The 115343-nt window shown below is 46.7% G+C and carries 99 protein-coding genes, 7 tRNA genes, 1 rRNA gene and 1 riboswitch (1 of these 108 running past the window's edge); of the genes, 50 read left to right on the top strand and 57 right to left on the bottom strand.

The window, feature by feature from the left end:
- Positions 1-1736, top strand: partial view of a penicillin-binding protein PBP1a gene (ponA, locus tag E2K74_RS05440; protein ID WP_151206671.1) — the 3' portion only. The gene continues 808 nt to the left of window position 1, outside the view; 1736 of the gene's 2544 nt are visible here — the last part of the coding sequence; its start codon lies off the left edge, out of view; it ends in the stop codon at positions 1734-1736.
- A 57-nt stretch (positions 1737-1793) separates the two neighbouring features.
- Here the strand turns inward: ponA and E2K74_RS05435 are convergent, their stop codons facing one another.
- The 8 genes from E2K74_RS05435 to E2K74_RS05400 form a co-directional block, all read right to left on the bottom strand.
- The gene (locus tag E2K74_RS05435) at positions 1794-2603 is read right to left on the bottom strand and encodes a putative RNA methyltransferase (protein WP_151206670.1); all 810 of its coding nucleotides are present in this window, start codon (positions 2601-2603) and stop codon (positions 1794-1796) included.
- A gap of 54 nt (positions 2604-2657) precedes the next feature.
- Positions 2658-3776, bottom strand: a complete 1119-nt coding sequence (gene mraY, locus E2K74_RS05430) for a phospho-N-acetylmuramoyl-pentapeptide-transferase (RefSeq protein ID WP_151206669.1) — start codon at positions 3774-3776, stop codon at positions 2658-2660.
- Positions 3777-5180, bottom strand: a complete 1404-nt coding sequence (locus E2K74_RS05425) for a UDP-N-acetylmuramoyl-tripeptide--D-alanyl-D-alanine ligase (protein WP_151206668.1) — start codon at positions 5178-5180, stop codon at positions 3777-3779.
- An 8-nt stretch (positions 5181-5188) separates the two neighbouring features.
- Positions 5189-6685, bottom strand: a complete 1497-nt coding sequence (locus tag E2K74_RS05420; RefSeq protein ID WP_151206667.1) for a UDP-N-acetylmuramoyl-L-alanyl-D-glutamate--2,6-diaminopimelate ligase — start codon at positions 6683-6685, stop codon at positions 5189-5191.
- Between the two features lie 11 nt (positions 6686-6696).
- Positions 6697-8520 (bottom strand): penicillin-binding protein PBP3, encoded by a 1824-nt coding sequence (gene ftsI, locus E2K74_RS05415; RefSeq protein WP_151206666.1) that lies wholly within the window; start codon positions 8518-8520, stop codon positions 6697-6699.
- Positions 8521-8535: 15 nt separating this feature from the next.
- Positions 8536-8868 carry a cell division protein FtsL gene (gene ftsL / locus E2K74_RS05410; protein WP_151205328.1) on the bottom strand — a complete coding sequence of 111 codons (333 nt, stop codon included), beginning with the start codon at positions 8866-8868 and terminating at the stop codon, positions 8536-8538.
- Positions 8869-8878: 10 nt separating this feature from the next.
- Positions 8879-9790 carry a 16S rRNA (cytosine(1402)-N(4))-methyltransferase RsmH gene (gene rsmH / locus E2K74_RS05405; RefSeq protein WP_151206665.1) on the bottom strand — a complete coding sequence of 304 codons (912 nt, stop codon included), beginning with the start codon at positions 9788-9790 and terminating at the stop codon, positions 8879-8881.
- Positions 9791-9996: 206 nt separating this feature from the next.
- Positions 9997-11016 carry a sulfate ABC transporter substrate-binding protein gene (locus tag E2K74_RS05400; RefSeq protein ID WP_151205330.1) on the bottom strand — a complete coding sequence of 340 codons (1020 nt, stop codon included), beginning with the start codon at positions 11014-11016 and terminating at the stop codon, positions 9997-9999.
- A gap of 779 nt (positions 11017-11795) precedes the next feature.
- Between E2K74_RS05400 and E2K74_RS05395 the strand changes: the two genes are divergently transcribed.
- From E2K74_RS05395 to E2K74_RS05375, 5 genes are all read left to right on the top strand, one after another.
- The gene (locus tag E2K74_RS05395; protein ID WP_151205326.1) at positions 11796-12098 is read left to right on the top strand and encodes a hypothetical protein; all 303 of its coding nucleotides are present in this window, start codon (positions 11796-11798) and stop codon (positions 12096-12098) included.
- Positions 12099-12234: 136 nt separating this feature from the next.
- Positions 12235-13743 (top strand): glutamate--tRNA ligase, encoded by a 1509-nt coding sequence (gltX, locus tag E2K74_RS05390; RefSeq protein WP_151206664.1) that lies wholly within the window; start codon positions 12235-12237, stop codon positions 13741-13743.
- Positions 13744-13800: 57 nt separating this feature from the next.
- Positions 13801-13876, top strand: a tRNA-Ala gene (locus tag E2K74_RS05385).
- Positions 13877-13913: 37 nt separating this feature from the next.
- A tRNA-Glu gene (locus E2K74_RS05380) sits at positions 13914-13989 on the top strand.
- A 142-nt stretch (positions 13990-14131) separates the two neighbouring features.
- Positions 14132-14473: a hypothetical protein gene (locus tag E2K74_RS05375; RefSeq protein ID WP_151206663.1), complete on the top strand. Its 342-nt coding sequence runs from the start codon at positions 14132-14134 to the stop codon at positions 14471-14473.
- Between the two features lie 508 nt (positions 14474-14981).
- On the opposite strand, the gene ettA is transcribed toward E2K74_RS05375, so the two are convergent.
- Positions 14982-16643 (bottom strand): energy-dependent translational throttle protein EttA, encoded by a 1662-nt coding sequence (ettA, locus tag E2K74_RS05370; RefSeq protein WP_151206662.1) that lies wholly within the window; start codon positions 16641-16643, stop codon positions 14982-14984.
- A 310-nt stretch (positions 16644-16953) separates the two neighbouring features.
- Here ettA and E2K74_RS05365 point away from each other — a divergent pair, with 310 nt between their 5' ends.
- The 10 genes from E2K74_RS05365 (at position 16954) to E2K74_RS05320 (ending at position 29447) form a co-directional block, all read left to right on the top strand.
- Positions 16954-18231, top strand: coding sequence for an O-acetylhomoserine aminocarboxypropyltransferase/cysteine synthase family protein (locus tag E2K74_RS05365; RefSeq protein WP_151206661.1), 1278 nt, complete (start codon positions 16954-16956; stop codon positions 18229-18231).
- A gap of 294 nt (positions 18232-18525) precedes the next feature.
- Positions 18526-19413, top strand: coding sequence for an SDR family NAD(P)-dependent oxidoreductase (locus tag E2K74_RS05360; protein WP_151205603.1), 888 nt, complete (start codon positions 18526-18528; stop codon positions 19411-19413).
- Between the two features lie 211 nt (positions 19414-19624).
- Positions 19625-20407, top strand: coding sequence for a bifunctional phosphoribosyl-AMP cyclohydrolase/phosphoribosyl-ATP diphosphatase HisIE (hisIE, locus tag E2K74_RS05355; protein ID WP_151205662.1), 783 nt, complete (start codon positions 19625-19627; stop codon positions 20405-20407).
- Between the two features lie 19 nt (positions 20408-20426).
- The gene (locus tag E2K74_RS05350) at positions 20427-21929 is read left to right on the top strand and encodes a 3'-5' exonuclease (RefSeq protein WP_151206660.1); all 1503 of its coding nucleotides are present in this window, start codon (positions 20427-20429) and stop codon (positions 21927-21929) included.
- A gap of 1303 nt (positions 21930-23232) precedes the next feature.
- Positions 23233-26070 (top strand): monovalent cation/H+ antiporter subunit A, encoded by a 2838-nt coding sequence (locus tag E2K74_RS05345; protein ID WP_151206659.1) that lies wholly within the window; start codon positions 23233-23235, stop codon positions 26068-26070.
- 4 nt (positions 26071-26074) lie between these two features.
- On the top strand, positions 26075-26440 hold the full coding sequence (locus E2K74_RS05340) for a Na+/H+ antiporter subunit C (protein WP_151205515.1): 366 nt from the start codon (positions 26075-26077) through the stop codon (positions 26438-26440).
- Positions 26440-28248, top strand: coding sequence for a monovalent cation/H+ antiporter subunit D (locus E2K74_RS05335; protein ID WP_151206658.1), 1809 nt, complete (start codon positions 26440-26442; stop codon positions 28246-28248). Before E2K74_RS05340 ends, E2K74_RS05335 begins: the two co-directional genes overlap by 1 nt.
- Positions 28248-28766: a Na+/H+ antiporter subunit E gene (locus E2K74_RS05330; RefSeq protein WP_151206657.1), complete on the top strand. Its 519-nt coding sequence runs from the start codon at positions 28248-28250 to the stop codon at positions 28764-28766. Before E2K74_RS05335 ends, E2K74_RS05330 begins: the two co-directional genes overlap by 1 nt.
- The gene (locus E2K74_RS05325) at positions 28763-29038 is read left to right on the top strand and encodes a monovalent cation/H+ antiporter subunit F (protein ID WP_151204965.1); all 276 of its coding nucleotides are present in this window, start codon (positions 28763-28765) and stop codon (positions 29036-29038) included. The genes E2K74_RS05330 and E2K74_RS05325 overlap by 4 nt, the downstream gene beginning before the upstream one ends.
- A gap of 10 nt (positions 29039-29048) precedes the next feature.
- Positions 29049-29447: a Na+/H+ antiporter subunit G gene (locus tag E2K74_RS05320; RefSeq protein ID WP_151204966.1), complete on the top strand. Its 399-nt coding sequence runs from the start codon at positions 29049-29051 to the stop codon at positions 29445-29447.
- Between the two features lie 83 nt (positions 29448-29530).
- Here the strand turns inward: E2K74_RS05320 and E2K74_RS05315 are convergent, their stop codons facing one another.
- The 11 genes from E2K74_RS05315 to tpiA all read right to left on the bottom strand — a co-directional run bounded on the left by E2K74_RS05315 (position 29531) and on the right by tpiA (position 36791).
- On the bottom strand, positions 29531-29935 hold the full coding sequence (locus E2K74_RS05315) for a ribosome-binding factor A (RefSeq protein ID WP_151206656.1): 405 nt from the start codon (positions 29933-29935) through the stop codon (positions 29531-29533).
- Positions 29935-32649: a translation initiation factor IF-2 gene (gene infB / locus E2K74_RS05310; protein WP_151206655.1), complete on the bottom strand. Its 2715-nt coding sequence runs from the start codon at positions 32647-32649 to the stop codon at positions 29935-29937. The genes E2K74_RS05315 and infB overlap by 1 nt, the downstream gene beginning before the upstream one ends.
- A 12-nt stretch (positions 32650-32661) precedes the next feature.
- Entirely contained in the window at positions 32662-34146 is a 1485-nt protein-coding gene (gene nusA / locus E2K74_RS05305) for a transcription termination factor NusA (protein ID WP_151204969.1), read from the bottom strand.
- A gap of 35 nt (positions 34147-34181) precedes the next feature.
- Positions 34182-34706 carry a ribosome maturation factor RimP gene (gene rimP / locus E2K74_RS05300; protein ID WP_151204970.1) on the bottom strand — a complete coding sequence of 175 codons (525 nt, stop codon included), beginning with the start codon at positions 34704-34706 and terminating at the stop codon, positions 34182-34184.
- A 223-nt stretch (positions 34707-34929) separates the two neighbouring features.
- Positions 34930-35006, bottom strand: a tRNA-Met gene (locus E2K74_RS05295).
- 88 nt (positions 35007-35094) lie between these two features.
- A tRNA-Met gene (locus E2K74_RS05290) sits at positions 35095-35171 on the bottom strand.
- Between the two features lie 63 nt (positions 35172-35234).
- A tRNA-Met gene (locus E2K74_RS05285) sits at positions 35235-35311 on the bottom strand.
- A 79-nt stretch (positions 35312-35390) separates the two neighbouring features.
- Positions 35391-35467, bottom strand: a tRNA-Met gene (locus tag E2K74_RS05280).
- A 51-nt stretch (positions 35468-35518) separates the two neighbouring features.
- Positions 35519-35603: transfer RNA gene (locus E2K74_RS05275), tRNA-Leu, on the bottom strand.
- A gap of 53 nt (positions 35604-35656) precedes the next feature.
- The gene (gene secG, locus E2K74_RS05270; RefSeq protein ID WP_151206654.1) at positions 35657-35986 is read right to left on the bottom strand and encodes a preprotein translocase subunit SecG; all 330 of its coding nucleotides are present in this window, start codon (positions 35984-35986) and stop codon (positions 35657-35659) included.
- A gap of 13 nt (positions 35987-35999) precedes the next feature.
- On the bottom strand, positions 36000-36791 hold the full coding sequence (gene tpiA, locus E2K74_RS05265; protein ID WP_151206653.1) for a triose-phosphate isomerase: 792 nt from the start codon (positions 36789-36791) through the stop codon (positions 36000-36002).
- Positions 36792-37071: 280 nt separating this feature from the next.
- Here tpiA and pilB point away from each other — a divergent pair, with 280 nt between their 5' ends.
- Genes pilB through coaE form a run of 4 tightly spaced genes read left to right on the top strand, consistent with a single transcriptional unit; the run spans position 37072 to position 41518 of the window.
- Entirely contained in the window at positions 37072-38778 is a 1707-nt protein-coding gene (pilB, locus tag E2K74_RS05260; RefSeq protein WP_151206652.1) for a type IV-A pilus assembly ATPase PilB, read from the top strand.
- A gap of 31 nt (positions 38779-38809) precedes the next feature.
- Positions 38810-40039 (top strand): type II secretion system F family protein, encoded by a 1230-nt coding sequence (locus E2K74_RS05255; RefSeq protein ID WP_151204974.1) that lies wholly within the window; start codon positions 38810-38812, stop codon positions 40037-40039.
- On the top strand, positions 40039-40899 hold the full coding sequence (locus E2K74_RS05250; RefSeq protein WP_151206651.1) for a prepilin peptidase: 861 nt from the start codon (positions 40039-40041) through the stop codon (positions 40897-40899). The genes E2K74_RS05255 and E2K74_RS05250 overlap by 1 nt, the downstream gene beginning before the upstream one ends.
- Position 40900: 1 nt before the next feature.
- Positions 40901-41518, top strand: a complete 618-nt coding sequence (gene coaE, locus E2K74_RS05245; protein ID WP_151206650.1) for a dephospho-CoA kinase — start codon at positions 40901-40903, stop codon at positions 41516-41518.
- Between the two features lie 221 nt (positions 41519-41739).
- Here coaE and E2K74_RS05240 read toward each other — a convergent pair whose 3' ends face one another.
- The 3 genes from E2K74_RS05240 to E2K74_RS05230 form a co-directional block, all read right to left on the bottom strand.
- Positions 41740-42663, bottom strand: a complete 924-nt coding sequence (locus E2K74_RS05240; protein WP_151206649.1) for a DMT family transporter — start codon at positions 42661-42663, stop codon at positions 41740-41742.
- 6 nt (positions 42664-42669) lie between these two features.
- Positions 42670-43419, bottom strand: coding sequence for a 23S rRNA (guanosine(2251)-2'-O)-methyltransferase RlmB (gene rlmB, locus E2K74_RS05235; protein ID WP_151206648.1), 750 nt, complete (start codon positions 43417-43419; stop codon positions 42670-42672).
- A 142-nt stretch (positions 43420-43561) separates the two neighbouring features.
- Complete coding sequence (locus tag E2K74_RS05230; RefSeq protein WP_151205572.1) at positions 43562-43885, bottom strand: pyrimidine/purine nucleoside phosphorylase; 324 nt, start codon at positions 43883-43885, stop codon at positions 43562-43564.
- 433 nt (positions 43886-44318) lie between these two features.
- On the opposite strand from E2K74_RS05230, the gene recN reads away from it, so the two are divergent.
- The 3 genes from recN (at position 44319) to ruvX (ending at position 47082) form a co-directional block, all read left to right on the top strand.
- The gene (gene recN / locus E2K74_RS05225; RefSeq protein ID WP_151206647.1) at positions 44319-45980 is read left to right on the top strand and encodes a DNA repair protein RecN; all 1662 of its coding nucleotides are present in this window, start codon (positions 44319-44321) and stop codon (positions 45978-45980) included.
- Positions 45981-46094: 114 nt separating this feature from the next.
- Positions 46095-46649, top strand: a complete 555-nt coding sequence (locus E2K74_RS05220) for a YqgE/AlgH family protein (protein WP_151205574.1) — start codon at positions 46095-46097, stop codon at positions 46647-46649.
- Positions 46642-47082, top strand: coding sequence for a Holliday junction resolvase RuvX (gene ruvX, locus E2K74_RS05215; protein WP_151206646.1), 441 nt, complete (start codon positions 46642-46644; stop codon positions 47080-47082). Before E2K74_RS05220 ends, ruvX begins: the two co-directional genes overlap by 8 nt.
- A 90-nt stretch (positions 47083-47172) precedes the next feature.
- Here ruvX and E2K74_RS05210 read toward each other — a convergent pair whose 3' ends face one another.
- Positions 47173-47793, bottom strand: a complete 621-nt coding sequence (locus tag E2K74_RS05210; protein WP_151206645.1) for an alpha-ketoglutarate-dependent dioxygenase AlkB family protein — start codon at positions 47791-47793, stop codon at positions 47173-47175.
- A 148-nt stretch (positions 47794-47941) separates the two neighbouring features.
- Here E2K74_RS05210 and E2K74_RS05205 point away from each other — a divergent pair, with 148 nt between their 5' ends.
- Positions 47942-49744 carry an ABC transporter ATP-binding protein gene (locus E2K74_RS05205; protein WP_151206644.1) on the top strand — a complete coding sequence of 601 codons (1803 nt, stop codon included), beginning with the start codon at positions 47942-47944 and terminating at the stop codon, positions 49742-49744.
- Between the two features lie 642 nt (positions 49745-50386).
- Here E2K74_RS05205 and phoU read toward each other — a convergent pair.
- Together phoU and E2K74_RS05195 are read right to left on the bottom strand one after the other, a co-directional pair.
- A complete protein-coding gene (gene phoU / locus E2K74_RS05200) occupies positions 50387-51103 on the bottom strand; it encodes a phosphate signaling complex protein PhoU (RefSeq protein ID WP_151204033.1) in 717 nt (238 codons plus the stop codon).
- Positions 51104-51224: 121 nt separating this feature from the next.
- Positions 51225-52568, bottom strand: a complete 1344-nt coding sequence (locus E2K74_RS05195) for a TolC family outer membrane protein (RefSeq protein ID WP_151206643.1) — start codon at positions 52566-52568, stop codon at positions 51225-51227.
- A 285-nt stretch (positions 52569-52853) separates the two neighbouring features.
- Between E2K74_RS05195 and E2K74_RS05190 the strand changes: the two genes are divergently transcribed.
- From E2K74_RS05190 to E2K74_RS05160, 7 genes are all read left to right on the top strand, one after another.
- Positions 52854-53891, top strand: a complete 1038-nt coding sequence (locus tag E2K74_RS05190) for a hypothetical protein (RefSeq protein WP_151206642.1) — start codon at positions 52854-52856, stop codon at positions 53889-53891.
- 90 nt (positions 53892-53981) lie between these two features.
- Positions 53982-54111, top strand: a riboswitch (TPP riboswitch).
- A gap of 88 nt (positions 54112-54199) precedes the next feature.
- On the top strand, positions 54200-56077 hold the full coding sequence (gene thiC, locus E2K74_RS05185) for a phosphomethylpyrimidine synthase ThiC (RefSeq protein WP_151206641.1): 1878 nt from the start codon (positions 54200-54202) through the stop codon (positions 56075-56077).
- 76 nt (positions 56078-56153) lie between these two features.
- Complete coding sequence (locus E2K74_RS05180; protein ID WP_151206640.1) at positions 56154-56789, top strand: NUDIX domain-containing protein; 636 nt, start codon at positions 56154-56156, stop codon at positions 56787-56789.
- The gene (gene cpdA, locus E2K74_RS05175; protein ID WP_151206639.1) at positions 56786-57601 is read left to right on the top strand and encodes a 3',5'-cyclic-AMP phosphodiesterase; all 816 of its coding nucleotides are present in this window, start codon (positions 56786-56788) and stop codon (positions 57599-57601) included. The genes E2K74_RS05180 and cpdA overlap by 4 nt, the downstream gene beginning before the upstream one ends.
- Before the next feature lie 210 nt (positions 57602-57811).
- Positions 57812-58339: an RNA polymerase-binding protein DksA gene (dksA, locus tag E2K74_RS05170; protein WP_151204039.1), complete on the top strand. Its 528-nt coding sequence runs from the start codon at positions 57812-57814 to the stop codon at positions 58337-58339.
- A 2-nt stretch (positions 58340-58341) separates the two neighbouring features.
- Positions 58342-59262, top strand: coding sequence for a tRNA glutamyl-Q(34) synthetase GluQRS (gene gluQRS, locus E2K74_RS05165; protein WP_151206740.1), 921 nt, complete (start codon positions 58342-58344; stop codon positions 59260-59262).
- A 56-nt stretch (positions 59263-59318) separates the two neighbouring features.
- Positions 59319-59579, top strand: coding sequence for a zinc ribbon domain-containing protein (locus E2K74_RS05160; protein ID WP_151206638.1), 261 nt, complete (start codon positions 59319-59321; stop codon positions 59577-59579).
- Here the strand turns inward: E2K74_RS05160 and ftsW are convergent.
- The 5 genes from ftsW to E2K74_RS05135 form a co-directional block, all read right to left on the bottom strand.
- On the bottom strand, positions 59568-60764 hold the full coding sequence (gene ftsW, locus E2K74_RS05155) for a putative lipid II flippase FtsW (protein WP_151204042.1): 1197 nt from the start codon (positions 60762-60764) through the stop codon (positions 59568-59570). The genes E2K74_RS05160 and ftsW overlap by 12 nt on opposite strands.
- A 20-nt stretch (positions 60765-60784) precedes the next feature.
- Positions 60785-62131: a UDP-N-acetylmuramoyl-L-alanine--D-glutamate ligase gene (gene murD, locus E2K74_RS05150; protein WP_151206637.1), complete on the bottom strand. Its 1347-nt coding sequence runs from the start codon at positions 62129-62131 to the stop codon at positions 60785-60787.
- A gap of 162 nt (positions 62132-62293) precedes the next feature.
- Positions 62294-62542, bottom strand: coding sequence for a DUF6587 family protein (locus E2K74_RS05145; RefSeq protein ID WP_151206636.1), 249 nt, complete (start codon positions 62540-62542; stop codon positions 62294-62296).
- Positions 62543-62599: 57 nt separating this feature from the next.
- Positions 62600-64456 carry a ferrous iron transporter B gene (gene feoB, locus E2K74_RS05140; RefSeq protein WP_151206635.1) on the bottom strand — a complete coding sequence of 619 codons (1857 nt, stop codon included), beginning with the start codon at positions 64454-64456 and terminating at the stop codon, positions 62600-62602.
- Positions 64453-64713, bottom strand: a complete 261-nt coding sequence (locus tag E2K74_RS05135; RefSeq protein WP_151204046.1) for a FeoA family protein — start codon at positions 64711-64713, stop codon at positions 64453-64455. The genes feoB and E2K74_RS05135 overlap by 4 nt, the downstream gene beginning before the upstream one ends.
- A 174-nt stretch (positions 64714-64887) precedes the next feature.
- Between E2K74_RS05135 and xerD the strand changes: the two genes are divergently transcribed.
- The 4 genes from xerD (at position 64888) to thrC (ending at position 69344) form a co-directional block, all read left to right on the top strand.
- Positions 64888-65805: a site-specific tyrosine recombinase XerD gene (xerD, locus tag E2K74_RS05130; RefSeq protein WP_151206634.1), complete on the top strand. Its 918-nt coding sequence runs from the start codon at positions 64888-64890 to the stop codon at positions 65803-65805.
- Positions 65806-65905: 100 nt separating this feature from the next.
- Positions 65906-66718, top strand: coding sequence for a thioredoxin fold domain-containing protein (locus tag E2K74_RS05125; protein ID WP_151206633.1), 813 nt, complete (start codon positions 65906-65908; stop codon positions 66716-66718).
- 124 nt (positions 66719-66842) lie between these two features.
- Positions 66843-68147: a homoserine dehydrogenase gene (locus tag E2K74_RS05120; RefSeq protein WP_151204049.1), complete on the top strand. Its 1305-nt coding sequence runs from the start codon at positions 66843-66845 to the stop codon at positions 68145-68147.
- 57 nt (positions 68148-68204) lie between these two features.
- The gene (gene thrC / locus E2K74_RS05115) at positions 68205-69344 is read left to right on the top strand and encodes a threonine synthase (protein WP_151206632.1); all 1140 of its coding nucleotides are present in this window, start codon (positions 68205-68207) and stop codon (positions 69342-69344) included.
- Positions 69345-69453: 109 nt separating this feature from the next.
- Here the strand turns inward: thrC and E2K74_RS05110 are convergent, their stop codons facing one another.
- Positions 69454-70503: a serine hydrolase gene (locus E2K74_RS05110; RefSeq protein WP_151204051.1), complete on the bottom strand. Its 1050-nt coding sequence runs from the start codon at positions 70501-70503 to the stop codon at positions 69454-69456.
- Positions 70504-70723: 220 nt separating this feature from the next.
- Here E2K74_RS05110 and E2K74_RS05105 point away from each other — a divergent pair, with 220 nt between their 5' ends.
- From E2K74_RS05105 to E2K74_RS05095, 3 genes are read left to right on the top strand one after another with little or no spacing between them, the layout of a single operon-like run.
- On the top strand, positions 70724-71359 hold the full coding sequence (locus tag E2K74_RS05105; RefSeq protein ID WP_151204052.1) for a response regulator: 636 nt from the start codon (positions 70724-70726) through the stop codon (positions 71357-71359).
- Positions 71360-71377: 18 nt separating this feature from the next.
- Positions 71378-72940, top strand: coding sequence for a sensor histidine kinase (locus tag E2K74_RS05100; protein WP_151206631.1), 1563 nt, complete (start codon positions 71378-71380; stop codon positions 72938-72940).
- An 18-nt stretch (positions 72941-72958) separates the two neighbouring features.
- On the top strand, positions 72959-74377 hold the full coding sequence (locus tag E2K74_RS05095; RefSeq protein ID WP_413773037.1) for a sigma-54-dependent transcriptional regulator: 1419 nt from the start codon (positions 72959-72961) through the stop codon (positions 74375-74377).
- On the opposite strand, the gene E2K74_RS05090 is transcribed toward E2K74_RS05095, so the two are convergent.
- From E2K74_RS05090 to lptF, 4 genes are all read right to left on the bottom strand, one after another.
- Positions 74378-75550 (bottom strand): S41 family peptidase, encoded by a 1173-nt coding sequence (locus E2K74_RS05090; protein ID WP_151206629.1) that lies wholly within the window; start codon positions 75548-75550, stop codon positions 74378-74380.
- A gap of 26 nt (positions 75551-75576) precedes the next feature.
- The gene (gene gpmI, locus E2K74_RS05085) at positions 75577-77124 is read right to left on the bottom strand and encodes a 2,3-bisphosphoglycerate-independent phosphoglycerate mutase (protein WP_151206628.1); all 1548 of its coding nucleotides are present in this window, start codon (positions 77122-77124) and stop codon (positions 75577-75579) included.
- A gap of 123 nt (positions 77125-77247) precedes the next feature.
- A complete protein-coding gene (gene lptG, locus E2K74_RS05080; protein ID WP_151204057.1) occupies positions 77248-78318 on the bottom strand; it encodes an LPS export ABC transporter permease LptG in 1071 nt (356 codons plus the stop codon).
- 2 nt (positions 78319-78320) lie between these two features.
- Entirely contained in the window at positions 78321-79421 is a 1101-nt protein-coding gene (lptF, locus tag E2K74_RS05075) for an LPS export ABC transporter permease LptF (protein WP_151206627.1), read from the bottom strand.
- A 156-nt stretch (positions 79422-79577) separates the two neighbouring features.
- On the opposite strand from lptF, the gene E2K74_RS05070 reads away from it, so the two are divergent.
- Genes E2K74_RS05070 through E2K74_RS05060 form a run of 3 tightly spaced genes read left to right on the top strand, consistent with a single transcriptional unit; the run spans position 79578 to position 82067 of the window.
- Positions 79578-81026, top strand: coding sequence for a leucyl aminopeptidase (locus E2K74_RS05070; RefSeq protein ID WP_151206626.1), 1449 nt, complete (start codon positions 79578-79580; stop codon positions 81024-81026).
- Positions 81019-81426 carry a DNA polymerase III subunit chi gene (locus E2K74_RS05065; protein ID WP_151206625.1) on the top strand — a complete coding sequence of 136 codons (408 nt, stop codon included), beginning with the start codon at positions 81019-81021 and terminating at the stop codon, positions 81424-81426. The genes E2K74_RS05070 and E2K74_RS05065 overlap by 8 nt, the downstream gene beginning before the upstream one ends.
- 26 nt (positions 81427-81452) lie before the next feature.
- Positions 81453-82067, top strand: a complete 615-nt coding sequence (locus E2K74_RS05060) for a hypothetical protein (RefSeq protein WP_151206624.1) — start codon at positions 81453-81455, stop codon at positions 82065-82067.
- A gap of 244 nt (positions 82068-82311) precedes the next feature.
- Here E2K74_RS05060 and E2K74_RS05055 read toward each other — a convergent pair whose 3' ends face one another.
- The 7 genes from E2K74_RS05055 to glnK all read right to left on the bottom strand — a co-directional run bounded on the left by E2K74_RS05055 (position 82312) and on the right by glnK (position 88432).
- Positions 82312-82863, bottom strand: a complete 552-nt coding sequence (locus tag E2K74_RS05055; protein WP_151206623.1) for a VTT domain-containing protein — start codon at positions 82861-82863, stop codon at positions 82312-82314.
- Positions 82864-82972: 109 nt separating this feature from the next.
- Positions 82973-83632, bottom strand: coding sequence for a riboflavin synthase (locus tag E2K74_RS05050; protein WP_151206622.1), 660 nt, complete (start codon positions 83630-83632; stop codon positions 82973-82975).
- A 22-nt stretch (positions 83633-83654) separates the two neighbouring features.
- Positions 83655-84947, bottom strand: coding sequence for a DNA adenine methylase (locus E2K74_RS05045; protein WP_151205585.1), 1293 nt, complete (start codon positions 84945-84947; stop codon positions 83655-83657).
- Positions 84944-86032, bottom strand: a complete 1089-nt coding sequence (gene ribD / locus E2K74_RS05040) for a bifunctional diaminohydroxyphosphoribosylaminopyrimidine deaminase/5-amino-6-(5-phosphoribosylamino)uracil reductase RibD (RefSeq protein WP_151206621.1) — start codon at positions 86030-86032, stop codon at positions 84944-84946. Before ribD ends, E2K74_RS05045 begins: the two co-directional genes overlap by 4 nt.
- Positions 86029-86499 (bottom strand): transcriptional regulator NrdR, encoded by a 471-nt coding sequence (nrdR, locus tag E2K74_RS05035; RefSeq protein WP_151206620.1) that lies wholly within the window; start codon positions 86497-86499, stop codon positions 86029-86031. The genes ribD and nrdR overlap by 4 nt, the downstream gene beginning before the upstream one ends.
- A gap of 140 nt (positions 86500-86639) precedes the next feature.
- A complete protein-coding gene (locus tag E2K74_RS05030; RefSeq protein WP_151206619.1) occupies positions 86640-88034 on the bottom strand; it encodes an ammonium transporter in 1395 nt (464 codons plus the stop codon).
- A 59-nt stretch (positions 88035-88093) separates the two neighbouring features.
- Positions 88094-88432 carry a P-II family nitrogen regulator gene (gene glnK / locus E2K74_RS05025; RefSeq protein ID WP_151204174.1) on the bottom strand — a complete coding sequence of 113 codons (339 nt, stop codon included), beginning with the start codon at positions 88430-88432 and terminating at the stop codon, positions 88094-88096.
- A gap of 398 nt (positions 88433-88830) precedes the next feature.
- On the opposite strand from glnK, the gene E2K74_RS05020 reads away from it, so the two are divergent.
- Both E2K74_RS05020 and E2K74_RS05015 read left to right on the top strand, forming a co-directional pair.
- Positions 88831-89058 carry an accessory factor UbiK family protein gene (locus tag E2K74_RS05020; RefSeq protein WP_151206618.1) on the top strand — a complete coding sequence of 76 codons (228 nt, stop codon included), beginning with the start codon at positions 88831-88833 and terminating at the stop codon, positions 89056-89058.
- A 65-nt stretch (positions 89059-89123) separates the two neighbouring features.
- Positions 89124-90614, top strand: coding sequence for a YifB family Mg chelatase-like AAA ATPase (locus tag E2K74_RS05015; protein ID WP_151206617.1), 1491 nt, complete (start codon positions 89124-89126; stop codon positions 90612-90614).
- Between the two features lie 52 nt (positions 90615-90666).
- Here E2K74_RS05015 and E2K74_RS05010 read toward each other — a convergent pair whose 3' ends face one another.
- A complete protein-coding gene (locus E2K74_RS05010) occupies positions 90667-91395 on the bottom strand; it encodes a TorF family putative porin (protein ID WP_151206616.1) in 729 nt (242 codons plus the stop codon).
- Between the two features lie 578 nt (positions 91396-91973).
- Here E2K74_RS05010 and E2K74_RS05005 point away from each other — a divergent pair.
- Positions 91974-93332, top strand: a complete 1359-nt coding sequence (locus E2K74_RS05005) for an OprD family outer membrane porin (protein ID WP_151206615.1) — start codon at positions 91974-91976, stop codon at positions 93330-93332.
- Positions 93333-93429: 97 nt separating this feature from the next.
- On the opposite strand, the gene ppa is transcribed toward E2K74_RS05005, so the two are convergent.
- Together ppa and E2K74_RS04995 are read right to left on the bottom strand one after the other, a co-directional pair.
- Positions 93430-93966: an inorganic diphosphatase gene (ppa, locus tag E2K74_RS05000; protein WP_151204156.1), complete on the bottom strand. Its 537-nt coding sequence runs from the start codon at positions 93964-93966 to the stop codon at positions 93430-93432.
- Positions 93967-94086: 120 nt separating this feature from the next.
- On the bottom strand, positions 94087-94485 hold the full coding sequence (locus E2K74_RS04995; protein ID WP_151206614.1) for an MAPEG family protein: 399 nt from the start codon (positions 94483-94485) through the stop codon (positions 94087-94089).
- A 99-nt stretch (positions 94486-94584) separates the two neighbouring features.
- Here E2K74_RS04995 and E2K74_RS04990 point away from each other — a divergent pair, with 99 nt between their 5' ends.
- Entirely contained in the window at positions 94585-94965 is a 381-nt protein-coding gene (locus tag E2K74_RS04990) for a hypothetical protein (protein ID WP_151204154.1), read from the top strand.
- A 60-nt stretch (positions 94966-95025) separates the two neighbouring features.
- On the opposite strand, the gene E2K74_RS04985 is transcribed toward E2K74_RS04990, so the two are convergent.
- From E2K74_RS04985 to E2K74_RS04960, 6 genes are all read right to left on the bottom strand, one after another.
- Complete coding sequence (locus tag E2K74_RS04985) at positions 95026-96702, bottom strand: AMP-binding protein (protein ID WP_151204153.1); 1677 nt, start codon at positions 96700-96702, stop codon at positions 95026-95028.
- Between the two features lie 150 nt (positions 96703-96852).
- Positions 96853-99072 carry a DNA topoisomerase IV subunit A gene (gene parC / locus E2K74_RS04980; protein WP_151206613.1) on the bottom strand — a complete coding sequence of 740 codons (2220 nt, stop codon included), beginning with the start codon at positions 99070-99072 and terminating at the stop codon, positions 96853-96855.
- A gap of 166 nt (positions 99073-99238) precedes the next feature.
- Positions 99239-100558 (bottom strand): MFS transporter, encoded by a 1320-nt coding sequence (locus E2K74_RS04975; RefSeq protein ID WP_151206612.1) that lies wholly within the window; start codon positions 100556-100558, stop codon positions 99239-99241.
- A 131-nt stretch (positions 100559-100689) separates the two neighbouring features.
- A complete protein-coding gene (locus tag E2K74_RS04970) occupies positions 100690-101334 on the bottom strand; it encodes a trimeric intracellular cation channel family protein (protein ID WP_151205032.1) in 645 nt (214 codons plus the stop codon).
- A gap of 61 nt (positions 101335-101395) precedes the next feature.
- Positions 101396-101863, bottom strand: a complete 468-nt coding sequence (locus E2K74_RS04965; RefSeq protein WP_151206611.1) for a YchJ family protein — start codon at positions 101861-101863, stop codon at positions 101396-101398.
- 74 nt (positions 101864-101937) lie between these two features.
- The gene (locus E2K74_RS04960) at positions 101938-103515 is read right to left on the bottom strand and encodes a TerC family protein (protein WP_151206610.1); all 1578 of its coding nucleotides are present in this window, start codon (positions 103513-103515) and stop codon (positions 101938-101940) included.
- Between the two features lie 309 nt (positions 103516-103824).
- Here E2K74_RS04960 and E2K74_RS04955 point away from each other — a divergent pair, with 309 nt between their 5' ends.
- A complete protein-coding gene (locus tag E2K74_RS04955; protein WP_151205035.1) occupies positions 103825-104445 on the top strand; it encodes a TIGR00730 family Rossman fold protein in 621 nt (206 codons plus the stop codon).
- Between the two features lie 71 nt (positions 104446-104516).
- Here the strand turns inward: E2K74_RS04955 and E2K74_RS04950 are convergent, their stop codons facing one another.
- Positions 104517-105482 (bottom strand): hypothetical protein, encoded by a 966-nt coding sequence (locus E2K74_RS04950; RefSeq protein ID WP_151205036.1) that lies wholly within the window; start codon positions 105480-105482, stop codon positions 104517-104519.
- Positions 105483-105974: 492 nt separating this feature from the next.
- Between E2K74_RS04950 and mdtD the strand changes: the two genes are divergently transcribed.
- From mdtD to E2K74_RS04930, 4 genes are all read left to right on the top strand, one after another.
- Positions 105975-107366 (top strand): multidrug transporter subunit MdtD, encoded by a 1392-nt coding sequence (gene mdtD, locus E2K74_RS04945; protein WP_151206609.1) that lies wholly within the window; start codon positions 105975-105977, stop codon positions 107364-107366.
- A gap of 50 nt (positions 107367-107416) precedes the next feature.
- Positions 107417-108202 carry a GH25 family lysozyme gene (locus E2K74_RS04940; RefSeq protein WP_151205038.1) on the top strand — a complete coding sequence of 262 codons (786 nt, stop codon included), beginning with the start codon at positions 107417-107419 and terminating at the stop codon, positions 108200-108202.
- Positions 108203-108383: 181 nt separating this feature from the next.
- On the top strand, positions 108384-109439 hold the full coding sequence (gene dinB / locus E2K74_RS04935; RefSeq protein WP_151206608.1) for a DNA polymerase IV: 1056 nt from the start codon (positions 108384-108386) through the stop codon (positions 109437-109439).
- 510 nt (positions 109440-109949) lie between these two features.
- Positions 109950-110303 (top strand): RidA family protein, encoded by a 354-nt coding sequence (locus E2K74_RS04930; RefSeq protein ID WP_151205040.1) that lies wholly within the window; start codon positions 109950-109952, stop codon positions 110301-110303.
- Between the two features lie 79 nt (positions 110304-110382).
- Here E2K74_RS04930 and E2K74_RS04925 read toward each other — a convergent pair whose 3' ends face one another.
- From E2K74_RS04925 to rrf, 4 genes are all read right to left on the bottom strand, one after another.
- Positions 110383-110931, bottom strand: coding sequence for a DUF2726 domain-containing protein (locus tag E2K74_RS04925; protein ID WP_151205042.1), 549 nt, complete (start codon positions 110929-110931; stop codon positions 110383-110385).
- 398 nt (positions 110932-111329) lie between these two features.
- Complete coding sequence (locus tag E2K74_RS04920; RefSeq protein ID WP_151206607.1) at positions 111330-113720, bottom strand: YgiQ family radical SAM protein; 2391 nt, start codon at positions 113718-113720, stop codon at positions 111330-111332.
- A gap of 163 nt (positions 113721-113883) precedes the next feature.
- On the bottom strand, positions 113884-115086 hold the full coding sequence (locus E2K74_RS04915) for an MFS transporter (RefSeq protein ID WP_151206606.1): 1203 nt from the start codon (positions 115084-115086) through the stop codon (positions 113884-113886).
- A 142-nt stretch (positions 115087-115228) separates the two neighbouring features.
- Positions 115229-115343, bottom strand: a 5S ribosomal RNA gene (rrf, locus tag E2K74_RS04910).

Genomic DNA, 115343 nt, shown 5'->3' with positions numbered 1-115343 from the left:
TGGGCGAAATGGTCCGGGCAGAACTGGTCAGAAACCTGGGAGAGCAGGCTGTAGATTCCGGCTATAAAGTCTATACCACCATTCATAGTCAACGGCAGGCCTATGCCGAACAAGCTGTGCAAAATGGTTTGGAGGCGTATGATCGCCGTCATGGCTGGCGTGGGGCAGAAGCCCATAATCAGCCACTGAGCAATTTCCGTGCCTATGCCAATACTTTTCCTGCTCAGGTCACTCAGGTGCATAAGAATAGCTTTGAAGCTCTGATGCAGGATGGTACGACTGTGACTGTTCCTTGGTCAGGCATGTCTTGGGCGCGTCCCTATCGTAACGTCAACAGCGTGGGGGCTGCACCGAACCGAGCATCACAAGTTGTTCAAGTTAAAGATATTGTCCGTTTAAGACCTAATCAGGATAAAAGCTCCTGGTCACTGGTGCAAATTCCGCAAGCACAGGGTCAGCTGATTGCAATCAACCCGAATAATGGTGCGATTGAAGCGGTGGTAGGCGGCTATAATTTTTATCAGTCCAAATTTAACCGGGCCATTCAAGGCTGGCGGCAACCTGGTTCGATCATTAAGCCCTTCGTTTATGCACTGGCTTTAGAACGTGGCATGACCCCACATACCATGGTGAATGATGCGCCAATCACTATTGGTAAATGGAGTCCACGTAACTCGGATGGCCGTTACCTAGGTATGATTCCATTACGCCGTGCACTTTATCTATCCCGTAATACCGTTTCGGTACGCCTGCTACAGTCAGTCGGTATTGAACGCACCCGGCAGCTGTTTATGGATTTTGGTCTGCAAGATAGCCAGATTCCGCGTAACTATACTATTGCACTCGGTACACCACAGGTTTTACCCATCCAGATGGCCACAGGCTATGCAACTTTTGCCAATGGCGGTTATCGCATTCAGCCCCATTTTATTACCCGTATTGAAGATGCGCATGGCAATACCATTTTTATGGCCAAACCTGAATATGCCTGCATTTCATGTCTTAATACCAAAGCAGACGCTCCTGCTTCGGCTGAAGTGATCAGGCCTGATGATGAAGCTATTGAGCTGAATAATGCAGCACTGGAAAAGAAAACTGTGGCACCACAGATTTCAGCTGAAGCCAGCAACTATCGTCAGGCACAGCGTATTTTAAAATCCAGCTCGGCCTATGACATGGCCAATATTCTGCGTGATGTCATTCAGCATGGTACCGGACGCGCTGCCCTAAGAATTGGGCGTGGTGATATTGGCGGGAAAACTGGAACCACCAATGACGCCAAAGATGCCTGGTTCGCAGGTTTCAATGGCAAACTGGTTACAGTAACCTGGGTGGGCTTTGACCAGCCGACCACTTTAGGTCGTCGTGAATATGGAGGAGTCGCTGCCCTGCCAATCTGGACTGACTTCATGGGCAATGCTTTAAAAGGCGAGCCAGAGGCTTGGGTACGCCTGGACCGAAATGCCAAAGCTCCTCTAAACCGCTCTAAGGAAGTGCCAGAAGCCGAACAACGGGATCCTTCATCTCCGCCACTGGCAACTCCACTGTACCGCCCTGCCCCAGTGGTGGTACCGAAGCGTGCAGAGAGTGATTTTGACGATCTGCCGGGAGAGAAAATTACTCTTCCAGCCGAAGAGCCGGCGCCAGCACCTGTGACTCCACCGACGTCACAGGAACAGCCCTTACAACCCAAACGTGCTGATGCGCTCGACAACCTGATCCAACAAGTACAGTAAATTTTACAGCCCGCATCAAAAAAGCCCTCCAGTGAGGGCTTTTTGTTGCGTGATTTTTTAAAGTGATTTCTTTTGAAACAGATAAATCTGATAGTGAGCTTGTAACTCAAACTGCTCCTGCTGCTCAAGTGCCTGACGGCGTTCCGCTTTGGCCTTATAGGCATAGGGGGTCATGGCTATCAGATGTTTAAGATCAGCCTGTGACAGCGTCATAGGGGCTTCTACTAGCTGTTCACTGAGCAGATCAAAGCCATCTTTGAGCTGCTCGACAAACTTTTGTGGTTCATGCGGCTTCACCTCTTCAAATAGGGCTTCACGCAGAGCATATAAGTGCTGTGGTGCTGGGGTCACCACCATCAAATATGACTTCGGTTTCAGAACCCGCAGAATCTCCTGTTGTGGAATCGGGCTGAATAAGCTGGTACACAAATCAATCGACTCATCCAGTACCGGCAAGGTTGCCCCGGTCCCCACCACCCAGGTCACTTCTTTATTTAGCTTGGCGGCCACCTGAATGGCATTCTTGGCAATATCGACACCGACACATTGCATTACTTCAGCCTGCATGGCATCAGTGTAATAGCCTTCACCACAGCCGATATCCAGCAGGTTTTCAATCCGCAGCTCACGGATTTTTCTGACGACCGCCTGCTGTAAGGGGGCGTAATGACCTGCACTTAAAAAAGCCCGGCGTGCCTGCACCGATTCTGGTGTATCGCCCGGATTTTTACTGTGTTTATGCTGTACCACATGCAGATTCACATAACCCTGCTTGGCCACATCATAACTATGCTGATTCTCACAGCGCCAGCTACGCGCATTTAAGCTAAGCTGCTCACGACAGACTGGGCACATGAGTAGATTCATCATTTTCTCCAAAACAAAAAAGCCGGCATGCGCCGACTTTTTCCAATGCATTACTTAACGCAATTTTAAGGTCATTAAGCCCAAAACTACCAGCATAATTGTAATAATCCAGAAACGAATTACCACCTGAGTTTCACGCCAGCCTTTTTTCTCATAATGGTGATGTAGCGGTGCCATCAGGAAGACACGTTTATTACGCATTCTTAATGAACCGATTTGCAGGAAAACTGAAATGGCTTCGACGACAAATACACCGGCCATAATGGCAAATACAATTTCCTGACGCACCATTACGGCGATCGTACCCAGCATCGCGCCTAAGGATAAAGCGCCGACATCACCCATGAATACTTGCGCCGGGTGGGCGTTATACCACAGGAAAGCCAGACCGGCACCAATCATGGCAGCGCAGATGATCACCAGCTCAGACGAATATTTTACGTAGGGAATATGCAAGTAGTTAGCAAAACGCACATCTCCCGCCAGATAGGCAAACACCCCCAGACCAGCCGCCACCAGAACCACTGGCATAATCGCCAGACCATCCAGTCCATCGGTGAGGTTAACGGCGTTCGAGGCTCCATTAATCACAAAATAGGTGAAAATAATAAAGCCAATCCCCAGTGGAATCACTGATAAAGGAATACTCAAATCTTTAAAGAAGGGAATCAGCAAATCCAGCATATTCGCAGTATGTACCGGATTGGTCTGCTGCTGCGCGATTACATACAGTGCAATCCCGGCTCCAAGTGAACCGACCGACGTCCAGAAAAATTTCTTACGGGCAGGCAAACCGGCATTATCTTTATAACGGATTTTAATCCAGTCATCGGCCCAGCCAACTGCACCAAAAATCACCATCACCGCCAGGACAATCCACACATACGGGTTGGAAAGGTCCGCCCAGAGCAAGGTGGAAATCCCGATCGATAACAGGATCAATATCCCGCCCATGGTCGGAGTGCCCATTTTCTTGGCATGGTTTTCCGGTGCGAACGAGCTGACCGCCTGACCATATTTCAGGGCTTGCAGCTTGCGGATCATGATAGGACCCAGAACCAGACCAATCATCAATGCCGTCAGGACACTTAACAAGGCACGTAAAGTTAAATAACGTACCACCTGAAACGAGCTGTCAATGCCCGCCAATTGTTCAAATAGCCATAACAGCATTTAGAGTTTCTCCATCAATGCAGCCATTAGGGTTTCCATATGGGTATAACGTGACCCCTTAAACAGGAAAGACATCGGCTGAGGTTGATGTGTTTCAATCAAATGAATTAAAAATGGCAATGCCTGCTCCTGATTTAAAAAAGCCTGCATTTTTTTACCATATTGCGTACTACGTGCCCCTTCCTGTGCCGCAGGTGCAAACTCACCCACTGCCACAACAAAGTTTAAGCCTTTCACAGACACCAGATCACGGCCCAGTTTATAATGTTCCATTGCTGCAGCTGAACCCAGCTCACCAATATCTCCCGTCACCATGACCCGGATGCCCGGTTGCTGCGCCAGCACTTCTGCAGCTGCGCGCATAGAGGTCGGATTGGCATTATAGGTATCATCAATAAATAAAAAATCTTTGTGCTGAATAAAATTCAGACGACCTTTAGCTCCCACAGCCTGTTCCAGACCTGCCACAATATCCTCCAGGCTGATCCCGATTGCTAGCGCAAAGGTAGCGGCAGCTGTAGCATTTTCAATATTGTGCTCACCTGCAAATGGCAGATTAACCACTTTTGCACCTTGTGGTGTATTCAGGACAAAACGGGCCGACTGGGACTGTAACTCGATTTCGCTGGCATAGACCTCGCCACCCGCACCGAAACTCAAGACCTGCTTGGTACTCACGGCCTGACGGATTGTCTCGGCATAATCATCAGCTGCCGGCACAATCGAAGTTTCAGAAATATGCGCATAAATTTCCGACTTGGCCTGGCAAATGCCATCGCGCCCGCCAAATTCACCCAGGTGAGCCGTGCCGATATTGATAATTCCGGCAACATGGGGCTGCACCAGATTGGCGGTGTAATCAATTTCCCCGCGATGACTGGCACCCAGCTCCATCACAGCATACTGGTGCTCGGCACGCAGTTCCAGCAGCATCATCGGTACACCCAAATCATTGTTCAGGTTGCCTCGGGTCACCAAGGTAGGTGCCAGACGTGAAAGAATACTGCCCAGCATTTCCTTGGTGGTGGTTTTCCCACTACTCCCCGTCAAGGCAATCACTTTAAGCTGTGAATGCTGCTGACGGCGGTACGCACCCAGATGTCCAAGTGCCAGGCGGGTATCTTCTACCACCAGTTGACAAATATCGGCATCTACCGGAGAGCTGACAATTGCCAGCTGACAGCCCTGGTCAGCGACCTGTGCCACAAAATCGTGCGCATCAAAACGCTCACCCTTGAGTGCCAAAAACGCATCGCCAGTTTCCGCATGACGTGAATCGGTTAAAATTCGCTTGATCTGATCGTCAGGCTTTTTATCATTCAGCCAATAGCCTTGGGTGGCCTGCTGTAATTGTTCTATACTCCACGGCTCTAGCGCCGCGGTCGTTGTGGTTGAGGTATGCATGTAAAATCCTAATGCGCGGGAAATGCTGAATCTGTCGTATGATGCCGGGCATCAATTGCTGCCTGAACTTCGACCACATCATCAAACCAGTGACGAACTCCATCAATTTCCTGATAGTTTTCATGGCCTTTTCCGGCAATCACCACAATGTCACCTGCTTGTGCATGCTTCACGGTGTATTTGATGGCTTCCCGGCGGTCCTGAATTTCATGATAGGTCTTGCCTGAAAAATCAATGCCTTGTTTCATGTCGGCAAAAATCTGTGCCGGATCTTCGCTACGCGGATTATCCGAGGTCAATACGGCGATATCGGCGCCCTCCAGCGCAGCCTGAGTCATCAGCGGGCGTTTACCACGGTCGCGGTCTCCCCCACAGCCAAAAGCTGCCCATAACCTTTTCGACGCATGGCGCTTCAGTGTAACCAGCACCTGAGTCAGGGCATCTGGAGTATGTGCATAATCCACGACAAACAGGCGTTCACCATCACGAATCACCTGCATACGTCCTGGTGCACCTTGCAGTTCAGGCACTGTCGCGATTAAGTCGGCCAGTGCAAAACCGGCCTGCTCTGCCATGATCAGGCTGGCCACCAGGTTTTCAATATTAAAGTGTCCCAGCAACGGGCTACGAATGCTAAAACTGCCTTGTGCAGTCAGTAGTTTGAATGCAGCTCCGGAAATACTGTAGCGGATATCCTGCACCTGATAGTCTGCTGGCTGAGACAATGAATAAGTTAATATTTTAGGCTGGCTTGGATTATTTTTTGCAGCATTCAGCATCACATCGGCAAAATCATCATCCAGATTGATAATGGCAACTTTCAGAGCGGCAAACTTGAAGAGCGCAGACTTGGCTTCGGCATATGCCTGCAAAGTCCCATGATAGTCCAGATGATCCCGGCTCAAATTGCTATATGCCGCGATTTCAATCTCACAACCATTCAAGCGACCTTGTTCCAGACCATGCGAACTGGCTTCAATCGAAGCAAATTCTGCGCCCTGTTTTGCATAGCCATGCAAGGCATGTTGCAACTGTAAGGCATCCAGTGTGGTATGCGAGGAGGCTTCCAGATTTGGCAGAATTCCGTTTCCGGTTGTACCCATCACCGCACAGGGCTTGCTTTGTAGCATCAGCAACTCTGCCACCAGACGGGAAATCGTCGTCTTGCCATTGGTTCCGGTTACCGCCAGAATCCGTACTGGTTTAACTGGCTGAGCCGCCTGTAAATACTGCTTTTGCCACTGTCCCATCAGATAGCGTACCTCTGGCACGACCAGTGCAGGTGACAGCCCCAGATCAGTTTCCGAAATAACAGCCAGTGCTCCCTGTTGCAAGGCTTGGTGAGCAAATTGTGCCGTTTTTTCTGGCTGGGACAAGCTGGTCAGGGCAATAAAAATTTGTCCCGGTTGAACTTTACGGCTATCCAGCTCAAACCCCTGAAAGGACTGTAACATCCAATCGGCGGCTTCAGGCCCGGTGTAGATATCTTGGAATGTAATAGACATTAATCACCTATTTACTGGACTTTGGGAGATTCTAAAGGTTTGTCCAAAGGGACATTGAGTAAGCGCAAGGATTCCTGCATCACACGCGCAAAAACCGGCGCCGATACTGTACCGCCATAGTAGGTGCCTTGCGGGTTTTCCACCACCACCACCATGGCAATGCGTGGATCACTCACCGGGGCAACACCGGCAAATAAAGCACGGTATTCACTCTGCGAATAGCCCTTACGGTCGGCACGTAGCTTGTGTGCGGTACCCGTTTTACCAGCGACACGATAACCCGGCACCACCGCACGGGTGGCAGTACCGCCTGGTAAAGTGGCTGTTTCCATCATTAATAGAACTTGATCCGCAATCTTTGGATCAAGCAGCTGTTCACCTTGGGGCTGCTCCTCAAGCTTGAACAGGCTCAGTGGCATTTTAACGCCCTTATTGGCCAGCATTGCATAAGCATCGGCTAACTGGAGGACCGTGGCATTTAGGCCATAACCATACGACATGGTGGCCACTTCAGAGACGTTCCATTTGCTTGGCGGCAGAATCAAACCGGCACTTTCACCTGGGAATTTCACCGCAGAGCGCTGGCCAAAACCCAGACGTTTATAGAAGGTTGGCAGTGTTTCATACGGCAAAGACAAGGCTAGTTTGGCAACCCCAACGTTAGAAGACTTCCGGATAATACCGCCCAAGGTCAATGGCCCATAGTTATGGGTATCCCGGATAGTATGGTTGCCGACACGCATACTGCCAGGGCTGGTATTGACCACTGAATTGGCGGTGTATTTACCGCTTTCCAAAGCCATCGCCACTGTCAGCGGTTTCATGGTTGAACCCGGCTCAAAAGAGTCAATCGCACCGCGGTTACGCATTGCATCTTTATTCTGCAAACTATTTTTATCATTCGGGTTATACGATGGCCAGGAAGAGAGCGCCAGAATTTCCCCGGTTTTAACATCCACCGCAATCGCAGTCGCCGAACGGGCATTATTCGCCACCCCTGCTGCGGTCAGTTCACGATACATGATGTATTGCAGGCGTGAGTCGATACTCAGGGTAATATTTTCTCCCGGCTCAACTTCCTTGATGACTTCCGGCTCCTTGACACGGTTCCCTTTTTTATCACGAATAATCTGCTGTTCGCCATCTTTACCTGCCAGGCGGGTATTCAGCTGCATTTCTAGACCTTCAATACCCGTACCTTCACTGTTGGTCAAACCAATAATCTGTGAGTTCGGCTGTGGCTGCGGATAATAACGCTTATAATTTTTCTCAGTATATACACCCTGAAAATTACGCTGCATGATCAGCTCCGCCTGCTGGGGCGGTACTTCTTTTTTCAGCACCAGATAACGCGAACGCTGACGCTCATCCATTTTCTTGCGCAATTCGGCCCGATCCATCCCGACAGCATCTGCCAGCTCATCCAGATTCAGGTTTTTATCCGGCAGCTGACGTTTCAGTTTGCGGCTATTTGGCTCTTTTTCCAAGGCCAGCATGGTCTCTTCATAGAGCTGTTTATTTTCAAAATAGTCCCGCGGGTCAATCACGATTTTCATGATGGGCGTACTGATGGCCAGCGGCACGCCATTGCGGTCATAAATCACGCCACGCATGGCTTTGATGGTATTGGTTCTTAAAATGTTGGCATTGGCTTTATTTTGCAGAAAATCTTTATTGATAATTTGCACATAAAAGGCGCGCCCGATCAAAACGATAAAACACAGCAGCACCACTGCCCACATCAGATAGAAACGGTTGATATAAATATTTGAGGTATTTTTATCAGTGACTGACTGCCTTTTACGTACCGGTTGCTTTTTTCTCTTGTCTACCATGTTGAAGCACTAGCCTTATTTTTTCTCATCTGAAGTCTGTGGTAAGGAAATCACAACGCTTTGTGACACCGGTGGCGAGTACATCCTTAACTGGGTAACCGCGCGCGTACCAATCTGCGCAGTCGCTCCAAAAGTCTGCTGTTCAATCAGCAAACGTCCCCATTCTGCATTCAGATCATCACGTTCACGCAGATAGGTACTCAGTTTCCGGTTGTCCTGACGATATTCAAACACTTGAAATACCACAAATACTGCACTGACAAAGATCATCAGTACCAGCACGATATAAGTAACGGCTTTTTTCAGCCACAACTTATCTGTTTTTTTACCAACCACTTCAGTTTTCATGATGTGCCTATTAAGCTAAACGTTCTGCAACCCGCAGCCATGCACTGCGTGACCGAGGATTGGCCTTCACCTCCTCCTCACTTGCCTTTACACGAGCCACTTTTTTTAAACGTCGCGTATCCTTCTGTTGTTGCGGCATGCCCCACCCCGAGTCTTCTGCGAGTGTCGATTCTTTTTGAATAAACTGTTTAATCAACCGGTCTTCGAGTGAATGAAAGCTGATCACCGCCAGACGGCCTTCCGGTTTTAAAATATCGACTGCCTGAGGCAAGAAGATTTCAATATCTTCCAATTCTTTATTAATAGCAATACGAATTGCTTGAAAAGTGCGGGTGGCAGCATGCTTATTTTTTTCCCATTTAGGATGCGCCACCTTAACAATTTCTGCCAGCTCGCCTGTGGTTGCAATATAGCCGGCCTTTTTAATGGCTTTGGCAATACGGCGACTATAACGCTCTTCGCCATACTGGAAAATAATATTAGCCAAAGCCTCTTCTTCAATCTCGATCAGCCATTCTGCCGCAGTAGGTCCCTGTGAATTATCCATTCGCATGTCCAGGGGACCGTCTTTCATAAAACTAAAGCCCCGCTCGGCTTGATCCAGTTGAGGTGAAGACACTCCCAGGTCAGCCATAACCCCATCCACACTGTCTATGCCCTGTTCAGCCAGTGCCTCTTTTAAATCGGCAAAGCTGGCATGAATAATTTTAAAACGCGGATCTTGCTGTTCCAGCTCAGCTGCCACGGCAAGAGCCTGCGGATCTTTATCAAAAGCATAAACACGCGCATGTTCATCTAATTTCGACAATAATAAACGCGTATGTCCACCACGCCCAAAGGTTCCATCCACATAAACTCCTGTATTGCGACCAGCCAGCAAGGCATCAATCGTTTCGTGAAGTAGTACAGAAATATGTGACATAACAACTCAATAATTAAGGCGAAAAATTTAACTGCACATTATCACTCTGTTTGTATAAAGCTCCAAATGACTTTTTGTAGATAAATATTACTTTTCATGCAGAAAACCATTTTTATTTTCTTTCCAGCATGTTTAGCCGGCTAAAATAACAAAAAAGCCTCTTCAAAGAGGCTTTTTTGTGGACAACTTAAATAACCAAACGATGATTAACGTTTACTATTGTAAATCTGGTCAAAGATCGCTCCATTGGCAAAGTGAGTTTTCTGTGCTGTGCTCCAGCCACCAAACACCTCATCAATGGTAAAGGTGTTGATTTTAGGGAATTGTGCAGAATACTTGGCCAGTACTTTTTTATTATGTGGACGGTAGAAATGCTTGGCTGCCATCTCTTGCCCCAGTGGTGAATACAGGTAATTGATATAGCCAGTCGCCAGCCATTTATTACCATTTTTTTCCACTGTGCGGTCTACAATCGCGACTGAAGGCTCTGTAAGAATGGTTAAAGATGGATAGATAATGTCAAATTTGTCCTTGCCCAAAGTTTTTTGGGTAACCAAGGCTTCATTTTCCCAGGTCAATAACACATCACCAATGCCTCTCTCAGCGAAGGTGGTCATGGATGCACGTGCTGCCGAATCCATCACTTTGACATTTTTATAGAGTTTAGCTACAAAGTCTTGCGCTTTGGCTTTGCTACCGCCTGGCTGTTTTTCAGCATACCCCCAAGCAGACAGATAGACCCAACGTGGCAAACCACCAGTTTTCGGGTTTGGCGTAATGATTTCCACACCCGGTTTAGTCAGGTCGGTCCAGTCCTTAATGCCTTTCGGGTTGCCTTTACGCACCATAAATACAATGGTCGAGGTGTAAGGCGCAGAGTTATGCGGAAATTCTTTTTGCCACCCTGGCTGAATCTGTCCAGAACGCACAATTTCTTCAATATCATTTGCCAGCGCCAGTGTCACAACGTCACCTTTCAGGCCATCGACAACAGAACGTGCCTGCTTGCCAGAACCGCCATGTGACTGTTTAAAGTTGACATCCACACCGGTGCGTTTTTTCCAGTAAGCACCGAAAGACTTATTGAACTCATCATAAAATTCACGTGTCGCATCATAAGATACATTCAGGAACTGACGATCTGCGGCTTGGGTCACAGTTGCAGTCATCGCCAGACCGGTTGCCAGTAATGCTGCACGAAACAACGATTTCAATTCAGTTTTCATAGCCATATGGAGGTTCATCTATCATGGAGAGAACTATATGGAACAAAGTGATTTATCGCAATTCAGCATCTCCCTGAAAAACTTGATGGAATAAAAACAATATAAGTACAATGTATTGTTTTTATTCAATAAAAAATTGAAGATACCCGACTTCCGCTAATATATAGTATTTTATTCTTTCTATATGAGAAAAATGGATAATCAACCTTCCAATTTGAGCTTCGAGCAGGCTCAGACCGTAGATCAGGGTGGCTTTAAGTACAGCTAGTCAATAAGGCACCATTAAACAGATTAATTTCTGGAGGAGCTTATAAAAAGTATTTAAAAATCCTGGTTGAGATTTTGACCCTTTACAATTATCCATTTTTTACAAAAGTTGAGAGCTAAGAGCTTTACTTTAAATAAAGAAAAGTAGCGGTTAGGCTCAGGTATTCTGTAAAAAAATAATTTTATTTAAAATCAAATAATTATAAGAATAACAACCAAATAAAAAGGGTTTTAAAAGGTTTTTCAGGTCTTAAACACAGATACAAATTCGGTTAAAAGTGAATCTCTTGCTACAATAAAAGACAGTTCTTCACGTTCTCTTCATAGTTATTTGCTAAAAATACGCCCTCAAGAGGGGAAATGCCGTTTTTGGTAAAGTTTTATACCATTATTTAGACTTTTTTGTAAAAAATGTGATACAGTTTTAATTCTCTATATTAAATTGTAGACTTAGTATTAAAAAAACATTTTAAGCAAAATAAGTCCAATCATAGCCAAGGGGAGGTTTGTAAATGAAAACCAGTCTATTGACAACCAGCATCCTGAGCCTAATCATGCTGTTGACTACACAGTTCGGTCATGCGGTGGTCGTGAAAAACACTGCACCTAAAACTCTGATTAACCAACTCGAAGTCAAAAACTCTCCGATTGAAAAAGCGCTGCAACAGCACAAGACAGATAAGACCCTGTATACGGAAGATAATCTGAAAGTGCAGACGGCCCTAAAAATCACCCCATCACAAAATTTCTTTGCCGCACAAAACCAGCGTTTTACCCGTTTTGTACAAAGCATTTTTTCCCCCAACCATTCTTAAATGCCTGTAGGCCAGTCTTAATCTGACCATTCCCTGCGATTTTACAGCCATCTCATGCAATGTTTGAATAAAGCATTCAGTAGATGGCTTTTTCGTTATAATAGAGGCAAATTCATATTCCAGACCTTATTCGACTATGACTGTTCGTACGCGTATTGCCCCTTCTCCTACTGGTTTTCCTCATGTAGGTACTGCTTATATCGCCCTGTTTAACCTGTGCTTTGCCAAGCAACATGGCGGTGAGTTTATTTTACGGATTGAAGATACAGACCAGCTGCGCTCAACCCCTGAATCTGAAAAGATGATTCTGGATTCCCTGCGCTGGTTAGGCCTGAACTGGTCAGAAGGTCCAGATGTAGGTGGTCCGCATGCACCTTATCGTCAGTCTGAACGCATGGACATCTATAAGCAATATGCGCTGGAACTGGTCGAAAAAGGCCATGCTTTCTATTGTTTCGCCACCAGTGAAGAACTTGACCAGATGCGTGCTGAGCAGCAAGCACGCGGTGAAACCCCACGTTATGATGGCCGCGGCCTGCTGCTTTCGCCTGCAGAAGTGGAGCGCCGTCTGGCGGCGGGTGAGCCGCATGTTATCCGCATGAAAGTACCGACTGAAGGTATCTGCACATTTAATGACATGCTGCGCGGTGAAGTAGAAATTCCATGGGCGCAAGTCGACATGCAAATCCTGCTAAAAACTGACGGCCTGCCAACTTACCATCTGGCGAACGTAGTCGATGATCATTTGATGCAAATCACCCACGTGATCCGTGGTGAAGAATGGATTCCATCGGCACCCAAACACCAGCTGCTATACCAGTACTTTGGCTGGGAGATGCCTACCCTGTGCCATATGCCGTTGTTACGTAATCCGGACAAGTCCAAACTGTCCAAACGTAAAAATCCAACCTCAATTAATTATTACAAGGATATTGGGGTCTTGCCGGAAGCCTTGTTGAACTATCTGGGCCGGATGGGTTGGTCGATGCCGGATGAGCGTGAAAAGTTCACTTTGGCTAAAATGATCGAACATTTTGACATTCAACGGGTCTCTCTGGGTGGCCCAATCTTTGATGTTGAGAAACTAAACTGGCTTAATGGTCAGTGGATTAAAGCCCTGTCTCCCGCTGAACTATTAGATACCTTACTGGCCTGGAAAGCAGACCGTGCCAAACTGGAAGAAATCGCTGCTGCGATTCAGCCACGTATTAATTTACTGTCTGAAGCTGTCAACTGGTCAGCGCATTATTTCAACCATTTCCCGACACTCAGTAAAGCGCAGTTTGAAAGCAAGAAGCTGTCCGAAGAACAGGTTCGCCAAAGCCTGCAATTCGCAATCTGGCGTCTGGAAAGCCTGTTTACCTGGAATAATGATACGGTAAGCCAAACCTTAATGGACCTGGCTGCTCAAATGGAAATCAAGCTGCGTGATTTCATGCCAGCCTTCTTTATTGCAATTGCCGGTTCAACAGCATCTACCCCAGTGATGCAAACCATGGTCACCATTGGCCCTGACCTGACCTTCGCCCGCTTACGTCATGCGCTAGAAATTGTCGGTGGCCCAAGCAAAAAAGAGCTAAAAACTTGGGAAAAACTGAATGAAAGCCTAAAGTTGCCGAAAAATAAAGCAGTCGATCAAGCTTAATTCATTTTTTTGTTGACGGCTGAGCGTTATATCCCTAATATAGCGCTCACACAGACTGGGGTCATAGCTCAGTTGGTAGAGCGCTACAATGGCATTGTAGAGGTCAGGAGTTCGATCCTCCTTGACTCCACCAAACCAAGTCTTGCTTTGCCTGTGTATTTGCCTCATTTGTCCCTATCGTCTAGAGGCCTAGGACATCGCCCTTTCACGGCGGCAACCGGGGTTCGAATCCCCGTAGGGACGCCATATTCAAGATGGCAACATCTTTATAAAAAACCCAAGCATTATGACTTGGGTTTTTTATTGTCTGTATGTTTTTTTTGGCCAGTCTTCGGTTTCTGCCTATCTTCCGATAAAATAATCAGTAATTTAGAATTTTGGAGTTGTAATGCAATATCGCTGCCCTAAATGTCAGAGTCCAAAAATCATGCCACTGGCCCAACCTGGCCAAGTGACAGCACGCCCTGTCGTACCCAAAAGCCTGGTTTTCCTGGTACCTGCCCTGTTTGTATTATTACTGCTGGTTATTATCAGTATTGCCATGTGGATTTTTGGTGATGGTGCGGGTTCAACCCTACAGATGGCGACCGTAATTGTGTTTATTGTCTGCCTGATCGCAGGCTTCCTGTTTTATAAAGATCTGCCAGATTTTAAAATTTCCATGCAGGCCTTCATGCAAAACCAGAAAAAATGGAAATGCCGCGAATGTGATCATCAATGGGAAATCTGAATCCTCGATCATTCAACAAGCTGATGGTCATTTGATCCTCAGCTTGTATTCCCATAGAAAATCTTTAAAACCAAGCGCAATTACCAGCTTCACAACGACCAATTTCTCAAGCCAGAAAAACCGCTCTGCTGTTTTTATGGATGATAAATATAATGCTCGCATTCAGAATGAACGACAGAAAGCCATTTTAAAAATATATGAGCTTCAAAATTAGGTAGCCTATCATCACTGGCCAATCCTGCGCTTTAAATAGCTTACTTGCGAACACACTGTGGCGGGAGTTTCACTGTTCGGCAGCCAATAAAAAATATTTTCAAAACCATAACACTCAACTGCTCTAGTTTAAAGTTTCCAAGCATGTTTTCAAATCACCCACACACGAAAGAAATACTTTTATAGCGGCGTCATTGACCAAAGGATGCCAATAAAAAAGCCTGTAAACAGAAAATCATGAAAGAGCAATCAATAAAAAACCAGTCCGGAGACTGGTTTCTTTTATGTGCGGGAATTAAGCCCCAATTTTGCGATATTTCTGACGTTTGGCAGTCAGATCATCACCATATTGCTTACGACGGTATTCTTCAAACTCGGCATAGTTACCTGTAAAGAATTCCGGTGTTTCATCTTCAAATGACAGGATATGAGTGGCAATACGGTCCAGGAACCAACGGTCATGCGACACCACCATGACAGTACCCGGGAAGACCAGAATCGCATCTTCTAGTGCACGTAAAGTTTCGATATCCAGGTCGTTTGACGGTTCATCGAGCAAGATAACGTTTGCCCCCATTTGCAGGATTTTCGCCAGCTGTAAACGGTTACGCTCACCACCTGACAAACCACCTACACGTTTTTGCTGATCTTGGCCCTTGAAGTTAAAGCGACCAATATAAGCACGTGAAGCGATTTCATAATCACCGATTTTCAGGATATCCAGGCCACCAGACACTTCTTCCCAAACGGTTTTATTGTCATCCAGCGTGTCGCGGATCTGGCCCACATACGCCACTTTAACCGAATCACCCAGCGTTACAGTACCGGTATCCGGTTGCTGTTCGCCAGTCATCATGCGGAATAGCGTTGTTTTACCTGCACCGTTTGGACCCACGATTCCGACAATTGCCGCTGGTGGTACAGTGAAAGATAAATCCTTGTACAGCAGCTTATCGCCAAAGGATTTGCTGATATTTTCAACTTCAACCACCTTGTTGCCCAGACGTGGACCAGGTGGAATATAAATTTCAGAAGTTTCGTTACGCTGCTGGAATTCACGCGAGTTCAGCTCTTCAAAACGCTCCATACGCGCCTTGTTTTTCTTCTGCTGACCCTTAGCATTGGTACGAACCCACTCAAGCTCTTTTTTCAACGCCTTGGCAAAAGACTCTTCCTGCTTGTTCTCTTGCTCTAAGCGGGCATTTTTCTGCTCCAGCCATGAAGAGTAGTTACCTTGATAAGGAATACCATGTCCACGGTCAAGTTCCAGAATCCACTCGGCAACGTTATCCAGGAAGTAACGGTCGTGCGTAATCGCCACGATTGTGCCCGGAAAATCTTTCAGGAAGCGTTCCAGCCAAGATACAGATTCTGCATCCAGATGGTTCGTCGGTTCATCCAGCAACAGCATATCCGGTTTAGACAGCAGCAAACGGCAGAGGGCCACACGACGGCGTTCACCACCCGACAGCTGGCTGACATCTGCATCCCATGCGGGCAGGTTTAATGCTGCCGCAGCCTGTTCCAGTTGGTTGTTCAGGTTATGTGCATCCCAAGTCTGGATAATCGCTTCCAGCTTTTCCTGCTCTTTGGCCAGCGCATCAAAGTCAGCATCCGGCTCGGCATATTCAGCAAACACCTGATCTAGACGTTCCAGCGCATCTAGCGCTTCACGCACACCATCTTCAACGTTACCGCGAACGTCTTTGCTTGGATCTAGCGGTGGTTCCTGCTCTAGGTAGCCAATTTTGATACCTGGTTGTGCACGTGCTTCACCAGAGAAATCTTTGTCTACGCCCGCCATAATACGGAGCAAAGTGGACTTACCGGCACCGTTTAAACCAAGCACACCAATTTTTGCACCCGGAAAAAATGATAAAGAGATGTCTTTCAGGATTTCGCGTTTCGGCGGTACCATCTTCGACACTCGGTTCATCGTATAAATATATTGGGCCACGTAGGACTCCTCAACTGAAAAACCAAATGGGGGCAAAACTTATCCCCCTGCTCTCAAAAAGAGCGAAAAAATTATCCGCTATTATACGCAGAATGCCTCGAAAACATAAGCCATTCCTCTGGACTTCAATGCATTGTTACAAGTTTTATCTGAGCGGATTTTCAAACTGCGCTTTTTAGTAAAAAACTTGCATTCCTGCAAGGATTCTATATAAATAATTAAGCTATTCAATTAAGTAAATATGCATTTTTGTGTATATCCAGAATGCTAGACTCACCCCATACCCAAAACATCAAGAAGATCGAATCTTATGACTTACAAAGCAGAAACTCTTGCCATTCATGCAGGTTATAGCCCCGAGCCCACTACCAAAGCGGTCGCCGTTCCGATTTATCAAACCACTTCCTATGCGTTTGACAATACCCAGCACGGTGCAGATCTGTTTGACTTGAAAGTCCCGGGAAATATCTATACCCGTATCATGAACCCGACTACGGCTGTGCTGGAACAGCGGGTTGCTGCCCTGGAAGGCGGAATTGGCGCACTTGCCCTAGCTTCGGGTATGGCTGCAATTACTTATGCCGTTCAGACCATTGCGGAAGCAGGTGACAATATTGCATCCGTTTCAACTTTATATGGCGGTACTTACAACCTGTTTGCCCACACCTTGCCAAAGCAAGGGATCGAAGTACGTTTCTTTGATTATGCAAATCCGGAAGCACTACGTGAACTGATTGATGACAAGACTAAACTGGTATTTGTTGAGTCGATTGGTAATCCGCTGGGGAATATTATTGACTTGGAAGCCATTTCCAAAATTGCCCATGAATATGGGGTTCCCGTGATCGTGGACAATACGGTTGCGACTCCAGTCCTGCAAAAATCTTTTGATTTTGGTGCGGATATTGTGGTGCACTCCCTGACCAAATATATCGGCGGTCACGGCAATTCAATTGGCGGCATCATTGTGGATAGTGGCAAGTTCCCATGGGGTAAATACCCTGAGCGCTTTAAAACACTAAATACCCCAGACCCAAGCTATCATGGTGTGAATTATGTCGAAGTGCTGGGCGAAGCGGCTTATATTGCACGTGCGCGTGTGGTACCGCTACGCAATACAGGCGCCGCGATTAGCCCGCAGAACGTCTTCCTGATTCTGCAAGGTTTAGAAACCTTAAGCCTGCGTATGGAACGTCATACCGAAAATGCCCAGAAAGTAGCCGAATACCTGCAACAACATGCCAAGGTAAAATGGGTCAATTATGCCGGTTTAAAAGACCATCCACAGCATGCTTTGGCACAAAAATATGTGAAAGGGAAACCATCAGCCATTCTGACCTTCGGAGTTGAAGATGGGCGCGAAGGGGGGGCACGCTTTATTGATGCACTCCAACTGTTTACCCGTCTGGTCAATATCGGCGATGCCAAGAGTCTGGCCTGTCACCCGGCTACCACTACTCACCGCCAGCTCAACCCTGAAGAGCTGAAATCTGCGGGAGTCAGTGAAGATATGGTGCGTTTATCCATCGGGATTGAACATATTGATGATCTGATTGCCGATCTTGAGCAGGCGTTGGCCGCTGTCTAAAACATATTACTCCTTCAACAAACTCCATCTTTCGAGATGGAGTTTTTTATTTATTTTTAAAACAGAGACTTGCTCTGCTTTTGTTTTTCGTGTTAAAAATCAAATGAAACAATGAGTATAAATAGAGCAATTACTCTAATTTTTATTGTATTTTCAATAGTTTAATGTCTAGATTTTCCTGAAGAATTGATTATCATATTGTGACTCATCTTCGCTCTCATTTCCTGTTAGAGCCTTCACTGATTTTTAATAAAAAACAATTTGAATGCTATTTTCAAATTAGGGATAACAAACGTGAAAACTAAACTACAGAAACAATTGGAAAAACGTGTCGCAGGTAAAACGGTTCTGATTACCGGAGCCTCTAGCGGGATCGGCTTGACCACAGCTCATCAGCTGGCTGAGGCTGGCGCACATGTATTATTGGTGGCACGTACCCAGGAAACCTTGGAGCAGGTTCAACAAGAGATTGAAGCCAAAGGTGGTAAAGCCTCGATTTTTCCATGCGATCTGAATGATATGGAAGCGATTGACGAAGTCTCCAAGCAGATCATTGCCTCTGTCGACCATATCGATATTCTGATCAATAATGCTGGCCGCTCGATTCGTCGTGCTGTCCATGAGTCAGTCGACCGCTTTCATGATTTTGAGCGCACCATGCAGCTGAATTATTTTGGTGCAGTACGTCTGATTATGAATATCCTGCCACAAATGATGAGCCGCCGTGCTGGCCATATCATCAATATCAGCTCGATTGGCGTACTGGCCAATGCGACCCGCTTCTCGGCCTATGTGGCATCGAAGGCAGCACTGGATGCGTTTAGCCGTTGTCTGTCAGCTGAGGTCCATTCACATAAGGTGGCAATTACTTCGGTTTATATGCCGCTGGTACGTACCCCAATGATTGCACCCACCAAGATCTATAAATATGTGCCTACCCTGTCGCCAGAGCAGGCAGCTGCACTAGTTGCTTATGCAATTGTCAAACGTCCGAAGAAAGTAGCGACCCATCTGGGACGTCTGGCTTCAATTACTTATGCTGTTGCCCCGGACATCAACAATGTATTGATGTCGATTGGTTATAACCTGTTCCCGAGCTCTTCGGCTTCGGTTGGTCAGCCACAGAAACTGAACTGGGTACAAAAGGCCTATGCACGGATTTTCCCGGGCGAACACTGGTAAGAAACCCAAGACTCAAGCCGCCTGAACAGGCGGTTTTTGTTTTTTAAACCTGTGTGTTTTTAGCATAGAAAAATATGATCTCAATGCACCACGACACCTGCTGTCTTTTCAGCTACAGATTTTTGCCGCAAATGCGACGAGATCACGTACACTATGGACGGATATTTTTAATCCATATTCTTATATTCAGATTCAAGTAATGGAACCCCTTATGAATAACATGCAATGGCTCGATGAAGTAAAATTTAACGAACAAGGTCTGATCCCTGCCATTGCCCAGCATCACCAGAGCGGGCGTGTCCTGATGGTGGCTTGGATGAACCGTGAAGCGCTGGCTTTGACTGCCGAGAAGAATCAGGCTGTATATTTTTCCCGTTCACGCAACAAGTTATGGCATAAGGGGGAAGAGTCCGGACATTTTCAGACTATCCATGAAATCCGCCTCGACTGCGATGCAGATGTGATCATTCTGCAAATTGAGCAGCATGGCGGCATTGCCTGCCATACCGGCCGTGAGTCTTGTTTTTATCGTAAACTGACTCAAAATGGCTGGGAAACCGTGGATGCCCAGTTAAAAGATCCAAATGCAATTTATGGGCAAAAAACCACCAACCCGCATACCCTCGCCATGAATGCGTCCACCGCTCAGTCTGAACAGGTAGAAGTCCTCTCTTATCTCGGTGCAATGATGGCAGAACGTAAAAAAGCCGATCCGGATTCCTCCTATGTGGCCAAGCTGTACCATAAAGGGCTGAACAAGATTCTGGAAAAAGTGGGTGAAGAAAGCGTTGAAACTGTTCTTGCAGCCAAGGATTTTAAAGCTGAAGCCAATGAAGACCATAAAAATGACCTGATTTATGAAGTGGCTGACCTGTGGTTCCATACGATTGTCATGCTCGGTTATTTCGACCTTGAGCCGCAACTGGTTCTGAATGAACTGGCGCGCCGTCAGGGATTATCTGGTCTGGTTGAAAAAGCCAATCGTCTACATTAAAACGTGAATGAAGAATACGGTGTCTGATCTGCAAAAACCCAAACCCACCTATGAGCAGGCCACTGCCATTGATAATGCACGTCTGGGTAAATCCTTCAAGGTAATTGCCTATGCCGGCACAGGTAAAACCACCACCCTGCAAATGATCAGTGATGCCATGCTGGGGCGGCGTGGCATGTATCTGGCCTTTAACAAGGCGATTGCCTCTGAAGCGCAAAATAAGTTTCATCGCGGTGTGGACTGCCGTACCTTCCACTCGCTGGCTTTTCGCAGTGTTCCACGTGGAGTAACAGATAAGCTGCGTCTGCCACGTTTAAGCCCGAGCTTTATTGCCAAGGAGTATCGTTTAGAACCGATGACCTTGCGCCGCATGATGGGCGGACGTTATGAAAAATATGTGCTGATGCCTTCGCGTCTGGCCAGTCTGGTGGCCAATGCTGTCGGACATTTCTGCTCTACCAGTTCACAATACCCTGCTCCACGACATATTCAGGCACCCAGCTGGCTGCATCCAGATGACATCGAAATGCTACAGCAGAAACTTTATCCGGCAGTCGAACGGCGCTGGCTGGAGTCCATTGATCCGAACCATCAGGCCGGAATCGGGCATGATATTTATCTCAAACTCTGGGCACTGTCTGAACCGAATATTCCAGCGGACTATGTACTTTTTGATGAAGCACAAGATGCCGACCCCCTGATGCTGGGTATTTTACTAAAACAGCGTAATACCCAGGTAATTTATGTCGGTGATGCGCATCAGCAGATTTATGCCTGGCGCGGTGCGGTCAATGCCATGCAGCAACTGCCGCTGCCGGAATCGCGCCTAACCACCTCTTTCCGTTTTGGCCCCGAAATTGCGCTGAATGCCAATGCTCTTCTGGGCGCGCTGAATGAAACTGTCCCCCTCTTGGGTAATTCCTTATTGAATTCCAAAGTGGTCAATAAACCGCACACCAAGATGCGGGATGCAATTCTCTGCCGTACCAATGCCCGGGCGATGGAGCTGCTACTGGCCGGTCTGGTTCGGGGGGATAAAGTCAGTCTGCAAGCTGACCATGTCAAGCTGAACCGCTTTGTCGATGCTGCCAGCATGCTCAAACAAGGGAAACGCGTCATTGATGTACCGGAACTGGCCTGGTTTAATTCCTGGCATGATGTGCATGAGTATTGCGAAACCAATGAAGGCAGTGACATCAAGCCGCTGGTCAAACTGGTCGATGAACACGGTACAGATTCACTCAAAACGGCACTGGCCAAAATTACCCCGATTGCCCAGGCTGATTATATTATTTCTACGGCGCACAAGGCCAAAGGCCTAGAATGGGACCGGGTACATATCGAAGATGATTATCAGTTCAAGCTGAATGAAAAAGATCATAAAATTAGCGATGAGGAATTACGTTTACTGTATGTGGCCTGTACACGCGCTAAAGTAAGCTTAAATATCCATCATATTTATGACCTGATTCAACAGTTAAAGCTCAGGATGCCACAATCACTGCGCCAAGCCATTGGCTAGTCACCTCCTAAGGGTCAAGCTTCAGAGACAGGTGATCTATGCATTCTATGTATATTGAATCCATTCGACCGAAACATACGCTGTAATTTTCTAATCTTCGCCCGGATTTTAATCCTCAGCGCCCGGTTACGCTGCTTTTAGCTGCTTAGGGCACTGGCAAAAGCACTTTTTTACTGTGTTGTTGTGATCAGGCACTGACCTGGTTTGCTGTACGTGACCAAGATGGCCGGACTGCAGGGGCTAAACCTGTTGGATCAGGACATTTTACAATACCGGCTCCGCTCCCAGATTGATCTTCAGGTCAGCTTTCCGGAAGAGATTGAGTGATTGACGGAGTCCCGCCAGATAGACCCGATAGCCTCTTCCCTCCTATTTCTGGCAACTTTATAAAGCCCTGAACAGTAAAGACCTAGCACTCAGTAAGGCGGTAATTCAACCGCTTGATGCCCTGATGTTCAGCTCTTAACTAAAAATAATCTGGCGATTTGTTACAGCGCATACTTACGATATTACTGTGATTGCATTGACCTTGTTTACTCATTTTTGCGAGTATTTTCATGAAACCAGCGATATTGAAAATGCACAACGTGCAAAAATTATTGATCAGCTGTTAAAACTCAGCCTGCAAGCTTCATAGCTACAATTTGAGCCGCTTTATGCTGATTTGGGATTACAGCGCAGTCAGTGTGCGGCTACCTGTGCAAGCTTTCCGCTAAAACATCCATCTAGCCCATTCAGTCATCTGGAAATATTTCAGCTGATGCCGGCGCAGCTTCGCGCTGGACCGCAACAGCTACTCGTACAAGTTCTTATTCAATAAAAAATCTGCTGCCCCGGCCAGAATTACCTTAATCTGATTTAAACACATTCGCGATAAATTTAAGTTAAAGCCTCATATGGGTTACTCTGCCGATGATTAACGCTCTAGCATTTTCTGGGTTCAAATGGCGACTTTATCCATTTTTATCAATCAAGATGCCTGATCTGATCTTTATTTTCGGTCAATTTAATCCGAGCGATTTCAGCATCCACCCCATTGAAAAATCAGCTCACGTATAATTGAAATGTTCTGAATAAAAACGTTGATGTTGTGGTTATCCTGTAATATGATCGGTTTTATCTGCAAATTTCACTGTGAAATCGGAATTTGCTATCGTTTATAGGTTGTGCAATACAACTGTTTTTATTCTTTTGAATACCATTTTGGCTTTCAAGATCGAGAAGTTTTGGATCATTCTTTGTGCTCCTGTAATCCTTGAAAGATAAAATTTCACCCTAGGTTTATTACAACCTAAACACGACAATGGATACGAGTGTGCTGCCGATTATTATATTGTTACCCTTAGTATTAGGCACAACCCTTGTCTCGTGGCTGAAGCAATTTTCCCGCGGGGTAACGGCTTTAGGCGCAATTGGCGTCAGCCTGAGCAGTTTTCTACTCTTAGTGAGCCAGGCACCTGCAGTATTTAAGGGTGCCGTCATTACTCAAAGTTGGTCTTGGTTACCGCAACTCGGGATCGACTTCAGTTTCCGTCTGGACTCACTGGGCCTGCTCTTTTCCCTGTTGATTAGCGGTATTGGTACGCTGATCTACATTTATGCCTATTACTATCTCAGCCCCAAAAATTCGCTCAGTAAACTGTACATCCTGCTCATGCTGTTTATGGCAGCCATGCTTGGTATTTCATTATCTAATAATCTGCTGATTCTGCTGGTGTTCTGGGAAATGACCAGTATTTCCTCCTTCCTGCTGGTGGGTTACTGGAGCAATTACGAGGCGGCACAGCGCGGTTCACGTATGGCGCTAACCATTACCGGTATGGGGGGTCTGGCCATGCTCGGTGGCTTTATCCTGCTGGGTCAGATGACGGGAACTTATCAGATCGACCAGATTCTGACCATGACTGAGCAGATTCAGGCCCATCATTTATTTGTTCCCACCTTGTTGCTGATTCTGCTCGGCGCTTTTACCAAAAGTGCCCAGTTTCCGTTTCATTTCTGGTTACCGAATGCCATGGCCGCCCCTACACCGGTGTCTGCCTATCTGCATTCAGCGACGATGGTCAAGGCCGGGCTCTTTTTAGTAGCACGTTTGTTACCAATTTTTGCCGGAGCCGCGTTATTTCATAATATCGTGACCTTCGTTGGCCTGTTCACTTTGTTGATAGCGGCCTTCTTTGCCATTTTTAAAGAGGACCTGAAAGGTCTGCTTGCCTATTCGACCATCAGCCATTTGGGCCTGATCATGTGTCTGCTCGGTATTGGCTCACCGCTGGCAGTGGCCGCCGCGATTTTCCATATTATTAACCATGCCACCTTTAAAGCAGCGCTGTTCATGATTGCCGGTATTATTGACCATGAGTCAGGCACGCGTGATTTGCGTAAACTATCCGGTTTATGGCAGCTGCTTCCCTTTAGCGCCACCCTGACAATGATCACGGCCGCTTCGATGGCAGGTATGCCTTTGACCAATGGTTTCCTGTCCAAGGAAATGTTCTTTACCGAACTGGTTTCGACCTTAAGTGGTCCGGTGATGGTGGTGTCAGCCATTGCTGCAACTCTGGCTGGTATTTTTGCAGTTGCCTATTCTATTCGTCTGGTACATGGCGTGTTCTTTGATGGGCCGCTCGGCCAGCAAGTACCAAATAAAACAGCGCATGAGCCACCTTTTGGTATGCGTGCACCAGCCACCTTACTGGCCATCTTATGTATTCTGGTCGGGTTGCTGCCTGCTTTACTGGTTGAAAACATCGTCAATAGTACGGCGCGGGCTGCTACCCAAAATTTTGCATTTGAAGGAACCCATCTGGCCTTATGGCATGGTATTAACCTGCCGCTGTTCATGAGTCTAGTTGCCCTGATTGGTGGGGTAATCTTTTATTTTGCGCTGGCCAAAGGCGGTACCATTCGTGAAATTGATTTGGACCCGAAACTCGGCAGATTACAGGGCCGCATTCTCTTTGACCTGTTTCTGAAAAGCCTGTTATTAAATTCGCGCCGTTTCCGTCGCGCCACTGAAAATGGCAAGCTGCAAAGCTATCTCTTATGGATTATGCTGTTTACCACAACTCTGGTTGCCCTGCCCCTGATCGGCAATGGCATCACTGCCGGTACGCGTGAACTGACGCATGCGCCTACCCTGGCAATTGTGTTGTGGTTATTACTCTTCTCGGCCTGCTGGATGATGCTGTGGTTTCATCATGAGCGGATCAAGGCGGTACTGATTAGTGGTGCGGTGGGTCTGGTTGTCACGATGGTCTTTATCGGCTTTTCGGCACCCGATTTAGCGCTCACCCAGATCACGGTCGATGTGGTCACCACGGTACTGCTACTCATGAGCCTGTCTTTATTACCTCAATTAACGCCGTATGAGTCCAGCATGTCTCGCCGCTGGCGCGATGCCATTATCGCAATTACAGGCGGTGTCGGCATTGCAGTCATTGCCTGGCTAATCTTAACCCGCGATCATAATTCATTGTCCTGGTTCTTCCTGCAACAATCCATTCCTCTGGGCGGCGGTACCAATGTGGTCAATGTGATTTTGGTCGATTTCCGTGGGTTTGATACCTTCGGCGAAATTACCGTACTGGGTATTGCCGCCATTGGGGTGCTCAGCTTGATGGATGGCATGCGCGCGCATGGCGCTACCATGACCCAAGGCCTGACCTATCGCTTTAATCCGTCGCCTCTCATGCTACGGATCACTGCATCCTGGATTTTACCGGTCGCACTGGTGATCAGCCTGTATATCTTCCTCAGAGGCCATAACCTGCCAGGGGGGGGATTTATTGCCGGTCTGGTAACATCATTGGCCTTGATTATTCAGTATATTGCAATTGGTCAAGATCAGGCTGAAAAACTGCTGGGGGCTAAATCTGGACGTCTCTATGAAATCTGGATTGGTGTAGGTTTAACCATCGCCGGCCTCACCGGTGTGGCGGCCTGGTTCTGGTCACGTCCCTTCCTGACCAGTGCACATATTTATGTCTCGCCACCCATCTTGGGGGAAATGCATCTGGCTTCGGCGGCCCTGTTTGATGCCGGCGTATATATTACGGTGGTAGGTGCGACCATGCTGATGATCTCAGTTCTGGGCGACTCCCGCCACTCCAGCATGACCGGTCCGGTACCAAGAGGATAATAAAATGATTAGCTTAGAACTTTTATTAGCTTCTGCGATCGGTCTGCTCACCGCTACCGGTATTTACTTAATTCTGCGGGCACGTACTTTTCCGGTGGTACTGGGACTGGCCATGATCGGCTATGCCGTGAATATGTTCCTGTTTGCGATGGGACGAATCCAAATGAATTCCCCCGCCGTCTTAACCACTGCCACGGAAGTGACCGATCCTCTGCCTCAGGCACTGGTATTAACGGCCATTGTCATCGGTTTTGCCACGACCGCCTTTATTGTTCAGCTCGCCCTGCGTAGCCGCTACGAATCAGGAACAGACCACGTTGATTCAAAAGAAGAAAGCTTGCAAGTTGATCCACGTGAGGATGAGCCATAATGACTGAATTCCTCAATTTCTGGACTCAACATACCCCGATTTTCAGTATCCTTCTGCCGGCATTTACGGCATTTACTCTACTGCTTTTGGGCAACCCCGGTGCTGGCGCTCTGGCGACCGACTGGCGCCAGCCTTGGCGTCGCGGCATCAGCCATGTTTCCAGCCTGCTCGGCCTGGGGATTGCGATCAGCTATCTGATCAGTAGCAGTCAGGGGGAAATCAGTGTTTATGCCTTAAGTGAATGGTCCGCACCTTTCGGTATTGTTCTTGTGCTGGATCAACTGTCTGCATTGATGCTGGTCATGACCTATGCCCTGGCCGTACCCATAGTCTGGTATGCCAGTCGCGGCTGGGATGCACGCGGACGCTATTTCCATGCCATGGTGCACTTTTTGTTAATGGGCCTGAGTGGTGCATTTCTGACAGGTGACCTGTTTAACCTGTTTGTATTCTTTGAAATTCTGCTTATGGCCTCTTATGTCCTGTTGTTACATGGACAAGGTAAGGCACGTTTCCAGCTGGGCGTACATTATGTCGTCATTAACTTGCTGGCTTCGGCCATGTTCCTGATTGGACTGGGCATGATTTATGGCAGTGTGGGCAGCCTGAATATGGCAGATGTTGCCCGCCTGATTCCCACCTTGGCAGAGGATGAGCATCAACTGGCTGTTGCCGGAGGATTGATGCTGTTCGTGGTCTTCGGCATCAAGGCAGCCATGCTTCCACTTGGCTTCTGGCTGCCCAAAACCTATGCGGTGGCCACCACGCCTGTCGCCGCTTTATTCACCATCATGACCAAAGTCGGGATTTATGCGATTTTGCGTATTAATGGCACCGTTTTTGATGATGAATATAGTCATCAAATTTTAATGAACTGCCTGCTGGTGATTGGTCTGATTACCTCAGTCTACGGGGTGATCTGCGCGATTGGCACAGAACGCTTACGCCGCTTTGTCGGCTTTATGGTGCTCTCTTCAATCGGCACGATTCTGGTGGCAATTGCCATCAATACCACCGAGGCTTGGGCAGCTGCGCTGTATTATACAGTGCACAGTACCTTGATCGGTGCAGCCTTTTATCTGTTGAGTGGCTGGATTACCTCGCAACGGGGCGAATTTAAAGATCATTTTAACATTGCCCCCAAGATGAAACAGCACAAGACTGTCTCTTTGACGTATTTCATTATTGCTCTGATGATGGCAGGCTTACCGCCTTTTAGCGGCTTCTTTGGCAAAGTGTTTATCTTGCAGGCCTCTGCGGATTCACCTTATCAGATGATCATCATCTTTACTATTTTACTGGTGAGCTTGCTGAGCATTCTGGCCTTTACCCGCGTAGGTTTTATCTTGTTCTGGCGTTCCATCCGCCCGGAAGATGATCCGGATTCGCTGGATTTCAGTAAATATGAGGCCCTGCCAAGCAAGGCACCACCACGTAATGATACGGTTATTTATCTGCTTCTGGCTGGCCTGATGGCTTATGTGGTTTTTGCTGCTCCCGTCTATCAGTACAACTATCAGACTGCCATACAGATCAAAAATAATCCCCTGTATGAGACAGCGCTGCTGAAACGTGATGCTGAAGGCCAGTTTATCAGTGTACAGCCATACCGTTCAGATAATCTGCCAGAAACCAAATATGGGGGAGAAGCCGCAGATCCAAATGCGCATTTGATTCCGTATGTGATTTCAGAAGCGACTCTCGAAGGCGAGCATATTTCCAAATTCAAGCAACAGCAGATTAATCAGCAGTATATTGAACAGTACACCCATGATGATAATCAACTCAAACCGGCGGAGGGACCCTAGTGGCTAAATCATTTTCGCAACGCTGGTTCCCCCATCCACTGGTTTCAGTGATTGTCGGGGTCAGCTGGATATTACTGGCACATAATTTCGAGGCAGTAACCCTGCTGAGCGCACTGGTTCTGGGGATCTTTATTCCACGCCTGATTGAACCTTTTATTGACCGTACCCCGAATATTCAGTGGATGCCGGCCATACGCCTGTTTTGGGTGGTGGTCTGGGACATTATTGTGGCCAATATCACTGTCGCCAAACTGGTGCTTGGCCCCACCAAAAACCTGCATCCCAAATGGTTTCGTGTACCTTTGGATACTGAACATGAAGAAGTCAATGCCTTGCTGGCCATGATTATTACCACAACGCCAGGTACGGTAACGGCCGGGATCGATCAGGATCGTGGTGATATCTTGGTACATGCACTCAGTACCCAGGATGAGGCGGCCGAAATTGAAACAATCAAGCAGCGTTATGAACAGCCGCTGATTCAAATTTTTAGTGCGCGCACAGGAGATAAAGCATGACCATTTTGCCCTATGCACTTGCGATCTGCCTCGGTGCAATCACCATTTCGATGTTACTCTGCCTGTTCCGACTGATTATCGGACCTTCTATTGTCGATCGCCTGTTAGCACTGGATACGCTGTTCCTGAACGCGACCTGTCTGGTGGTGATCCTGGGCATCTATTGGAGCAGCACCTTCCTGTTTGAAGGTGCCCTGCTGGTTGCCATGTTGGGCTTTGTTTCCACCGCCGCTCTGGCCAGCTATTTCACCACAGGCCATGTGATCGACTAGGAGTTTGGTTATGAATCTGTTTCTCGAAATTCTGCTGTCAATTTTCTTGCTGATTGGTGCTTTCTTTATGCTGGTTGGCGGCATTGGTCTGGTCCGGCTGCCCGATTTGTTTATGCGCTTACATGCACCCACCAAATCCAGCACCTTGGGACTTGGCAGCTTTCTGATTGGCGCGATTATTTTTTCTGCCATTCATAGCCGTTTTGGTTTTGCAGAAGTTCTGATCACCCTGTTTGCGTTTATTACTGCGCCAGTGTCAGCTAACCTGATGGCTCAGGCCGCATTGCATTTACGTTTACGCTCTATGAGTGGTGAGGTTCCTGAAACGCTGGAACGTCCCCTACCCTGGCAGCGTAGCCGTCGACGTAGCTTTTATCACAAGAATCAAAATAAGCAGGATGAGTTTTAAGCTGCACTCTTCCTTCCATCCAATCATAATTTTGCAATAAAAAAGCCACCCGAAGGTGGCTTTTTTGATCTGCTCAATTGAGCTTATTCATCATCTTTCTTGTCTTCGGCTGGAGGAAGATCCTTCACAGCTTCAGCAATCAGACCAAACATATAGTTGCCATAAGCATTGGTTTTGTCATAGTGAAAACGCAAACGTGGCGTTATACGGGTCTTGATACGACGGCTCAGTTCATGACGCAGGAAACCTGATGCCTTGTTCAGCACATCCAGAGTTTCCTTATTTGCAGCTTCACTTTGCTCATCGCCTAGTTCACGACCCATCACGGTAACATAAACTTCAGCATATCCTAAGTCTGAGCTCACTTTCACAGCCGAGATGGTCACCAGACCACCCAGGCGTGGATCTTTCAGCTCCTGACGAATCAGCTCAGACAACTCGCGCTGTACTGTATCCGCCATACGCTTCAGACGTTGACTACCCGCCATTAAAGACTCCGTTTAATTAACTGGACATCATACACTTCGATCTTGTCGAGTGGTTTGATGTCTTTATAGCCTTTCACCGCAAGACCACATTCCATACCGGCACGAACTTCTTCAACCACTTCTTTATAACGGCGCAGAGATTCAAGCTCGCCCTGGAAGACCACCACGTCATCACGAAGAACACGAATTGGCTTATTACGGTGCAAGACACCCTCAAGCACCATACAACCTGCGGCTGCACCGAATTTGCTTGAGTGGAATACTTCACGTACTTCAGCCACACCCAGAATCGTTTCACGATGTTCAGGCGCAAGCTTACCGCTCATGGCAGCTTTGACATCATCAATCAACTGGTAGATCACGGAGTAGTAACGAATATCGATACTGTCTGCATCGGCCTTCTGGCGCGCACTTGCATCGGCACGCACATTAAAGCCGAGTAATACAGCTTCTGAAGACTCTGCCAGTGTAACGTCAGATTCAGTAATCGCACCCACACCCGAACCGATGATACGGACTTTCACTTCATCTGTTGCAAGTTCAGCCAGAGCCACATGCAACGCTTCTAAAGTACCGCGTACATCTGTTTTCAATACCACATTGACGATCGGCACATCTTTCTTGCCCATAGACGCCATGATATTTTCAAGACGCATAGCAGACTGACGCTCAAGACGTTTCTGACGTTCACGGTCCATACGCGCATCGGCCACTTCACGTGCTTTCTTCTCATCATTCACGACCAGAACTTCGTCACCTGCCATTGGCGCTTCAGGAAGACCCAGGATCTCGACTGGAATCGACGGACCTGCCGATTTAACACGCTGTCCGTTTTCATCAACCATGGCACGAACGCGACCATAAGATGAACCTGCCAGAACCAGATCACCAACTTTCAAGGTACCGTTTTGAACCAGAATAGACGTTACTGCACCACGGCCCTTGTCTACACGTGCTTCAATGACTACCCCTTGCGCTGCACCTTCTTCAGATGCTTTCAACTCCAGGATTTCTGCCTGGATTGAAATCAGGTCAAGTAATTCATCGATACCTGCACCGGTGTGCGCTGAAACCATCGCCACTGGCACGTCACCGCCCCACTGTTCAGGTACGATTTCTTTGGTGGTTAATTCGTTCAGTACGCGGTCCGGATCAGCCGAGTCTTTGTCCATCTTGTTGATGGCAACAATGATTGGCGTACCGGCAGCACGTGCATGATCAATCGCTTCTGCAGTTTGTGGCATAACACCATCATCTGCTGCAACGACCAAGACCACAATATCCGTTGCCTTGGCACCACGTGAACGCATTGCAGTAAATGCTGCGTGTCCAGGAGTATCCAGGAAGGTAATAATGCCTTTATCTGTGGTGACATGGTATGCACCGATATGCTGGGTAATCCCGCCAGCTTCACCCGAAGCTACTTTGGCACGACGAATACGGTCAAGCAGTGAAGTCTTACCATGGTCAACATGACCCATGATGGTAACCACTGGTGGACGCGTAGTTTGTGCACCACGTGCTTCTTCAGCTGCTTCAAGCAGATTATCTTCTGCTTGCGTATCAGATACCAGAACTGGGTGATGCCCCATTTCTTCCACAATCAGCGCGGCAATTTCTTGCTCAATGGCTTGGTTTTGAGTTACCAGCTCACCCATTTTCATGAGTGATTTAATCACTTCGCGTACTTTAACTGCCATTTTTGCAGCCAAGTCAGCAACCACAATCGTTTCACCAATTTCAACATCATAAACCTGTTTTTTAACTGGTTTTTCAAAGCCATGCTTGTTGGCCTGACTGGTTTTTAAACCACGTTTATGCTGGTTATGGCTGAAAGACTGCTCTTCCTGACCACGACGACCACCTTTTTTCGGCGCACGTGCATTCGTCGTGTTACTACCACGTTTAATTTCACGGTCTTCTTTGGCAAAAGAATCCTCATAGGCCTGACCGACTAAACCGGCAGCAAGCGGAGTGTCATCAATCACCCGAATTGTGGCTGTCGTATCTTCAGCAGAATACTTAGAAGCCATTTGACGCATTTGTTCAAGCGTACGCTGTTGTGCTTCTTCAGCTGCTTTACGACGTGCTGCTTCTTCAGTTGCTTTTAGCTGTGCAGCTTGCGCTTCACGAGCTTTTTTCTGCTCTGCTGTTTCAGACGGTTTAACCACTGCCTTCACAATCGGCTTATTGGTCGATTTGCGTTTGACAACGACAGCTGCTTTAGGTGTTTCCTGTTTCTGATTTTCCTGTTTCTGAGCTGCACGCATTGCTTCCAATGCTTTGCTGGCATTGTTCACACCAGATTTTGCTGCTTCAACAGGTTTCTTCACTTGTGCTGTTTTCTGTTCAGCTTGTGCTTTGGCTTGCTGCTCAGCTTGAGCTTTGGCTAAAGCTTCTGCCTTGATTTGTTCCGGATCTGGCTTGACGAATGTATGCTTCTTGCGAACTTCTACATTAATGGTCTTCGCCTTACCTGAAGTACTTGCTACTTTAGCCGTACTGGTTGTTTTACGTTTCAACGTGATTTGTCCTGCATGGCCATCCGAACCTTGTGTCTTTTTCACATGATTCATCAGGCTATCTTGTTGTTCGGCGGTAATAATATCGTCAGCTTTACGTTGTGGTAAACCTGCCTCACGAACCTGCTCTAGGAGCTTCTCAACTGGACGACCCACGCTGAGCGCTAACTCTTTAATCGACTTGTTCGTCATATACTACACCTCCTAGTTAAACCATGATTCGCGCGCTTTCATAATAAGTTGACCTGCTTTTTCGGCATCCAGACCGTCGATATCCGCGATATCATCGGTTGCCTGATCTGCAAGATCATCCACGGTTACCACACCACGAGCTGCGAGAGCCTGCGCGATCTCTGCTGTCATGCCTTCCATTGCAACAAGTTCTTCACTTGGCGCTTGTACGTTTTCTTGCTGTTGTAATGCATCAGCAAGTGCAAGTTCTTTCGCACGGCTTTGCAATAACTCAACCAGCTCAGCATCCAGTTCGATTTCATCAAACGTTTCAGCAGGCACGTAAGCAATTTCTTCAAGCGAGGTGAAGCCCATTTCTACCAGCGCCATCGCCAAATCTTCAGCAATATCCAGACGGGTAACAAACATGTCCAGATATTTTTGTGCTTCGCTTTGTTGACGGGCGTAGTATTCTTCTTCCAGCATCATATCCAGCTTATAGCCAGTCAGTTCTGATGCCAGACGTACGTTTTGACCTTGTGAACCAATCGCACGGGCCAACTGGTCACTGGTTGCAAAAATAATATCGGCAGTATGGGCATCTTCATCGATGACAATACTCGATACATCTGCTGGTTCCAATGCACTTGCGATATATTGCGCAGGATCATCCGACCAAACGACCACATCAATACGCTCGCCATTGAGCTCTTGCTGTACCGCCTGGATACGTGTACCACGCATACCAATACAAGCCCCCACCGGATCAATACGATGGTCATTGGTTTTCACTGCAATTTTAGCACGGACACCCGGCTGGCGGGCTGCGGCCTTAATTTCAATAATTTCTTCCGTGATTTCCGGAATTTCTTTTTTCATCAGTGCGATCAGCATTTCTGGCTTAGCACGTGACAATAAAAGCTGTGCACCACGGCCTTCACGGTTCACATTATAAAGAATTGCATTTACGCGCTGCTTCGGACGCAGAATCTCCTTCGGAATCATTTCTTCACGCGCCAGATAAGCTTCTGCATTGTCACCGAGGTCAATGATAAAGCCATCTTTGGTTTGTTTTTTCACTTCACCATAGATAAGTTCACCGACTTTGGATTCATAAGCATCCGCCACCAATGCGCGTTCTGCTTCACGAATCTTCTGCACAATCACCTGCTTGGCAATCTGCGCGGCAATACGACCGAAATCAATCGATTCAACTTCCAGTTCACGGATGTCACCAATCGACCATTTTGCAGGATCGACATCAGAAATCGCATCCTGGCAAGCCGGCATTTCATGATCTTCATCTGCAACTACTTCCCATTGACGGAAAGTACGATAGTCACCGGTTTTACGGTCAATTTCCACACGAAGACGAGCTTCTTCCGAGTGAGTTCCCTCGTAGAATTTCTTCTTAGTCGCTGCAACCAAAGCTTGTTCTAGCGCTTCAAAAATTGCTTCACGACTTACACCTTTTTCGTTACTAACCGTTTCAACGACGGTAAGAATTTCACGTGCCATAAGTCACCTATTTGTTCAGATTCTTATTGATTTGATTAATCTTGATAAACCAAATTTGCTTTATCGATATTGTGACTGTCGATATCCAAAATCTGCTGTTTTTCTACTTCAACTTGAATCATTTCATTTTCAAGATTGACTGCAACCAGTTTGGCCTGGAATTTACGACGGTTATCGACTGCACTAATCAGACGAAGCGCTACCGTCTGACCGATATAGCCTGACATCTGCTGCAACTCGAAGAAGGGACGATCCCAGCCAGGTGAAGAAACTTCAAGTGAATATTCGCCCGAAATTGGATCATGTACATCCAGTATGGCTCCAACCTGCTGTGTCACACGTACACAATCCTGAACCCCAATACCGCGCCCCTGTTCAACTTCACCATCTTCATTGATCACAGGTTCAGCATTATCCTCAACCGGACGGTCAATATAGATGCGTAATAATGAACGTTTGCCCTGTGGCAGGAACTCAATCCCCCACAGATTTACCTCACAGGCTTCAACTGCGGGTGCAATCAAGTCCTGAAGTGCTTGAGTTTTATTTGATAGCTTCATTTACTCTCGTCATCTGGTGCGAATTTATGATCTATTTGACCACTACAAACCAATACAAACTATAGTAGTAGTGAAACATGGAGATTTGACCAAATAATGTCGACACTACACGATAGCCAATAAAAAAGGGCGTAAATCGCCCCAATTAATGCACAATCCAGATCTTTTTCAAATCCCACTGTGCAAAAAGGCCCACCTTGTTGTGAGCCTCTTTTAAGAAACTTGGTAGCGGGAGCTGGATTTGAACCAACGACCTTCGGGTTATGAGCCCGACGAGCTACCAGACTGCTCCATCCCGCATCAACGTGCAAAAATTATATACAAAAGATGAGAGCTTTTCAATCATAACTGCATCATTCTGCATATTTGTGATCTGTCGCTGAAAAATTGGTAGCGGGAGCTGGATTTGAACCAACGACCTTCGGGTTATGAGCCCGACGAGCTACCAGACTGCTCCATCCCGCATCAGCGTACAAATAACATTCAGCCTAAATAAGACTGCTTTTAAAGTTTGCATCTTTAAAAGATTGGTAGCGGGAGCTGGATTTGAACCAACGACCTTCGGGTTATGAGCCCGACGAGCTACCAGACTGCTCCATCCCGCAACAACACGCAAATTATTTTCTCAACTTAAATCAGATTTAAGCTGCCTTTTAAAAGTTTGCCTCTTTCAAAAGGATTGATTGGTAGCGGGAGCTGGATTTGAACCAACGACCTTCGGGTTATGAGCCCGACGAGCTACCAGACTGCTCCATCCCGCATCAACAGAAGTTTTGCTGCACACCACCAACCTATATTCTGGATTCATAAGTTGGTGCGGAGGGGGGGACTTGAACCCCCACGCCCTAAAGCACTACCACCTCAAGGTAGCGTGTCTACCAATTCCACCACCACCGCAGCTGTGACGCATTCTAGTCGCATCACCGGAAAAAAGAAAGGTTTAATTCAGATTATTCGGTTTCTTGGGATGCAGTTGGTGAAGTTTCAACCGGTTGTGCCGGAGCAGCTGGAACCGATTGCACCGAGGACAAACTGTAGGCATCGGTTGTTTGTTTCTTGGCGAAAATCGCCAGGGTGATGCTGGTAACAAAGAATAGCGCTGTAAAAACAGCAGTTAAACGAGTCAGAAAATTACCAGAACCTGAGGCACCAAAGATCGTCGCTGCACCACCGCCGCCAAACGAGGCACCAGCATCCGCACCTTTACCATGCTGAACCAAAATCAAGACAATCATCAAAATCGCTAAGATAATATGTACTACCAGCACAAAAGTTTGCATGCTGAACTCCTCATTATTGTGTATTTGCAAATGCTTGAGCAATTTGAAGGAATGACTCAGCATTGAGTGATGCACCACCCACCAATGCCCCGTTGATATCCGGGCAGGTTGCTAACTCTACTGCATTTTCCGGTTTTACACTACCACCATATAAGATCGCAATTGTTTCGCCATAACCGGTAATCTGGCTTAAGCCCTGACGGATTTGCGCATGCATGGCCTGCGCATCCTGTGGAGAAGCAGTTTTCCCGGTGCCAATCGCCCAGATCGGCTCATAGGCAATAACGATGCGTTTCCACTGCTCGGCTTCGACCACTGCTGCAATATCACAAATCTGCTGCAATACTACTGCTTCGGCCTGCCCTGCCTCACGCTGTTCCAGACTTTCACCGACACAGTAAATCACGGTAAGTCCAGCATTCAGGGCATTTTTTATTTTGGCCTTTAAAATCTCGACTGTATCTGCAAACAGCTCACGACGCTCAGAATGACCCACCAGTACATACCCGATGTTGCTGTCTGCCAGCAATTCGGCACTGACTTCACCGGTATAAGCCCCAGTACCTGGAATGCGTGATACATCTTGGGCAACTGTATACACTGCACGATTGGCTGTAGACAGCTGTGCCTGAATTTGAGTCAGCGCAATCGAAATCGGTGCTACTCCGAGATGACATTGCGCTTCAGCAATCGGCGCAATTTCCAGTAATTCCGTCATACTACGAACTAGAGCACATGCATCTGCCTGAACCGGGTTCATTTTCCAGTTCCCCACCACCCACGGGATAATCGCCGAAACCGACATAAACAACCTATTTTACTGACATATCTTGAGTTGGGCCCATTCTACACGGAATTGGAAAATTTAAAGAATAGTTTTATTGAGCAGATTTTTCACTTTTGGCGCTTCCAAATGGTTATTTTTTGTTATCAGGTAAAAAAACGCCGGCTTCTTCCGACCAGTTCAAAGTTTTAGTGAATAGTAAGAAGATGACAGCACTCTCAGCTATGGTATTTTTATACAACAAACGTATAATTTCAAAGATAGCAAATTAAAAAAATTGAACTAATAGGCATATTGAAGCATGACAGTATTACAGGGGACCCCGAGATTTACGGGGTTTATTCGTCGCTTAGTCGATGAAGGTGCCTTATCGGCTGAAGAGATGCGGACTGCTTTGGACAAGGCCAAGCAGGAAAAAACGGATATCGTGGCGTATTTGATCGGCCACTATAATCTTTCTCCAACGACAATTGCCGAAACAATTTCAGTTGAATTTGCCGAGCCTTTATTTGATCTGGGAGCGTATGATCCTGGACAAATTTTACGTGAAGAAATTGATGAAAAATTAATTACCAAACACCGGGTTCTGCCAATTTTTAAGAGTGCCAATATCCTTTATATTGCCACCAGTAACCCGACCAATATTGAAGCCATTGATGCAATCCGCTTTGCCACCAAACTGAATATTGAAAGTATTATTGTTGAATACAATAAACTGGAAAAACTGATCGAACAGAATTTCACCGAAGAAAGCACGTTTGATTTTGATGACAGTTTTGATCTCGATCTTGATGTCGAAGGCAGTGAAATCTCAGACGAAGAAGACCAGGAAAAAGGCGAAGAAGCTCCTATTGTTAAATATATTAACAAATTGCTGATTGATGCGATCCGGATGGGTGCATCGGATCTGCATTTTGAGCCTTATGAAAAGATATACCGGGTTCGTTACCGAGTCGATGGGGTGCTGCGTCAAATTGCCACGCCACCTTTGCAATTAGCTAACCGTTTAGCCTCCCGCTTAAAAGTCATGTCACAAATGGATATTTCTGAAAAGCGTATTCCCCAAGATGGCCGTATCAAATTAAAACTCTCCAAAAATAAAGCAATCGACTTCCGTGTGAACTCACTGCCTACCCTGTTTGGGGAAAAACTGGTACTGCGTATTCTGGATCCGTCCAGTGCAATGCTGGGAATTGATGCCTTGGGTTATGAGCCTGAACAGAAAGCCCTGTTTATGGCGGCCTTGGAGAAACCTCAAGGCATGCTATTGATTACCGGTCCTACCGGTTCGGGTAAAACCGTTTCCCTGTATACCGGCCTGAATATCCTGAACCGTGAAGATACCAATATTTCAACGGCCGAAGATCCGGTCGAGATTAACCTGCAAGGGATTAACCAGGTCAACGTCAACAACAAGGTCGGCCTGACCTTTTCCGCTGCACTTAAATCCTTCCTGCGTCAGGACCCGGATATTGTCATGGTCGGTGAGATTCGTGATCTGGAAACGGCCGAAATTGCCATCAAGGCGGCACAAACCGGACATATGGTCATGTCCACACTGCACACCAACAGTGCACCGGAAACCCTGACTCGTTTACGTAATATGGGAGTTCCTTCTTTTAATATTGCAACTTCAGTCAACCTAGTCATTGCCCAGCGTCTGGCCCGTCGCCTATGCGCACAATGTAAAAAACCAGCCGATATTCCCAAGCAGAGCCTCTTGGAGATGGGCTTTACCGAAGAAGATCTCCAACACCCGGAATTTCAGATTTATGAACCGGTTGGCTGCAATGAATGTCGAGAAGGCTATAAAGGTCGTGTCGGCATTTATGAAGTTATGAAAGTAACACCAGAAATTTCAAGAATTATTATGGAAGATGGCAATGCAATTGAAATTGCTCAGGCTTCTGCACATGCAGGTTTTAACAACTTACGTCGATCAGGTTTAATGAAGGTTATGCAGGGGGTGACCTCCTTACAGGAAGTCAATCGTGTAACCAGCGAATGATCAGATGCAAATATAAAATAAGGATAAACATATGGCGGCAGTAAAAAAAGGCCAGATGATGCCCGTCTTCAGTTATGAAGGCATTGATCGCAAAGGGGTGAAGATCAAGGGGGAATTACCGGCACGCAATATGGCGCTGGCGAAAGTCAACTTGAGAAAACAAGGCATCAGCATCAAGACTATTCGACAGAAGAGAAAAAATATTCTTGAAGGCTTGATGAAAAAACGGGTCAGCACCCTGGATATCACGATTTTTACCCGGCAGCTGGCGACCATGATGAAAGCGGGTGTACCGTTGGTTCAAGGCTTTGAAATCGTGGCAGAAGGACTAGAAAATCCCGCTATGCGTGAAGTTGTGCTCGGCATTAAAGGAGAGGTCGAAGGCGGTAATACCTTTGCAGGTGCCTTACGTAAATATCCACAATATTTTGACAATCTGTTCTGTTCGCTGGTGGAATCCGGTGAGCAGTCGGGTGCTCTGGAAACCATGCTCGACCGTGTCGCCATCTATAAAGAAAAGAGCGAGCTGCTAAAGCAGAAGATTAAAAAGGCCATGAAATATCCCATTGCAGTCATCGTTGTTGCTGTAATCGTGACTATTATTCTAATGGTTAAGGTCGTACCGGTCTTCCAGGAATTATTCTCATCTTTTGGCGCCGATTTGCCTGCCTTTACCAAGATGGTGGTGAATATGTCAGAGTGGATGCAGAAGTATTGGTTCCTGATGATTATTGCCATTGCAGTTGCTATTACCGCATTTCTGGAAGCCAAGAAACGCAGTAAAAAATTCCGGGACTTTCTGGATAAAGCTGCACTCAAGGCACCGATTTTTGGTGACCTGGTTTATAAAGCGATTATTGCCCGTTATAGCCGTACCTTGTCGACGACTTTTGCTGCCGGTGTTCCACTGATTGATGCATTAGAATCGACAGCTGGAGCGACTAATAATGTGGTCTACGAAGACGCAGTTATGAAAATTCGCGAAGATGTCGCAACCGGGCAGCAGCTGCAATTTGCCATGCGTGTGACTGACAAGTTTCCTTCTATGGCCGTACAAATGGTCGCAATTGGTGAAGAGTCAGGTGCCCTGGATGCCATGCTGGATAAAGTGGCAACCCACTATGAAAATGAAGTCGATAATGCTGTCGATGGTCTTACTTCCATGATGGAGCCCCTGATTATGGCCATTCTGGGTGTGCTGGTCGGTGGTCTGGTGATTGCCATGTATCTTCCAATCTTCCAAATGGGCTCTGTGGTTTAATGCAAGACCTTATTTTTTATTTTTCCCACAATCCGACTGCGCTTTATCTCGCAGTTGGGCTTTTTAGTCTCTGTATCGGCAGTTTTTTAAATGTGGTGATCTATCGCACGCCAAAAATGATGGAACAGGAGTGGCGTACTGACTGTCAGCTGTTCCTGCATCCTGATCAGCCCCTCATTGATGAAAGTAAAATCACCCTCAGCAAACCCGCCTCAACCTGTCCACAATGTCAGACGCCAATTCGCTGGTATCAAAATATTCCAGTGATGAGCTGGATATTATTGCGTGGTAAATGTGGTAACTGCAAACATCCAATCAGTATTCGCTATCCTTTCATAGAACTGTTAACTGCGACTTGTGCACTGATCGTTGTGGCAGTATTTGGTCCTACCCTACAGATGCTCTTTGGCCTGGTATTAACCTATGTGCTGATTACCCTGACTTTTATTGATTTTGATACCCAACTCTTACCCGACCGTTACACCCTGCCACTGGCGGCGCTGGGGCTCGGGATTAATAGTTATGCCATCTATACCTCCGCAAGTTCGGCAATCTGGGGTTATATTCTGGGCTTTTTATGTTTGTGGGTGGTGTATTACCTGTTTAAAGTGGTGACGGGCAAGGAAGGCATGGGCTATGGAGACTTTAAGCTGCTGGCAGCTTTAGGCGCCTGGATGGGTCCCCTGCTTTTGCCGCTGATTGTGTTATTGTCTTCTTTGGTCGGGGCAATTATCGGGATTATTCTGCTCAAGATCCGTAAAGAAAATCAGCCCTTTGCTTTTGGTCCTTATCTTGCCATTGCTGGCTGGATCGCCTTTTTATGGGGCGAACAGATCATACACATTTATTTAGGTCAGTAAATTGAAATTTGTACTCGGTTTAACCGGCGGTATAGGCAGCGGAAAATCTGCTGCCAGCCAGTGGTTTGATGCGCAAGGTATTGCTGTTGTGGATGCCGACATTGTGGCCCGTGAAGTTGTCGACATTGGCCAACCGGCACTGTTACAAATTCAGCAGGCCTTTGGAGACTGGGTCCTGTTTGGAGATGGCTCACTCAATCGCCGTGCTTTACGCGAACACATTTTTCAATCGCCTGAAGCACGAAAAACGCTGGAAAATATTACGCACCCTGCAATTCGCAGCTCGATTATTCAACAGTTACACGCAGCACAGAGCCCTTATGTGATTCTGGTCTCACCGCTGCTGTTTGAAACCAATCAGCATGAACTGACCCAGCGCAACTTATTGATTGATGCTTCAATTGAGCTGCAAATCGAGCGGGCATCGCAACGCGATGGACAGAATGTAGAACAGATTCAACAGATTATTGCAGCACAAATGTCTCGTGAACAGAAACGTGCCATGGCTGACGATATTGTATTGAATGATGGTGAGCTTGAACATCTGTATGCCCACCTGATGCCATTGCATGAAAAATATCTAAACATGGCAGCTGAAAACCAGGAGCCCAATCTTTAGATCATACAACTAGAATACAACCGCAGCCTTCCCCGCAGCCCACTGCCGCGCTCAGGAACTTAGACCTAAGCTGCTGAATTTCTATAACGTTATCATCCTATTTTTCTTTATCTATGAAGGATTTAACCGATATAGCTTAGCTATAGACTCAACCCTAGATTTTAAGTCCAGCTTTAATCTCTTCCATAGTGAAAAGCAGGTTAAGATAAAAACAGATCTCGTTAGGCCTGCTTTTTCTGTTCTGCCAGTTTTTGACTGAGGCTATCTTTGTGGGTAAACCAGCGCCAGGGCTGTAATGCACCTATCGCCATCCCGATCAGGCCACACACCATGGCCAGGCTGAGTGGTTCATTTAATAGGGGTACAGCCAAAATTGCAGCAATAAATGGCGCCAGATTGGTAATGCTTCCTGCCTTAAATGCCCCAAGACGCTTAATGGCTTCTACATAGCTTAAGGTCGCAATCATCACCACAAATATCCCATGAAAAATGGTCTGGAACAACAAATGCTGGGGTTCTGGCACACTTAAATGTTTAGGTAAAAAGAGCAGGTAAACCGGCACATACACCACCGCTGACCAGATCGTGACACCGCTCATTGCCTGCCAGGCGGTAAGCTGATATTTACGCAATAACACGGTAAAAATTGCCCAGAGGATGGCACTGATAAAAAACAGAAAATCCCCTAGCCCGAATGCCACTCCAGTCTCCTGATACATCAAGGTGCTCATCACACACAGCACAATAACCATAATGATCAGACTGGCCCAGGTATGCTTATCAAAAGCTTGCCCCATCAGCAAAAAGGCCATGATTGCCGTACAAATCGGAATACAGCCATTCAGAAAAATTGCCGCATGCGCAGTGGGCGCATAATGAAAGGCACTATAGGCAAACAGGCAGTAAACAACCCCACCGATCATTGCCAGTATAAAAGGCTCTTTTTTTAATAAAAAGCCCGCCTCTTTGCGGTACAACAAGATCGGCATCAGGATCAGAAAAGCCAGAGAAAAGCGCAGTGCAACTATATCCCAGGCACTGATCTGCCAAACTGCATTCAGGCGGGCGGTCAAGGTAAAACCGCCCCAGATACACATGGTCGTAATTAAAAAGAAATAACCTTGTGTGCGAGTCGATAAGGCCATGAGTAATTAAATATTACGCTGACGGCAGGCTTCATACAGCGCCATCCCAGTTGCCACACTGACATTCAGACTTTGTAAATTGCCAGCCATCGGGATATACACCGTCTGATCACATTGGCTTTGGGTAATAGGACGCAGGCCGGTATCCTCCGCTCCCATGACGATACATACTGCGGTTCCGGTGAAATCAAAATTCTGGATTGGCAACGCTTTTTCATCCAGCATGGTGCCAACTACACGCACATTAAACTCATCTTTGATTTGACCCAAACTGCGCGCCAGATTGGTGACCTGAATAAATTTCACCTTTTCCGCCCCACCTGCAGCGACTTTACGTGCAGTTGGCGTCAGACTGGCTGAACGGTCACGTGGCACAATCACAGCCGCTACGCCCATTGCAGCCGCAGTACGGATACAGGCACCCAGATTGTGCGGATCTGTAACCTGATCGAGAGCCAGCAGCAAGGCTTGGTTATTTTCCTTGAGCAACTGCTCCAGATCTTTTTCATTCAAGGTCGGATGTGGACGTACCGCTGCCACCACCCCTTGGTGAAAAGGCAGACCTGCCAGTTTTTCCAGCTTGTCACGACTGGCCTGCTGGATACTTACTCCAAACGGCTCAGCCAGCTCCAGCACCCGCTTCAAGCGCTGGTCATCACGACCTTTCAGCGTAAAAAGCGTCAAGACACGTTCAGGCTCCAGCTCCAGCAATGACTCTACTGAATGTACGCCATAATAATACTCAGGTTTAGCCATGAACGACCTCGAAATCAGTGAAGAAAAAGACAAAAAAAGAAAAATCCTGCAAAGCCAACTTCACAGGATTTCCATATCACGCCTAGTTTAACTGATTCAAATGAAAATTTCTTGATCGGTTACAGCTCATCTTGCGGTGTATTTAGCCTTCAAAATGGCAAACATAGTCCAGCACATCATCTGTTTCAATCTTGAAGCGGCTGTTGCCGGCTACATAGAAAGACTGACCCGCGCGAAATAGCTCTTTTTCTTCACTGTCGCCGATCTGCACGCGGCATTCACCTGAAATGATTTCCATGCGCTCAGGGACATGCGTTTCAAATGTTAATGCATTTTCTGAAGGTAAAATTACCCCTAAGGTTTTTTTGGTGCCATCTTCAAACTGCACCACATGGCTGATGCATAGTCCGCCAAAATACACATTTGATTTTTTAAGTACAGATACATGATCAAACTGCGCTGACATGCGATTTCTCCAGATAAAGCATTTTGTAATATTTTGATTGTTGTAGTTTAAATGTGCCCCTACAACTAATCAATCAAAGTTTGTCGGACTTGAATGAAATTCTTCAGCCCTCGGAGGCTGCCTGTGCCATTGACAATTTTATTGCAGTAAATTCCCGCTCAACCGGTGATTTTCCCCCTCATTAAGCAGCCTCCGCATTCACTTCAGGCCCTAAATTAAGTTTTCTTCATGTCAAATATATGAAAAAAATTAATAAGTTTCTGCAGTCAAATCTGAAGATGCAGAACAACACGATCAAATAAGCGTGTATTAGTCACTAAAATTTAAGATAGAATGAAAGCGATCTATCCTGATTTATAATAACAGCCGTGTTGCTATAGTAGAGCAACCTACTTGCTATTTCATTCAAACTTTTCGCAGCCCGGATGCGTTTATGCTGACACATTTAACTCTGATCAATTTTGCTTTGGCCGAGCATCTTGCTATTGATATTAAACAAGGTTTTAACGTTCTTACTGGCGAGACCGGCGCAGGAAAATCCTTATTACTGGATGCCTTGTCGGCCTGCCTGGGTGAGCGAACCGACACCAATTATGTGCGGTATGGCGCAGAAAAAGCAGATGTAACCGCCACCTTTAGCTATCAGGAAAACAGCCCTGAGGCAATCTGGTTAAAAGAGCATGAACTAGATGATGAGTCAGGCGAAATCCATTTACGCCGGGTGATTTTTGCCACCGGTCGCAGTAAGGCCTGGATTAATGGCCGTCCCAGCAGCCTGTCTGAGCTCAAAGAAATTGGCCGTTTGCTGGTACAACTTTACAGCCAGCATAGCCAGCAGCAATTACTGGAACCACCTTATCCTAAACACTGGCTAGACCGTTACAGCAATTTCTATGCGCCTGCTCAGGAGGTACGGGATGCCTACAGCAGCTGGCAAAAAAATATCCGGCAACATCAGGCAGCTCTAGATGCCCAGGCAACGCGTAAGCAGCGCATGGAAACGCTGGAGTTACAACTCGAAGAGCTCGAAGAAGTCATCCAGACGGATTATCAGGAAATTGAACAGGAATTTGACCGTCTCTCACACCATGAAGCTATTATGCAGGATTGTGTCTACAGCCTGACTGGCCTGGATGAAGGCGAACAGAATATTTCTCAGGAACTGGCTTCAATTTTACGGCGGATGGAAACCCATGCTGGCCGCAGTGAACAGCTCTCTGACATATATACCTCTTTACTGAATGCGCAAAGTGAACTCGAAGATGCGACGGCGAATTTACGCCAGTTTATGGATCGGCAAAGTTTTGATCCAGCGCGGATGGAAGAATTAAACCTCCAGCTGGAAGTGTTTCACCGTTTAGCACGTAAATACCGCACCCAGCCTGAGCTGCTCAAAGAAGAGTATGAAACCTGGCAGGCCGAGCTGGAACAGTTGCATCAGCTGGAAGATCCGGAAACTCTGGCGGAGCAGGTCGAAGTCTCTTATCAGGAGTTCCTGAACAAAGCCCAGCATCTGGATCAGATTCGCCGTGAGGCGGCTGAACCCCTGGCAAAAAAACTGACCGAGCAAGTCAAGCTGCTGGCTTTGCCGGAGGCACATTTTGAATTTAAGTTTGAGCCTTTAGAGCACCCCTCCAGTGAAGGCCTGAGCTTTATCCAGCTCTTGTTTACTGCCAACAAAGGCATTCCGGCCCAACCTTTGGCACGGGTCGCTTCAGGTGGTGAACTGTCGCGTATTGCCTTGGTCATGCAGGTGATGAATGCCGAAAAAACTGAAGCCGAAGTACTGGTCTTTGATGAAATTGATGTCGGCATTAGTGGTGGAACCGCAGAAGTGGTGGGACGTTTACTGGCTGATCTGGCACAACATGTACAAATTCTGTGTATTACCCATCAGGCACAGGTAGCAGCACAATCTGACCAGCATCTGCTGGTGAAAAAGCGTCAGACCAATCCGGCCAGCAGTACAATTATCGACCTAAAAGAAGATGATATTATTCAAGAGCTTGCTAGAATGACTGGCGGTGTGGAAATTAATGAAACCACCTTGCAGCATGCACGGCAGTTACGGCAGTTAAAGTTTCAGCAGGTTTAAGAAATGACGGTCATCACAAAAAACAGTTGGTGAATTGACAAAGCTCTAGTAACGTAATAATGAATATCATAGGATTTCTCTGCAAAGAAATTGATTTCAAGGAGAATTGCTCAGGTGACTAAACAATATCTGGCTCATCGTTGTCTGATTGCTCCCCCCCATGCAAATGACGATTTTTTTGCCCATACCGTAATTTATCTGGCCCGCCACGATGAAGATGGCGCACAGGGGATTATTATTAATCGACCGACGGGTATTCAGATTAAAGAATTGCTGAATGATCTGGATATAGAAGCGGATAACGTCAACCCGCATGAAGTACTGCAAGGTGGACCTTTACGCCCTGAAGCCGGTTTTGTTCTGCATACCGGCCAGCCAACCTGGCACTCTTCAATTGCTGTGGGAGAAAATGTCTGCATTACCACCTCCAAAGATATTCTAGATGCCATTGCGCATAATGAAGGTGTAGGCCGTTACCAGATTGCACTCGGTTATGCGAGCTGGGGCAAGCATCAGCTGGAAGAAGAAATTGCGCGTGGTGACTGGCTAATTTGCGATTCCGATATGGATCTGATTTTTGATCTGCCCTATGACGACCGTTGGGATGCAGCTTATAAAAAGATCGGTGTAGATCGTAGCTGGTTTTCTTCCGAGATTGGCCATGCCTGATTTAGCATCTCAAACCATTATGGCCTTTGATTTTGGTACCCAAAAAATGGGCATGGCTGCAGGTCAGTCCCTGATTGAAAGTGCCCATCCCCTGCCTTTATTTCCAATGAAAGACGGCATTCCCGACTGGGCAGCCTTATTAAACATTGTAAAAACCCATCAACCGCATCTTTTTCTGGTGGGTCTACCTTTAAATATGGATGACAGCGAGTCCGAGCTGTCGATACGCGCACGCAAATTTGCCCGCCGTTTACGTCATCAGACCAATATTCAGACCTTGATGGTCGATGAGCGCCTCACCACTCGCGAAGCACGGGATGAACTGGATCATTACCAGGCGCAGGGTCGCGGCAAGAAACTGTCGGCAGACAGCATTGCAGCTGCCTTGCTGATTGAGAGCTGGTATCGTCATCCAGCTGGAATTCAACCTTAAGTCCTCATCATGGTGTCCGGTAGATAGTTCCATACCGGGCACAGTGCCCAATTATCTGCAATAAAATCCTGATTATCTTTAAAGGATTAATCACGTATAAAAATAACGAAACGTCAGGTTAATTCTCGGCTCTAGCACTTTGGTAGTTTTGCGGATGCAGTGCTTCCAGTAACGCTGGGTCATCCCGCGCATCACGATTAACTGACCACTTTGCAATAACAGATCGACTTTGGTATCACAAGTTTTATGCTTGAAACTCATTTTTCGGGTGGCGCCCAAACTCAAAGAAGCAATCACATTTTCCTGCTGATGGGTGCTGTATAAAGCAGCTTCATCATCACTATGCCAGCCCAGCCCCTGAGAACCATCTGCATAGAGATTCGCCAGACAGGAATTAAAGGCATGACCGGCCAACTCCTCAATGTTTTGTTTTAGCTCCAACAATTGGGGCATCCATGCATGTGCCCGTCTGGAAGTACCAGAATAATGATACTGATAATGTTGATCACCATACCAGGCCACTTTCCGCCCGGTGATATAATGCTGGCCAAATATAGTAACCTCATCCGCCTGCCAGGCCAGATGCGCTAAAAATTCCTGCAGATACTGCTGGCTCTGGTGCTCATCCAGAATCTGGCCATAGTCCTCCACCACACCATCAAAAGGCAATACATTTGCTTGGGGCACTGCAGAAAATAAATCCTTTGTCATTTCGATGCACCTCTGTCATTGCTTAAAATATTGATACTGCAACGAAAAATTTACAATCCAATGTCACAAATCACTACAACATGACCCCTTGTGAGCCTGCAAAATCCTGCCTAGACTAAACCCACTTCCACAATAAAAATAATTGCTTATGAATTTGTGGCAACTATTTCTCAAATTGCGGCCTTTTGTCCGGCCTTATCGTGTGCTGGTGATTGCCACCCTGATCCTGACCCTGATTGGTTCCTTTACGGCACAGGTCAATGCGATTACCTTGCAATATGCAGTCGATAGTATCAACCGCCTTCTGGAAACCGGCCAGGGGCTGGATGAAGGCTGGCACATTCTTATCACTATTTCCATCATTTTGCTTAGCAAGGAGATCATCAATGCCTTTGTTCAGTTCGGCCAGAAATTTTATGGAGAAAAGTTAAGGATTTTTGTCTCTCAGGACTTGGCGCAGGGCATTATTGAAAAATTTCTGACCTATCGTCTGGCTTTTTTTAATCAGGACCATAATCAGGCCGGAAAATTACAGACCCGGATTGATCGCGGGATCGGCTCCCTGACCCGTTTGGTACAGATTTTTTTTATTGATATTTTGCCTTTATTTACCAGTGCAATTGTGGCTTTGGGACTGATGTACTATGCCAATTTTTATGTCGGGCTGGTGGCGACTGCGATCGTACCGGTGTATTTCTGGCTGACTTATCAACAGGCACAAAAGCTCGGTGGCTGGCGCCGCAACCTGCGGGATGGCCGGGAGAAAAAGAGCCAGGGGATTCTGAGCATTATCAATTCAATTACGGTCATTAAATCTTTTAACCGCGAAGCGATTGAATCAGACAAGCAGTTAAAATTGCAACGTGAACTGACTGACAATCAAATGAAAACCCGTCAGACCAGCTTTCTGTTTGATGGCTTAAAGACCTTTATCGAACAGATTGGCATTGTGCTGATTATTATTCTGACCTCCTATTTTGTTCTGGATGGGCAGATGAGTATCGGCATGATCATGTTTCATGTGCTGCTCTTTAATAATGTATCGGCCCCCATTCGCTCCCTGCACAGGATTTATGATGAGGTCAACGATGCCATGATTTATTCGGAAAGTTTTTTTAATATTCTGGAAGCTGATCATGAAATTGAACAGAGTGGCCAGCAAAGACCGCCTATTCAGGGTCATTTTAAACTGCGCGGTGTAAATTTTTATTATCCGAATGGGCATCATGCCCTCAAAGAAATTGAAATGGAAATCCGGCCCAATACCATTACCGCCCTGGTCGGTTTGTCGGGCGCAGGAAAATCGACCTTGATCAGCCTGCTGGACAAGTTTTATGAACCGCAGCAAGGCCAGATCCTACTCGATGGAATTGATTTAAAAGACTATGACACCCAGTATCTGCGTGATCATATTGGTCTGGTTCTGCAAAAAAATCATATTTTTCAAGGTACTATTTTTGACAATATCCGGTATGGGAAAACCGATGCTCGACTGGAAGAGGTCATTCAGGCGGCCCAGAAAGCTTCCATTCATGAGCAGATCCTACAATTACCACAAGCCTATGAATCGGATGCTTTGCAGCTTTCTGGTGGACAGCAGCAGCGTATTGCACTGGCACGCATGTTCCTGAAAAACCCACCCATTATTTTTCTGGATGAACCCACGGCAAGTCTGGATGCAATTGCAACCGAACAGATCAAACACAGTCTGGATCAGATTAAACAGGGCCGGACGGTGATTATCATTTCACATAGCCTGTCGCAAATCATCGATGCGGATTATACCTATGTCATGAAAGAGGGGATGATTGCAGAACATGGCGAACATGATCAGCTCTATCATCAAAATGGGGTCTATAAAGAGATTTTTGATGCGATGGCAAAAAGCCTGAATATTGAAAAAATTGCCAGAACCTTTGAAGAGGATGCAGAAGAAGAGACGCATAGTTAAGCTGGGGAGCAGCCAGTCTTTAACCCACTTGCTTCAAGCTATACCAATGCACGGAGTGGTCCCTTTCATTCCTGCCCTGCATTCAATTGGTTGAAGAAACAGAGTTCTATAGTGAACTTAAACTGTTAGCCTTCATTTCCTATCCAGTCAGGCAGCGGTTAAAACCGCATAATCCGCTCCCCGGATATAGAGTGATATTGATAATCCAGCCCATAAAAGTGATAACCAACTTCAGCTTGGCTGAAAAATAAATTTCAGGGTGATCGCTTGTATTTTTATCCCCCCTATAAAATACCCCCCTACAAATATAGTCTTATTTTTAAACCTGATATGTCCGACCATCTTCAATAAAGCTCATATTTATTGAAACAGGGTGTGATTTTTTATTCTGTATAGATCTAAAACATTCCCCCATATGCTCACAACAGCTTCCGCCTATTCTGAAATAGCCTTATTATTAAGGCCATCTATCTTTTTGTTTTTCTTTAGGCTCACCCTGTCAAGTGTTAATCTGACATCTAGGTTTGAAATCTTTAAAATTTAAAAACTCTGAAACACTAAGAAGCTGTTCTTTTTTTTTTAATCTAAGATCAAAAAAGCCTGCTTCAAGCAGGCCTTTTACATCTACCTGATGGAATAGGCTTAACGCACACGTTGCTCAACTTCTTCGACACTGGCATGACGTACGTCAAAGCCTTTGACCATATAAATGACCTGCTCTGAAATATTGCGCGCATGATCACCAATTCGTTCTAGTGAGCGTAATACCCATAAGACATTAATTACCCGACTAATATGTCGCGGATCTTCAATCATATAGGTCATCAAGGTACGCGTTGCAGACTGATATTCACGGTCAATATCCCCATCCGCCAGCATCACTCGCAGGGCCTGATCAACATCCAGCCGTGCAAACGCATCTAGTGCATCATGAATCATGACACGCACCTGATTACCAATATGCCGGGTTTCCATATAACCACGTGGTGAGCCGCCTTCTTCACATAAGCTTTGGGCAATACGGGCAATTTTTGCAGCCTCATCTCCAATACGTTCAAGGTCGGTATTGGCCTTGGACATGGCAATCACCATACGCAGGTCAATTGCCGCAGGATGACGGCGTGCCAGAATCAGGGTCAGCGCTTCATCAATTTCACTTTCCAGGCGATTGACCACATTGTCCTGAAACTGTACATCAATAGCCATCGCGGCATCTGTATCCAGCAAAGCATGAATCGCATTGGCCACCTGTTGCTCTACCATTCCGCCCATGGTCATGAATTTGGTATTCACATCCTGCAAATCCTCATTAAATTGCGAAGAAATGTGATGACTTAAAACAGGATTATTTGGACTCAAGGATATTTACTCCTGAACAGCACACAGCAGTGATCGTTAATGGATCAATATTAAAGCATATCTTTGATGAAAGTTTGATGACAAATCAAAAAGCCATGTATTTATGCCATATCAACAGAGCCTAAGGATACTCCACCAGCCAGGCATTGATTTCTGCCAGTTGTTTTTCTGTCAGTTGCCCGACCGATGCCTGTAATTGCAGGACATGCAGCACATAGTCATATTTGGCATTCAGATAATCGGTTTTGGCCGAGAAAGCATTACGCTGGGCCAGTAAAATATCGACCATGGCTTTTAAGCCTTCCTCATATTGGGCACGGGATGCGCGTGAGACCATTTCCGAGGACTCCATCGCAGCCTGACGGGCCTTGAGTTTGGCCTGATCGGTTTCTACCTGTAAATAAGACTGCTTCACCTCGGTATGGGCCTTACGCATGGCAGCCTCCAGCTGGGAGGCACTTTTCTGTACATTGACACCGGCCTGGCGGATGCTTTTCTGGGTACGGCCACCGCTAAACAGATTCCAGTTTACTTCTATGCCGATCTGATCAAAATCGCCATTGCTCGACAGAACAGTTTCAGGGGTTTGTTTTAAATAGCCATAAGTTCCCACCGCCTCGACTTGCGGATAAAGCGCTGCCTGTTCTACCCGCTTGGCATCTTCAGAATAACGTTTTTGCAGACGCGCTTGCAGAATTCCCAGGTTCTGGTGCTGAGCCAGATCAACCCAGGCATCAATGCTCTCCGGAATGGGCTTCTGGAACTGGAAATCTTCCCTCAACACAGCCAGATTCTCGCGATAAGGCCCAATCAGTTGAGCCAGCTGTTCCTGAGCCAGCACCAGCTGTACCTGGGTTGAAATCCGGTTGGCCTGGGCACTCTGATATTGGGCATTGGCTTCACTGACATCACTGCGGGCCACCAGCCCCTCTTTGAGCTTGGCCGTCATGATGCCCAACTGTTCTAACAGAGCCTGTTCTTCCTGCAAATAGGCCATGGTCAGGGATTGTTGGCGCAGGACATTAAAATAGGCTTCAGCGACCTGTAAAATATGCTGCTGTTTTTGCAGGCGTAAATTGACTTCACTCAGCTCTACCGAGGTTTTGACCTGCTTATAGCCCTGCCAGGCATCCCAGCGAAATAAAGGCTGCCGTGCAGTAACTGCAATCTGGCGGCTGGTGGTACTAGCCCCCTGTAACTCGCCAAAATTAGCGGGAAGCCCCTCAATCTGCGAGTGATTAACAGACTGGTTTTTACGGCTGAGATTGCCTGAAAGCGTGACAGTCGGCAGTAAATTCCCGCTGGCAATTCCGAGATTCAGCTGATCGGCCTGATACTGCAAGACATTGGCCTGCCAGTTGGGATCATTGTGCTGGGCGCGCTGATAGGCATCAAGTAAATCCAGTGCCCACAGCTCGAAACTTGCACAGCATAAACAGGCACTCACAATGAGTTTTAATTTCATTTTATTCGTCTTTACCCCTAACCGCCCTTAAAATTATCCAATTCCAGGCCTTTCTGTTCCCCAGAATACTAAAGATTTCTTTTGAATGATTACGTATAACTTTTATTAAGTTTTTAATATAGAACGACGATTTTATTCAAGATTCCTTCAACTTTCAGAATCCTTCACATCCGCTTAACAAAGCCGTTCACAATACTAAACATAGTATTTTAATTTGATCTATACAATAGAATTCCCGCTAAAGCAGTCATTTCTGATTTTCACCGCAAAGAGTACGTAAACATAGTGTTAACGCGATTCCAGTCAATATTCAAATATGGTTTAGTTTTGAGCAGTTTGCTGTTCGTAGGAGCATGTCAGCAGCCTTCAGAACCGCAGCTTGAAATTGAACAGGCGGAGCTTAAAGCCACGCTGAGTCCGGAACATGATTTTACGCTCATGTGCCAGAATATTGAAAAAAATATGGCCCAGATTAATGATCAGCGCACTACCTTTGCGCTGGAGCAGATTAATCAGGACCTGAAAGTGTGTCTGCCACTGATGGAGCTGACCGAGCAGAAACACCTGATGCAACATTCAACCGAGATGTATCAGCGCTTTTTAAATGTTGAACGTACCGAATTCCAGCAACGCGCCTTTGAGCAATATTCCCTGGAAATGGCTCAACATCCAACCATTCAGCAGAGTCATTTTGAACAGCTGACCTCGCGTGACCAGTACCTGTTAAAACATAAAGGGCAAGCCTATGTAGAATTGCTGGATCTTGGAGATGGTCAGCTGCATTATCGCCGCAGTCCGGAATATCTGGCGCGTATTTTTGCCCCTTATTTACCGGCGCCTGAAAAAACCTTTATTGAGAATCTGGCAGAACAGAATGCCGAACCGGTCCTGATCAACAACCGGCTCCAGATTGAGGCAGCAGATATTGCCGCACGTGGCCTGTTCTGGGAAGACTATCTCCAGACCTACCCGCAGAGCAGCTATACACAGGACGCGAAATACCTCCTCAAACAATATACCTACTTCTTGTTCCGCGGCACTGAAGCCTCTCCAGTGTCTGCAGATTATCGGGACCGTTATAGCGTGGATACCAGTCATCTGGAAACCATTATCGGCTTGTCACGCGGTCAGAAATCGACGCTGTCTACGCAGGCACGATTATTTCTGGAGTTTTTAGACATGAGTGCTGAACAGCGTCAGCAGGCGCTGCCGGAAAACTATCGTAACCGCTCCGAGGCCGAACAGATTTTATATTATGCCCAGATCAGCCCGCCCTCACAGAATTATGAAAAAAACTGCTTTCGAGATGCCATTTGTCTTTAGAGTCGGTTACATAAAAATAGCTTCTGTTGTTCAAACTTGCAGCCATTGATTTAAAGCTACTTTTTAGACGCCAACTGCGCTAAGATTAAGCTTCGCTTGACGGAGCGCGAGTAGTCCCTCGCTGAGATCATGTAATGCCAATCCTCGACTGGCAGTGAACATGAGTACCGTTGAACCTGATCAGGTTAAAACCTGCGTAGGAATCAAGCCATCTAAAAACCCCAGCCTTTTTTATCCTGCACAGGATAATACCGCCCACGTTTTTGGTCGTGCTTGATTCGTTGATGTCATTCATAAGGATCATGACAATGAACCAGTTAACGAATCTTTCTTCTGAAACTCCCCTAAGCCAGCATGAACAGGAAGCTCGCGACCTGACCCGTATTCTGCCAGCATCACGTAAAGTCTATTTACAAGGTTCACGTCCCGATATTCAAGTTCCCATGCGGGAAATCTCTTTAAGTGAAACCCCAACCCGTACCGGCAATGAAAGCAATCCCCCTTTGATGGTGTATGACACCTCGGGTGTTTACACAGATCCCAATGTGGCGATTGATCTGAATAAAGGCTTGCCAAATGTACGTGAACCATGGATCAAGCAGCGTAATGATACAGAAGTGCTGGATCAGCTCAGTTCTGAATTTGGCCGCCAGAGTTTGCGTGACATCCGCACGGCCGAAATCCGTTTTGCCCATATTCAAAAACCGCGCCGTGCCAAAGCTGGCCAGAACGTGACCCAGATGCATTATGCCAAACAGGGCATCATTACGCCGGAAATGGAATATATCGCGATTCGGGAAAATCTGCGTCAGCTTGAAGGCGTGGATATGCGCCAGCATCCGGGACAAAACTTTGGAGCAAAAAATCTCACCGAAATTACTCCGGAGTTTGTCCGTCAAGAAGTGGCGGAAGGCCGTGCAATCATTCCAGCCAATATTAATCACCCGGAACTCGAGCCGATGATTATCGGACGTAATTTTTTGGTGAAAATCAATGCCAATATCGGCAACTCTGCACTCGGTTCGAGTATTGAAGAAGAAGTCTCGAAAATGACCTGGGCGACACGCTGGGGGGCAGATACGATTATGGACCTGTCCACCGGACAGAATATCCATGAAACCCGTGAATGGATTATCCGTAACTCTCCAGTGCCGATCGGAACCGTACCAATCTATCAGGCACTGGAAAAAGTCAACGGCGTGGCTGAAGACCTGACTTGGGAGATCTTTAAAGATACCCTGATTGAACAGGCCGAACAGGGTGTGGACTATTTCACCATTCATGCTGGCGTGCTTTTGAGATATGTACCGCTGACGGCAAATCGCTTAACCGGTATCGTATCTCGCGGTGGTTCAATCATGGCGCAGTGGTGTCTGGCCCATCATCAGGAAAACTTCCTCTATACCCATTTCGATGAGATCTGTGAAATCATGAAGGCCTATGATGTCTCCTTTAGTCTGGGAGATGGCCTGCGCCCTGGTTGTATTCAAGATGCCAATGACGAAGCTCAATTTGCCGAGCTGAGAACCTTGGGAGAGCTGACTCACCGTGCCTGGAAACATGATGTACAGGTCATGATTGAAGGCCCGGGCCATGTTCCTATGCATATGATCAAGGAGAATATGGACCTGCAGCTCGAAGTCTGTAAAGAAGCGCCTTTTTATACCTTAGGGCCTTTAACCACCGATATTGCACCAGGCTATGACCATATTACCTCAGCAATTGGCGCGGCCATGATTGGCTGGTACGGTACGGCGATGCTGTGCTATGTGACCCCCAAAGAGCATTTGGGCCTGCCGAACAAGAAAGATGTCAAAGATGGCATTATTACCTACAAAATTGCAGCGCATGCAGCCGATCTGGCCAAAGGTCATCCAGGTGCTCAAGCCCGCGATAATGCCTTGTCCAAGGCACGTTTTGAATTCCGTTGGGAAGATCAGTTTAACCTGAGTCTGGATCCGGATACCGCGCGCAGTATGCATGATGAAACCATGCCCAAACAGGCGCATAAATCAGCGCATTTCTGCTCAATGTGTGGTCCAAAGTTCTGTTCAATGAAAATCACCCAGAATGTTCGTGACTATGCCAGTCAGCAAGCAGCTGGCCAAGCAGAGATTGAGTCTGGACTGACCCAGATGAAAAATGAGTTCCATAGCACTGGTCAAAAACTATACCACAAGCTATAAACTTCAAAAAAAACAGTTGTCTTCATAAAAATCTCAGATAGGATGAAAACGTAAGTATTTCATCTTTTCTGAGCTTATGAATATTATTAAACAGGCTTCTTACAATAAAAACGACTTTAGTATAGAAGCGCGGGAATTTTTATATCGGGGATTTATTCAGGTTGAAAAAGTCAGCCTGCGCCATCGCCTTTTTCATCAAGCAGCCCAGACACCAGTTTTGCAGCGTGAGCTGATTCATCGCCCAGAAGCCGCCGGCGTCCTGATTTATAACGACCAGCAACAAAAATTTGCCCTGATCGAACAGTTTCGTATTGGTGGGCTGGATGATGCCGATTCACCCTGGCAACTGGAAATCATTGCCGGCGTACTCGATGGTGATGAAGCGCCGGAACAGTGTATTCACCGTGAAGCACTGGAAGAATCAGGCTCTAGTATTGAGCATTTACAACATATTTTTAGCTTCTATCCTTCTGCCGGGGCCTGTTCTGAGCTGTTTCACTTATATGTAGCTGAAAGTGTACTGCCTGAAAAGGGCGGTATTTTCGGTATGCCGGATGAAGGAGAAAATATCCAGCTGCACATTCTGGACTATACAGATCTTGCCGAATTGCTCAGCAATGGCCGCTTAAAAAATGCCCCAGTCATTATGGCCTTACAATGGCTGCAAATGCATATCCATACTGCCCAGATATATTTAAGGGGGCAGACATGAAAAATCTAGCCCAATTTGAGAGTGAAAGTGCACAAGACTGGACCCTGATCCAGATTACCGACACCCATTTAATGGACCAGCCAGACCTGAGCTTTGCCCAGATTAATCCGGAGTACAGCTTCCAGCAGGTCATGCAACATATCCAAACCCATTTTCCACAAATGGATGCCTTGATTCATACCGGTGACTTGGCTCAGGTGCCGGTCGCAGACACCTATGCCCGCTATCTTCAGTCGATTCAGGCCCTGAATGTGCCGTATTACCAGATTCCGGGCAATCACGATGATGCCCGCTATTTTCCATTTTACCGTAATACAGATGAAGCCCATGCCATTCGTCTGGGAACATGGTCCCTGATCCTATTAAACAGTGCCGTGGCAGATCAGGTGGATGGCTGGATTGAGCAGGCTCAGCTGGATCTGCTGGATCAACTTCTAACCGAGCATCGGACGCAACATATTGTAATTGCCTGTCATCATCATCCTTTTGCCATGCAATCGCGCTGGATAGACCAGCACCGTCTGAAAAATGCAGATAGTCTGAAACAGGTGATTGCCCGCCATCAAAATGTCAAACTGGTACTGTTTGGCCATGTGCATCAGGACTCCTGTCATGCGTGGCAAGGCGTAACTTTTTTATCGGCGCCCTCCACCAGTGTGCAGTTCAAACCCAGAAGTGAAAATTTTGCGCTAGATCAGGCCGCACCGGGCTATCGGGTAGTACATTTGTACCAGAATGGCGGGTTTGAGACCCATGTGCAGCGGATTGCCTTCAGTGAGCAAAATATTAATACTGAAATTTCAGGTTATTAACTTTCCAATTTAATTTTTTTGCTTTACCTTAATGCAACCGAAGGAAGTGTGATAGTTATAATCCATACATCAAAGACTATTAAAGCGTATAAAAAGTCTATATGATGACGACCCCCATAGAAGGATAATCCTTCTTCAGGGTGGATAAAAAATTGCATATCACCATATTTTTTGCGTACGTATATACGCATATGATGAGGAATGCCCTAAATGGCGAATGACAACCAAAATCAAGTCTTAGACCAACAAACCGATCTTGTAGAAGGGAAAGCTACCAAGCGAGTACGTAAATCTAAGCCGAAAACGACTGAGGGTGGTTCTACTGCTAGCTTATTTGGTATTGAACCTTATCAACCTAAAAAAAATGAAGAATATATGTCTGAAGGCCAGCTTGGACACTTCCGTCAAATTTTGATGGCATGGAAAGCTGAGCTGATGTCAGAAGTTGACCGTACTTTAAATACCATGCAGGATGAAAATACGGCCCTTCCTGATGTGAATGACCGCGCAACGCAAGAAGAAGAGTTTGCAATCGAGCTGCGTACCCGTGACCGCGAGCGTAAGCTGATCCGCAAAATCGAACAGTCGATTGAAGCGATCCAGAACGATGACTACGGTTTCTGCGAAACTTGCGGTATCGAAATCGGTTTACGCCGTCTGGAAGCCCGTCCAACTGCAACTTTATGTATTGACTGCAAAACTCTGGCAGAAATCAAAGAGAAGCAAAACAACGGTTAATGATGTTCTCAAATAATCCTCCCCTAACCCCTCCCTTAATCAAGGGGGGGGATAACAGGATGGCTTATGTGGGCCGGTTCGCGCCATCGCCAACCGGCCCTTTGCATTTTGGCTCCCTTATTACAGCGGTGGCCAGCTATTGTGATGCCAAAGCCCATCAGGGCCGCTGGCTGGTGCGGATTGAAGATACCGACATCCCGCGTATTTATCCGGGCAGTGAAGCGCATATCCTGCGCGCGCTGGACGCTTTTGAATTTGAGCCAGATAGCGCCATCATTTTTCAGAAAGATCGTCTAGAGCTTTATGAAAAAGTCATTCAGCAGCTCCGTCAGCAAGGACAGGTTTATGCCTGCCAATGCACCCGTAAAATGCTCGGCTCCAACCATATCTATCAGGATACCTGTCGTCATTTAAACCTGGCCTTTGAGCATCAGGCAATCCGCCTCAAGGTTGAAGATGTCACCATCTGCTTTGACGACCGCCTACAAGGCCGGCACTGTTCAGAACTAAAAAAGGACCTCGGGGACTTTGTCCTGAAACGCCGTGATGGGATTATCAACTATCAACTGGCTGTGGTGGTAGACGATTATTTGCAAGGCATGACCCATGTGGTGCGTGGTGCTGATCTGTTAGACAACACCGAACGCCAGATTTATCTGGGGCAGTTACTCGGCTATCCGCGCTTGAGCTATCTGCATCTGCCTTTAGCCATGAATGATCAGGGGCAGAAACTGTCCAAGCAAAATCTGGCACAAGCACTGAATCTCCACCAGGCTCCCCTGCTCTTGAAACAGGCACTTCAAGCCTTGGGTCAGCTGCCGGTTGACATGGACCGCCCTGCACGTATGCTGGAGCAGGCCGTGGCCCAGTGGGATATTGCACGAATTCCTCATACAACACAGCTACAAGGTCACTATGTATAAAAATCAGGTTTGACTTAAGCTAACAACAAGAACAAAGCTCAAAGAGGAAGATCAGGATGTTTTTTATTTTTGGGATAGGACCGAAAACCAAGGTAATTGAGAAAAACCAGTTTCTCTGCCCGGTCTGCCGCACGCGCTCAGCCTATGAACTAAAGCAGCAGCGCAATTATTTTTCTCTGTTTTTTATTCCCCTAATTCCGCTGTCCAAAGCGAAAAGTGCTTTTGTACGCTGTTTGAATTGCGGTACGGTCATGCCGAGCACAGTACTTGACCATGCCCAGCCTGATCCACAGCGTCAGTCCAGTCTAGAAGCTTGATTCTTCGCGGCTTGGATTGACTTGCTGGGTAGTAGCGTCAATTTTCAAAATCAAGCTAATCATCACTGCACAGATAATCAAAGATGAACCACCATAACTGATAAATGGCAGGGTCAAGCCTTTGGTCGGTAACAGCCCCATATTCATCCCGGCATTGACCAGAATTTGCAGCAGGAAAATAATACTGATGCCATAGGCGAGATAACCGGCACGCAAATACTGATGCTGCAAGGCACGATGCCCGATCCGGATGCAACAGACCAGCATGGTAAAGGATAAAAGCAGAATGGTGGCAATGCCCAGAAAACCAAATTCCTCACCCAGAATTGCCAGCATAAAGTCGGTATGTGCTTCAGGCAGATACGACATTTTCTGGATACTATGACCCAGGCCGACGCCTGACCATTCGCCGCGACCAAATGCCATCAGGGCATTCGACAGCTGATAACCTGTGCCGAGCGGATCTTCCCAAGGGTTGGAGAAAGACAGCAAACGCTGTAAACGATACGGCTCCCATGCAATTGCAACGGCAAATACCCCCAACAAGGTCATCAATGCCACCCCAAACTGAATCCAGGGCGCACCCGCCAGAAAGAAGACACCCAGCATAGTCAGGGTAATCACCACCGTTGCCCCAAGATCGGGTTCCAGAATAATTAGACCAACCGTGGCCCCCATGATGGCACTTAAGCGAATCAGCCCTTTAATATTATTTCGGACTTCTTCTGCACGACGTACCACATAGTCGGCTGTAAAAATGGCCATCATGACCTTGGCAACTTCAGAGGCCTGCAAGGTAAAGCCGGCCAGCCTGATCCAGCGTTTGGAACCATTGACTTCAGTCCCGATAAAAAGTACCGCGACCAGCAGCACAATAGTGACTATCCACAAGAAGAAGGTATTGTTAAACCACATCTTCAGCGGGACTTTATAAGCCAGATAGGCAGCCACAAGCGCAGCAACAATCGAAATCCCGTGCCGGATTACATAATGAAAGGCATTTTCATGAATACGCTCGGCATACGGCATCGAGGCGGAGGCCACCATGATCGAGCCAATACACAGCAAGGCCAGCACCGAGAAAATCAGCACATTCCGTGCATTGACATCTACCGGCAGTTTTGGCACCCACTGATCATATAAGCGGTTTAATTTATTGATCGTAGTCTGAGCAAACTCAGCCATAGCACCAATCCTTATTATTATTAATTGAGTTCATTCACATAGGTTACAAATTTGCGACCACGCTCCGGATAGCCCGAGAACATGTCAAAGCTTGCACATGCAGGAGACAATAACACGACATCATGAGCCTGAGTGTGCTTTTGACAGATTTCAACCGCCTGCTGCAAATTATCAGCATGTAGCAGCTCAGTGGTGCCGGCAATCGCCTCTTCAATCAGAGGACGATCTTCCCCAATTAGCACCGCAACCTTGGCATATTGGGATAAGGAATCTCGCAAGGCTTTAAAGTCCTGTCCTTTGCCTTGCCCCCCTAAAATGATGGCTACTTTACCGCCCTGAACTTCAATCGCCGCCCCCAGTCCGTCTAGGGCAGCCTGCGTGGCGCCAATATTGGTGCCTTTAGAGTCATTATAATAACGTACCCCATGCACTTCTTTGACGAACTCACAGCGATGCTCTAAGCCTTTAAAGGTTTTAAGCGTTTCAAGCATGCTCTCCAGCGACAGACCGATCGCCTCTCCCAAAACCAGACACGCCAAGGCATTGGCAATGTTATGTGTTCCCTGCAGATACATCTGGGAGCTTTTCAGCAAACGTTCACGGCCACGCGCCAGCCAGATGGTGCCATCTGTTTCTTTGAGAATACCGTACTGATTCATATCAGGTGCATTCAGGCCAAAACTTTGCATGGGGGTGGTATCCGGAACCAGCGGACGCGTCAGAGCATCATCGCGGTTAAACACCACTTTTTTTGCCCCCTGAAAAATACGGTGCTTGGCGGCGTGATAGCCCATCATGTCACCATGACGGTCCAGATGGTCTTCACTCATATTTAAAACCACCGCCACTTCAGCATTTAAATTGGAGGTGGTTTCAAGCTGGAAGCTTGACAATTCAAGGATATACAGTTCAGGGTCATCTTGGATCAGGTCCAATGCCGGACGGCCAAGATTGCCTCCCACGGCCACCTTTTTACCGGCATCGACTGCCATGAGGCCAATCAGCGTGGTAACGGTACTTTTTGCATTGGAGCCGGTAATTGCTACTATAGGCTTGTTAGTTGCACGGCGTAAAATCTGGATTTCACTCACCACCGGGATGCCCTGTGCAATTGCAGCCTGGATTTCCGCAAGTTTTGGATCAAGTCCCGGACTGATAATGATTTCTTCAGCCGACAGTAAAAGCTCCTGGTCAAAATGACCAAAGCTGGTCTGTACCTCAGCCGGAATCTGGTCATGCCCAGGCGGAGTCGTTCTCGAGTCTGTTACTGCAACGCGGTAGCCTTGGCCATGTAAGAAGTTGACGGCTGCAACACCTGAAATTCCGAGTCCTGCAACGACTTTAAGTCCACCACGTTGTATTAACATTTTTGCCCCATTTTCTGGTCTATTTTAAAACTGACGAAATGGTAGCACTTTGCTGTTTTGAATGCTTTTTCTGTTTTGACTTTCTACGGTATTTTTTGTGTCAGTGCGTAAAAAAACCGTCATGCGCATGACGGTTTTTTGAAATCTACAACAATAGCGGCTTTATTTCCATTTGACCGCCTGGGCATCAGGCTTGTTGTGCTTAGCTTGTTCAGATACTGGGCAGGCACAGTTGCCACAACCACTGGCCATTGCAGGTTGCAGCCACTTGGCCAGACGTTCCCAGCCTTTGGCTGCACAGGCATCCGACAGTTTCTGAAAGAACGAGCGCGACGTATTCGGAAATACTTTCTTAAACACCACCAGCGTGCTCCAAAGCACCAGTACCGCTACAATTAAAATCTCAATCATTTCAGTCTCCCCTTCCCATCATAAGCTCAAGCATTTCGAGCATGTACCCGATCCGATTTAGCCAAAATAATGTGAAGCGATTTGGTAGGTCAGGAATGACATGAAATATGCCAGACCAAACAGGTAAATAGTCATGATACTGACTGTTTTCCATGAACCGGTTTCACGTTTAACGGTCGCCAGGGTAGCCAGACAGTGTGGTGCATAGATAAACCAGACCAGTAAGGATAAGCCGGTTGCCAATGACCAGCCCAAGTCTCCACCGCTACTGATCAGCGAGGCCAGTCCCTCAGACATCGCATCTTCATCCACTGCCGACAAGGCATAGACTGTCCCCAGGGCGGCAACGACAACTTCACGCGCTGCCATGGCCGGAATCAGGGCAATACAGATCTGCCAGTTAAAGCCCAGTGGCGCAAAAATCGGTTGCAGCACATGCCCCAGCATTCCGGCAAAGGAATAATCAATCGCAGGTAGGGTTGCATCTGCTGGGGGTTGCGGGAAAGTACACAGGAACCAGAGCACCACGGACAGCGCAAAGATGATACCGCCCACGCGTTTCAAGAAGATTTTGCCGCGGTCTACTAAACCGATCCAGACGTTTTTCAGGTCAGGAAAACGGTAGCTGGGCAGCTCCATCAACAGCATGTGCTGAGATTTATCTTTATAGAAAAATTTCAGTACAAAGGATACCGCCAGTGCGCTCAGAATCCCCGCCATATACAGGGCAAATAACACCAGCCCTTGCAGGTTCATAAAGCCCCCTACCGTTTGTTCAGGAATAAAAGCCGCAATCAGCAGTGCATATACCGGCAAACGTGCCGAACAGGTCATCAATGGTGCAACAAAGATGGTGGTGAGACGGTCACGCGGATCACTAATGGTGCGTGAAGCCATAATCCCCGGGACGGCACAGGCAAAGCTAGATAACAAGGGAATAAAAGCACGGCCCGAAAGACCGGCTTTAAACATGAGTTTATCCAGCAGAAAAGCTGCGCGTGGCAGATACCCGGATTCTTCCAGCACCAAAATAAAGAAAAACAGAATCAGAATCTGTGGCAGGAACACGATGACCCCACCGGCACCCGCAATAATCCCATCCACCACCAGGCTATTCAGTAGCGGATGAGCAATATAGGCGCCCAGAAATTCGCCCAGCCAGCCGAAGAATGCTTCAATTCCATCCATGAAAGGTGCAGCCCAGGCAAAAACCGCCTGAAACACCACAAACATCATGAGGGCCAGGCTGAGCAGGCCCAGAACTGGATGCAGGAAAATCCTGTCCAGAAAGTCGGTGCGCTTATCTTCCTGATCCACATAGTTGACCACATCTTTCAAAATGGTCGCAACCTGTTGATGGCTCTCACCACTTAAACCACTTAGTTCCGTCTGGGGTGCGGAAAACTTGCCCTGCTCCAGCACATTTTTCAGGTTTTCAATTCCTGAATTACGTACGGCAACCGTTTCAACCACCGGCACCCCCAGACGTTCAGACAATTTCTGGGTATTGATCTGCATCCCACGACGGCGTGCTTCATCCATCATGTTCAGCACGACCAACATTGGCCGGCCAAGCGCGATCATTTCCAGAACCAGTCCCAGATGCAGTTTCAGGTTAGTTGCATCTACCACACATAAAAAGGCATCTTGATGCGCTTCTTCAGCAATTTTTCCCTGTACCACGTTGCGGGTAATTTCTTCATCCGGACTGGTGGCATCCAGACTATAGGTACCAGGTAAATCTAAGACACGTACCGCCTGACCTGAAGCTAGCTGAAAATTTCCAACCTTACGCTCAACTGTTACCCCGGCATAGTTGCCGACTTTTTGACGTGATCCAGTTAAGTGATTGAATAATGAAGTTTTACCACAGTTCGGATTTCCAACAAGCGCAACACGCAAAGTATCACTCATGCTGAAACTCCCTGTTCAATTTCAATTTTAGCTGCTTCCGATTTACGTAAAGCAAAACGTGTAAAGCCGACCTGAATCAGGATCGGGTCTCCTCCGAAAATACCTTTGGTAATCACTTGAACCTGTGTGCCCGGTATAAAGCCCAAAGTCTCCAAGCGGTTTGCAACCACATCATGAGAGGCTTGCTGACTGTCCATCGTTCGATTGACTTTTCGAATGATGGCGGTCTGTTTTGCTTTTAAGTCTGACAAACGCACCGTGAAAATTCCTAAACCCTTTCGCACAGTATACAAACAAATGAGAATAATTAACAAATAAGATTCATTACTTTTCGATTTATTATGCGATGACATCGACACACCAGTAAAATTAAACTACAGTGCAGCATAAGCGTCAGAATTATCAAAGTTTAAACTACGACCCTCGCCATCATGCTGAATAAAAAACCCCGTATTCCTACCCCTGTGCAGATTCCTGATCAATATAGCTTTTTACAAGGTTTCCGGGATTATCTGATTGCGCAGACCGTCAGTCCACATACGCGTAATGCCTATCTGTCCGATCTGCTACAGTGTGCCGACTGTCTCGCCAAACCTTTACCAGAATGGACACATGACGATATTTCCGAGGTTCTGGTGGCACTTACCAAACAGCAAAAAAGTCCGCGTTCGATTGCGCGCTGCTTATCTGCCTTGCGTTCTTTTTATAAATTTCTACGTGAACAGAAACTCAGAAATGATAATCCGGTTGCTGGCCATAAAACCCCTAAATTAGGTCGAGCCTTGCCCCAAGATCTATCCGAAGCCGATGTTGAAGCCTTAATTCATGCACCCGATACCAATACTGCTTTAGGTCTGCGCGATCGGGCCATGTTTGAGGTTTTGTATGCTTGCGGTTTACGGGTCACCGAACTGATTAACCTGCGTCTCGAGCTGATTAACCTGAAACAGGGCTATTTACGTATTGTCGGCAAAGGCAATAAAGAGCGTCTAGTGCCGATGGGACAAGTGGCCTGTGAATGGGTCGAGACCTATCTGCAAGATGCCCGTCCGCAACTCTATAAGACGGCTACCGATTACCTGTTTCTGACCCAGCATGGCGGGATCATGAGCCGGCAAAACTTCTGGTATGCAATTAAGCGCTATGCTTTGCAGGCCGGAATTCAGGCTGAGCTATCGCCGCATACGTTGCGCCATGCCTTTGCCACCCATTTACTCAATCATGGTGCAGACTTGCGAGTGGTGCAAATGCTGCTGGGGCATAGCGACTTGTCGACCACCCAGATTTATACTCATGTCGCGCAGATCCGCATGCAGCAATTACATGCCACTCACCATCCACGGGCCTAGACACAGCTGTAAACAGAAAAACCAAGAAGTTTGACGTGTTCTGGTCTTTTTTTGTTATGCTACTGCTCTGTTTTTAGACCAAGAAAAAAAAGGGTTATTTATGACATTTGCCCGTACCAAACTTTTTATCGTATGTGTACTTGCTAGCGGTTTAGGACTCAGTGCATGTTCCAATTCCGACAATGAACAAAAAAAGCAGGACAATCTGACCGCAAGTGCACCAGCGACGGGCGAAGCCTCTACCCTGAGTGAGCGTAATGCACAGCAGCGTCTGCTTTCAACGCTTGAAAAGCATTTTAAAACCGCAGGTATCAGTGCCAAGATCACAGATATTAAAGCCACTGAAGTTCCTAACCTGTCCTGGGTCAGTCTAGAAGGGATGGCACCAGTATATGTAACAAATGACGGCAAATACCTGATTCAGGGCGATGTCATCCGTCTTGGAAGCAAGCAGCTCTACAATGTCAGTGAAAACCTGCAAGCCGGCGTCAATCAAAAAATCTTGGCCGAACTGGAAACCAAAGATCTGCTGGTCTATCCTGCCAAGACCAAAACCAAGCACGTGATTTATGTATTTACCGATGTCAGCTGCCCGTATTGTCATAAATTCCATGAGCAGATGGATGAAATGAACAGCAAAGGCATTGAGGTGCGTTATATTGCCTGGCCACGTGGAGAGCAGCATATGCCTGCCATGGAAGCCATCTGGTGTAGCAAAGACCGTCATGCCGCTTTTGATCAAGCCATTGCAGGCGGACAGATTCCATCGGCATCCTGTCAGAACCCTGTGAAAGACCAATATCAAATGGGTCTGAATATGGGCGTCAATGGTACACCGGGCGTATACAGTGCTGAAGGGGTTTATCTCGGGGGCTATATGAGTACATCCGAGTTATTAAAGCGGCTTAAATAACTAATTATCATGAGTTATTTTACTTTATTTTATAGATAAAGATATTCTGGAATGACCCTAGAGTCAGGCGTTTTTTTTAGCTATGATCTAGAGTCGTAAAAACTGTTTATATTTGGAGTGTGACGTGAAACCAGTTCGTCTGGCAATCCTCGGTCTTGGTACTGTGGGTGGTGGTGCCCTTAAACTATTAAAAGAAAATGCTGCTGAGATTAAACGTCGCACCGGTCGTGAAATTCAAATTACCCATGTCGGTACGCGTCGCCCACGTACTGACCTGGACTTGCCTGAATCAGTCAAGCAGAGTGCTGATTTGCTGGACATTGTCCGTCAACCTGATGTCGATGTGGTAGTTGAGGTCATGGGCGGTATCCACCCTGCCTATGAAGTCATCATGGAAGCCATGAAACATGGCAAGCATATTGTCACAGCCAACAAAGCCCTCTTGGCTGAACATGGGAATGAACTCTTTAAAGCAGCTGAAGACAATGCCGTACAAATTGCCTATGAAGCTGCGGTTGCTGGTGGCATTCCGATTATCAAAGTGATTCGTGAAGGTCTGGCAGCCAATAAAATTGACTGGTTAGCAGGTATTATTAACGGGACAGGCAACTTCATTTTAAGTGAAATGCGGGAAAAAGGTCGTGCCTTTGCTGACGTACTTAAAGAAGCGCAAGAACTCGGTTATGCTGAAGCTGATCCGACCTTTGACGTAGAAGGGATTGATGCGGCACATAAACTGACAATTCTTGCTTCATGTGCATTTGGTATTCCGCTCCAGTTTGACAAGGTTTTTACTGAAGGAATCAGCAAAATCACGGCGCAAGACGTCAAGTATGCTGAAGACCTGGGCTTTCGTATCAAACACCTCGGGATTGCACGTCGTACAGAAGCCGGGGTTGAGCTGCGTGTGCATCCAACCCTGATTCCAAAAGAAGAACTGCTGGCCAATGTCAATGGCGTGAAGAATGCGGTACTGGTACATGCCAATGCAGTAGGCCCAACGCTCTATTATGGTGCTGGTGCGGGCGCAGGCCCAACTGCATCTGCGGTGATCGCAGACGTTGTTGATATTGTACGGGATATTTCCTATACCGAAGATGGTGCGGGTACCATTCCGCAACTGGCTTTTGAAAATCTGACCGATCTGCCGATTTTAAGCCGTGAAGAAATGACCACTGGCTATTACATCCGGATCAATGCCGAAGACCAGATGGGTGTACTGGCTGATGTCACCACGATTTTAAGTCGTGCTGGAATCAGTATTGATGCCATCTTGCAACAGTCACGCTTAAAAGACCTGATTCCAATCGTGATCCTGACTGATCCAGTCAAAGAAGCAAAAATGGATGACGCCTTAAAACAAATTCAAGCGCTTCCTGCTATTCATGGCGAAATCGTACGAATTCGTTTAGAATCGTTGGATAACTAATCGGGTTGGGAGGAGCCTCTCCTCTCGCCAAGCTCTACACACAATTGGAACATCATCATGTCGAATGCCAATCGTTATACTGGTTTAGTTGACCGCTATCGCGACCGCTTACCAGTGTCTGCAACTACTAAAGCCATTTCTTTGGGTGAAGGTAATACGCCACTGATTAAGCTTGAGAATATTCCACGCATTATTGGCAAAAATGTTGAAATTTATGTGAAGTACGAGGGCTTAAACCCGACTGGTTCATTTAAAGACCGTGGTATGACCATGGCAGTCACAAAAGCTGCTGAAGAAGGTTCAAAAGCCATTATTTGTGCTTCTACGGGGAATACCTCTGCTGCCGCTGCTGCTTATGCAGCCCGTGCTGGCATGAAAGCCTTTGTATTAATCCCGGAAGGCAAAATTGCCATGGGTAAAATGGCGCAAGCCATGATGTATGGTGCGATTACCATGCAAATCCGCGGTAACTTCGATGACGGTATGCGTCTGGTCAAAGAAATTGCCGATAAAGCCCCAGTAACCATCGTTAACTCGATTAACCCATACCGTTTACAGGGCCAGAAAACGATTGCTTATGAAATTGTCGATGAACTGGGCCGTGCACCTGACTACCACTGCCTGCCAGTCGGTAATGCGGGTAATATTACCGCGCACTGGATGGGTTATACCGAAGCCGTTGCCAACCAGCCTGCAGATCAGTTTGAGCAAGTGATTTATGATGCTGAAACGGATCAGTTCACAGGTCCAAAACCGGCAGGCTTGCCAACTATGGTGGGCTACCAGGCTTCTGGCGCAGCTCCATTCCTGCGTGGTGCACCTGTTACTGATCCTGAAACGGTTGCAACAGCAATCCGTATCGGTAATCCACAAAGCTGGAACCATGCCAAAGCAGTCGTACGTGATTCTCAGGGCTGGTTCGACGAACTGGAAGATGCAGAAATTCTTGAAGCACAGCGTTTACTTTCTATGTATGAAGGCGTATTTGTAGAGCCTGCTTCTGCTGCGTCTATTGGTGGTGCAATCCGTGACATCAAGGCAGGTAAAATTGCTGAAGGTTCTGTGATTGTCTGCACAGTGACTGGTAATGGCCTGAAAGACCCAGATACCGCAATCAAGCAGTGTGCTGATGCGGTGATGCTGTCGATCGATGCTACATTAGACCAGGTTCGTGATTCGATTCTGTCTAATATGTAATTAGACAAAATAAATAAGAAAACCCTGCACAGGCAGGGTTTTTTATTGCTGGACCGTTTAATCTGAGGTTTAACTTATCACAGGTTCGAGCTTCAGAAATAGCCAAGCTTTAGATCCGTTTTGGTAAACTGCTCACCCAGGTCATCAGACGGGTAGCATCATTGGTACGTGCCTGGGAGCTGTTTGCACCCAACAGTACCACTGCAACCGGACGGTTGTTCAAAGTGGTATGCATCACCACACAGCGTCCCGCTTCATTAATGAAGCCGGTTTTGGAAATATTGATATTCCAGCCACCATTACGCACCAGCGCATTGGTATTGTTTGACTTCAAGACGCGATAACCCAGATTGAAATCATAGCTTGGTGTAGTCGAGAACTGACGGATCAGTCCATATTGTGAAGCGGTATTCACCAGAATGCCGAGGTCACGCGCAGAGGCAATATTTCCAGGATGCAAGCCGGTGGATTCTAAAAAGCGGGTTGAGTACATGCCCAGTTCTTTGGCCTTGCTGTTCATTGCCGCAACAAATGCACTACGACCACCCGGATAGGTACGTGCCAAGGCTGCCGCAGCCGGATTCTCTGACTTCATCAAGGCAAATAGCAAAGCTTCGGCGCGGTTCATGCTGTCCCCTGCTCTTAAAGACGAGCTGGAGCTTTTACAGCCTGAACAGGAAAAGTCAGCTTGCTGCAAGGTAATTTGTTCAGACATATTCAAACGCGCATCTGAAATCACCACAGCAGTCATCAGCTTGGTAATCGAAGCAATTGGAAGAGCCGTATTGGTGTTTTTACTATAAAGCACCTCCCCGGTTTGAGCATCCATGACCAAGGCCGCACGCGCATTCACGCTAGGCTGGCTAATATTATGATTGGTATCCAGAATCCGAGGACTTTTTACAGCCGGCTGAACACTTCCCCCCTGACGCAAGGTAGTGGTGATGGTGGCTGAGCCTGCCGGGCTAGGCTCTTCTGCAGCCACACTAAAGTCGTCATTCAGCAGCTGGTTTACTTCATCTGAAGACCAGCTGATACTACTGGCTCCGCCCTCTGCCGTACCGGAACGCATAATGATTTCAGCAAAGCTTATCGAACTTATGCTGAGCAACGTAGAAAGTCCCAATACCTGCATCAAAGACTTGTTTATTTTCTTCACTATTTCTTCACTCAACTAACCAGAGGTAAGATTGATTTGCGTATTACCTCTAATATGCCTTACATTTGAACACAATGCAGAACATTTTTTGTTCTGGACACTATGTGATAAGTTTCAGATTTAATCTTGCAAATAGGATTGCTAATTTTGTAGTTTCATTGCAAGCTTATTTTGCTTTATGTAACAAAAAAATGAGTTTTTTAACAGAGGGAGAGACTAGGTGATCACAGTGTTGGTTGTGGACGATCATGAATTAGTACGTACTGGGATTTGCAGAATGCTGGAAGACCATGCGGATGTCCAGGTTATTGGACAAGCTGAATCAGGTGAAGAAGCAATTACGCTGGTCCGTCAACATCATCCTAATGTCGTTCTGCTGGATGTGAATATGCCCGGGATTGGTGGGGTAGAAACCACACGTCGTTTGCTACAAACTGCACCTGACACCAAAGTACTGGCAGTCAGTGGTCTGGCAGAAGAACCTTATCCTTCCCTGTTACTTAAAGCTGGGGCCAAAGGCTACATCACCAAAGGTGCTCCTGTACTGGAAATGGTTCGTGCCATCAACAAGGTAATGCAGGGCGGTAAATATTTCAGTGCCGATATTGCCGAGCAGCTGGCCAGCTCATATCTGTCAGATACCCAGCAATCGCCTTTTGATGCGCTCTCTGAGCGGGAAATGCAGGTGGCGATGATGGTGGTCAATTGTATTAGCGCGCAGGAAATTGCCGATAAACTCTTTGTCAGCGTTAAAACTGTCAATACTTACCGTTACCGTATTTTTGAAAAGCTCAATATTGACAGTGATGTCAAACTGACCCACTTAGCCATGCGCTATGGCCTGATCAAGCCCTAGTTTTAAAAGTCGGTCCATATGGAACCTTCTCACTATTCACAGCTCAATCAATATCATCTGGGGCTCTGGTATGGTGCTTATCGTCTGATTATCAGTACCGGTCTGCTGCTGATTTTTCTGCTGACCTATCCGAATCTGACGGCCGACTATCAGTATCCACAGCTCTATTATTATGCGCTGGGGATCTGGGTGGCGGTGAACGCGGTTCAGCTGTTCACGCTCAAATTTGTCCGGCGCTGGATTCAAGCCCAGTTTATTCTGATCTTTTTTACTGATGTTAGTGTACTCAGCCTATTAACCCTGGCCACCAATGGCCCGAATCTGCATATCGGGCTATTGTTTGTCATTGCCATCTTTTCAGCTTCGCTGCTACTGGATGCCCATAAGGCCTTATTTATCACACTTATTGCTGTAATTAGTGTGATTTATCAGCATTTTATTGGCAGCATTTTTGCCTTTTCTTCCTTAACCAATATCGGGAATAGTGCATTACTCGCTTTCCTGTTTTTTGTGGTCTATGGCAGTGGCCAGATTGCGGTCCGCCGCTTTCAAATTCTGGAGAATCTGAGTTTTTCCCAATCTCTTGAATTGTACCAGTTACAGAATATTAACCGCTATATTCTGGAGCAGATTGAAACCGGTTATCTAGTTCTGGATGAAAATTATCATGTGGTGCTGAGCAATCCGGCAGCCTGTCATCTGCTCGGCATAGAGCCTGCCTATAGCCAAGAACGATTTTCACTCTATCATTCACAATATGACCTGTTTGAGTTGGTTCACTTTGAGAATCTGGAAAATGGGGAACAGTTTCAGTTCGAGTCCCAGCAAAGTCGCTATAACATTCATGTACAGGTACAAAAACTGATCGTTCCGCATCAGACTTTGATCCTGCTGGTTTTACAGGATGCGCAAAAGTTAAATCAAAAGGTGCAACAATTAAAGCTTGCTGCGCTGGGACAACTTTCGGCCAGTATCGCGCATGAAATCCGGAACCCTCTGGCTGCCATTGTACAGGCCAATGATCTCTATCAGGATTCAGAAAAAGAACAGCAGCATCTCCTGAACCAGATGATCAGCCGGCAGGCCAATCGGATTGACCGGATTATTCAGGACACCTTGAGCATGGTGAAAAACAGGGAAACGCATCCTGTCATGATTCATCTGAATGAATTCATTCCACTGTTTATTCAGGAAGATTTAGCCGATGTGGCTGATCAGATTCAGTTGAATAGCGATACGTCTCTTTATATTCAGTTTGATGAAGCCCAATTCCGTCAGATTCTGATTAACCTGATCCGTAATGCCATCCGGCACAATGCTGCCGATGCCGACCATATTCAATTGAATATTCATCCTTATCAGCATAAAGTATGGATTGATATCCGGGACTTTGGCACCGGTGTCGATGTACCGGATCAGGCGAAGTTATTCAAGCCTTTTTATAGCACCGCAATTAACGGTACCGGACTGGGACTGTATTTATCACATAGTTTTTGTGAAGCAAATCAGGCACAATTAAATTATATACAACAAGAACAAGGCGCATGCTTTCGCATTAGCTGCCAACGAATGATACCGTGAATATATTGAAAGGGGAAAATTGTGGAACAACAACCACTGGTCTTATTGGTGGATGACGAAGAGGATCTCTGTACCCTCATGCAGATGTCCTTGATGCGCATGGGAATACGTACACATATTGCTCACCGGCTGGAGGATGCTAAACAGCGCCTTACTGATCACCAGTATGATGCCTGTCTGACCGACCTGAATCTACCGGATGGCAATGGCCTGGAATTATTGCACTGGATTCATCAGCGCTGCCCTGATCTGCCTGTGGCTGTACTGACCGCCTACGGCAATATGGAAATCGCTATTGCCGCCCTCAAAGCAGGCGCTTTTGACTTTGTCAGCAAGCCGATCAACCAGAAGCATCTGGAACAGTTACTACAAAAAGCACTTAATAAACCAGTGGAGTATGATCAATATAATGCCAATGATTCACTAGAATATAAGCTGCTGATTGGCCAGTCTCTGCCCATTCAGCAGCTACGTGTCACTTTAAAGAAAATTGCTCGTTCTCAGGCGCCGGTTTTTATTACAGGAGAATCCGGTACCGGCAAGGAAGTAATTGCAAATCTGGTGCATCGCCTCAGTAATCGCAGTGAAGGGCCTTTTATCGCCATTAACTGTGGTGCGATTCCAACTGAACTGATGGAAAGTGAGCTTTTCGGACACAAAAAAGGCAGCTTTACCGGTGCCACTCAGGACAAGCAAGGACTGATCCAGTCTGCGCATGGTGGCAGTCTGTTTCTGGATGAAATCGCCGAATTACCTTTGAGCATGCAGGTCAAACTGCTACGCGCCGTTCAGGAAAAACGTATCCGCCCCTTAGGTTCAGATACTGAAATTGATGTCGATTTTCGGGTAATCAGCGCCAGCCATCAGGATCTGGATGCTCTGGTACAGCAAGGCAAATTCCGTCAGGACCTGTATTTCCGGATTCATGTCATGGATCTGGTCTTGCCGCCACTACGTGAACGCGGACAGGATATTCTGATTTTGGCTGAGCACTTTATCCAGAAAATTTGCCAGGAATGGGATATTCCGGTGAAACCACTTTCTGGGCGCAGCAAAGAGTTTTTACTGGGCCAGTACTATCCAGGGAATGTGCGTGAATTACGCAATATTATCGAACGGGCCATTACCTTAAGTGATGAAGACAGGATTGATCTGCAACACCTGCAAAGCGCTCCTTTGCGACATACAGCGCCTGTCCTGCAAGAGTCGACAAGTCATGCTGAACTTGCTTCTTCGGATCAGATTATTATTCCCAGAAAGCTGCCTGAAGAAGGTCTGGAATTATATTTAGAGAAAATCGAAAAAGAAGTTCTGCTGAATGCACTGAACCTGACCCACTGGAACCGCACCTTGGCTGCAAAAAAACTGGGCATGTCGTTCCGCTCTCTGCGTTACCGCCTGAAAAAATTCGGACTGGATATCGAGGAAGAGGACTAATTATTTTTGCAGGAGCAGCAGGTCTGCGACATGATCCAGATAGCTCTCCTCACGTACTTCTGGGCCAAGCGGATAAGTCAGATGCGGCTGGATACCTAGCCCTTCAATCATCCGGCCGCTCGGGCTGAAGTATTGGGATACGGTCATTTGCAAGGCCGCACCATTACTGAGTGGAAACAGCTTTTGTACCACCCCTTTGCCATAGCTTTTCTCACCCACCACCCAGGCACGGCCGTGTTCTTTTAGGGCTGCGGTAAAAACTTCTGCGGCAGAAGCAGAGCGGTTATTAATCAGAATACCAACTTTCAGATTCTGAAATTCAAAGCTTGGTAAGGCCTGAAACTGCTGATTTCCTTCCGAACGGCTTTTGGTCGAGACAATAATGCCTTGATTAAGAAACAGGTCTGCTGATTCTACTGCGGCTGAAAGCAGGCCACCTGGATTATTGCGCAGATCAAACAGGACGGCTTTTAGACGGCTTGCCGGATAGCTTTCAATAATCCGCTGGATTTCATTCGCAGTATCCTGCTGGAATACCTTCACTTGCAAGACCAGCACCTGATTATGATGCAAACTGGATTTGATTTCTGTATCTACCTTGATATTCCGGACCAGCCTGATGACCGGACTTTGTGCCGATAGCTGGATGCTCAAGGTAGACCCAATTGCACCGCTCAGCAATTGCCGTACCTGTTCACGGTTCAGGCTGCTCAAGGCCTGATCATCAATCTTGTAAACGGTGACACCATTACGCAGGCCCTGTTTGGCAGAATCTGCATCTGGCCTAAGACCGTGTACTACCCATTGCTTGAGCTGGGAATTAAATTCCAGATCAAAATCGATACTGGCTAAATCACCTTCGGTGTACTGGCGCAGCTGGTGATAATCTTCGGGAGATAAATAACGTGAATAGCGGTCCAGACCACTGACCAGCCCCTGAATAGCTTGCTGGAACAGGGCATCATCATTTTTGTCTTCAATATAATTATCTTTGACAATGCCATAGATTTGTACAAATTCTTGAATGGAGGCTACCGGAATTTCCGCATAAGTCTGATGGCCCATTTCCATATCGTCAAAGGCCGGCTCTTGCGGGCCGGCACTCCAGACGGAATGACTCCAACACATTAAGAAGCATGCGAGAATTACAGACTTGCCCTGTGTTTTAATCATTCTTATCCCTGTATATAGACTAAAAATTATGCATGCAGCTCAATCAGGTTACGCCCCTGCATTTCAGCCGGAACCGGAAGCTGCATCAGGTTGAGTAAGGTCGGTGCCACATCTGCCAGTACGCCGCCTTCAATAATCGTTGCAGAGCTTGGACCAACATAGATAAACGGAACCAGCTCAGTGGTATGCTGGGTATGTACCTGACCACTGTGATAATCCTGCATTTGCTCTACATTACCATGGTCTGCCGTGATGATCATATGGCCATTTTTCGCCATAACAGCGGCATACACACGCCCCAGACAAGTATCTACGGCTTCAACCGCTTTCACGGCTGCATCAAATACTCCCGTATGGCCTACCATGTCACCATTTGCATAGTTCACCACCAGTAAATCATATTCACCGGAGTGAATGGCTGCGACCAGTTCATCAGTCACTTCATAAGCGCTCATTTCTGGTTTTAGGTCATAAGTCGCTACGTTGGGTGATGGAATCAGGATACGTTTTTCACCTGGATATTCATCTTCACGGCCACCGCTAAAGAAGAACGTCACATGGGCATATTTTTCAGTTTCAGCAATACGCAACTGGGTTTTTCCCAGATTTGATAAATACTCACCGATTGAGTTCACCAGCGCTTCCGGCATATAGGCAACCGGTGCATCAATGGTGGCCTGATAACGGGTCAGCATCACGAATTTTGACAGGCTTGGCAGCACTTGACGCTCAAAACCGGCAAAATCTTTTTCGACAAAGGCACGCGTTAATTCACGGGCACGGTCCGCACGGAAGTTCATAAACACCACGCTGTCACCATCCTGAATTTTCACGATGTCACCAATACGTGTAGCCTTGACGAACTCATCCGATTCCTCTGCGGCATAGGCAAGTTCTAGACCCTCAACGGCAGTCGTAGCAGTACGCACCGCTTCACCTTCGGTCAGCAAACGATAAGCCTGCTCGACTCGATCCCAGCGGTTGTCACGATCCATGGCAAAATAACGACCGATCAGGCTGACGATACGGCCCTGGCCCGGATATTGAGCAAACAGTGTATCGAGTTTTTGCAAAGAAGGCTGTGCGCTCTTTGGTGGCGTATCACGGCCATCCAGAAAGGCATGCAAATAGACTTGGGCACCACGTTTCAGTGCCAGCTCAGCCATCGCGACGATATGATCTTCGTGAGAATGTACCCCGCCTTCAGACAACAGGCCGAGAATATGCACCGCACCCTGGCTTGCTTTGGCCTTTTCCACGGCATCGACCAGTACTTCATGCTCAAAGAAAGCGCCTGTCCGGATATCTTTGGTAATACGGGTAAAGTCCTGATACAGCACCCGGCCAGCACCCAGATTCATATGACCGACTTCAGAGTTCCCCATCTGGCCATCCGGCAGACCTACATCTTCACCAGAACCAGAGATCAAACCATGCGGATGCTTGTCCTGTATAGCAGTTAGATTTGGTCGTTTAGCTGCTAAAAACGCATTGTCTTCGACCGCTTCGCGATGACCCACACCATCCATAATCACCAAAACGTGAGGGATTTTGCCAGCAGTTGCATCCGCCATAATGAAATACTCTTTTAGCCTACGAATTAATCGCCCTAGTTTACAGAATTTTGTAAAAAGAGGCCATGACTGGAGATGGTTCAAGCCGCTTGTTACAATTGATTCGCTCTATTTTCCTGCGTCTTAGCGTGCCCGATGCAGGAGATAGCCGCCGATTCCAAACATGATCAGAATGGGAATAAAAACAAACCATGCCGGAGATGGTGCATAGACCAGACTGGCATAACCCAGAAAGTCCTGTAGATAGAAAAAGCCGAGACCGGCAAACAAGGCAATCACCAGACGAAAACCCATGGATTGCTGGCGTAGCGGCCCGAAGATAAAGGAACAGGCAATCACCACCAAGGCAATCAGGGCAAACGGTGAACCCAGTTTTTGCCAGAATGCCAGCTGATACGTCTTGGGCACCTGACTATATTCATGCATATAACTCATAAAGCTTACCAGCTGGCTGGGTGCCAGATCTTCAGGGTCAATTGTCACCATATGCACATATTTCGGCTGTAATGCCAAGGCCAATGACTGTTCAGCATTGTTAACCAGTGTCGCATTGCCATTCGCGAGAATGTCCATCTGCTCGGTATTTTTCAGCTCCCAGGCGCCATCTTGTATAAAACGGCCGGTGCTGGCATGCAGGGTTCCGCGTAAACGATAGTTTTCATCGAAATCCAGCATCTGCACATTGCTGAGCTGGCCTTGCGAGTTGGCATAATTAATATAGATAAAACGCTGGCCTTCGCGGGTCCAGTAGCCGCGGACTTCTCCCAGCTGTGCTGCTTTCTGGGAATTTTTGACCATTTTGGCCTGTTCGTTGGTATACGGAATCACCCACTCACTTAAAGCAAAAGACAGAATCACCAGCAAAAGTGCTGAACGCATGACCCAGCCCACGATTCGCCACAGGCTGACGCCGGCGGCGCGCATCACAATCAGTTCACTATTGGATGCTAATGTCCCCAGGCCCAGTACCGCTCCAATCAGGGCTGAAATTGGCAGAATTTCATAAAGATAATTCGGTGCACCCCATAAGACATAATACAGAGCCTCCTTGGCTCCATACCCTTCTTTTAAGGAACCCAGCTCACCCAGATAGGTAAACAGAACCTGTAGACCGGAAAGTACTGCGGTGGCTCCTAGCATGGCCATAGCGGTGGTATAGGTCACATGTTTGGCCACTATACGACGTGCGAACATTGTTAAGACCTCACTCGCTGAATCTGTTTCTTAATTTTGGGAGCCAGCTTCTGCTTACGCGAGAACAGTGCCCCACCCACAGCATAGGCCAGTAGAATCAGAGGATAAGCCGCGATGCCCATTTCATTTTTACTGATCCGGGTTTTGACCGCCATCAGGGCCACAATCAAACTGGCAAAAATCATCAGTGCCGGAAAGAGTTTGAGATAACGCCCCTGACGCGGACTGACCTCAGACAGGCCTACTGCCAGAATCAATGCAATCACCATCGCAAATGGAACAAAAATCCGCCAGCCGAGTTCGCTGACCACGACCGGATCATCACGCTTCTGCCACAACTGCGATGTTGGTAAAGCCTCGACTTCATCACTGGCCAGCTCTGCCTCTTTATCATTTTCAATCCGCAGACGATAGCTGGCAAATTCCGCATGTGTATATTGCGGAGTCCCCGGGTAGATTTCATAACGGCGCCCCTGCATCAGATCGACCACATTCGCAGAATCATTGGGGATTTCTATTCGGGTTGCTTCCTGGGCCAGAATCATGACATCCGGCTTGCCTTCTTTTTCCGCACGCTGATAGAAGAAAATATCCTTTAAGTGTTTCCGGTCTTCCGATAAATCCCCAGCATAGATGGTATAAGGCCCAGAAGAGATAAACTCTTTGGGTCGCACCAGATCAAAGCCGGTACGTACCGCCTGACTGGTGGTTAAGGCCTCAAACTGGCGAATTCCCCAAGGCGAAGCCCATAACATTAAAAAGCCCTGTGCCATCAGATAGACCAGTGTGAGCGGAATCAGTAAACGCGCCAACTGATGCCGGCTGATACCACTGCCATTCAATACTGCCATTTCATGATCGACGTAAAGACGCCCAAAGACCAGAATTAGGCCGATAAAGAACCCCAAGGGAAGAATCAGGGTTAAGAATTCTGGTAAGCGATAGCCAATGATGCTAAACAGGATGCCTGCATCCAGACGGCCCTGAGCAGCTACACCAAAATACTTGATCAGTCGTCCCCCCATCATGATGAGGGTCAATAAGGCAATTACCACCAAAGAGGTCGATACTACTTGCTTGACCAGATAACGCCGAATAATCAAATTAATTCTTCCAAATTGAAGTCCATAAAATGGGTGCTAGTTTACCCGAATAGCAAAAATATAAAACCTGAGCTGTCATTCCCATTGAAAATCTGTTGAGATAAATGGTTCAATGATTGAATGATTCGCAAACCTACACAGGCGTGAAAGCAGGATATGAAACTTACAATTAATACGTCATTCCCAGAGAATGGATCAAGTCAGTCTTTGTTGATTTTAGTCGACGCAGAACAAGTTCAGGAAATAACGTCACATTACCCGATCAGTCAATTCGACACATTAATTGAAGCCGCTCAATTCAAGGCAGGCCTTGCCGAGAGTCTGAGCCTGATCAATCAGCTCAGCCAGTGTCACTCTGCTGCGCTGATTGGACTGGGCAAAACTGCTGAATTACAGCCTGCTAAACTGGCGAAGCTTGCACAAACCATTATTCAATCCACACAGAAAAAATTCAAACAGATTTCTGTTGATTTGACACAACTTCCACAAGAATTGCACTATCTTTTTGCACTGGCCCTGACTCAGGCCAACTATGGCTATGACGAATACAAATCGAAGAAAAATGAGTTTATTCTGGAACAGATTGACCTGATCACCGCACAAAGCGCCTTAGATTCAGCACAGCTGCAGCTGATTCAGGCGGTACAGAGCGGCCAGAATCTGGCACGTGATCTGGGCAACCGCCCAGGAAATATCTGCTTCCCGGAATATCTGGCAGAACAGGCACAGGCCCTGGCAGCGGAATATCCAGACTTGTTGAAAGTCACCGTACTGGATGAGCAGCAAATGGCGGATCTCGGGATGGGTGCCTTTTTGGCAGTCAGTAAAGGTTCGGAGCGTCCGGGCCGTATTATCAGTATGGAATATCAGGCCGAACGTAGCGAAGCGCCTGTTGTGCTGGTCGGCAAAGGCATTACCTTTGATACTGGCGGCATTTCACTTAAACCGGGCGCAGGCATGGACGAGATGAAATACGACATGTGCGGTGCTGCTTCGGTACTGGGAACCATGCGTGCCCTGTGTGAAGCCCGTTTACCGATTCATGTGGTCGGCACAATTGCTGCGGCTGAAAATATGCCATCCGGCAAAGCGACCCGTCCAGGCGACATTGTCACCACCATGAGCGGCCAAACCGTTGAAATTTTAAATACCGATGCAGAAGGCCGTCTGGTTCTGTGCGACACCCTGACCTATGTCAAACAGTTTAATCCTGCGCTGGTAATTGATATTGCAACTTTAACCGGTGCCTGTGTAGTGGCGCTGGGTTCCGTGCTTACAGGCATGTTCACTCCGGATAACGAGCTGGCTGTCGAGCTGGAAACTGCTGGCCAGAACGCATTTGACCGCGTATGGCGCATGCCGGTGCTGGATGACTATCAGGAACAGCTCGATTCACCATTTGCCGATATTGCCAATATTGGCGGCCCTAAAGCCGGTTCAGTCACCGCTGCCTGCTTCCTGCAACGCTTTACCCGTGATTATCGCTGGGCGCATCTCGACATTGCCGGGACTGCCTGGAACTCTGGTCCCAATAAAGGCGCGACAGGCCGTCCAGTGCCACTATTAATGCAATTCCTGGCTAATCGTGTTCAAGTGAATGGCTAAGGTCAGCTTCTACTTATTTGAAAAAAGCCCTGAACGACAAGTGGACAGCACTTGTCGTTTATGCCGCAAGATTTTGCGTCAACCCGAACGCATCTGGCTGTATTGTGCCGATCCTGCCCTGCAGCAGGAACTTGATGAGCTGCTCTGGAGCTTTGATCCAGTCAGCTTTATTCCGCATGGTATTGAGCAGCCTGAGGCTGTGGTCTGTATTTCAGCACAGCTCCCCAAACAGCCGGGCTGGATTATTTTTAATTTTAGTCCGGAAGCACTTGAACCGGATGCGAAATTTAGTCACATTATTGAGATTATTGAAAACAATGAGCCGGCCAAGCAGCTGGGGCGTGAAAAGTTCAAACAATATCGCCGTTTTGGTATTCAACCTCAGACCTATAAACTTTAAGCAAGACGATAAACAAGGAGATGCAAGTGGCATTAAATGTAGGTCCAGATTTTAAACAGCGCTGGTTAAATACGCCTGAGGCTGTGCGTCAGACCTTTATCGATGACCTCTCGCGGATCTGTGATGTACTCAAGCCTGAAACCGTTCTGGAAGAATGGCTGCTACATGATCAAAAATTCCAACTAGAATCGGAGCGCCGGATTGAAGCCGCCTATGCACAGCGCAAGGCTGAACTGATTGAAGAGGCTCGTATTCGAAGACAGCAGGCACTGGAAAAAGCCCTAAACAAAAAACGTGCTGAAGTACAGGCCTATGCTGAACAGCTACGCCGGGATGAAGAACTCAAATTTGCTGAACAAAACCGAAAATTAATCGAAATGCGTCAGCAGCTTGATACTGAGATACAGCACTACACCGCGCGTTATCAAAAAAACCCTGAACAGGTGCTGGATTTTTCTGCAGGTCAATACCGTATTGAAGATTCCCAGATTCGGTCTGAACTCGACAGTGTACGTTTACGTCTGGAACTCGAGGCCGAAAGTGCCATTGAACAAACAGTGAATGCACTACGCGATAAGCTGCGTGCTGCCGCCAAAGAAGAAATTGACTATATTCTTCAAAATTCTAATCTATCACAATAGGCTGAGCCATACTCACACTGGCCGCTATCTGATTTGATTTTTTTCTTATAGCGCTGTGATTGGTCTGAAAGAACCAAACATCCAGGGTTCATCAATAAATTCAAGGTAAATCTAAAAGTTTTTATCTATGCATGGTCGATCGAAGCCTTAAAAATTCAACAAGACAAGGGCTTTGGACGCGCGATCTGCTCCAAGCCGTACAGGCCGAATAAAAAATAATCAAGCTCAGTTCAGCTCTAAAACGTCAAAATTTAAAAAGGTCAGCCAGCATAAAGGCGGTATTACCAAGAATATAGCCCACCCCCAACAGGCTGCTAATCCAGAGTACTCCACCAACCACATTATACAAACTAAAGGTCATCAGGTTCATATGCCCGGAACCGGCGGCAAAAGGTCCGAAGGAACGCACAAAGGGAATAAAACGTGCAATCAGGATAGTCTTGCCGCCATGCTTCATAAAATAATGATTGGTTTTGACTATATATTCCGGCTTGAAAAAGCGTGAATGCTCATTGAAATACTTCAGCCCTAGCGCTCTGCCCGTGTAGTAATTGACGGTATATCCCAGAGTAGAAGCAATGAACAGTAATAAACCGACAGAATGTAAGGTGATCAGGTCTGTCGTCGAGCACAGTGCCCCGATGGCAATTAGCAGGCTATCGCCAGGCAGGAAAAAGAAAAATACTGAGCCGGTTTCTGCGAAAATCACCAGGAACAGAATCGCATAGATCCATACCCCATACTGGTCTAGCAATAAGGGCAAGGATTGTTCAAGATGAAGTAAAAAATCGAGCATTCGATCTGTCCATTGGGGCTAAAATCGCAAGTTATACGCGGTATTATCTCCAAAAACAAAAAAACAGTCTAATTTTTCAACTAGACTGCCGGGAATTCTGGAGTTGGACTTATTTTAAAAAGCCATTTTCAGCCAGAAACTCCATACTGATTTTTGATTGCTGGGTGGTTTCTGCGGCCTTATCTCCCAGCAGCAAACGCTCGATATAACGGGCCAGCACATCAACTTCCAGATTTACTTTTGTCCCGACTTTCCAGCTACCGATATTGGTCCGCTCAGCTGTATGCGGAATCAGGTTCAGGCTGATGACACTGCCACGTAAATGGTTAATGGTCAGACTGATGCCATCAACGGTGACTGAGCCCTTCTCTGCCAGATATTTGGCAATTTCAGCCGGTGCCGTCACTTCATAATATACCGAGCGAGCATCTTCACGAACGATGGTAATTTCACCCACGGCATCGACATGCCCAGATACAATATGCCCACCAAAACGGGTGGTGGGCAGCATGGCTTTTTCAACATTCACAGGCTGTCCGACTTTCCATTGTCCCAGTGTGGTCCGGTTCAGGCTTTCACGCGACACATCCGCTGCATACCAGTTCTCGCCCCAGTCAATCACGGTCAGGCAAATACCATTGGTGGCAATCGAGTCACCGAGATGTACATCCGACATATCCAGATCGGTCTGAATACGTAAACGCACATCCCCTCCGACACTTTGCAGACTTTCAACTTTGCCCAGACTTTCAATAATACCTGTAAACATCTTTATTTCCTTTTTTATGCGCTTACCACAAGGCCAACTGGGTACTGACCCCGGTTGTATCTACACCGCCCAGCTCTGCATAATGATGCAACTGGCTCAGCAGCTGACGGATGGGTGGGCCTGATTTGGCATGCGTATCGGTAATCACAATAAATTCGAGTACGCGTGCACGTTCTGACTGGCGCTGCTTGCTGACCCGATAACGTGGCACATCCTGGGTTAGCAGAGTCACACGACCGCGTTTCAGGTTGGCCTGCAATAAATCGGTCGCACTGATATTCCCGTCGGTGGAATAACTGGTCAGAATAAAACGTGCATTAATCGTGGCCAGCAAGGTCTCATACGCCTCTTTGGCATACTTGGAAGAGTTGTACTGGCTCGGACGTTCTTTACGCCAGGCGCGGTCAATACCACTCTTGAAGCCCTTGGTATCTGGTGTCGGCAGATCGACCTGATCCCATAAAGTCAGCGCATTCAGTACATGATAATTACTGCTATAGGCATGCTGGTTATACGGCGGATCCAGATACGCCACATCGACCTCAAAACTGCTCATCTGATTGGCCAGATGTTGGGCATCCACACACCACATTTCAGCGGTCGGCCCTTGATGTTTCTTGTCTTCACAGAAGCGGCTTGGCGTCAGCCAGAGTAAAGATTCAATCCGTTCCAGTGCGGTCTGGGTCTTGCCGCCCCAGCCATGATGGAAACTTTTAAATACGCCGGAAGTATTGCTGACAAAACTGGCTGAATATAATAGTGGTGCCAGCAAAGCACTCATTTCGACATCATCAATTGCACCTTGTGCCTGCCAGGTGGCAATCTGCTGGCGGATTGCATCAATCCGCATCCCGTTACGGCGTTTAAAAAACAAACGGTCACGCGACGGATCATAAATTTCATCATTACGTGGACACAGGTTATGCGTCACCCAGCCTTTGACTTCGGGCAGACGGTTTAGATAATCAATGGCTTTCTGATAGCCCCCCAATTCTTTAAACGCTGGTGCCTCAGTACAGGCCAGCACCGCATGATTCAGCGCATGACTGTAGGGTTCCCAGTCATTGGCAATCACCCGGTAACCGTTTTGACGAGCCAAACGTGAGACCACACCAGAGCCGGCAAAGAAGTCGGCAAAAATAGGAGCACGGCCATCAGTACGGTTTAAGGTGCCTGTACTCTCAAGCGCTTCCAGAATTAAATGCAGCAGACGGCGTTTGTTGCCCAGATAAGGAACCAGCTGATGGAAAAGATACTCATCGGTGGTACGCGCCGCATGGCGACGTTTATGATAAACCGTAGACTCTGAACTCATAGTGTCTCTTGAAAAGGAATTAACCTGAAGCGCACATCCTCACCGAAGCGAGTTACATCGCGCAGCTTAAATCGGAGTTGTTCGGCCATACGGCTGAATTCTGCATTAAACATAGTACGTGCAGAACGGCCCAATAGGGTGGGTGCAACGTAACTGATCAATTCATCAACCAATTGTTCTTGTAAAAATGCCGTAGATAAGGTCGCCCCTGCTTCCACCAGCACATCATAAATCTGGTACTGCCCAGCCAGCTGAGCCAATAATTGTGTTAAAGGCTGCACTGCTAATTGTAACACACCCAGATCAGCCAGCTCTTGACGGAATGGCCCCATGACCATCACGCTGTCAGGCTGCGCTAGAATTTTCGCTGTCAATGGCAGACGGCCTTGGCGGTCTAAAATAATCCGTTTTGGCTGAACCACCGTGCTCATGTCATCAACACCATTGAGCTGACGGACATTTAACTGGCAGTCATCTGTAAGTACAGTCTCAATGCCGGTCAGGACCGCACCAGAAATGGCGCGCCAATGCTGCACGTCCTGACGCGCCTCGGTTCCGGTAATCCATTTCGATTCACCGGAAGCCATAGCAGTACGGCCATCTAAACTCGAGGCAACTTTAAGGCGCACATAAGGCATCCCGCTGGCCATCGCTTTCAAAAAACCTTCATTTAAGGCGTGGGCTTCTTTCTGAGCGATCCCCACTTCCACTTCAATGCCGGCATCTTGCAAGATCTGTACACCCTTACCTGCCACCAGGGGATTCGGGTCAGGACAGGCCACCACCACCTTGGCCACACCGGCCTCAACCAGCCCTTTGGCACAGGGTGGCGTACGGCCATAATGTGCACAAGGCTCCAGAGTCACATAAGCGGTTGCCCCACGTGCCTGCTCTCCGGCCTCGCGCAGTGCAAAAACCTCTGCATGTGGCTGTCCGGCTTGAGGATGAAAACCCTGACCGACAATCACCCCATCTTTCACAATCACACAGCCAACATTCGGATTCGGCTTGGTGGAATACTGGCCCTGCCGCGCCAGTTCAATAGCACGATGCATCCAGCTCTGTTCCCGCTTGAATTCAGTCATGTCTGGTCTTGATTTTCGCGTAGTTGCATCTGTTCAATCTGACGGCGAAAAGCTTCGACATCCTGAAAATCCTGATAAACCGAGGCAAAACGGACATAAGCGACATGATCCAGCGCGAATAACGACTGCATGACAATTTCACCAATCGTTCGCGACTTCACATCACGTTCTCCCAAGCGACGGATCTGCAGCTGGATATCACTGAGTACGGTTTCAATCTGTTCCTGTGTCACCGGACGTTTCTGCAAGGCATGCATCAGAGAACGGCGCAATTTGGCTTCATCAAAGGGTTCATTTTTACCATCCGATTTGATGACACGCGGCATCACCACTTCATAACTTTCAAAAGTCGTGAAACGTTCATTACAACTGATACATTCGCGGCGGCGGCGAATCTGACAGCCTTCAGCGGCCAAGCGTGAATCAATCACTTTACTGTCGGCAGTATTGCAAAATGGGCAATGCATAGCGGTTTAATTGAACAAATCCTGTTGAGTCCCGAGTGTAGCAAAATTTGCAAACTTTGTAGAGTCTTACGCAATATATAGAAAAAAAACAGCCCATATGAGCTGTTTTGCACTATATATTGATTATAGGGTATTGATTATTATTCGACACGTTCGCCGTGTTGGCTCAAATCCAGTCCTATGCGTTCATCCTCAGAGCCGATACGAATACCCATGAGTAAATCGAGCAGTTTCAGGATCACAAAAGTCATAAGGGCAGAATAAGCGATGGTGGCCAGTACCCCTTCAATCTGAATCCAGAGCTGGCTTATTATATGATCAGGTGCCTGGTCCCCCATAATAAATTCACTGGCGAAGAAGGCGGTCAGGATCGCACCAACAATCCCCCCTACACCATGCAGCCCAAAAGCATCTAGAGAGTCATCGGCTTTCAGGGCACGTTTCAATCCGGTAATGCCCCAGAAGCACACCATTCCCCCTATTAGGCCCATAGCCAGTGCACCGCTGACCGTCACAAAACCTGCTGCTGGCGTAATCACCACCAGACCGGCAACTGCACCTGAGACTGCACCCAGTACAGACCCCTTACCACGCACTATTTTTTCTGTGATTAACCACGAGATGGCTGCAGCTGCCGCGGCGACCTGGGTGACCACCAGCGCATAGCCGGCAGCACCATTTGCTCCGAGCGCCGATCCGCCGTTGAAACCGAACCAGCCAACCCAGAGCAGGCTGGCCCCCATTACTGTCAGGGTCAGATTATGCGGTGCCATCGATTCACGGCCCAGTCCCATACGTTTGCCCAACATATAAGCCGCCACCAGACCGGCAATACCGGCATTAATATGCACGACAGTACCGCCCGCAAAATCCAGCGCCCCATCATTGCCTAGCCAGCCCCCACCCCATACCCAATGGGTAATCGGTGCATACACCACCACACTCCACAGGGCAATAAAAGCAATGAAGGCACCAAATTTCATACGCTCTGCAATCGAGCCACTAATAATCGCCACCGTAATAATGGCAAAGGTCATTTGAAAAATCACAAACAGGATTTCAGGAAGTGTGCCGATAAGCGTGTCGGGGCGAATACCGGCCAGCATGAATTTATCCAGCCCCCCCATAAAGCCATTGCCTTCACTAAAAGCCAAGCTATAACCCAGAAAAACCCAGCTCAGGCTCACCACGGCGGCGGCAATAAAGCTATGCGCCATCGTAGAGAGCACGTTTTTCTTACGTACCATCCCACCATAAAAGAGGGCCAGACCGGGAATGGTCATGAACAGGACCAAAGCGGTAGATACCAGAATCCAGGCGGTATCACCTGTGTCTAATGTAGATTCTTTTTCTGTTTCTGTTGGAGTAGTGGCAGCAAGCGCGGTGGGCGCTTGTGTAGAGGTAGTAGGATGGGGGTCATGGCGCAATAAATTATCTGATGTGGAGACCGGTACTGTTGCAGGCTGCTCAGCCCAAGCAACAGAACCGCCCAAAAGTGCGCCCGACAAGCTGAACGCAAGTAGCATATATTTCATTTTTATCCCCGACCAAGTTTTTTGTGAGTTATTCGATACTCAGCAAACTTCGTGCCAAATTAGACAGCATCTGCACCTGTTTCACCGGTACGGATACGGATCACCTGCTCCAGATTAGTAACGAAAATTTTACCGTCACCGATCTTGCCTGTACTGGCTACACGCGTAATAGATTCAATTACTGCCTCCACCATTTCATCGCTGATCGCGATTTCAATTTTGACTTTTGGCAGGAAATCTACAACGTATTCAGCACCACGATACAGTTCAGTGTGGCCTTTTTGACGACCGAAGCCTTTAACTTCAGTGACAGTGATACCTTGCACACCAATTTCAGATAACGCTTCACGCACGTCATCCAGTTTGAAAGGTTTTACGATTGCAGTTACGAGTTTCATGTTTGTTTTCCTTCGGCTTATTTCACCAGTAAGGTTTTATGTTCAAATTTCATGCCAAGATTTCTAAGGTCGGGGGAAATTAGAAAAATTAACATGATGTTTCTTTATACCCCATTTTATACTTATAACCAGTTGGATTCTGCAAAAATGAAATATTTTTTATGTAGATTAGGAGGAGCTGCTGACACTTCATCTATATGGGTGAAGACATATATTTTTTAGTTGATATGAGGCCTACCCAGGCCGTTCAGTCATTTTCAATAGGTGACTCACAACGGTAGAATAACCGCTGCTACAAGAGTACTGATCGAATCTGCCTATATTTTATCTGAAATACTAGGGTCTCTATTCTGGCAGTGATACACTGTTGCCTCATTTCCATGAGGATGAATCGGACCATGATTGAAACCCTGTTACAAGCGATTTTGCAACAAGTCGAACAGCCTAAAAAAGACTTGGAACACAACCTGCGTGCCTTATTAAATGAAACCGTGACCAAGATGGATCTGGTCTCTAAAGAAGAGATCGAGCGCCAGCGCACTGCTTTGCAGCATGCCAATCAGCGTTTAAATGACCTGTTAAAACAGGTTGATGCCCTTGAAGAGAAAATTTCCAACAAAAAATAAGCACCACATCAGTGCACAAAAGACGCCAAACTTATAAAAATAATGCACCCAATTGGAACAACAATATGTCTTTTGCCAAAATTTATACGCGGGGCTTATTCGGCCTACATGCCCCTTTAATTGAAGTCGAAGTTCATGTCAGTTCCGGCATGCCTTCTCTCACCATTGTAGGCCTACCTGAAGCCGCTGTCAGAGAAAGTAAGGATCGGGTACGTTCAGCCATTCTCAATAGTGGTTTTCAGTTCCCGACCAAACGCCTGACCATTAATCTTGCCCCTGCGGATCTGCCCAAGGATGGTTCACGTCTGGACCTACCGATTGCACTAGGGATTTTAGTGGCTTCGGGCCAGCTTCCGGAAAACTGTACCGATCATCTGGAGTTTATTGGCGAACTGGCACTGGATGGACAATTACGTTCTGTCACGGGCATTTTAAGTATCGCGATTGCCTGTCAGCAGGCACAGCATCAACTGATTTTACCAGGCAGTAATGCTCAGGAAGCCTGTCAGCTGCCCGATATTCAGGTGTTTGCTGCTCATCATCTGAAAGACGTCTGTGAACATCTGGCACAAACCCAACCGCTTCCTCCATTTACCCCTCCCCCTTCCGATCAGCATGTTGCTTATAAATTTGATCTGGCGGATGTGAAAGGCCAGTTAAGACCGCGTCGGGCGCTGGAAATTGCTGCAGCGGGTGGCCATTCCCTTCTGTTCCGTGGGCCGCCCGGTACTGGTAAGACTTTGCTGGCATCACGGTTAGCCAGTATTTTGCCACCACTCAATAGCCAGGAAAATCTTGAAGTGGCCAGTATCTACTCGATTGCCAATACCAGCCATCCGTTTGGACAACGGCCATTTCGTGCTCCTCATCATACTGCTTCTGCGATTGCCTTGGTTGGCGGAGGTTCACATCCTAAACCGGGGGAAATTACCCTGGCACATTTAGGTATACTATTTCTGGATGAATTACCTGAATTTGACCGCAAAGTCTTAGAAGTATTACGCCAACCGCTGGAATCCAAAGAAATCGTGATTTCACGGGCTTCCCGGCAAATCACTTTTCCAGCCAATTTTCAGCTCATTGCAGCGATGAATCCCTGCCCATGTGGCTATGCTTTTCATCAGGACAGTCGCTGCCAATGTTCACCGGACAGTATCAAGCGTTATCAGAACCGGATTTCAGGCCCGCTGCTAGACCGTATTGATCTGCATATTGATGTGCCTCCTTTACAGGCACACGAATTACAAAATACACAAGCCGCGGAAAATTCCGAATCGGTAAGACAGCGGGTTATTGCCGCCTATGAATTACAGATTCAGCGACAAAGTGCCCTGAATATGAGTTTAACTCCTCAGCAACTGGAGCAGTATGCGACTTTGGATCAAACTACCCAAAAGATGCTCGAACTGGCCCAGAAGAAATTAAATCTGTCAGCACGCGGCTATCATCGGGTCTTACGGGTTGCTCGCACTATTGCTGATTTAAATCAAAGTGAAACCATTCAAGGTCAGCACCTGTCAGAAGCGTTATCGTATCGCGGCCAGCATCAGCTCTGAATCAAAAAAGGCGACCGATTGTCGCCTTGATACACCTCTGGCTTTCTGTGCTTTAAAAACTGTAGCCCAGAGTAAATACCACTTTATTCTTCTGTTTTTCATCAAAGCGGTCATAACCGCCCAGTATATAATTCATACTGGCGCTCAGCCCTGTCTTGTCAAACTTTTTACTCAAACCGATGTCAAAATGACGAAAGCCAAAATGTTCAGTCGTACCTTCAAGATCACCTGATTTTTCGTAAGCATACAGCCCCAATGCGGTATCCAGATTGAAATCCTGCGCTAATGGATGGCGATAAGTCGCTTTAACATAGGTATCACCTGCATTGCCCCAGGTCACGTCCTCAAGCAAGGTTTGCACAGTCAGACCGAAGTCTTGATAAGTCAAACCCAATAAACTTTCAACACCATTGGCAGCGCTGGTATCAATATCATAGTAGTAATAATAGGTCAGACCAAGTGTATAGCCCCAGTCTTGCTTCATTGCACGATTGATCCCAAGATAAAGATTATTTTCAAAAGCATTCGGCAAGTTATCGCCATAATCCAGCGTAGAACCCCACCAGCCTGCATACACACCTGAGGCATGCTGATAGTTCAGCCCAGCCTGAAGAGTTGCATTTTTATTTTCAGGTGTATTGGTGATACCGCGCAGGTTATAGCTGGAAAGTATACTGATATTACCGGAAACCCTATGTTCAGCTGACGGTTCTTCCGCCAGACTCCAGCCAGAAACAGCACTGCCTAATCCAACCACTAATGTTTTTAACATGAATTTCATTCTTACCCCCAAACGCCTCAAGACGTACTTATGCTGATGTAGTGGACTCCAGTTAGGCGATGCAAGAGCTATGCCAATCAGCAGGGTAAAAAGCACAGTCGAATCAAATCAGTTTTTAATTTTTTTAATAATAAATGCAGTTTCAAAACGGATAAGAAGCCAGTAAATCCACACATGCTCTTATTCTGCGAAGATTTTTAAATCGTTTTTTTAAAGTCTATTTGGCTTTCAATAGTATTTTTACTGAAGAATAGGCGAACATGGCTGCAGAGTTAAATCTTTATCAATTGTTTACTATTCAAGCAAGTAAAACCTGACATGTAATAACTTTTCAGTCAAAACACGGCCTCATTAAATCGTTTCTCTTATCAACAGCTCGCCAAATTACAACTTAAGTTAATGTTTTTATTAAGTTTTATCTAAAAATTTATGTGGTTTCAACGGCTCTTATATAATTTTCACTAAAGCTTAAAGTTATAAACTTTAGTAGAAAATATTAAATAAAAATGACACTTTTTTAGCTAATCTTATACAATTCCTAAAATTTCCATTCACTTTGTATAAGGCTCTCTCCCCAAATGCAACAGAAAAAAAAATTAGCATTGGCAGTTTTAATTCAATCTGCCCTAGTCTCAACCGCATTTGCCAGTGAGCAAAGCGAATCTAAAGGTTTTGTTGAAGATGCAGAAGGTTCTGTCCTGTTCCGTACGGGTTATTTAACCCGCGATAAAAAAAATAGGGTGGCAGATACCAGTTCATTTGCGCAAACTGCAATTGTTAAACTGGACTCGGGCTTCACGCAAGGAACTGTCGGTTTCGGTGTGGGCATTATCGGAGATGCCTCTTTTAAACTGGGTGAAAACGGACATACTGGAAATGATATGCTCCCTACCCACCCTCAAGCTAATCCGGATGGTACTCAAGATGCTTACGACCACTGGGCTCGTGGCGGCGCATATTTAAAAGCTCGCGTATCGAATACTACAGCAACTTATGGGACTCAAGTTCTGGACTTACCTGTACTTGCAAGCAATACTGCGCGTTTAGTGCCTGAGTACTACACGGGTGTATTGGTAGAAAGTAATGAAATTGAAAATTTAAGCTTAACTGCAGGTAAGTTTACAGAAAACCAGCTTTCAGACCAGATCAATTCTGATGGTGCAGAGCTGGATCGTGCTGTGGTATGGGGGGCGAAGTACCAATTCAATGACAATTTAAATGCGTCTTACTACGGTACAGATATTAAAGATCGCCTGGACCGCCATTATATAAATGCCAATTACACCCAGGCCTTAGCGGATAAAAGCTCCTTAACTTATGAAGTCAGTGGCTATCATACGCAGTGGGATCGTGAAGCCAATGACAAGCTTTATTCATATATAGGCTCAGCAGAAGATAAATATAAAAACTCGATTTGGGCAGTTTCTACTACCTACAATACCGGTCCACATAATGTTATGGTGGCTTACCAACAAAACTTTGGTAATACTGGCTATGACTATGGTTTAGGGACAGGTGTAGGCGATGGCAAACAGAGTATTTACCTGCCTAACTCCTACCTGTCAGACTTCATTGGGAATGATGAAAAATCAGTTCAACTACAGTACACTTTTGATTTTGGTGCTGTAAATGTACCTGGCCTGTCTTGGACCTCTGCTTTTGTTTATGGCTGGGATATTAAAGCCAATAAAGCTGAGCATGCAATTCCAGATGATACAAACTCAGTAGTTATTGCACGCACTCTGACTAACAGTAATGCTCACGAACGCGAATTCTTTAACCAGGTGAAATACACTGTTCAGTCTGGTTTTGCCAAAGATGCAAACTTACGTCTTCGTCATTCTTACTATCGTGCAAGCGATGCCTATGAGACCACTTACATCGGTGATACCAACGAATGGCGTATCTGGTTAGACATTCCTGTGAAACTATTCTAAGTTGCTCGAATCTCAAGCCATAAAAAAACCTGCACATTGTGCAGGTTTTTTAATTTAAGCTTTAAGATTTAAAGACCTAAACTAACAAGAAAATCTATTATTTATTGGCTTCTGCATAAGCTGCAATTGAGTCCAGTACTTCTTGTTTTGCAACATCCGCACCTTCCCAACCGCTCAGTTTTACCCATTTTCCTGGCTCTAAATCTTTATAGTGCTGGAAGAAATGCTCGATCTGGCTAATCAATAGCGGAGGAAGATCGGTATATTCTTGAACATCTTTATAAATTGGAGTCAATTTGTCATGTGGAACTGCAACCAGTTTCGCATCAATACCGCCATCATCTTCCATATTCAATTTACCGACTGGACGGCAACGAATCACAGAGCCTGGCTCAACCGGATGTGGAGTAACAACCAGCACGTCTAATGGGTCGCCATCCAGGGATAATGTATTCGGTACATAACCGTAGTTTGCTGGGTAGAACATTGCTGTACCCATAAAACGGTCAACAAATAACGCGTCAGAATCTTTATCGATTTCATATTTGATCGGTGCTGCATTGGCAGGAATTTCGATAATCACATAGATGTCGTTTGGCGCATCTTTACCTGCTGGGATATTGCTGTAGCTCATAGCGTCACTCTTTAACAAGTTATATCTTTGAAAAAATCGCCACAATTATAACGGTTTTTGCAGATTTTTTTTGGTTTTAGCCGAGGGAACTGCAAATATGTTGACCCATTCCGGATTTAGTTAGACGATCTTGATAATTAATAGCAATAAAGTAATCGGGCACAAGATTGACAGCAGCCAGACGATAGACCTTAAAGTCGCCCAGTTGGCCAAATAGCAGATTCCGTACAACACACGAAACACCAGATAGGCAATGCCGAAAGTCATCACCAGTTTTTGTGAGATGACCATATATTCAGCTAATAAAATTGCAGCAATAAATAAAGGTAAACTTTCAAAGCTGTTTTGCTGGGCAGCATGGGCCCGACTGGCCAGTCCTGTCGCTTTATCTAAAAATGCTCTTGGATTCTGATTGTCTTTGGCACTAAAACCAGCAGATTTTTTGGCGATAAAGGTAAAAACATAAGGTAAAAGGCAGGCGGCCAAAATGAGATAGATAATCCCACTAATGCTGTACATCGTTTTTTCTCTTACAGGCTTTTATCGCTATCATAACATGGCATTTAGTGAATAAATTTTGTTAAATAGGGTGTTTTTATAAATATTGAAGGCTTCACGATGGTTGCACCTGATCAAAATGAAATGTTTGAGGTTCTCGAGAAACAACGTCAACATCAACGTCAAGTGGATCGTGTCTTAAAAATTGTCCTGCCGATTGTGGCTTTTTTACTGACGGTCATTTGTGCCAATATGAATGTCTGGTCTACCCTGTTCACTTTTGTTGTGTTATGGGTTGGCTTTTACGCGGTCGGAATCAAGCGCTTGCCGCTCTGGCATTGGATCATCGCCCTGCTGGTCTATTGTTTGCTGGATAATATTCTCAGCTATGGTGAATTTCACCAGAAAGGCTTTACCCGTCAGTTTGGGGCCATGTTTATTTTTCTGGGAATTGTCGGTGTAGGCCGGCCCTATTTTGATCGCTGGTTAATGAAAAAATAATCCATCAGAAAAAAGCGCCCTGAGGCGCTTTTTTCTTGGATAACTTAAGCCTTGGCTGAGTTAAGCAGTTTTACGTAGATCTTTGCGCAGGATTTTGCCGACGTTGGATTTCGGTAATTCATCCATAAACTCGACATAACGTGGACGCTTATAACCGGTCAGATTCTCTTTAGCATACGCCAAGATTTCTTCAGTCGTTAAAGACGGATCTTTTTTCACCACAAACAGTTTTGGCACTTCACCCGATTTTTCATCAGGCACACCAATAGCAGCCACTTCCAGAACTTTTGGATGTTTGGCAACCACTTCCTCAATTTCTGAAGGATAGACGTTAAAACCGGATACCAGAATCATGTCTTTTTTACGGTCAACAATCTTCACATAACCACGTGAATCCATCACACCTATATCACCAGTGCGGAAATAGCCATTCACCATAACTTTGGCTGTTTCATCTGGACGGTTCCAGTAACCTTTCATCACCTGAGGACCACGGATCGAAATCTCACCCTGCTCCCCGATTGGCACTTCATTGCCGGCATCATCCAGCATGGCTACGTCAGTCGATGGTAATGGAATACCAATCGTGCCGCTAAATTCTTCAGAGGCTGGCGGGTTTGCAGTTGCAACCGGAGACGTCTCCGACAGGCCATATCCTTCAATGATATTGGTACCGGTTACTTTTTTCCATGCTTCTGCGGTTGATGGCAGAACTGCCATACCACCGCCCATAGCCATCTTCAGACGGCTATGATCCAGCTGCTTGAATTCTTCATTATTCACCAGCGCATTAAACAGGGTATTAACTGCCGGGAAGAAAGTTGGCTGGTATTTACGCAATTCTTTCATCACTGCCGGCAGGTCACGCGGGTTTGGAATCAGGACATTCGCCTGACCTTTATACATGCCGTATAGCGCACAAACCATGAAGGCAAAGATATGATAGAGTGGCAACGCACAGAAAATACGGTCATCTGGCTGACCATCCTGCGCACCAAATTTACTCTGGAAAATTCCATCACACTGCAACATGTTGGCCACCAGGTTGCGATGGGTCAGTTCTGCCCCTTTAGACACCCCTGTGGTACCCCCGGTATATTGCAGCACTGCGGTATCATTGAGAGTCAATTCAGGACGTTTATAATTGTTCGGACTGACCTTGTTGATTGCTGTGTTGAACTTCACATGCCCAGGAATATTCCAGGCTGGAATCTGCTTACGTACCGAACGTAACACAAAGTTGACCAGCGTACCTTTTAAGGTACCCAGCATGTCACCCACAGAAGCAACAACCACATGCTTGACTGGAGTCTTACCAATAATGGCCTGATAAATAGATGCAAAATTTTCAATAATTACCAGTACTTCAGAACCTGAGTCATTTAACTGATGTTCAAGTTCACGTGAAGTGTAAAGCGGATTCACATTCACCAGTACCAAACCAGCGCGGAATACCCCGAGTGCCACGACTGGATATTGCAGAACGTTTGGCATCATGACTGCCACACGTGTACCTTTTGCCAGCCCCAAGCTTTGTAGATAAGTTGCAAATTTACGGCTAGCTTCTTCCAGTTCATTGAAAGTCATCACTTTATCCATAAAGATAAAGGCATCACGTGAACCAAATTTCTGAAAGTTACGTTCAAAAATATCTATCAATGAAGTATTTTCTGCTGGTAATTCTACAGTTTCCGGAATCCCTGTTTTTTGGTATTCAGCGAACCAAATTTTTTCCATAATCCCAATCTCTCCAATCATAATCCTTAGAATTTCAACTGTTTTTTTCAATTCCGCCTGTCGTTTTTAGACTTGTATGTGTGCGGCCTTGCATCCATCTTGTCGAATCGTTGCTCATATATAACGTATTTTATAAGATGGATGCTAGTATTATCTTTGAATCAACAGTTTATTTGCTTTTTGATATCCACGCGGTAAAAGGTGTCCTTTTGCTCCCCGCTTGCCTATATACTTTTGCAAATCGTCCCCTTTTAATTTTAATTGCTGCTGTCCTGCAAAGACTTGAAGCATTTCATCCAGATTCAATATTGCCATGGATAAAACCTGATCCTTATCCTCGAGTTGTATCAGTTTATTACCTTTACCCTTGTTCAGTACAGGTAATTCTGACAACTCTACCAGCAGTAAACGGCCGGCAGAACTGAGCAGTGCAAGATAGGCCGCATTGTCAACTGACTGTAGGTTCATGATCTGCGCGCCTTCTGACAAATTCAGGAAAGCTTTGCCAGCTTTGGCATTGGTATCCAGCTGTTTGGCCTGGGTTTTAAAGCCATACCCCTTGCTGCTGATTGCCAGAATTTCAGTTTCATCTTCCGCCACCAAGACCTGCTTGAAACCCACTCCACTTGCCGGAGAAAGTTTTGAACTGAGAGGCTCACCCAGTCCGCGTGCTGAGGGCAGACTGTTGATTGGCAAGGCATAGCTGCGTCCCGTTTCATCCAGCAGATAGACCCGCTGATTGGATTTGCCTTGTGCATGGCTAAGATACTGGTCTCCGGCGCGATAGTTCAGCTTCTCGGCATCGACTTCATGACCTTTGGCACAGCGAATCCAGCCAGCCTCTGACAACACCACCGTCACTGGATCGGCAGGCAACATCTCCGACTCATCAATGGCAGCAGCTTCAGCCCGCTGTACGATCGGCGAACGGCGATCATCCCCGAATTTTTTGGCATCCTCTTTCAGTTCAGAAATGATCAGGGTCTTTAAAGACTCCGGATTGGCCAGCTGTTCACGAATAACTGCAGCTTTGGCTTCCAGTTCTTCCTGTTCACGGCGTAGCTCCATTTCTTCAAGTTTGGCCAGATGGCGCAGTTTAAGCTCAAGAATGGCTTCAGCCTGAATCTCATCTATCTGGAAACGCGCCATCAGTACCGGTTTAGGCTGATCCTCTTCACGAATAATCTGAATCACTTCATCAATATTCAAATAAGCAATGATCAAGCCACCCAGGATATGCAGACGTTTTTCAATCTTGTTCAGATGATATTGTAAACGGCGGGTGACTGTCGTTTTACGGATTTCAATCCATTCCAGTAAAATACGGCGAATCGATTTTACCTGTGGACGGCCATCGGCACCGATCATGTTCATATTGACGCGATAACTGGATTCCAGATCAGTGGTGGCAAATAAATGGCTCATCACCGATTCAGCATCAATACGATTGGAACGTAGCACAATCACCAGACGCGTCGGGTTTTCATGATCCGATTCATCACGCACATCGGTCACCAGCGGCAGTTTTTTTGCCTGCATCTGGTCAGCAATCTGGGTAATGATTTTAGAGCCGGACACCTGATAAGGCAGCTCGGTAATTACGATTTCATTTTTATCAATCGTATACACGGCGCGCATCCGGTAACTGCCACGACCGGTGGTCTGGATTTTAAGCAGTTCTGCTGGCGGGGTGATAATTTCCGCTTTGGTCGGCAGGTCAGGGGCAGGAATATACTCTGCAATTTTGACATCGGTCAGATTCGGATTACGAATTAAAGCGATGGTACCTTTTACCACTTCACGCAGGTTATGCGGCGGAATATCGGTGGCCATCCCGACTGCAATCCCGGTGGTGCCGTTAAGCAAAATATTTGGTACACGTGCAGGCAGATTGACCGGCTCTTTCATTGAACCATCAAAGTTGTCCTGCCAGTCACAAGTGCCCTGCCCCAGCTCGGATAACAGCAGCTCGCTGTATTGTGACAGCTTGGCTTCAGTATAACGCATCGCAGCGAAAGACTTCGGATCATCCGCTGAACCCCAATTACCCTGTCCTTCAATGAACGGATAGCGATAACTAAAAGGCTGAGCCATCAATACCATGGCTTCATAACAGGCTGAATCACCATGCGGATGATATTTCCCCAATACATCGCCCACGGTACGTGCAGACTTTTTCGGCTTGCTGGTCCATTTCAGTCCCAGCTCGCTCATGGCATAGACAATACGGCGCTGAACCGGTTTTAAACCATCACTAATATGGGGTAATGCACGGTCCATGATCACGTACATGGCATAGTTAAGATATGCCTGTTCAGTAAACTCTGCTACGGAACGGTTTTCTGTCGCATGATGCGCAAGGCTTGTCATAACAACCTATAGTCCTAAAATTCGTTTTTGTATCAATTAATGTTTCTTATGCTAAATCGCGGCTGTAAGCTGCACAAGGGCATCAGCCTACACAGCGCGACAAATCGTGTCTTATGGGCTAAAAATATCCATTTTGCAGGGTCTGAGCAACCAGAAATTCGCGCTGCTACAATCCCATGGATTCCAGTGTACGGCCTTTGGTTTCTTCACCGAGGATTAAAATCACCAAAGCCACCAGAATCAACACCCCGGTAAACATGGTAAATACATAACTGAAACCGCTTGGCATGATCATTAAATGGGTTACTGCAAAGGGCGCCACAATACCGCCAAGACGGCCAATTGCCCCGGCCCAGCCTGAACCGAAAGCACGGATATTGGTAGGATACTGCTCTGGTGTATAGGTATAGAGCACTCCCCAGGCACCCAGGTTAAAGAATGACATCAAACAGCCCCAGACCACAATTTCAGTGACACTGCCGGACTGGCCAAAGAAATAAGCTGAAAGTGCACACATGCCGATAAAGCCGGCCAGCGTCAGTTTGCGCCCCAGTTTCTCTACCAGCCAGGCAGCCACCAGATAGCCGGGTAACTGGGCCAGAATCATGATCAGCACATATTCAAAAGACTGCACGATACTATAGCCTTCTTTGACCAGCAGACTCGGTAACCAGGTAAAAATACCGTAATAGGAAAAAATAATCCCGAACCAGATCAGCCAGAGCATCAGGGTCCGGCGGGCAAATATCCCTGACCACAATTGGCTAAAGGAAATATTCTGTTTTTCTGCCACCGGTTTGACCTCAAAGATTTCAATAACCTCGACCCCACATTGCGCTTCAATCTTTCTCACCAGTGCATGTGCTTCATCCAGACGGCCCCGATTGATCAAAAACGGAATGGACTCCGGTACCATTTTCCAGATCACAATCGCATACAGGGCCGGAATTCCACCAACCAGAAATGCGGTATGCCAGTCAAAAGTTGGAATTACGAAATAGGCAATCAGTGCGGCACACAACCAGCCCAGCCCCCAGAAACTTTCCAGCAAGACAATAAACCGGCCACGCACATGCGCCGGAATATATTCACTGACCAAGGTCACGGCCACTGGAAGCTGCCCACCCAGTCCCAATCCCACCACAAAACGGCAGACCAGTAACCAGGTCAAATTAGGAGCAAAGGCACAGGCCGCAGTTGCCAGACTGTAAACCACCAGAGTCCCGGCAAACACGGTTTTACGGCCCCAGCGATCTGCCAGGCCTCCTGAGCAGATCGCCCCAATCGCCATTCCCACAAAACCGATAGAAACCACCCAGCTTTTTTCATCCGCGCTCATCTGCCAGTCTTCTGCCATTTTGGCCAGAATAAAGGAGATTAGTCCGGTGTCCATAGCATCAAACATCCACCCCAGTCCAATCACCACGAGTAAGGTATAGTGAAATTTACCGATTGGTAGGCGTTGCAAGCGGGAAACTAAGTCCATAATCAATCTCTGTGCAGGTGAACGGAAACCACTGTTTTCCCAACAAAAGTAGGAGCGAGTTTATTTTTATACTCTGCATTAAAGCAGAAGCGAGCCGATCCGGCTCGCTACATCAAGAAAAACCGACAAAATCAAGAAGCGTCTTTGGAAGAAGCAGATTGCTCATCATTATCTTTATAAATGAATTTTGGCATTTCCAGTCCAAAATAAATGGCAATCAGGCGCAGGCTAAAACCAAAAATCAGGGTTGAAATGACGGTAACTTCCAGCGACATACCGATATGGGTACAAAGCCAGTAGAAAATGACCGATACAAAGGAAATACTGGCATACAGTTCGCGACGGAACACCAGCGGCACATCATTACATAAAATATCGCGTAAAATACCGCCTGAAACTCCAGTCAATACACCGGCCACGGCGCTGACCACAAAGCCATGTCCCATTTCCAAAGCAATTTGACAGCCAATAATGGTAAAGCCAATCAGTCCCAGAGCATCTAAGATCAGGAAAATATTACGCAGATGACGCATCCATTTGGCAATCAGGATGGTCACAAAGGCCGCACAACAGGTCAGCACCAGATATTCAGGATGTTTCACCCAGGTCAGGGGGTAATGCCCCAACAGCACATCACGGACTGAACCACCGCCAAGTGCCGTAACACAGGCAATCAGCATCACCCCAAACCAATCCATACTGCGCTGACCAGCGGACAATGCCCCGGTCATCGCTTCTGCGGTAATGGCAATAATATAGATTATGAGCAACAACATCGCCCTGCTTCCACCTGAGGCTTTGAGATGGCAGATATTCTAAGCTAAATCACTCGAAAAGTTATAGAAATTGCTCACAACATTGTTTAAGTTTTTTCCCTGAACCACAAATACAGGGCTGCTTCATGGTCAGCCTCTGCTCTAACGTCGGATCTAGAAAATACCAGCGTCCCGCCTGTTTAACAAAATGTGAAACTTCATGATGAACCTGGACCTGTTTGCCATCATGGAAATGGGCCTTAAATTCGACCAGCGCATGGCTTTTATCCAGTTTTTCATTGGCCTGTACAATGTCCAGCTGTAGCCACTGATTCGAGACACTCCAGTCATGAATGGCGGGAATATCCAAAGCCTGCTGTTGCCCTAAAGCAGTCGTAGACTGAATATAGTCAATCTGCTGTCTGGCAAAAGCACTATAGCGGGAACGCATCAGCTGTTCTGCCGTGATAGCCGCTTGCTGTCCTTTATGCAACGGCTCACAACAGCTTTCATATTCACCCAATCCGCAAGGACATCCTGACATGTTCATTTCTCATAAAAAATAGCCCGTTGAAGCGAGCTATTTTATCAAAGTTTCAATTCCAGATTTGCTGCCGAAGCCATTTAATCTGAACTTGGTACCTGAGGAATAATATGCACCTTCTCGATTTTATGGCCATCCATGGTCACCACCTCAAAGATATGACCATCGGCTGTAAATTTCTCGCCATTTTCTGGCAAACGCCCCATATGGAACAGGATATAACCAGATAAAGTCGAATATTCTTCCAGCTCATTCACCAGGTCACGGTCCAGAAGCAGCGAAACATGACGAATATCAATTGAACCTTCAAGTAACAGGCTGCCATCTTCCAGACTTTCTGCCGAGGCTTCCAGTGCATCTTCATCCGGGAATTCACCAGCAATTGCTTCCAGCACATCAATTGGCGTGGCGATCCCTTCAATAGAACCATACTCATTCAGGACCAGTGCCATTTGTAAGGGTGCCTGACGCAGTTGATCCATTACCATTAAAACCTGCACATTTTCATGCACGATGACTGGCTCTCGCAGATGCTTTTTAAAGTCAAGCAGGCCAGTTTCAATATATTCATTCAAGACTTTATGGGTCAGCACCACACCAGCGATATTGTCCAGCTCGCCATGTGCCACGATCAGACGCGAATGGCTCATGTTCAGCAGCTGGTTCTTGATGCTGTCCTCGCTTTCATTCAGATCGATCCATTCCAGTTCAGGACGTGGAGTCATGACCGACTTGACCGGACGCTCGGATAATCCCAATACGCCCTGCACCATCACGCTGTGATAGACGCTGTTTTCGCTATCAAACACCTCATCGGCAAATGCACGGGTCGCCAGCACATCTTCAGGCTCAGGATGGTCTGTATCTTTGGCCGGTTTTCCGCCCAGCATCCGCATCACGGCTGAAGCCGTACGATAACGCAGGTCAGTCGTTGTCACCATTTTTTCCTGGTTACGTCGCATGGTCTGGTTGACAAATTCCACGATAACCGAGAAGCCAATCGCCGCATACAGATAGCCTTTTGGAATATGGAAACCAAAACCTTCGACCACCAGCGAAAAGCCGATCATCATCAGGAAACCCAGACACAGAATGACCACGGTTGGATGTTTATTGACGAAATCCATCAGGGCTTTGGAAGCCCACAACATAATGCCCACCGCGATAATCACTGCAATCATCATAATAGACAGATGATCAACCATGCCGACTGCGGTAATGACACTGTCGAGTGAGAACACGGCATCCAGCACCACAATCTGTACGATGACCATCCAGAAGACTGCATGTACCGGATTTTCTTCTTTCACATGCGGTTTGGATTCAATCCGCTCATGTAACTCCATGGTGCCTTTAAACAGCAGGAACACCCCACCAAATAGCAAGATCAGGTCACGCCCTGAAAATGGATGTTCCAGAATATGGAACAGCGGTTCGGTTAAAGTCACCACCCAGGCAATTGAAGCCAGCAGCACCAGACGCATTAACAAGGCCAGCATCAAGCCGACGATGCGGGCGGTATTTCGTTGCTCTGGCGGCAATTTTTCCGCCAGAATGGCAATAAAAACGAGGTTATCAATCCCGAGAACAATCTCAAGAACAACCAGGGTGAGCAAGCCTACCCACGCAGACGGGTCTGACATCCATTCAAAAATCATGGGTGAACCTCCTGAAGATCAGTGAGTCCCTGTGTGCTGATGCCAGACTGCGGTTCAGCTTGATTATTCTGTGTTGTGTTATGGCGATGAATCTGCTTAAAGCGCCAACTTCGACTACCCATGTAAGTTCTATTGTTGTGAAACAGATTTTCAGTATAGCAAGATCAATCTGAATTTCATCAGTTTTCATGCAAGCTACACAGATTCGGAGCGAATCACGCCCAGATCAACGAGCGACTGATGGAATTGTCATATTTTTTTATTAAGTTGCAGCCGCCAGAGAAAAAAATGATAAGGTGAAGAAAATAAATGCAAAGTGTAAAAGAAATGACCGATTATTTTAAAGATAACTCCCCCAAAACAACGCGTCCTTTGGTCGCCCTTTATTGTGGTTCTCGTGCCGGAAATAAACCTATTTATCAGGAAAAAGCCATTCAGCTCACCCAAGGGCTGGCCGAACACGGTTTTGGCCTGGTATATGGCGGTGCCAGTATTGGTCTAATGGGCCAAGTGGCTGACACCATGATTCAGCATGGCGGAGAGGCAGTGGGAGTCATTCCCGAATTCATGCTGGATTATGAGATTGCCCATCATCAGCTGACCGAACTGCATATTGTGACCAGCATGCACCAGCGCAAAGCCCTTATGGCAGAACGTGCTTGTGCTTTTGTGGCCTTACCCGGCGGTCTGGGCACGTTTGAAGAAATTCTGGAAATTGCCACCTGGGGCCAGCTCAACCAGCACCAGAAACCGATGATGTTGTATAACGTGAATGGTTTTTATGATCCGCTGATTGCCCAGCTTGATCTTGCAGTACAGGAAGGCTTCTTGCCACCCCAACACCGTGCCAAACTGATTGTGTGTGAACACGCTGACCAGATTTATAACAGCTTGCTGAATCTGGATACGCCAAAACGCTTTGTTGGCTAAGTCTTCCCGCATCAAAAAGCGGGCCTGATGCCCGCTTTTTGATGCCTATATTTTTACAATTTTCAAACCGCTTAACCCGAAATCAGATTATAGAACCACGGCAAGGTCGTCGCCAGAAATATACTGATTGCCAGACCTAACATCAGTTTCATGGCATCTTTGCTCACATTGCGGGAAGTACGGTGCTTGTTGACTTCATTAATTAGCATCGACATGGCAAATTCACGACCGGCCAGCAGTCCCAGGAATACCCAGGTAGTACTCATTGGGATATTGCTCCACTCTTTAAACACCAGCAGAATAAGCGCATACATAAAGTCAATGATGGTGGCAGCACGCACATCGGTCACGCCGGTTTTGGTATCGACAATATTCTGGATGGCGCCACCACGCTGATACAGGATGACACCCAGCAGCAGAACAAAGACAGAAATGGCAAATAGCAGGAATTCAAACGGTACCTGACGCGGTACATACACAAAGATATTGGCCAGATCCTGAATCAGCCACTGGCTCCACAGGAATGCCGTTGACAGCCATTGTAAGGCCACCCACAAACGGGAATGCTGCTGATCACGGGTTTCACTAAAATAAACCGACAGCTTGTTCACCACAAAGCGGTAGATGATGATTGCGGCAAAAAAAGCCACCGCATAGCCCATCATGGACTTGGTCAGCATTGAACCCAGACTGCTTGGGGAGAAAATTGTCAGGACCAGGAATGTGGTACTGACCGGAATACCATATTTGGTCAGGAGAATCAGGAGCAGAGGCGGCACGACATAGAGCCAGGTAATACCACCCTCAGGGAAAGGAATCGTTTCCAGACGCCCATAAGAGGCATCCCCGACACCAGAGCTATACCAGCCGTAGATCAATACCACGACCAAAATAGTGCTGATATAAATCCACAGCAGCCACCAGGGACGGTGGGAGTTTGACGAAATAAAAGTACCCAAGGTTTGGGGTACGTCATTCCCGACAATTGAATAGGCAGCTAAACAAAAGCCAATTACCATTAAAATTTCAATAGTCATAAAAAAAGAAGCCTATATCATCTGTGGACATTCACGAACCTATCGCTAACCCACCATAAAATTGTGACAATACTATGGCATCTTTATGACAGTTTAGTGAAAGCATTTGATTCTTTCAGTAAAAAAGAACCGGTTGTTTTAGCGCCTATTTATACTGGAAATTTAATTCTTATTTTAAGGTGATTGAGATAGCTATGATGTTCAATAAGGACTCATCTGTATAATAACTTCATCCGTTCCGGTTTTACAGGGCTTTTCCATAAACACCTGGCCATGCCGCATACAGCCCACTGTCACTCGATTTTATACTTCAGCTTTATTGGAAACATCAACAATCAGCTCTCTACCGGTCATTCCGCTGCGCACACTGTTTATTTATTGTTTTGTGACCACATCGTGTAAGAAATATTGTCTACTTTCCCACCGCCCTGCACTTTGCTTTACACTATAATTCAATTACATATTTAGACTTAATTGCCCAGAATCAATCGAATGAATGCCACGCCGACTCATCAAGCCCTGCAACCCGAATTCAGACTTTTGGTCTTGCTGGTCTCTATCGGTTTTTTTATGCAGGGTCTGGACACCACCATTATCAATACTGCGTTGCCTGCCATTGCAGCCAACCTGCAGGAAGATCCGCTACGGATGCACAGTGTGGTGGTGGCCTATGTCCTGTCCGTTGCTGCCTGTATCCCGCTGAGTGGCTGGCTGGCTGACCGTTTTGGAGTCAGAAATACATATTTTATAGCGATTATTATCTTCTCTTTGGCCTCACTGGGCTGTGCCTGGTCAGATAACCTGAACGAGTTGCTGGTCTACCGAGTGTTTCAGGGCATCGGTGGTGCCCTACTACTTCCCGTCGGACGACTGGCGATGCTGAAGATTATTCCGCGAACCCAGTTTTTATCAGCCATGAGTCTAATGAGTCTGGCCGGGCTCATTGGCCCCTTGATCGGCCCCACCTTAGGCGGCTGGATGGTTGAATATCTCTCCTGGCACTGGATTTTTCTGATCAACCTCCCTATTGGTTTAATAGGGGTGCTGATTACCTTTAAAGCCATGCCCAATGTAACTGAAGCTGCAGTACAGCCTTTTGATTTTTTTGGTTTTCTCTTACTGCTCATCGCCATGATTGGCCTATGCCTGGGGATTGAGAATTTTGCTAGCCCGCAATATCCGCTCTGGTGGAGTTTGGGGCTGATCGGGGGCAGTTTACTGAGCAGCCTCATGTATGCCTATCATTCGCATACGCATCAAAATGCCCTGTTTCGCAGCAACCTGTTTAAAAACCGGATCTATTCAATTGGCATCCTGGGCAATTTCTTTGCCCGCCTAGGGGGTAATGCAATTCCTTTTTTACTGCCTCTAATGCTGCAGGTGGCTTTTGGCTTTGAACCCTTCATTACAGGCTTGCTGATGATTCCGGTGGTACTGGGGTCTTTGGCCTCCAAACCGATTATCCGCAAAATCATCCAGCGCTTGGGTTATCGCCGGGTTCTGCTGGTCAATACCCTGATGGTGGGTCTGTGTATTGCCAGCTTTGCCCTGACGACGGCAGAGACCCCAATCTGGCTCAGGGCCATTCATTTCTTTATTTTTGGGATTCTGAACTCTCTGCAATTTGTCTCGATGAACACCCTGACCTTAAAGGATTTAAGCCAGCAAGATGCAAGCAGCGGTAACAGTTTCCTGTCAATGATCATGATGCTGTCGATGAGTATCGGGGTCGCACTGGCAGGGACACTGGTGAATATGCTGAGTGCCTATTTTGGCCCCGAGCAGCTAGACAGTGCTTTCCATGTGTCTCTCATCTGTCTGGGTGCCATCAATATTATTGCCGCGTATATTTTTTGGCATATCCCCAAAAACACCTTGGTCTAGGGCACAATATGAGTTCAATATTGGCAGCTCCAGACAGGGCATAATTCAGCATGAAAGCAGCTCCCCCTTCCGCGTTCTGGAAAAAACACTCCGTAATAGCAACTGGGCTGCTGCTGACTTGCGTGCTAGGCACGGGACTCTATGTTTTCTTCCTTAAACAGCCCTCTGCGCATGCGGCGGACTATCCGGTTCATGGTTTTGATGTATCTCATCATCAAAAAGAAATTGACTGGAACCAGATTCCGAAACAGAAGTATCAATTTGTCTATCTAAAATCGACCGAAGGCGGTGATTTTAAAGATAGTCGGTTTCAGCACAACTGGCTCACAGCACGTGAACAAGGCTTTTTGGTGGGGGCTTATCATTTTTACCGGCTCTGCCGGGATGGCGCAATTCAAGCACAGAATTTTATCGACACAGTGCCCTATAAAAGCGATGCACTACCACCTGCGATTGATCTGGAATATGACAGCACGTGTATTCAGCACTATTCCAAAGAGCAGCTGCTCAACCAAATCCAGATCATGCATGACAGGTTAAAAAACCATTATGGCAAGCAGCCAATCTTTTATGTGTCTAAGTCATTTTATAATCTTGTGCTGGCAGGCTCTTTTGCAGAGGTTCCGCTCTGGGTACGCGAATATCAAGGTTTGCCCGACCTAAAGGATCAACCCCACTGGACTTTCTGGCAGCATAGTAGCCAAGGTAAAATTCCCGGTATTCACACCTCGGTGGACCTGAATGTCTTTTATGGTTCAAAACGGGAATGGAATCAATTTTTAGAACAAAATGGTATTCCTCCTCAGAAGCAGTCCGCACCTTTCATCCAGCAATAGCTTTACTCTGCCCGGTTTAGAGTTTAATCTTGCTCACGGTTATACATCCGAAAATTATTCATCTGGCCTAAGATTCTGGAAAAGCTTGGATGGCCACAGAGCGCCCTATTGAGTGGAGCCGCACCTTATTTAGCCATACTTGTTCTTTCCAAGCCGCACAAAGCCACTTAAGATCTTGGATATGCGCAAAATTATTCATATCGATATGGATGCTTTTTATGCCTCGGTCGAGCTGCGTGAACGTCCAGAATTACACCACTTGCCTGTAGTAATCGCTGCACATCATCCCCGGGCGGTGGTGGTGGCTGCCTCCTATCCTGCCCGGGAGTTTGGCCTGCGCTCTGCCATGTCCATGACTCAGGCCCGTAAGCTTTGTCCTCAGGCGATTGTGATTGAGCCAGATTTTGCCAAATATCGTCAGGTATCTGCAGAAATTCATCAGATTTTACAGTCCTACAGCAAAATTATTGAACCCCTCTCTCTAGATGAAGCCTATCTGGATGTGACCGAAAACCTGCAACAGATACCGAGTGCAACTGAAGTTGCCATGCGTATTCGGGCAGATATTTTTCAAAACATAGGACTGACTGCGTCTGCTGGTGTGGCGCCCAATAAGTTTCTAGCCAAAATTGCCTCCGACTGGCACAAACCCAATGGCATTTGTGTGATTAAACCCTCACAAGTACAACGTTTTATTTGGGATCTTCCACTCAAGAAAATTCCGGGGGTCGGCAAGGTCACTCAGGAAAAGCTGAAAAACTTACATCTGAATACTCTGGGCGATTTGCAGCAGGTTGAAGAGACGGTGCTAATTCAGCATTTTGGTAAATATGGACAACGCCTGTTTTTATATGCCCAAGGGATTGATGAGCGGCCGGTAGAAGCAGAACGGGAACGTCAACAAATTTCCAAAGAAATAACTTTTGATGAGGATCTGTATTTATCCGAATGCCAGCCTTATTGGCAGCCCTTAATTGCCCAGCTCTGGTATAGTCTGGACAAAAAGCGGCTCACTGCTCGTGGCGTCACTGTTAAATTAAAAATGAAGAACTTTCAGATCATGCAACACAGCAAGAGCTTCAGGCAGCTGCTGCGTAGTCCGCAAGAACTGGAGCAGGCCTTAACTTTATTGCTGCAAGAGATGCATCTTGATCCCCAGCTCCAGTTCCGGCTGATCGGACTCGGTGTCTATCAGCTTGCCGCCCATGAAATGGAGAGCCAACTCAGCCTGCTTTAAGCCGGTTTTGTACAAGTTTTAGACACTGGTTTAAAAATACCGCAACTTTATTTTCACATTTTGTTTTTTTAGAGTAATCTATCTGCGCAATGCATTATCCATGTATATGCCGAGATGCTGAAAATCACCTTTACTTTCAGCATAATGTCCTGTGATTAGCGTGACGATCAAATCCGAAGATTACAGGGCAACTCTGATATAGCGTATGGAATGCCTCGATAAATCCTCCCCCTCTATTGTTCAAGAACAACCTGCGTGTAAAGCAGCACTCTCCAATTTCATTGGTCTGTAGCCGACTGCTAGGATTTTCTTGCCTACAGCACTGTTGACCACCCACATGTTTCAAGACCCGTTTTTCCACAATACTGGCGGCGGTTTTATCCTATTTATTGCGCATCCTTAGTGATTTGGGCAGACGGTTCATGGCATGATGTAGCGATCTATCTAACGGCAGGTTGTCTACTCACCCGTCTGGTAGCAGCCTTGATACCCAAAACACAGGATTCACTCATGTCTGTTCAACGTTTGCATGTCTCCCAACGCTTTTCTGAGATTGCCATTGCCGGCAATCTGGTTCATCTGGCTGGTCAATTGGCCACAGACCTGAGTTTAGATATTCGAGGTCAAACCCAGCAGACTCTAGATCTCATTGACCAGTTCCTGGCAGAGGCGGGTACTGATAAAAGCCAAATCATGTCCGTGACTATTTACCTTAAAGATATTGAACAAGATTATGCAGCCTTTAATGAAGTCTGGGATGCCTGGGTTGCAGATATTCAGGCCTTGCCTCGTACCTGCGTAGAAGCCAAGCTGTATGATCCACAAGTGTTGGTGGAGCTGACGGTGGTGGCTGTTAAACCCTAAAATATAGAACAGTTAAATCTGGATGGCCTCAAAAAAGCATGCACCCTGCATGCTTTTTCTATTTCTGGCGCTATTCATGCTAACCCACGGCCTTTATCTTGCGTCGTTCCAAATCTGAATAGAGATGATATTTTTTTATATCATTGATGGCAGTATATTTCGGATTTTTTTCAGCCTGCTCCTGCTCTTTCAGGAAGTCATGCCGCAGCTGATAATATTCAGGCACATCTTCATAGCGAATCACCCGATAACCGGCCATATTCAGCAAGGCATCCTGAAAATGCGAATTCTGCGGACGTTTGAGCAGCAATGGATCATCCAGAGCCACTACGGCCATCACCTGATATTGCTGATCCAGAATCACAAAATCTGCAATCAGATTACGGTATTTATGCCGTGTACGGTTAAATTTGGTGGTCAAAAGCGAATCATAAGATACATGAGCCAATATCGTATATTCCGGCAAAACTTCTTTGAGCCGGGTCAAGGTCAATTGCTCGTTTAAATTAAAGATAGCTCGCTGTTTGAGAGCACTATCTTGGGGTTGAGGTCTGTCCCTTACACTCTTCCATGCCGCGAGTACGACACACAAGAGCAAGAAACTCCCAATCATAAGGTAGGTAGTCATGACTCTGTCCCTGCATTTTTATAATCTTTCTTGTTTTATTGTTGTTCAATATATACCCCAGATTTTATGTTGAGCAGTCTTAAACACATACGAATGCAATAAACATACAACTGTTATCAAATTCAAGGGGAAATATAATCCAGTACACCACTGCTCAGACCTCCTGTCCGGACAGGTGTAAATCACTGATTGTGAACTTTAAAGCACTTATACCCGACTGTACAATACTCATTCATCCCATTGTCAGACAATTCCGACAAAGTGTTATTTCTATAGCATTTTTTCTAGCACCCGGATCAATATATAAAAGCGCTTTTCTTACAGTAAGTACTCAAAAACTCTATCATTGACCTATTGAATAAAAAAAGACACCGAAGTGTCTTTTTTATAGAGATGGTTTAAGTACGCGATTTTGACTTAGGGTTGGCTTTCGGTTTTGCAGTTCCGAAAGGTTTTTTGGAATCACCGGTTTCACGTGGTGGCAGGCCGGTATGCTGGGTCAATAGCTGGCCTTTCTTTGGACGCGCGTTAGAATTCTGGTTGCGATGACCATTCGAATTGCTCCGTTTTTGTGAATCCCCTGCAACCGTCGAGTTTTTCTTGCGTGCTGACTGATATTGTCCTTCCGCATTTTGTGGCTGGTAGGCTGGAATCAGATGCTGTTTTGAATTCCCGATCAGGTCGGCCCGTCCCATTTCTTTCAGTGCATCACGCAGTAAAGGCCAGTTGTTTGGATCATGATAACGCAAGAAAGCTTTATGCAGGCGACGACGCTTTTCCCCTTTCACCACGTCGATATCTTCGGTATAACGAGCCACTTTTGCCAGTGGGTTTTTACCGGTGTAATACATCGTGGTGGCTGTGGCCATCGGTGATGGATAGAAGGTCTGTACCTGATCAGCACGGAAACCGTTCTTTTTCAACCAAATTGCCAGGTTCATCATGTCATAATCGGTTGTACCGGGATGCGCCGCGATGAAATAAGGAATCAGATACTGCTCCTTACCTGCTTCTTTACTGAAGCGCTCAAACATCTGTTTAAAACGGTCATAGGTGCCGATGCCCGGTTTCATCATCTTGGATAATGGACCTTTCTCGGTATGCTCTGGTGCAATCTTCAGATACCCACCGACATGATGCGTGACCAGCTCTCTGACATATTCCGGATTCAGTACCGCAAGGTCATAACGCAGACCAGAACCGATCAGAATCTTTTTAATGCCCGGCAAGGCACGTGCTTTACGGTACAGCTGCGTTAATGGTGCATGGTCAGTATGCAGGTTTTGACACACGCCCGGGAATACACATGACGGCTTACGACAATTCTTCTCAATCTCAGGATCTTTACAGGCCAAACGGTACATGTTGGCGGTTGGGCCACCCAAGTCCGAAATAATGCCAGTAAAGCCCGGCGCCGTATCACGAATCTTCTCCACTTCACGCAAAATTGATTCTTCAGAACGGTTCTGAATAATACGACCTTCATGCTCGGTAATTGAACAGAAAGTACAGCCACCAAAACAGCCACGCATGATATTGACCGAAAACTTGATCATATCAAAAGCCGGGAAGCGTGCCTCTCCATAACATGGATGTGGCAGACGTGCATAAGGCAGGTCAAACACATAATCCATCTCTTCGGTGGTCAGTGGAATCGGTGGTGGATTGATCCACACATCACGCTCGCCATGTTTTTGTACCAGCGCACGCGCGTTCCCTGGATTGGTTTCCAAATGCAGAATACGGTTGGCATGTGCATACAGCACCGGGTCATTGGCCACTTCTTCAAAAGAAGGCAAACGAATCACTGCTAATTCACGTGGCGGTAATTTGTGTTTAATCGCTTTAGATGCCGGTTGTAGCTGCACAATTTGCGTATCTGGATCAAGCTGATCCCCTTCACGCACAATCGGGTTGGCTACCACTTCTTTCTGGAAATTCTGATATTGAGTTAAGCTGTTGCCTTTTTCTTTTTCAATTTCACAGCCATCAATATCTTCGCTCATCACATATGGGTTGATGATCGGGTCGACACGACCAATGGTATCGACATCATTCGATGCGATTTCTACAAATTGGGCTTTTGCCGCACGGTTATGTTTATTGATAATAAATGCAGTACCACGAACATCCGTAATCTGATGAATTTTTTCACCTTTGGCCAGACGATGCATGATCTCAATAATCGAACGTTCACCGTTACCATACATCAGTAAGTCTGCTTTAGAGTCCATCAAAATTGAACGACGGACTTTATCTGACCAGTAATCGTAATGCGCGATACGACGCAGCGAACCTTCAATCCCACCTAACAATACTGGCACATCTGGGAAAGCTTCACGACAACGCTGACAATAGACGGTTGCAGCACGGTCCGGGCGTTTATTCGGCTGGTTATCTGGAGAATAGGCATCATCCGAACGGATTTTACGATCCGCCGTATAACGGTTGATCATCGAGTCCATATTACCGGCAGACACCCCCCAGGCAATATTTGGCTTGCCCAGTACACGGAAGGCTTCTACATTGGTCCAATCCGGCTGGGCAATAATCCCCACGCGAAAACCTTGTGCTTCCAGTACCCGTCCAATAATCCCGGTCACAAATGACGGATGATCAATATACGCATCACCGCAGACAAAAATAAAGTCACAACTGTCCCAACCGAGTTGGTCCATTTCCTCGCGTGACATCGGCAAAAAAGGCGCGGGTTCAAAACATGACGCCCAATATTTGTCGTAATCAAACAACGCTTTAGGCGCGGTCTGAGCGGTATAAGCAGTAGACATGGCTAGCAATTCTCGGCTGGCAGATGGAAGATCAGAAAATAGATCAAAGATGAAAGCCGACTATTTTAGCATGAATTCATTTCGGGTTGCTTGATTATAATTTATACAAAAGGCGATCCTATTATATTTGCAGGAATAGGTCATCGCGATGAGCTTAAATCGGCTACTTGGTTGAAAATTCTTTTAAACGAAGAGTCAGTCCTAGTCCGAGCAACAAAAATAAGCCAACAAAAATACTCAAACCATTCCAGCCAAACTGCTCCCACACCCATCCACTAGAGCTGCCCAAAAAACTTGAACCCAGATAATAACAAAACAGATATAAAGATGAGCCTACGGCACGATATTGCAGGGAGAGAACCGAGACCCAGCTACTGGCTGTTGAATGTGCAGCAAAAAATGCAAAAGTAAAAATCAGCAGCCCCATAAATACTGCCATCACGCTATTCCATAGCATTAGCACCAGGCCGAGCAACATCACTATTATCATTCCCAGCAAAACCTGTAAACGACCAAATTTCCGACTCCAAGAAGATGCCTTCGGTGAACTGTAAATACCGGTCAGATAAGTGATGGATATCAATCCAATCCAGGCTTGAGACAGGTGAAATGGGCTTTCTAGCAAACGATAGCTGAGATAATTAAAGATGGAAACAAAGCAGCCCATCAAAATAAAACCCTGTAGAAACAAGATACTGAGTTTCGGATCACGCCAGCTATACTGAAAAGCCGTTTTAAACCGGCGCAACTGTATCGGATACGCTTTGAAGTGGCGGGAATTCGGCAACAGACCAAGGAAAATAAAAGCAATCAGCAGATTAAGCACACCAATGATCAGAATGGCCGACTGCCATGAAATAAAATCTACCAGTACTCCGGCAATCATGCGACCACTCATTCCGCCAATTGCAGTTCCAGAAATATAAAGGCCCATGGCAAAGCCAATATCTTTTTCAGCAATTTCTTCACCAATATAGGTCATTGCCACTGCTGCAACACCACTGACTGCTAGTCCAATCATGATACGTGTACTTAAAAATACCGGCCAGATCGGTAACACAGCACTAAGTAGCAGTAATAGTGAAACAGAAAATAACGACCAGACCATTACTGGTTTACGGCCAAAACGGTCTGAGATGAAGCCAGTGAATAATAGACCGATGGCCAGTGCAATGGTTGAAAATGACAGGGGAAAACTGCTCTGCGCAGGAGAAACCTGAAAATAGTCTGCCAGTATCGGCATCATCGGCTGGATCGCATATAAGGATGAAAATATAGCAAAACCAGCCAGAAATAAAGAAAATAAGACAGCTTTAAAGGTAGTTGAGCCGTATTCGATATGGCTTGAAGATGAATTTAGGGACATATCCGCTCCGTCGATGAGTCTAGTATACGTCATCCTCGCTGTAATCATGACGATGAAGATTGTTGATATTTTCCTTCTTATTTTTTTCATTTTATAAAAAAGAAATCCCCCTGCTTTTTAGCAGGGGGATTTTTGAATAATGAGCTGGCGATGACTTACTCTCACATGGGTAACCCCACACTACCATCAGCGCAAAGAGGTTTCACTTCTGAGTTCGGGAAGGGATCAGGTGGTTCACTCTTGCTATGGTCGCCAGC

This window comes from Acinetobacter sp. RF15B, from assembly GCF_007558235.1.
GTDB lineage: Bacteria > Pseudomonadota > Gammaproteobacteria > Pseudomonadales > Moraxellaceae > Acinetobacter > Acinetobacter lwoffii_C.
Note: the sequence above shows the minus strand (reverse complement) of the source record. Positions and strands in the feature narration are given on the sequence as shown.

Coding starts and splice junctions, on each gene's coding strand:
- parC (WP_151206613.1), bottom strand. CDS start 99,072: ATGACAAGCCTTGCGCATCATGCGACAGAAAACCGTTCCGTAGCAGAG.
- E2K74_RS05365 (WP_151206661.1), top strand. CDS start 16,954: ATGACTTACAAAGCAGAAACTCTTGCCATTCATGCAGGTTATAGCCCC.
- E2K74_RS05195 (WP_151206643.1), bottom strand. CDS start 52,568: ATGAAATTAAAACTCATTGTGAGTGCCTGTTTATGCTGTGCAAGTTTC.
- E2K74_RS05255 (WP_151204974.1), top strand. CDS start 38,810: ATGGCGGCAGTAAAAAAAGGCCAGATGATGCCCGTCTTCAGTTATGAA.
- E2K74_RS05010 (WP_151206616.1), bottom strand. CDS start 91,395: ATGAAATTCATGTTAAAAACATTAGTGGTTGGATTAGGCAGTGCTGTT.
- E2K74_RS05325 (WP_151204965.1), top strand. CDS start 28,763: ATGACCATTTTGCCCTATGCACTTGCGATCTGCCTCGGTGCAATCACC.
- mraY (WP_151206669.1), bottom strand. CDS start 3,776: ATGCTGTTATGGCTATTTGAACAATTGGCGGGCATTGACAGCTCGTTT.
- E2K74_RS05015 (WP_151206617.1), top strand. CDS start 89,124: ATGTCTTTTGCCAAAATTTATACGCGGGGCTTATTCGGCCTACATGCC.
- E2K74_RS05425 (WP_151206668.1), bottom strand. CDS start 5,180: ATGCATACCTCAACCACAACGACCGCGGCGCTAGAGCCGTGGAGTATA.
- gltX (WP_151206664.1), top strand. CDS start 12,235: ATGACTGTTCGTACGCGTATTGCCCCTTCTCCTACTGGTTTTCCTCAT.
- E2K74_RS04960 (WP_151206610.1), bottom strand. CDS start 103,515: ATGATTTTTGAATGGATGTCAGACCCGTCTGCGTGGGTAGGCTTGCTC.
- E2K74_RS04920 (WP_151206607.1), bottom strand. CDS start 113,720: ATGTCTACTGCTTATACCGCTCAGACCGCGCCTAAAGCGTTGTTTGAT.
- E2K74_RS05125 (WP_151206633.1), top strand. CDS start 65,906: ATGACATTTGCCCGTACCAAACTTTTTATCGTATGTGTACTTGCTAGC.
- ppa (WP_151204156.1), bottom strand. CDS start 93,966: ATGAGCTACAGCAATATCCCAGCAGGTAAAGATGCGCCAAACGACATC.
- hisIE (WP_151205662.1), top strand. CDS start 19,625: ATGAATAACATGCAATGGCTCGATGAAGTAAAATTTAACGAACAAGGT.
- ftsI (WP_151206666.1), bottom strand. CDS start 8,520: ATGGTAGACAAGAGAAAAAAGCAACCGGTACGTAAAAGGCAGTCAGTC.
- mdtD (WP_151206609.1), top strand. CDS start 105,975: ATGAATGCCACGCCGACTCATCAAGCCCTGCAACCCGAATTCAGACTT.
- E2K74_RS05180 (WP_151206640.1), top strand. CDS start 56,154: ATGAATATTATTAAACAGGCTTCTTACAATAAAAACGACTTTAGTATA.
- cpdA (WP_151206639.1), top strand. CDS start 56,786: ATGAAAAATCTAGCCCAATTTGAGAGTGAAAGTGCACAAGACTGGACC.
- xerD (WP_151206634.1), top strand. CDS start 64,888: ATGCTGAATAAAAAACCCCGTATTCCTACCCCTGTGCAGATTCCTGAT.
- ruvX (WP_151206646.1), top strand. CDS start 46,642: ATGCCTGATTTAGCATCTCAAACCATTATGGCCTTTGATTTTGGTACC.
- thrC (WP_151206632.1), top strand. CDS start 68,205: ATGTCGAATGCCAATCGTTATACTGGTTTAGTTGACCGCTATCGCGAC.
- E2K74_RS05030 (WP_151206619.1), bottom strand. CDS start 88,034: ATGAAATATATGCTACTTGCGTTCAGCTTGTCGGGCGCACTTTTGGGC.
- E2K74_RS05065 (WP_151206625.1), top strand. CDS start 81,019: ATGGCTAAGGTCAGCTTCTACTTATTTGAAAAAAGCCCTGAACGACAA.
- E2K74_RS05055 (WP_151206623.1), bottom strand. CDS start 82,863: ATGCTCGATTTTTTACTTCATCTTGAACAATCCTTGCCCTTATTGCTA.
- E2K74_RS05375 (WP_151206663.1), top strand. CDS start 14,132: ATGCAATATCGCTGCCCTAAATGTCAGAGTCCAAAAATCATGCCACTG.
- feoB (WP_151206635.1), bottom strand. CDS start 64,456: ATGAGTGATACTTTGCGTGTTGCGCTTGTTGGAAATCCGAACTGTGGT.
- recN (WP_151206647.1), top strand. CDS start 44,319: ATGCTGACACATTTAACTCTGATCAATTTTGCTTTGGCCGAGCATCTT.
- E2K74_RS04975 (WP_151206612.1), bottom strand. CDS start 100,558: ATGGACTTAGTTTCCCGCTTGCAACGCCTACCAATCGGTAAATTTCAC.
- thiC (WP_151206641.1), top strand. CDS start 54,200: ATGAACCAGTTAACGAATCTTTCTTCTGAAACTCCCCTAAGCCAGCAT.
- tpiA (WP_151206653.1), bottom strand. CDS start 36,791: ATGTCGGTTTCGGCGATTATCCCGTGGGTGGTGGGGAACTGGAAAATG.
- ftsW (WP_151204042.1), bottom strand. CDS start 60,764: ATGGCTGAGTTTGCTCAGACTACGATCAATAAATTAAACCGCTTATAT.
- rimP (WP_151204970.1), bottom strand. CDS start 34,706: ATGAAGCTATCAAATAAAACTCAAGCACTTCAGGACTTGATTGCACCC.
- E2K74_RS05070 (WP_151206626.1), top strand. CDS start 79,578: ATGAAACTTACAATTAATACGTCATTCCCAGAGAATGGATCAAGTCAG.
- E2K74_RS05160 (WP_151206638.1), top strand. CDS start 59,319: ATGTTTTTTATTTTTGGGATAGGACCGAAAACCAAGGTAATTGAGAAA.
- E2K74_RS05435 (WP_151206670.1), bottom strand. CDS start 2,603: ATGAATCTACTCATGTGCCCAGTCTGTCGTGAGCAGCTTAGCTTAAAT.
- E2K74_RS05395 (WP_151205326.1), top strand. CDS start 11,796: ATGAAAACCAGTCTATTGACAACCAGCATCCTGAGCCTAATCATGCTG.
- glnK (WP_151204174.1), bottom strand. CDS start 88,432: ATGAAACTCGTAACTGCAATCGTAAAACCTTTCAAACTGGATGACGTG.
- E2K74_RS04970 (WP_151205032.1), bottom strand. CDS start 101,334: ATGTTGTTGCTCATAATCTATATTATTGCCATTACCGCAGAAGCGATG.
- E2K74_RS04925 (WP_151205042.1), bottom strand. CDS start 110,931: ATGACTACCTACCTTATGATTGGGAGTTTCTTGCTCTTGTGTGTCGTA.
- gluQRS (WP_151206740.1), top strand. CDS start 58,342: ATGTTCTCAAATAATCCTCCCCTAACCCCTCCCTTAATCAAGGGGGGG.
- rsmH (WP_151206665.1), bottom strand. CDS start 9,790: ATGTCACATATTTCTGTACTACTTCACGAAACGATTGATGCCTTGCTG.
- E2K74_RS05050 (WP_151206622.1), bottom strand. CDS start 83,632: ATGTTTACAGGTATTATTGAAAGTCTGGGCAAAGTTGAAAGTCTGCAA.
- E2K74_RS05045 (WP_151205585.1), bottom strand. CDS start 84,947: ATGAGTTCAGAGTCTACGGTTTATCATAAACGTCGCCATGCGGCGCGT.
- dinB (WP_151206608.1), top strand. CDS start 108,384: ATGCGCAAAATTATTCATATCGATATGGATGCTTTTTATGCCTCGGTC.
- E2K74_RS05315 (WP_151206656.1), bottom strand. CDS start 29,935: ATGGCGGGTAGTCAACGTCTGAAGCGTATGGCGGATACAGTACAGCGC.
- lptG (WP_151204057.1), bottom strand. CDS start 78,318: ATGTTCGCACGTCGTATAGTGGCCAAACATGTGACCTATACCACCGCT.
- E2K74_RS05340 (WP_151205515.1), top strand. CDS start 26,075: ATGATTAGCTTAGAACTTTTATTAGCTTCTGCGATCGGTCTGCTCACC.
- E2K74_RS05205 (WP_151206644.1), top strand. CDS start 47,942: ATGAATTTGTGGCAACTATTTCTCAAATTGCGGCCTTTTGTCCGGCCT.
- E2K74_RS04965 (WP_151206611.1), bottom strand. CDS start 101,863: ATGAACATGTCAGGATGTCCTTGCGGATTGGGTGAATATGAAAGCTGT.
- dksA (WP_151204039.1), top strand. CDS start 57,812: ATGGCGAATGACAACCAAAATCAAGTCTTAGACCAACAAACCGATCTT.
- pilB (WP_151206652.1), top strand. CDS start 37,072: ATGACAGTATTACAGGGGACCCCGAGATTTACGGGGTTTATTCGTCGC.
- E2K74_RS05250 (WP_151206651.1), top strand. CDS start 40,039: ATGCAAGACCTTATTTTTTATTTTTCCCACAATCCGACTGCGCTTTAT.
- E2K74_RS05230 (WP_151205572.1), bottom strand. CDS start 43,885: ATGTCAGCGCAGTTTGATCATGTATCTGTACTTAAAAAATCAAATGTG.
- E2K74_RS05320 (WP_151204966.1), top strand. CDS start 29,049: ATGAATCTGTTTCTCGAAATTCTGCTGTCAATTTTCTTGCTGATTGGT.
- E2K74_RS05210 (WP_151206645.1), bottom strand. CDS start 47,793: ATGACAAAGGATTTATTTTCTGCAGTGCCCCAAGCAAATGTATTGCCT.
- E2K74_RS04930 (WP_151205040.1), top strand. CDS start 109,950: ATGTCTGTTCAACGTTTGCATGTCTCCCAACGCTTTTCTGAGATTGCC.
- E2K74_RS04955 (WP_151205035.1), top strand. CDS start 103,825: ATGCAAAGTGTAAAAGAAATGACCGATTATTTTAAAGATAACTCCCCC.
- gpmI (WP_151206628.1), bottom strand. CDS start 77,124: ATGGCGGATGCAACTGCTGGCAAAATCCCTCACGTTTTGGTGATTATG.
- E2K74_RS05090 (WP_151206629.1), bottom strand. CDS start 75,550: ATGATTAAAACACAGGGCAAGTCTGTAATTCTCGCATGCTTCTTAATG.
- E2K74_RS05020 (WP_151206618.1), top strand. CDS start 88,831: ATGATTGAAACCCTGTTACAAGCGATTTTGCAACAAGTCGAACAGCCT.
- E2K74_RS05420 (WP_151206667.1), bottom strand. CDS start 6,685: ATGTCTATTACATTCCAAGATATCTACACCGGGCCTGAAGCCGCCGAT.
- E2K74_RS04940 (WP_151205038.1), top strand. CDS start 107,417: ATGAAAGCAGCTCCCCCTTCCGCGTTCTGGAAAAAACACTCCGTAATA.
- E2K74_RS04915 (WP_151206606.1), bottom strand. CDS start 115,086: ATGTCCCTAAATTCATCTTCAAGCCATATCGAATACGGCTCAACTACC.
- E2K74_RS04985 (WP_151204153.1), bottom strand. CDS start 96,702: ATGGAAAAAATTTGGTTCGCTGAATACCAAAAAACAGGGATTCCGGAA.
- E2K74_RS05345 (WP_151206659.1), top strand. CDS start 23,233: ATGGATACGAGTGTGCTGCCGATTATTATATTGTTACCCTTAGTATTA.
- nrdR (WP_151206620.1), bottom strand. CDS start 86,499: ATGCATTGCCCATTTTGCAATACTGCCGACAGTAAAGTGATTGATTCA.
- E2K74_RS05335 (WP_151206658.1), top strand. CDS start 26,440: ATGACTGAATTCCTCAATTTCTGGACTCAACATACCCCGATTTTCAGT.
- ribD (WP_151206621.1), bottom strand. CDS start 86,032: ATGACTGAATTCAAGCGGGAACAGAGCTGGATGCATCGTGCTATTGAA.
- nusA (WP_151204969.1), bottom strand. CDS start 34,146: ATGGCACGTGAAATTCTTACCGTCGTTGAAACGGTTAGTAACGAAAAA.
- ftsL (WP_151205328.1), bottom strand. CDS start 8,868: ATGAAAACTGAAGTGGTTGGTAAAAAAACAGATAAGTTGTGGCTGAAA.
- E2K74_RS04950 (WP_151205036.1), bottom strand. CDS start 105,482: ATGACTATTGAAATTTTAATGGTAATTGGCTTTTGTTTAGCTGCCTAT.
- E2K74_RS05100 (WP_151206631.1), top strand. CDS start 71,378: ATGGAACCTTCTCACTATTCACAGCTCAATCAATATCATCTGGGGCTC.
- murD (WP_151206637.1), bottom strand. CDS start 62,131: ATGTTAATACAACGTGGTGGACTTAAAGTCGTTGCAGGACTCGGAATT.
- infB (WP_151206655.1), bottom strand. CDS start 32,649: ATGACGAACAAGTCGATTAAAGAGTTAGCGCTCAGCGTGGGTCGTCCA.
- E2K74_RS04990 (WP_151204154.1), top strand. CDS start 94,585: ATGGTTGCACCTGATCAAAATGAAATGTTTGAGGTTCTCGAGAAACAA.
- E2K74_RS05005 (WP_151206615.1), top strand. CDS start 91,974: ATGCAACAGAAAAAAAAATTAGCATTGGCAGTTTTAATTCAATCTGCC.
- E2K74_RS04995 (WP_151206614.1), bottom strand. CDS start 94,485: ATGTACAGCATTAGTGGGATTATCTATCTCATTTTGGCCGCCTGCCTT.
- rlmB (WP_151206648.1), bottom strand. CDS start 43,419: ATGGCTAAACCTGAGTATTATTATGGCGTACATTCAGTAGAGTCATTG.
- secG (WP_151206654.1), bottom strand. CDS start 35,986: ATGCAAACTTTTGTGCTGGTAGTACATATTATCTTAGCGATTTTGATG.
- E2K74_RS05400 (WP_151205330.1), bottom strand. CDS start 11,016: ATGAAAACTGAATTGAAATCGTTGTTTCGTGCAGCATTACTGGCAACC.
- E2K74_RS05240 (WP_151206649.1), bottom strand. CDS start 42,663: ATGGCCTTATCGACTCGCACACAAGGTTATTTCTTTTTAATTACGACC.
- E2K74_RS05145 (WP_151206636.1), bottom strand. CDS start 62,542: ATGATTGAGATTTTAATTGTAGCGGTACTGGTGCTTTGGAGCACGCTG.